Origin of the sequence: Streptomyces sp. NPDC093586 (assembly GCF_044764905.1) — a bacterium.
In the GTDB taxonomy this organism is placed as follows: Bacteria; Actinomycetota; Actinomycetes; order Streptomycetales; family Streptomycetaceae; genus Streptomyces.
Genome location: NZ_JBIWJA010000027.1, coordinates 1 through 106,679 on the forward strand (window position 1 = coordinate 1; position 106,679 = coordinate 106,679).

The 106,679-nt window shown below is 72.9% G+C and carries 95 protein-coding genes and 4 pseudogenes; 49 read left to right on the forward strand and 50 right to left on the reverse strand.

The window, feature by feature from the left end; all coding sequences use genetic code 11:
- Positions 1 to 91 precede the first annotated feature (91 nt).
- Together ACIRFH_RS25095 and ACIRFH_RS25100 are read right to left on the reverse strand one after the other, a co-directional pair.
- Positions 92 to 328 carry a hypothetical protein gene (locus ACIRFH_RS25095; protein WP_403524872.1) on the reverse strand — a complete coding sequence of 79 codons (237 nt, stop codon included), beginning with the start codon at positions 326 to 328 and terminating at the stop codon, positions 92 to 94.
- A 53-nt stretch (positions 329 to 381) separates the two neighbouring features.
- On the reverse strand, positions 382 to 1,191 hold the full coding sequence (locus tag ACIRFH_RS25100) for an SDR family oxidoreductase (RefSeq protein WP_403524875.1): 810 nt from the start codon (positions 1,189 to 1,191) through the stop codon (positions 382 to 384).
- Positions 1,192 to 1,262: 71 nt separating this feature from the next.
- Here ACIRFH_RS25100 and ACIRFH_RS25105 point away from each other — a divergent pair.
- From ACIRFH_RS25105 to ACIRFH_RS25120, 4 genes and pseudogenes are all read left to right on the forward strand, one after another.
- Positions 1,263 to 1,537 (forward strand): annotated as a pseudogene (locus ACIRFH_RS25105) (histidinol phosphatase); the annotation flags it as partial.
- A gap of 46 nt (positions 1,538 to 1,583) precedes the next feature.
- On the forward strand, positions 1,584 to 2,240 hold the full coding sequence (locus ACIRFH_RS25110; protein WP_403524878.1) for an HAD family hydrolase: 657 nt from the start codon (positions 1,584 to 1,586) through the stop codon (positions 2,238 to 2,240).
- 127 nt (positions 2,241 to 2,367) lie between these two features.
- Positions 2,368 to 3,573, forward strand: a complete 1,206-nt coding sequence (locus ACIRFH_RS25115) for an aromatic acid exporter family protein (RefSeq protein WP_403525125.1) — start codon at positions 2,368 to 2,370, stop codon at positions 3,571 to 3,573.
- Between the two features lie 289 nt (positions 3,574 to 3,862).
- Complete coding sequence (locus ACIRFH_RS25120) at positions 3,863 to 4,894, forward strand: SDR family oxidoreductase (RefSeq protein WP_403524881.1); 1,032 nt, start codon at positions 3,863 to 3,865, stop codon at positions 4,892 to 4,894.
- 110 nt (positions 4,895 to 5,004) lie between these two features.
- On the opposite strand, the gene ACIRFH_RS25125 is transcribed toward ACIRFH_RS25120, so the two are convergent.
- Positions 5,005 to 5,289, reverse strand: coding sequence for a hypothetical protein (locus ACIRFH_RS25125; RefSeq protein WP_403524883.1), 285 nt, complete (start codon positions 5,287 to 5,289; stop codon positions 5,005 to 5,007).
- Positions 5,290 to 5,545: 256 nt separating this feature from the next.
- On the opposite strand from ACIRFH_RS25125, the gene ACIRFH_RS25130 reads away from it, so the two are divergent.
- From ACIRFH_RS25130 to ACIRFH_RS25140, 3 genes are all read left to right on the forward strand, one after another.
- Complete coding sequence (locus ACIRFH_RS25130) at positions 5,546 to 6,040, forward strand: FBP domain-containing protein (RefSeq protein ID WP_403524886.1); 495 nt, start codon at positions 5,546 to 5,548, stop codon at positions 6,038 to 6,040.
- Positions 6,041 to 6,161: 121 nt separating this feature from the next.
- Positions 6,162 to 7,433, forward strand: a complete 1,272-nt coding sequence (locus ACIRFH_RS25135; protein ID WP_403524889.1) for an aromatic acid exporter family protein — start codon at positions 6,162 to 6,164, stop codon at positions 7,431 to 7,433.
- A gap of 74 nt (positions 7,434 to 7,507) precedes the next feature.
- Positions 7,508 to 8,560: a hypothetical protein gene (locus ACIRFH_RS25140; RefSeq protein ID WP_403524892.1), complete on the forward strand. Its 1,053-nt coding sequence runs from the start codon at positions 7,508 to 7,510 to the stop codon at positions 8,558 to 8,560.
- A gap of 52 nt (positions 8,561 to 8,612) precedes the next feature.
- Here ACIRFH_RS25140 and ACIRFH_RS25145 read toward each other — a convergent pair whose 3' ends face one another.
- The 6 genes from ACIRFH_RS25145 to ACIRFH_RS25170 all read right to left on the reverse strand — a co-directional run bounded on the left by ACIRFH_RS25145 (position 8,613) and on the right by ACIRFH_RS25170 (position 14,686).
- Positions 8,613 to 9,338, reverse strand: a complete 726-nt coding sequence (locus ACIRFH_RS25145) for a DUF2470 domain-containing protein (protein ID WP_403524894.1) — start codon at positions 9,336 to 9,338, stop codon at positions 8,613 to 8,615.
- 248 nt (positions 9,339 to 9,586) lie between these two features.
- Positions 9,587 to 10,429, reverse strand: a complete 843-nt coding sequence (locus ACIRFH_RS25150) for a pentapeptide repeat-containing protein (protein ID WP_403524897.1) — start codon at positions 10,427 to 10,429, stop codon at positions 9,587 to 9,589.
- Positions 10,430 to 10,479: 50 nt separating this feature from the next.
- Positions 10,480 to 11,373 (reverse strand): sigma-70 family RNA polymerase sigma factor, encoded by an 894-nt coding sequence (locus ACIRFH_RS25155; protein ID WP_403524900.1) that lies wholly within the window; start codon positions 11,371 to 11,373, stop codon positions 10,480 to 10,482.
- A 5-nt stretch (positions 11,374 to 11,378) separates the two neighbouring features.
- On the reverse strand, positions 11,379 to 12,122 hold the full coding sequence (locus ACIRFH_RS25160) for a PIG-L deacetylase family protein (RefSeq protein ID WP_403524902.1): 744 nt from the start codon (positions 12,120 to 12,122) through the stop codon (positions 11,379 to 11,381).
- 85 nt (positions 12,123 to 12,207) lie between these two features.
- Positions 12,208 to 13,512, reverse strand: coding sequence for an alpha/beta fold hydrolase (locus ACIRFH_RS25165; protein WP_403524905.1), 1,305 nt, complete (start codon positions 13,510 to 13,512; stop codon positions 12,208 to 12,210).
- Between the two features lie 148 nt (positions 13,513 to 13,660).
- Positions 13,661 to 14,686, reverse strand: a complete 1,026-nt coding sequence (locus ACIRFH_RS25170; protein ID WP_403524908.1) for a LacI family DNA-binding transcriptional regulator — start codon at positions 14,684 to 14,686, stop codon at positions 13,661 to 13,663.
- A 337-nt stretch (positions 14,687 to 15,023) separates the two neighbouring features.
- On the opposite strand from ACIRFH_RS25170, the gene ACIRFH_RS25175 reads away from it, so the two are divergent.
- Positions 15,024 to 15,815, forward strand: a complete 792-nt coding sequence (locus ACIRFH_RS25175; RefSeq protein WP_403524911.1) for an ABC transporter ATP-binding protein — start codon at positions 15,024 to 15,026, stop codon at positions 15,813 to 15,815.
- Between the two features lie 3 nt (positions 15,816 to 15,818).
- Positions 15,819 to 17,129: an FtsX-like permease family protein gene (locus ACIRFH_RS25180; protein ID WP_403524914.1), complete on the forward strand. Its 1,311-nt coding sequence runs from the start codon at positions 15,819 to 15,821 to the stop codon at positions 17,127 to 17,129.
- A 170-nt stretch (positions 17,130 to 17,299) separates the two neighbouring features.
- On the opposite strand, the gene ACIRFH_RS25185 is transcribed toward ACIRFH_RS25180, so the two are convergent.
- Together ACIRFH_RS25185 and ACIRFH_RS25190 are read right to left on the reverse strand one after the other, a co-directional pair.
- Positions 17,300 to 17,662 (reverse strand): cupin domain-containing protein, encoded by a 363-nt coding sequence (locus ACIRFH_RS25185; protein ID WP_403524917.1) that lies wholly within the window; start codon positions 17,660 to 17,662, stop codon positions 17,300 to 17,302.
- Between the two features lie 78 nt (positions 17,663 to 17,740).
- On the reverse strand, positions 17,741 to 18,718 hold the full coding sequence (locus tag ACIRFH_RS25190; RefSeq protein WP_403524920.1) for a pyridoxal-phosphate dependent enzyme: 978 nt from the start codon (positions 18,716 to 18,718) through the stop codon (positions 17,741 to 17,743).
- A gap of 126 nt (positions 18,719 to 18,844) precedes the next feature.
- Between ACIRFH_RS25190 and ACIRFH_RS25195 the strand changes: the two genes are divergently transcribed.
- The 4 genes from ACIRFH_RS25195 to ACIRFH_RS25210 are packed head-to-tail and all read left to right on the forward strand — an operon-like array spanning position 18,845 to position 22,009.
- Positions 18,845 to 19,315: a GntR family transcriptional regulator gene (locus ACIRFH_RS25195; protein WP_403524923.1), complete on the forward strand. Its 471-nt coding sequence runs from the start codon at positions 18,845 to 18,847 to the stop codon at positions 19,313 to 19,315.
- A complete protein-coding gene (locus ACIRFH_RS25200; RefSeq protein ID WP_403524926.1) occupies positions 19,312 to 20,211 on the forward strand; it encodes an ABC transporter ATP-binding protein in 900 nt (299 codons plus the stop codon). The genes ACIRFH_RS25195 and ACIRFH_RS25200 overlap by 4 nt, the downstream gene beginning before the upstream one ends.
- Positions 20,208 to 21,161, forward strand: coding sequence for a transporter (locus ACIRFH_RS25205; RefSeq protein WP_403524929.1), 954 nt, complete (start codon positions 20,208 to 20,210; stop codon positions 21,159 to 21,161). The genes ACIRFH_RS25200 and ACIRFH_RS25205 overlap by 4 nt, the downstream gene beginning before the upstream one ends.
- A 47-nt stretch (positions 21,162 to 21,208) precedes the next feature.
- Positions 21,209 to 22,009, forward strand: a complete 801-nt coding sequence (locus ACIRFH_RS25210; protein WP_403524932.1) for a class I SAM-dependent DNA methyltransferase — start codon at positions 21,209 to 21,211, stop codon at positions 22,007 to 22,009.
- 70 nt (positions 22,010 to 22,079) lie between these two features.
- On the opposite strand, the gene ACIRFH_RS25215 is transcribed toward ACIRFH_RS25210, so the two are convergent.
- On the reverse strand, positions 22,080 to 22,385 hold the full coding sequence (locus ACIRFH_RS25215) for a hypothetical protein (RefSeq protein ID WP_403524935.1): 306 nt from the start codon (positions 22,383 to 22,385) through the stop codon (positions 22,080 to 22,082).
- A 330-nt stretch (positions 22,386 to 22,715) separates the two neighbouring features.
- Between ACIRFH_RS25215 and ACIRFH_RS25220 the strand changes: the two genes are divergently transcribed.
- Positions 22,716 to 24,377: an alkaline phosphatase D family protein gene (locus ACIRFH_RS25220; protein WP_403524938.1), complete on the forward strand. Its 1,662-nt coding sequence runs from the start codon at positions 22,716 to 22,718 to the stop codon at positions 24,375 to 24,377.
- A 204-nt stretch (positions 24,378 to 24,581) separates the two neighbouring features.
- Positions 24,582 to 25,958: a carbohydrate-binding protein gene (locus ACIRFH_RS25225; RefSeq protein WP_403524941.1), complete on the forward strand. Its 1,377-nt coding sequence runs from the start codon at positions 24,582 to 24,584 to the stop codon at positions 25,956 to 25,958.
- 71 nt (positions 25,959 to 26,029) lie between these two features.
- Here ACIRFH_RS25225 and ACIRFH_RS25230 read toward each other — a convergent pair.
- The 3 genes and pseudogenes from ACIRFH_RS25230 to ACIRFH_RS25240 form a co-directional block, all read right to left on the reverse strand.
- Positions 26,030 to 26,200, reverse strand: a pseudogene (locus ACIRFH_RS25230) (penicillin-binding protein); the annotation flags it as partial.
- Between the two features lie 142 nt (positions 26,201 to 26,342).
- Positions 26,343 to 26,524 (reverse strand): annotated as a pseudogene (locus ACIRFH_RS25235) (hypothetical protein).
- Between the two features lie 115 nt (positions 26,525 to 26,639).
- Positions 26,640 to 28,106, reverse strand: coding sequence for an aminotransferase class I/II-fold pyridoxal phosphate-dependent enzyme (locus tag ACIRFH_RS25240; protein ID WP_403524944.1), 1,467 nt, complete (start codon positions 28,104 to 28,106; stop codon positions 26,640 to 26,642).
- Between the two features lie 171 nt (positions 28,107 to 28,277).
- Here ACIRFH_RS25240 and ACIRFH_RS25245 point away from each other — a divergent pair, with 171 nt between their 5' ends.
- Positions 28,278 to 29,468: an amidohydrolase gene (locus ACIRFH_RS25245; RefSeq protein WP_403524947.1), complete on the forward strand. Its 1,191-nt coding sequence runs from the start codon at positions 28,278 to 28,280 to the stop codon at positions 29,466 to 29,468.
- Between the two features lie 58 nt (positions 29,469 to 29,526).
- On the opposite strand, the gene ACIRFH_RS25250 is transcribed toward ACIRFH_RS25245, so the two are convergent.
- From ACIRFH_RS25250 to ACIRFH_RS25260, 3 genes are all read right to left on the reverse strand, one after another.
- A complete protein-coding gene (locus ACIRFH_RS25250; protein ID WP_403524950.1) occupies positions 29,527 to 30,051 on the reverse strand; it encodes a hypothetical protein in 525 nt (174 codons plus the stop codon).
- A gap of 16 nt (positions 30,052 to 30,067) precedes the next feature.
- Positions 30,068 to 30,703 (reverse strand): class I SAM-dependent methyltransferase, encoded by a 636-nt coding sequence (locus tag ACIRFH_RS25255; protein ID WP_403524953.1) that lies wholly within the window; start codon positions 30,701 to 30,703, stop codon positions 30,068 to 30,070.
- 151 nt (positions 30,704 to 30,854) lie between these two features.
- Positions 30,855 to 31,853: a mechanosensitive ion channel family protein gene (locus ACIRFH_RS25260; RefSeq protein ID WP_403524956.1), complete on the reverse strand. Its 999-nt coding sequence runs from the start codon at positions 31,851 to 31,853 to the stop codon at positions 30,855 to 30,857.
- A gap of 228 nt (positions 31,854 to 32,081) precedes the next feature.
- Between ACIRFH_RS25260 and ACIRFH_RS25265 the strand changes: the two genes are divergently transcribed.
- On the forward strand, positions 32,082 to 32,303 hold the full coding sequence (locus ACIRFH_RS25265) for a hypothetical protein (protein WP_403524959.1): 222 nt from the start codon (positions 32,082 to 32,084) through the stop codon (positions 32,301 to 32,303).
- Here the strand turns inward: ACIRFH_RS25265 and ACIRFH_RS25270 are convergent.
- Entirely contained in the window at positions 32,280 to 33,152 is an 873-nt protein-coding gene (locus ACIRFH_RS25270) for a cytochrome c oxidase assembly protein (protein ID WP_403524962.1), read from the reverse strand. The two genes, ACIRFH_RS25265 and ACIRFH_RS25270, sit on opposite strands and share 24 nt — an antisense overlap.
- A complete protein-coding gene (locus ACIRFH_RS25275; protein ID WP_403524965.1) occupies positions 33,152 to 33,718 on the reverse strand; it encodes a DUF2243 domain-containing protein in 567 nt (188 codons plus the stop codon). The genes ACIRFH_RS25270 and ACIRFH_RS25275 overlap by 1 nt, the downstream gene beginning before the upstream one ends.
- Positions 33,719 to 33,923: 205 nt before the next feature.
- Between ACIRFH_RS25275 and ACIRFH_RS25280 the strand changes: the two genes are divergently transcribed.
- Together ACIRFH_RS25280 and ACIRFH_RS25285 are read left to right on the forward strand one after the other, a co-directional pair.
- Positions 33,924 to 34,367, forward strand: a complete 444-nt coding sequence (locus tag ACIRFH_RS25280) for a pyridoxamine 5'-phosphate oxidase family protein (RefSeq protein WP_403524968.1) — start codon at positions 33,924 to 33,926, stop codon at positions 34,365 to 34,367.
- 123 nt (positions 34,368 to 34,490) lie between these two features.
- Positions 34,491 to 36,041, forward strand: coding sequence for an SDR family oxidoreductase (locus ACIRFH_RS25285; RefSeq protein WP_403524971.1), 1,551 nt, complete (start codon positions 34,491 to 34,493; stop codon positions 36,039 to 36,041).
- A gap of 373 nt (positions 36,042 to 36,414) precedes the next feature.
- On the opposite strand, the gene ACIRFH_RS25290 is transcribed toward ACIRFH_RS25285, so the two are convergent.
- Positions 36,415 to 38,814 carry an excinuclease ABC subunit UvrA gene (locus ACIRFH_RS25290; RefSeq protein ID WP_403524974.1) on the reverse strand — a complete coding sequence of 800 codons (2,400 nt, stop codon included), beginning with the start codon at positions 38,812 to 38,814 and terminating at the stop codon, positions 36,415 to 36,417.
- A gap of 268 nt (positions 38,815 to 39,082) precedes the next feature.
- Between ACIRFH_RS25290 and ACIRFH_RS25295 the strand changes: the two genes are divergently transcribed.
- The 3 genes from ACIRFH_RS25295 to ACIRFH_RS25305 all read left to right on the forward strand — a co-directional run bounded on the left by ACIRFH_RS25295 (position 39,083) and on the right by ACIRFH_RS25305 (position 40,463).
- A complete protein-coding gene (locus tag ACIRFH_RS25295) occupies positions 39,083 to 39,511 on the forward strand; it encodes a helix-turn-helix transcriptional regulator (protein ID WP_403524977.1) in 429 nt (142 codons plus the stop codon).
- 10 nt (positions 39,512 to 39,521) lie between these two features.
- Positions 39,522 to 39,938 (forward strand): VOC family protein, encoded by a 417-nt coding sequence (locus ACIRFH_RS25300; protein WP_403524979.1) that lies wholly within the window; start codon positions 39,522 to 39,524, stop codon positions 39,936 to 39,938.
- Positions 39,939 to 40,232: 294 nt separating this feature from the next.
- The gene (locus ACIRFH_RS25305; protein ID WP_403524982.1) at positions 40,233 to 40,463 is read left to right on the forward strand and encodes a DUF5133 domain-containing protein; all 231 of its coding nucleotides are present in this window, start codon (positions 40,233 to 40,235) and stop codon (positions 40,461 to 40,463) included.
- A 99-nt stretch (positions 40,464 to 40,562) separates the two neighbouring features.
- Here the strand turns inward: ACIRFH_RS25305 and ACIRFH_RS25310 are convergent, their stop codons facing one another.
- Positions 40,563 to 41,555: an NADPH:quinone reductase gene (locus ACIRFH_RS25310; protein WP_403525128.1), complete on the reverse strand. Its 993-nt coding sequence runs from the start codon at positions 41,553 to 41,555 to the stop codon at positions 40,563 to 40,565.
- Positions 41,556 to 41,883: 328 nt separating this feature from the next.
- Between ACIRFH_RS25310 and ACIRFH_RS25315 the strand changes: the two genes are divergently transcribed.
- Positions 41,884 to 43,947 (forward strand): SpoIIE family protein phosphatase, encoded by a 2,064-nt coding sequence (locus ACIRFH_RS25315; RefSeq protein ID WP_403524985.1) that lies wholly within the window; start codon positions 41,884 to 41,886, stop codon positions 43,945 to 43,947.
- Positions 43,948 to 44,114: 167 nt separating this feature from the next.
- On the opposite strand, the gene ACIRFH_RS25320 is transcribed toward ACIRFH_RS25315, so the two are convergent.
- Positions 44,115 to 45,041, reverse strand: coding sequence for a LysR family transcriptional regulator (locus tag ACIRFH_RS25320; RefSeq protein WP_403524988.1), 927 nt, complete (start codon positions 45,039 to 45,041; stop codon positions 44,115 to 44,117).
- A gap of 127 nt (positions 45,042 to 45,168) precedes the next feature.
- Between ACIRFH_RS25320 and ACIRFH_RS25325 the strand changes: the two genes are divergently transcribed.
- From ACIRFH_RS25325 to ACIRFH_RS25365, 9 genes are all read left to right on the forward strand, one after another.
- The gene (locus tag ACIRFH_RS25325; RefSeq protein WP_403524991.1) at positions 45,169 to 46,170 is read left to right on the forward strand and encodes a fumarylacetoacetate hydrolase family protein; all 1,002 of its coding nucleotides are present in this window, start codon (positions 45,169 to 45,171) and stop codon (positions 46,168 to 46,170) included.
- The gene (locus ACIRFH_RS25330) at positions 46,167 to 47,129 is read left to right on the forward strand and encodes a cyclase family protein (protein WP_403524995.1); all 963 of its coding nucleotides are present in this window, start codon (positions 46,167 to 46,169) and stop codon (positions 47,127 to 47,129) included. The genes ACIRFH_RS25325 and ACIRFH_RS25330 overlap by 4 nt, the downstream gene beginning before the upstream one ends.
- A 23-nt stretch (positions 47,130 to 47,152) precedes the next feature.
- A complete protein-coding gene (locus tag ACIRFH_RS25335; protein WP_403524998.1) occupies positions 47,153 to 48,283 on the forward strand; it encodes an FAD-dependent oxidoreductase in 1,131 nt (376 codons plus the stop codon).
- The gene (locus ACIRFH_RS25340) at positions 48,280 to 49,308 is read left to right on the forward strand and encodes an amidohydrolase family protein (protein ID WP_403525001.1); all 1,029 of its coding nucleotides are present in this window, start codon (positions 48,280 to 48,282) and stop codon (positions 49,306 to 49,308) included. Before ACIRFH_RS25335 ends, ACIRFH_RS25340 begins: the two co-directional genes overlap by 4 nt.
- Positions 49,309 to 49,312: 4 nt before the next feature.
- A complete protein-coding gene (locus tag ACIRFH_RS25345; protein ID WP_403525004.1) occupies positions 49,313 to 50,245 on the forward strand; it encodes a VOC family protein in 933 nt (310 codons plus the stop codon).
- Between the two features lie 124 nt (positions 50,246 to 50,369).
- A complete protein-coding gene (locus tag ACIRFH_RS25350; RefSeq protein ID WP_403525007.1) occupies positions 50,370 to 51,341 on the forward strand; it encodes a fumarylacetoacetate hydrolase family protein in 972 nt (323 codons plus the stop codon).
- Between the two features lie 266 nt (positions 51,342 to 51,607).
- Positions 51,608 to 52,894, forward strand: a complete 1,287-nt coding sequence (locus ACIRFH_RS25355) for a phosphatase PAP2 family protein (protein WP_403525010.1) — start codon at positions 51,608 to 51,610, stop codon at positions 52,892 to 52,894.
- A gap of 117 nt (positions 52,895 to 53,011) precedes the next feature.
- The gene (locus ACIRFH_RS25360) at positions 53,012 to 55,549 is read left to right on the forward strand and encodes an ATP-dependent Clp protease ATP-binding subunit (RefSeq protein WP_403525013.1); all 2,538 of its coding nucleotides are present in this window, start codon (positions 53,012 to 53,014) and stop codon (positions 55,547 to 55,549) included.
- A complete protein-coding gene (locus ACIRFH_RS25365) occupies positions 55,546 to 56,079 on the forward strand; it encodes a DUF488 family protein (RefSeq protein ID WP_403525016.1) in 534 nt (177 codons plus the stop codon). Before ACIRFH_RS25360 ends, ACIRFH_RS25365 begins: the two co-directional genes overlap by 4 nt.
- On the opposite strand, the gene ACIRFH_RS25370 is transcribed toward ACIRFH_RS25365, so the two are convergent.
- On the reverse strand, positions 56,071 to 56,442 hold the full coding sequence (locus ACIRFH_RS25370) for a DUF488 domain-containing protein (RefSeq protein WP_403525019.1): 372 nt from the start codon (positions 56,440 to 56,442) through the stop codon (positions 56,071 to 56,073). The genes ACIRFH_RS25365 and ACIRFH_RS25370 overlap by 9 nt on opposite strands.
- Before the next feature lie 467 nt (positions 56,443 to 56,909).
- Between ACIRFH_RS25370 and ACIRFH_RS25375 the strand changes: the two genes are divergently transcribed.
- From ACIRFH_RS25375 to ACIRFH_RS25405, 7 genes are all read left to right on the forward strand, one after another.
- Positions 56,910 to 58,373: a sugar porter family MFS transporter gene (locus tag ACIRFH_RS25375; protein ID WP_403525023.1), complete on the forward strand. Its 1,464-nt coding sequence runs from the start codon at positions 56,910 to 56,912 to the stop codon at positions 58,371 to 58,373.
- 27 nt (positions 58,374 to 58,400) lie between these two features.
- Positions 58,401 to 59,834: a glucose-6-phosphate dehydrogenase gene (zwf, locus tag ACIRFH_RS25380; RefSeq protein WP_403525025.1), complete on the forward strand. Its 1,434-nt coding sequence runs from the start codon at positions 58,401 to 58,403 to the stop codon at positions 59,832 to 59,834.
- 60 nt (positions 59,835 to 59,894) lie between these two features.
- Positions 59,895 to 60,962 carry an aromatic acid exporter family protein gene (locus tag ACIRFH_RS25385; protein ID WP_403525028.1) on the forward strand — a complete coding sequence of 356 codons (1,068 nt, stop codon included), beginning with the start codon at positions 59,895 to 59,897 and terminating at the stop codon, positions 60,960 to 60,962.
- 238 nt (positions 60,963 to 61,200) lie between these two features.
- Positions 61,201 to 62,058, forward strand: a complete 858-nt coding sequence (locus ACIRFH_RS25390) for a hypothetical protein (RefSeq protein ID WP_403525031.1) — start codon at positions 61,201 to 61,203, stop codon at positions 62,056 to 62,058.
- A 156-nt stretch (positions 62,059 to 62,214) separates the two neighbouring features.
- Entirely contained in the window at positions 62,215 to 64,371 is a 2,157-nt protein-coding gene (locus ACIRFH_RS25395; protein ID WP_403525034.1) for a SpoIIE family protein phosphatase, read from the forward strand.
- A 190-nt stretch (positions 64,372 to 64,561) separates the two neighbouring features.
- Positions 64,562 to 66,691, forward strand: coding sequence for an FUSC family protein (locus ACIRFH_RS25400; RefSeq protein ID WP_403525036.1), 2,130 nt, complete (start codon positions 64,562 to 64,564; stop codon positions 66,689 to 66,691).
- A gap of 641 nt (positions 66,692 to 67,332) precedes the next feature.
- Entirely contained in the window at positions 67,333 to 68,562 is a 1,230-nt protein-coding gene (locus tag ACIRFH_RS25405; RefSeq protein WP_403525039.1) for an amidohydrolase family protein, read from the forward strand.
- 13 nt (positions 68,563 to 68,575) lie between these two features.
- On the opposite strand, the gene ACIRFH_RS25410 is transcribed toward ACIRFH_RS25405, so the two are convergent.
- From ACIRFH_RS25410 to ACIRFH_RS25440, 7 genes are all read right to left on the reverse strand, one after another.
- The gene (locus ACIRFH_RS25410; protein ID WP_403525042.1) at positions 68,576 to 70,390 is read right to left on the reverse strand and encodes a thiamine pyrophosphate-dependent enzyme; all 1,815 of its coding nucleotides are present in this window, start codon (positions 70,388 to 70,390) and stop codon (positions 68,576 to 68,578) included.
- A 158-nt stretch (positions 70,391 to 70,548) separates the two neighbouring features.
- The gene (locus ACIRFH_RS25415; protein WP_403525044.1) at positions 70,549 to 71,055 is read right to left on the reverse strand and encodes a VOC family protein; all 507 of its coding nucleotides are present in this window, start codon (positions 71,053 to 71,055) and stop codon (positions 70,549 to 70,551) included.
- Between the two features lie 57 nt (positions 71,056 to 71,112).
- Positions 71,113 to 72,093, reverse strand: a complete 981-nt coding sequence (locus tag ACIRFH_RS25420) for a TIGR03557 family F420-dependent LLM class oxidoreductase (protein WP_403525047.1) — start codon at positions 72,091 to 72,093, stop codon at positions 71,113 to 71,115.
- A 232-nt stretch (positions 72,094 to 72,325) separates the two neighbouring features.
- The gene (locus tag ACIRFH_RS25425; RefSeq protein ID WP_403525050.1) at positions 72,326 to 72,634 is read right to left on the reverse strand and encodes an SCO5918 family protein; all 309 of its coding nucleotides are present in this window, start codon (positions 72,632 to 72,634) and stop codon (positions 72,326 to 72,328) included.
- Between the two features lie 49 nt (positions 72,635 to 72,683).
- Entirely contained in the window at positions 72,684 to 73,088 is a 405-nt protein-coding gene (locus tag ACIRFH_RS25430) for a CBS domain-containing protein (protein ID WP_403525053.1), read from the reverse strand.
- Between the two features lie 231 nt (positions 73,089 to 73,319).
- Positions 73,320 to 74,777: a DEAD/DEAH box helicase gene (locus tag ACIRFH_RS25435; protein WP_403525055.1), complete on the reverse strand. Its 1,458-nt coding sequence runs from the start codon at positions 74,775 to 74,777 to the stop codon at positions 73,320 to 73,322.
- A gap of 212 nt (positions 74,778 to 74,989) precedes the next feature.
- Entirely contained in the window at positions 74,990 to 75,193 is a 204-nt protein-coding gene (locus tag ACIRFH_RS25440; RefSeq protein WP_030039020.1) for a cold-shock protein, read from the reverse strand.
- A 433-nt stretch (positions 75,194 to 75,626) separates the two neighbouring features.
- Between ACIRFH_RS25440 and ACIRFH_RS25445 the strand changes: the two genes are divergently transcribed.
- Positions 75,627 to 76,115 carry a DUF5994 family protein gene (locus ACIRFH_RS25445; RefSeq protein WP_403525058.1) on the forward strand — a complete coding sequence of 163 codons (489 nt, stop codon included), beginning with the start codon at positions 75,627 to 75,629 and terminating at the stop codon, positions 76,113 to 76,115.
- 63 nt (positions 76,116 to 76,178) lie between these two features.
- Positions 76,179 to 76,487, forward strand: coding sequence for a hypothetical protein (locus tag ACIRFH_RS25450; RefSeq protein WP_403525061.1), 309 nt, complete (start codon positions 76,179 to 76,181; stop codon positions 76,485 to 76,487).
- 19 nt (positions 76,488 to 76,506) lie between these two features.
- On the opposite strand, the gene ACIRFH_RS25455 is transcribed toward ACIRFH_RS25450, so the two are convergent.
- Both ACIRFH_RS25455 and ACIRFH_RS25460 read right to left on the reverse strand, forming a co-directional pair.
- Positions 76,507 to 77,184: an alpha/beta fold hydrolase gene (locus ACIRFH_RS25455; protein ID WP_403525064.1), complete on the reverse strand. Its 678-nt coding sequence runs from the start codon at positions 77,182 to 77,184 to the stop codon at positions 76,507 to 76,509.
- Positions 77,185 to 77,247: 63 nt separating this feature from the next.
- Positions 77,248 to 78,180, reverse strand: coding sequence for an NADP-dependent oxidoreductase (locus ACIRFH_RS25460; RefSeq protein WP_403525131.1), 933 nt, complete (start codon positions 78,178 to 78,180; stop codon positions 77,248 to 77,250).
- A 113-nt stretch (positions 78,181 to 78,293) separates the two neighbouring features.
- Between ACIRFH_RS25460 and ACIRFH_RS25465 the strand changes: the two genes are divergently transcribed.
- Positions 78,294 to 79,250 (forward strand): GlxA family transcriptional regulator, encoded by a 957-nt coding sequence (locus ACIRFH_RS25465; RefSeq protein ID WP_403525067.1) that lies wholly within the window; start codon positions 78,294 to 78,296, stop codon positions 79,248 to 79,250.
- A 146-nt stretch (positions 79,251 to 79,396) separates the two neighbouring features.
- On the opposite strand, the gene ACIRFH_RS25470 is transcribed toward ACIRFH_RS25465, so the two are convergent.
- Together ACIRFH_RS25470 and ACIRFH_RS25475 are read right to left on the reverse strand one after the other, a co-directional pair.
- Positions 79,397 to 80,242, reverse strand: a complete 846-nt coding sequence (locus tag ACIRFH_RS25470; protein ID WP_403525070.1) for a DUF4344 domain-containing metallopeptidase — start codon at positions 80,240 to 80,242, stop codon at positions 79,397 to 79,399.
- 314 nt (positions 80,243 to 80,556) lie between these two features.
- Positions 80,557 to 84,303, reverse strand: coding sequence for a family 78 glycoside hydrolase catalytic domain (locus ACIRFH_RS25475; protein ID WP_403525073.1), 3,747 nt, complete (start codon positions 84,301 to 84,303; stop codon positions 80,557 to 80,559).
- A gap of 470 nt (positions 84,304 to 84,773) precedes the next feature.
- On the opposite strand from ACIRFH_RS25475, the gene ACIRFH_RS25480 reads away from it, so the two are divergent.
- Both ACIRFH_RS25480 and ACIRFH_RS25485 read left to right on the forward strand, forming a co-directional pair.
- Positions 84,774 to 86,897: an RICIN domain-containing protein gene (locus ACIRFH_RS25480; RefSeq protein WP_403525134.1), complete on the forward strand. Its 2,124-nt coding sequence runs from the start codon at positions 84,774 to 84,776 to the stop codon at positions 86,895 to 86,897.
- Positions 86,898 to 86,995: 98 nt separating this feature from the next.
- Complete coding sequence (locus tag ACIRFH_RS25485) at positions 86,996 to 88,030, forward strand: LacI family DNA-binding transcriptional regulator (RefSeq protein ID WP_403525076.1); 1,035 nt, start codon at positions 86,996 to 86,998, stop codon at positions 88,028 to 88,030.
- A 58-nt stretch (positions 88,031 to 88,088) separates the two neighbouring features.
- Here the strand turns inward: ACIRFH_RS25485 and ACIRFH_RS25490 are convergent, their stop codons facing one another.
- The 13 genes and pseudogenes from ACIRFH_RS25490 to ACIRFH_RS25550 form a co-directional block, all read right to left on the reverse strand.
- The gene (locus ACIRFH_RS25490; protein ID WP_403525079.1) at positions 88,089 to 90,449 is read right to left on the reverse strand and encodes a glycoside hydrolase family 3 N-terminal domain-containing protein; all 2,361 of its coding nucleotides are present in this window, start codon (positions 90,447 to 90,449) and stop codon (positions 88,089 to 88,091) included.
- A 78-nt stretch (positions 90,450 to 90,527) separates the two neighbouring features.
- Positions 90,528 to 91,439 (reverse strand): carbohydrate ABC transporter permease, encoded by a 912-nt coding sequence (locus ACIRFH_RS25495; RefSeq protein ID WP_403525082.1) that lies wholly within the window; start codon positions 91,437 to 91,439, stop codon positions 90,528 to 90,530.
- Positions 91,436 to 92,287 (reverse strand): carbohydrate ABC transporter permease, encoded by an 852-nt coding sequence (locus ACIRFH_RS25500; RefSeq protein ID WP_403525085.1) that lies wholly within the window; start codon positions 92,285 to 92,287, stop codon positions 91,436 to 91,438. The genes ACIRFH_RS25495 and ACIRFH_RS25500 overlap by 4 nt, the downstream gene beginning before the upstream one ends.
- Before the next feature lie 95 nt (positions 92,288 to 92,382).
- On the reverse strand, positions 92,383 to 93,717 hold the full coding sequence (locus ACIRFH_RS25505; RefSeq protein WP_403525088.1) for an extracellular solute-binding protein: 1,335 nt from the start codon (positions 93,715 to 93,717) through the stop codon (positions 92,383 to 92,385).
- 272 nt (positions 93,718 to 93,989) lie between these two features.
- Entirely contained in the window at positions 93,990 to 95,492 is a 1,503-nt protein-coding gene (locus tag ACIRFH_RS25510) for a UbiD family decarboxylase (protein WP_403525091.1), read from the reverse strand.
- A 152-nt stretch (positions 95,493 to 95,644) separates the two neighbouring features.
- Positions 95,645 to 96,232 (reverse strand): annotated as a pseudogene (locus tag ACIRFH_RS25515) (UbiX family flavin prenyltransferase); the annotation flags it as partial.
- 218 nt (positions 96,233 to 96,450) lie between these two features.
- The gene (locus ACIRFH_RS25520; protein ID WP_403525093.1) at positions 96,451 to 97,260 is read right to left on the reverse strand and encodes a carbon-nitrogen hydrolase family protein; all 810 of its coding nucleotides are present in this window, start codon (positions 97,258 to 97,260) and stop codon (positions 96,451 to 96,453) included.
- A 91-nt stretch (positions 97,261 to 97,351) separates the two neighbouring features.
- The gene (locus ACIRFH_RS25525) at positions 97,352 to 97,615 is read right to left on the reverse strand and encodes an FCD domain-containing protein (protein ID WP_403525137.1); all 264 of its coding nucleotides are present in this window, start codon (positions 97,613 to 97,615) and stop codon (positions 97,352 to 97,354) included.
- Positions 97,576 to 98,031, reverse strand: a complete 456-nt coding sequence (locus ACIRFH_RS25530) for a GntR family transcriptional regulator (protein WP_403525096.1) — start codon at positions 98,029 to 98,031, stop codon at positions 97,576 to 97,578. The genes ACIRFH_RS25525 and ACIRFH_RS25530 overlap by 40 nt, the downstream gene beginning before the upstream one ends.
- A gap of 78 nt (positions 98,032 to 98,109) precedes the next feature.
- Positions 98,110 to 98,637 (reverse strand): flavin reductase family protein, encoded by a 528-nt coding sequence (locus ACIRFH_RS25535; RefSeq protein ID WP_403525098.1) that lies wholly within the window; start codon positions 98,635 to 98,637, stop codon positions 98,110 to 98,112.
- Positions 98,634 to 98,987, reverse strand: coding sequence for a cupin (locus ACIRFH_RS25540; RefSeq protein ID WP_403525101.1), 354 nt, complete (start codon positions 98,985 to 98,987; stop codon positions 98,634 to 98,636). The genes ACIRFH_RS25535 and ACIRFH_RS25540 overlap by 4 nt, the downstream gene beginning before the upstream one ends.
- Positions 98,984 to 99,508 (reverse strand): 4-hydroxyphenylacetate 3-hydroxylase C-terminal domain-containing protein, encoded by a 525-nt coding sequence (locus tag ACIRFH_RS25545; protein ID WP_403525104.1) that lies wholly within the window; start codon positions 99,506 to 99,508, stop codon positions 98,984 to 98,986. Before ACIRFH_RS25545 ends, ACIRFH_RS25540 begins: the two co-directional genes overlap by 4 nt.
- Positions 99,457 to 99,777: a hypothetical protein gene (locus ACIRFH_RS25550; RefSeq protein ID WP_403525107.1), complete on the reverse strand. Its 321-nt coding sequence runs from the start codon at positions 99,775 to 99,777 to the stop codon at positions 99,457 to 99,459. Before ACIRFH_RS25550 ends, ACIRFH_RS25545 begins: the two co-directional genes overlap by 52 nt.
- A gap of 170 nt (positions 99,778 to 99,947) precedes the next feature.
- On the opposite strand from ACIRFH_RS25550, the gene ACIRFH_RS25555 reads away from it, so the two are divergent.
- Complete coding sequence (locus ACIRFH_RS25555) at positions 99,948 to 100,982, forward strand: metallophosphoesterase family protein (RefSeq protein ID WP_403525109.1); 1,035 nt, start codon at positions 99,948 to 99,950, stop codon at positions 100,980 to 100,982.
- A 175-nt stretch (positions 100,983 to 101,157) separates the two neighbouring features.
- Here the strand turns inward: ACIRFH_RS25555 and ACIRFH_RS25560 are convergent, their stop codons facing one another.
- Together ACIRFH_RS25560 and ACIRFH_RS25565 are read right to left on the reverse strand one after the other, a co-directional pair.
- On the reverse strand, positions 101,158 to 102,294 hold the full coding sequence (locus ACIRFH_RS25560; protein WP_403525112.1) for a Gfo/Idh/MocA family protein: 1,137 nt from the start codon (positions 102,292 to 102,294) through the stop codon (positions 101,158 to 101,160).
- Entirely contained in the window at positions 102,279 to 102,932 is a 654-nt protein-coding gene (locus ACIRFH_RS25565; protein WP_403525140.1) for a ThuA domain-containing protein, read from the reverse strand. Before ACIRFH_RS25565 ends, ACIRFH_RS25560 begins: the two co-directional genes overlap by 16 nt.
- Before the next feature lie 276 nt (positions 102,933 to 103,208).
- Between ACIRFH_RS25565 and ACIRFH_RS25570 the strand changes: the two genes are divergently transcribed.
- From ACIRFH_RS25570 to ACIRFH_RS25585, 4 genes are all read left to right on the forward strand, one after another.
- Positions 103,209 to 104,468, forward strand: coding sequence for an ROK family protein (locus ACIRFH_RS25570; RefSeq protein WP_403525115.1), 1,260 nt, complete (start codon positions 103,209 to 103,211; stop codon positions 104,466 to 104,468).
- Positions 104,469 to 104,890: 422 nt separating this feature from the next.
- Positions 104,891 to 105,661 carry an aminoglycoside adenylyltransferase family protein gene (locus ACIRFH_RS25575; RefSeq protein ID WP_403525118.1) on the forward strand — a complete coding sequence of 257 codons (771 nt, stop codon included), beginning with the start codon at positions 104,891 to 104,893 and terminating at the stop codon, positions 105,659 to 105,661.
- 365 nt (positions 105,662 to 106,026) lie between these two features.
- On the forward strand, positions 106,027 to 106,317 hold the full coding sequence (locus ACIRFH_RS25580) for a nuclear transport factor 2 family protein (protein ID WP_403525122.1): 291 nt from the start codon (positions 106,027 to 106,029) through the stop codon (positions 106,315 to 106,317).
- 204 nt (positions 106,318 to 106,521) lie between these two features.
- A partial coding sequence (locus tag ACIRFH_RS25585) for a transposase (RefSeq protein ID WP_403525142.1) occupies positions 106,522 to 106,679 on the forward strand: 158 nt, incomplete at its 3' end.

Below are 106,679 nucleotides of genomic sequence, written 5' to 3' on the forward strand. Positions count from 1 at the left end.
AAGACCCCAAGCCGTTCATCTGGACCAAGACCGCCGAGGAAATCCTCGACTCCCTCGCCCGCATCTGCCGACGGATCTCTGGCGCAGGACACTAGTGCGGCGTCCAGGTGAACTTGTCCCCGCCCACCCAGTGGACCACGTCGGGGTCGTCGAGGTCGTGGACCTTGATGCCGAAGGCGGCGGCGGCCTCCAGGACGTCGATGACGTTCGTCGCCTCTCCGACGACCTGTCCGTCGATCTCCACGATCCGGAACGGCGGCGTGCCCGGTTGTACCCCGAGCACGAGGATCCGCGGAGTGCCGATGTGCGGGCTCGCGATTTCGGTCATGACTCGAGGGTAGGCCGCAAACCGCGAACACGGCTTCGTGGGCGACGCCGCGCTCAGGGCCGCCGCCAGTCGTCGCTCGTCAGATGCGATCCGGCCATCGGGCCCATGCGGAGCATGCCGCCGTCCACGCTCCAGGACGCGCCGGTGACGTACGAGGCCTCGGGCCCGGCGAGGAAGGCGATGACGGCGGCGACCTCGCGGGCGTCGCCGGGGCGGCCGAGCGGCACGCCGGGGCGGTGCTCGGTGTGCGGGTCGGTGTCCTCCTGGCCGGTCATCGGGGTGGCGATCTCGCCCGGGGCCACCGCGTTCACGGTGATGCCGTGCTCGGCCAGCTCGATCGCCATGACCTGGGTGAGCAGGCCGAGGCCGCCCTTGGCCGCGCAGTACGGCGCGGCGCCCACCCGCGGCTGGTGCTCGTGCACGGAGGTCACGTTGACGATCCGGCCCCCGTCGCCCTGGCGGATCATGCGCCGGGCCGCCTTCTGCCCGCACAGGAAGGGCCCGGCCAGGTCGACGTCCAGGACGTGGCGCAGGTCGTCGAGGCCCAGGTCCAGGAAGGGCGTGGCGGTGCCCGTGCCGGCGTTGTTGACCAGGACGTCGATCCGGCCGAGCCGTTCGCACAGCGCGTCCACCGTGTCGGCGGCCTCGGGCAGCCGGGTCAGGTCCACGTGGGCGACCTCGGCACGGCGTCCGAGGGCCCGGACCTCCTCGGCGGTCCGCTCGGCGCCCTTCTCGTCGGCGTGCCAGGTGATGCCGATGTCCATGCCCGCCTCGGCCAGGCGTACGGCGGTGGCGCGGCCGATCCCCGAGTCGGAACCGGTGACGACGGCCACCTTGGTGTCGGTCGGCGTGGGACTGGGCACGACATGCCTCCTCGTGGGTGCGGGACGTACGGACGGGGCATCGCAGTACCCGGGGGCCGGGCGGACAAACCGCCGGGACCGCCGTGGAGATCAACAGCCGACCGGAGCGGCTCGATCCGCCGCGGCGGCTGCTGCGCCGGGCGGTGGAGGCGGGTGGCGGGTGTGCTGTCCTCCGCCGGCACCGACGCGCACGCGCCCCGGACGGCTGGACCGGCAGATCCACTGATGGGCGCGGGCCGAGGGGTGCGGGGTGCCCGCCGAGCGGGTGGTGACCGTCCGGTCCCTGGACGAGCTGCCGGCCCGGACACGTGAGGGCCGTGTGCCGGCCGGAGTGGCGGGCGGCTGACGTGGGTACCCGCCCGGCCCACACAGTACGAAGGAAGGAACGGTGCATGGAACGGGCGGCCGTGTTCGACGTCGACGGAACCCTCGTCGACACCAATCATCTGCACGTGGTCACCTGGTGGGAGGCGTTCCGGCAAGCGGGCCACCGGGTACCGATGCACGCCGTCCACCGGGCGGTGGGCCTGGCCTCCACCGACCTCATCGGCCATCTGCTGGGCGAGGACCGGGACAAGGACCAGGACGCGCAGCTCAGCGCCGCCCACAAGGCGCTGTACGGGCAGTACTTCGACCGGCTGCCGGCGCTGCCGGCGGCGGGGGACCTGCTGCGGCGTCTGGCCGGCGACGGCTGGAAGGTCGTCCTCGCCACTTCGGCGGGCGGCGCGGAGCTGAGCGCGCTGCGGCGGGCGATCGACGCGGACGACGCGATCTCCGCCACCGCGAGCGCCGACGACGTCGACGCGGGCAAGCCCTCGCCGGAACCGGTGGAGCACGCCCTGGAGCTCGCCGGGGTACCGGCCGAGCGGGCGGTGTTCGTCGGCGACACGGTGTGGGACATGCGCGCGGGCAGCCGCGCCGGGGTGCGGTGCGTGGGCGTGCTGTGCGGGGGCCTGCCGCGGGCCGACCTGGAGAAGGCGGGCGCGGACGCGGTGTACGCGGATCCGGCCGACCTGCTGGCCTCGCTCGCCGACAGCCCGCTGGCATGAGCCGCCCGGTCACCCGGACGCTCGGCACCGTACGGCGCGTATGACGGACGTGGAACACGACACCCGGCGAGCGGCCGGGGACGACGGCGTGAGTGACGGGACGGGGCACGGGCGGCGGTGGAACGCCGTGGCGCAGGCGCTCCGCGGAGTGCGGCCGGTGGACTGGGCACGGCGGGAGGCCACTGCCGTCGGGCAGGCCGTCCGGGCCGCCTGGCAGGGCCCGGGCCGGGAGCGCGACCTGGTCGTCCAGTCGCTGAAGGCCGCGGGGGCGGCACTGCTCGCCTGGGCCGTGGCGGGTGTCTGGCTCGGCGATCCGATGGCCCTGATGGCCCCCTGGGTGGCGGTGGTCCTCGTCCAGGCCACCGTCTACAGCTCCGTACGCCAGGGCGCGCAGCAGTTCGGGGCGATCTGCCTCGGGTCGCTGGTGGCCTCCGGAGCCCAGGCGGTCACCGACGACAACACCGGGGCGCTGGCCCTGTCCCTGCCGTTGCTGATGCTGCTCGCGAACTGGCCGCGCTTCGGCCAGCAGGGCGTCTACGCGGCCACCACGGCGGTGTTCGTCCTGGCCGCGGGAACCCCGGTCTCCGCGGTCGCGGTCGGGCACCGGGTGGGGCAGGCGGCGCTCGGCGCGGTCATCGGCATCGCGGTGAACGCGCTCGTGCTGCCGCCGATCCATCTGCGGGACGTCCATGAGAACCTCGCGGCACTGGCCCGGGATGCGGGCGACGTCCTGCACGCCGTCGCGGACGACCTGCGGGAGAACGAGTGGGACGCGCAGACCGCGGCCGGCTGGACGAGCGAGTCCGCGCGGCTGCAGCGGCGTGTGCAGGCGCTGGCGTCGGCGCGGTCCTGGAGTCAGGAGAGCCTGCGGCTGACCTACGGCCCGCTGCGCGTGCTGCACCGGGCGCCGCCCCCGGCACCTCCCGAGGACGAGGACCAGCGGTGGACCCGGGTCACCGGGAACATCACGGCGCTCACCCGGACGCTGGCGGTGGCGGCCGACGAGAACCGCACACCCGCCCTGCCCGAGGGCCCGGTGCTCGATCTGTACGCGCGTCTGCTGAAGCTGATCGGCGACTCCTGCCACGCTCAGGCCGGCCGGCTGAAGGGCGCGGCGGCGGACCCTCGCCCGAAGGACGTGAAGGACGTGAAGGACGCGAAGGGCACGGCCGAGGCGACGGAGGAGACGATGGAGGAGCTGCACCGGCAGTTGCAGGACGGACTGCGCAGGCACGCCGGGCAGAGCGCCGCGCAGGCGGCGGTGCTGGGCGCGCTGCTGCTCCAGGCCGAGAACCTGTGGGCCGAGGTCGGCCCCGAACCCCGGGACCAGTGACGCGGATCACCCCTCGGCGCCACGAACGGTGGAACACCGGGAGGGTGTCCGCCGTTGAAGAGGGCGTGGGTACGGACGGGACAGTGTCCCCGGGCCTCACCCATCGCCCACAGGGACGATCGTTCGGCTGAAGCCCTGTGGAGCCCTCCGCCGAGAGGCGACCGCCGTCCGTATCCACCACAGACCGCCCCGACCGTGATCCCCCCGTCCGGTCGGGGCTCTTCTTTGCCCGCGGCGGGGCGGGGTACCCGTGGCCTGCGAACCGACAGGCGGACGGGAGGAGCGCAAGGTGAGCGGCACAACGGGCAGCAGGATCGTGGTCACGGGCGCCACCGGCAATGTGGGCACCAGCGTGGTGAGACTCCTCTCGGAGGATCCCGAGGTCGGTTCGGTCCTGGGGCTGGCCCGGCGGATCCCCGACTGGTCGCCCCCGAAGACGGAGTGGGCGGCCGTCGACCTGGCCTCCGAGCAGGCCGACGCGGCCGGTCATTTCGCGGGCGCCGACGCGGTGATCCATCTGGCGTGGGCGTTCCAGCCGACGCACGATCCCGCGACGACCTGGCGCACGAACGTCCTGGGCTCCCTGCGGGTCTTCGAGGCGGTGGCCGCGGCCGGGGTGCCGACGCTGGTGCACGCTTCGTCGGTCGGCGCGTACTCGCCGGGGCCGAAGGAGCGCGCCGTGGACGAGTCGTGGCCGACCCACGGCTGGCCGGACGCGGCGTACTGCCGGGAGAAGGCCTACCTGGAGCGGGCCCTGGACATCTTCGAGCGCGACCATCCGGGCATCCGGGTGGTCCGGATGCGGCCGGCCTTCCTCTTCAAGCGGGAGTCGGCGAGCGAGCAGCGCCGGATCTTCGGCGGCAAGTTCCTGCCCGGGCCGCTGGCCCGTCCGGAGCTGCTGCCGTTCCTGCCGGACGTCCCCGGGCTGCGGGTGCAGGCGCTGCACACCGACGACGCGGCGGGCGCCTACCGGCTGGCGGTGCGTACGGAGGACGCCCGGGGCGCGTACAACCTGGCGGCCGACCCGCCGGTCGACGCGGAGCTGCTGGGCGAGATGACCGGGGCCCGTCCGGTGCGGCTGCCCCGCACGGCGGCCCGTTCGGCGATCGCCGCCGCGTGGGGGCTGCATCTGCTGCCGGCGTCCCCGCACCTGTTCGACGCGGTGCTGCGGCTGCCGCTGATGGACTGCACGCGGGCGCGTGCGGAGCTCGGCTGGCGCCCGGTGCACACGGCGACGGAGGTACTGGAGGAATTCCTGCGGGGCTTCCAGGAAGGCGCGGGCGCGGCGACGGCACCGCTGCGGGGGCTCAAGGTCGGCTGACGCCGGGCGTGGGACGGCCGGCCGGGCGGATCGGATCCCTCCCGGTCGGCCCTCTCGTGCCGGGGTCTCGCGCCGGGGTGTACGCAGGGCCCCGTGCCGTCGGTGTGCCGTCAGCCGGGGGACTCGTCGGGTACGGGGTGCTCGGGGTGTACGGTGCCGGACCGCGGTGCGCCCCGGCGGCCGGTCCCGGCCTCGTCCGTGTCGGGGACGTCGGTGCCGTCCCGGTCCGCCGGCTCGTCGCGGCCTGCCTCCTCGGCACCCTCCGTCCGGTCCGGCTCCGTGCGGGAGGGCGCTGCCTCCCAGGGGTCCTCGCCGGTGTCGGCCTGCTGGTCGGGCAGGTCCCGCGGCACGGGGGCGCCGTTCTCGCCCGGTCCTTCGAGGCGGTGGTCGGTCACGGCCCTCTCCCTTCCGGTGGTTCCGCCGGGTCGTACGAGCGACGTCGGGTACCTCCGCGCCGACCTGCGAAACCTCGGCGCGGCACCTGTTCGCCGAGGGCCGTGCACCAGTCGGGCGGGGGTTCCCGGGCTCCGGGTCGGGGCCGGCCGCAAAATCCGTTGGCCTGCCCGGCGTACGGCTATTTACCCTAGGCAGAACCCTAGGGCCCCTAGGTTCAGGGTTCCCCGACCGACCATCCGCATCCGGAGGCTTCCCATGAGAACACTCACCGAGCGGGACATCCGCGGCTCCTTCGTCAACTGCTCGAAGGGCGAGGCGAAACGCCTGGCCGTCCCCCGCGACCTGGACGAGCGCCCGTGGGACGACCTCGACTTCCTGGGCTGGCGGGATCCCGGAGCGCCCGACCGAAGCTATCTGGTCACCGAACAGGACGAGCGCCTCGTCGGTGTCGCCCTGCGCTTCCAGCCGGCCCAGCGCGGCTTCTTCCACCGCAGCATGTGCTCGCTGTGCCTGACCACCCATCCCCGGGGCGGCGTCTCGCTGATGACCGCGCGCAAGGCGGGCCCGGCCGGACGCGAGGGCAACTCGGTCGGCCTGTACATGTGCACCGACCTGGCCTGTTCCCTGTATCTGCGCGGCAAGAAGGTGCCGGAGACCGGCGCCCGCTTCGAGGAGAGCCTCACCCTGCAGGAACAGATCGCCCGCACCACGGGCAACCTGTCGGCCTTCCTCGCCAAGATCACCGGCTGATCCGCCCGTCCTCGGCGCATCGGACGGCATCCGGCGCGTGAGAACCGTTTCGACCTCCTGCGTCCGGTTACCGTCTGTCCGGATACGTTCGATGCCCCTGGGGAAGGGGAACAGCCCGAGGATGCTGGATGTACGTGAGACCGTGGCGTCCGCCGCGCGCGAGGCGAAGCGCCTGGCCAAGTGGCTCCGGGACCCCATGGTCGTGCAGGCGCTGCGTTCGGCCGCCGCGGCGTCGATCGCCTATGTCATCGCGGTGCGGCTGACCCCCGACAAGTCGGCGGCACCGCTCACCGCACCCCTGACCGCGCTGCTGGTCGTCCAGGTCACCCTGTACGCCACGCTGAAGATGAGCGTCCGACGGGTGAACGCCGTGGTCGCCGGCGTCCTGGTCGCCATCGTCTTCAGCGCGGTGGTGGGGCTGAGCTGGTGGAGCCTCGCGCTGGTGATCGTGGCGGCGCTCGGCGTCGGGCATCTGGTGCGGGCCCACGAGTTCGTGGCCGAGGTGGCGATCAGCGCGATGCTGGTGCTCGGGGTGACCGCGCACGGCAGCCTCGCGTGGGCCCGGGTGGTGGAGACTCTGATCGGGGCGATCGTCGGACTGGTCTTCAATCTGGTCCTCGCCCCGCCGGTGTGGGTGGAGCAGGCCGGGGAGTCGATCGGGGGACTGGCCCGGCGGCTGCGGCAGCTGATGCTGCGCATGGGCGAGGAGGCCGCGGGCAGCACGCCGTTCCACGAGGCGGCGGCCCGGCTGCACGAGGCCCGCCGCCTCGACCACGACATCGCCGAGGTGGACGAGGACCTCAGGCAGGCCGAGGACAGTCTGCGGCTCAATCCGCGCGTCCGGGAGGGGCTGCTGCACCGCGTGGTGCTGCGCACCGGTCTGGACACCCTGGAGATCTGCACGGTGGTGCTGCGCGTCCTGGCGCGCACCCTCACCGACCTCGCGAAGGAACGCGAGCCGGAGCCCTTGTTCCCGCCGGAGACGGGCGCGACCATCCAGCAGTTGCTGTCCGAGATCGCCGACGCCGTGGTCAGCTTCTCGGTACTGGTCACCACCAGCGTCAGCGAGAACGCCGAGTCGGCGGAGGAACGGCTGACCGCCGAGCTGCGGCAGGCGGCGGTCACCCGGGACAAGCTCGCCCAGCTGCTGCTGGAGGGGGTCCAGCACGACGCCCGGCAGTGGCAGTTGCAGGGGGCGGTGCTGACCGAGGTCAACCGCATCATCGACGAGATGAACACCGAGCACCGCTCGCGCAGGCTGCTGGAGGAACTGGACCGCCACACGCGCGAGCAGCGCGAACGCCGCCCGCGGCTGACGCGGATGTGGGACCGGACGCGCAAGGTGATGCGGCCGCGCCGGAACCGGGGCGCCGCCGGGCATCGTTCTCACTGAGGACACGGGCGGACACGGTCCGGCGGCACGGGCGGCCGGACGAAGCCCCGGCGGCGGGAAGAGGGGGCGTGCGGATGACCGGAACCAGCGTGCGGATCGACGGGAACACACTGCGGCTGCCGGGCGGTGCGGCGGTGCGGTTCGTCCGCACCCTGCGGCTGCCCGAGACGGGCACGCATCCGCTGCCGCCGGGGCTCGGCGAGTTCCCGGTCCGCCGGATCGCCGACCACGCCGACGCGGTGCCCGAGGCGTGGCGGGCGCGCGGCGGCGTGATGCTGCCGGTGTACCTGCGCGAGGCCATGTGGCTGAGCTTCGCCGGCACCAGGGAGCCCGCGGCCCTCCAGGTCGGGGTGGGCAAGGTGTGCGCGGTGTCGGGCAGGCCGTGGAGCGACCGGCTGACCCGCGATCCGCAGAACTACGTGGTGCTTCCCCGGCAGCCCTGGCTGGACGGCGTCAACTCGGGGACGGGCACGGTGCGCCAGTTCGTGGCGGTGCCGCTCGGCACGGGCGCGACCGTCGAGGGTCAGGTGACCGGTGAGGAGGTGTGGGGCGGCGTGCAGTTGCAGGTCTTCCCCCTCAACGACCGGGAGCTGGCCCGCTGGCGCGAGGAGGAGCGGCGCCGGGCCGAGGCGCTGCGCGACCGGGGGATCCGGCGGCGCGGGGCCCTCGGGGCCGCGATGCCGATGGCGGCGCCGGCCCCCGGTGCGGCCCCGGCGCCCTCCGGTGGGGCCCGGGCGCGGTCCGCCCCCGCCATGGGGCTGGGCGTCGGCGGGTCCATGCGGCAGGAGGTCTACCGGGACGAACGGCCTCTGGCGGACTGGGCCGAGCGGCCGGCGGGCCGGGTCTTCGTGCACCTGGTGACGCCTCCGCAGTGGCGGCGCATCACCGGCGAGGCACCGCCGCCGTCCCCCGTGGACCGGGCGGCGTACACCAGGGCGGGTCTGCCCTGGTACGACTACTACGACCAGGACGCCCACGATCTGGCGCCGACCGAGCCGCTCCAGGACGTCAAGCCGGTCGGGGACTGGACAGGCGACGACCACGAGCCCTGGCAGCAGCCGGCCCCGCAGCAGATCCAGCCCCTCGGGGACGCCCCGGGGTCACCGGTGCAGGACGGCGACTGGTAGACACGCGGACGGACCGGACGGGGGTCATGTCCTCGCCGGGGAGCCGTCCGCCTCACCCGTCGCCGTCCGCGCGCTGCCGGTGCAGCGCGCGGGGGCAGGAGGCCGCGCTCGCCTGCGCGAGCAGTACGTGCACGCGTTCCGTGAGCTGCGCGACGTCGTCGGCGGGCGCGTGGAACGGCAGGCGTACGTCGCCGTGGGTGCGGGCGCGCTCGATGCGCAGCGTCAGTCCGTGCCGGTCGACGGCGAGGGGGCGGACCCGGACCGCACCGTGCAGGCTGCCGGCGTCGACGAGCCGGGTGAGCCGTTCGACCGCGTCGGCGTGGCAGTCGGCGAGGTGGGTCAGCAGCCGGGCCTCGGCGGCGGCCAGCGGGTCGGGCGCGGCGGCGGCGAACTCGTCGAGGTCGACCACCACGGCACCGGACGGCTGCCGCAGCACCGCGCGCGTGGGCCGGAACGCCAGGTGGCCGTCCTCCGGGGCGAACCAGCCGGCGAGCCAGAGCCGTGCGCGGATCCGGCTCCGTACCGGAACGGGTGCCACGTCGGCGAACTCCAGGACGGCGGAGGGCTCACCGCGGGGCGCGCAGACCGCCGCCGCGGACAGGACGCTGTCCTCGGGCACGTGCAGCAGCACCCGGCCGTCCTCGGCCACGGCGTGCGCGCCGACGAACTCCTCTCGGCAGCCCTCCGCGGTCACCGCGCAGGACCATGCGGCCGCGAGCACGGAGCGGGCCTGCTCCGCCGCGGCGGGCGCGGCCGTCCAGGTGTGGTGGTCACCCATCCCAACCTCCGTCGTCAATCATTAGGTAAGGCTTGCCTAACCTATCGGAGATCAGGGTGCGCGCCAACCAGGTCGTGTGTTCCTCGCGTGGCCTCTCCGCGCACAAGGGGGCGCGCGACGGCGGACCGAGCGCCCGTTCAGACACGTTCTCCTCCGCCCCACACCGCCCCGGAGGAGGCCGACGCCGGGACGCCGGCGCGGGGAAGTCCGGGACGGAGAGGCCCGGCTCGGAGAAAGCCGGGGCGGCGTCAGGCGTCCGCTGTCCAGTGCGCCGGGCGGCTCAGTGGCTCCGGCAGCTTCGTACCGGCGCTGCCCCGGGCCGCGGTGAGCTGCGGCTGGGTGAGGAAGAAGGCGCCCGTGAGGTCCGCGTCCGTCAGGTCGGCGCCGCGCAGGTCGGCGCCGATCAGGTCCGCGCCCCTCAGGTCGGCGCCGGTGAGGTCGGCGGCGATGAGGTAGGCGCCGCGCAGATCGGCCCCGCGCAGGTCGGCGCCCTTGAGACGGGCACCCATCAGATCGGCGTTGCGGCGGTTCTTCTTCTTGCCGCGCACCCCGGCCCGCATCAGTTCGCTGGTGCGCAGCAGCAGCGCGTTGACCCGCTGCCGGTGCGCCGCCACGTCCAGCGCGGCCAGCTCCTCGGGGGCCGCGGCGGTGAGCCGTTCCGTCTCGGCGAGCATCCGGCGCACGTCGGCGTGGACGGGCCGGGCGGCGGGCAGGGTGAGGGCCTCGGTCAGGTACCAGAGCAGTTCGTGCAGGTGGCGGACGACCGGGAACACCTCGAACATGCGGCGGGCGTGCCCGGGCGGGCCGGTGCGCCAGTCCTGTCCGCCGAAGGTGACCTGGGAGACCTTCTGTCCGGCGCCGAAGCAGTCGTAGACCGTGCAGCCGGTGAAGCCCTCCGGCCGCAGCCGCGCGTGGATCCCGCACCGGCTGTCCTCGCGCAGGTTGCCGCAGGGGGTGCCGGCGTCCTTGTCCACCGGGAAATCGGCCGACCTCGTGAACGGCAGCGCCACGCAGCACAGCCCGAAGCATCGTTCGCAGTCCCCGCGCAGTTCCGCCCGCCCGGTCCCTCGTTCTCGCATGGCGTTCAGCATACGGAACGAGGGCCGGCACCCCGTCGGAGTGGGTCCGGCCCCCGCCCTGGTCATTCCCTCTCGTCCGGCACCTCCAGGCGGGCCAGCCGGTCGGGGTCGGCCAGGATGTACAGGCCGGTGATGCGGCCGTCGGCGACGGTGACGGTCAGGACCGACCGGGGACGGCCGTCGGCCACGCTCACCAGGCCGAGCGAGCCGTTGACCCGGACCATCCGCGCCTCGGCGTTGTACCGCGCGAACATGAGGGCCGACCTGGCCACGGCCTCCGCGCCCCGCAGCGACTTCGACCCGGCGACGCCGCGGACCAGGGTGCCCGCGTCGGCCCGCAGGATCACGTGCGGGTGGAGGACGGCGACCAGCGCCTCGAAGTCGCCGCCGCGCGCGGCGGCCCGGAAGGCGTCCAGCGCCTCCCGCTGCCGCCCGAGGTCGGGCTCGGCGGGCGGGCCGGCGTCCCGGACACGGCGGCGGGCCCGGGACGCCAGTTGCCGGGTGGCGGCCGGGCTGCGCTCCACGACCGGGGCGATGTCGTCGAAGGGCACGGCGAACATGTCGTGCAGGACGAACGCGAGCCGCTCGTCGGGCTCGAGCCGCTCCAGCACCACGAGCAGGGCCACGCCCACCGAGTCGTTGCGCAGTGCCTCCTGCTCCGGGTCGACCGGCGAGAGGGGCCCGATCACCAGGTCGGGGACGAAGGTGTCGTCCATCGGCTGTTCGCGGCGCGCGGTGCGCGAGCGCAGCAGGTCCAGGCAGATCCGGCCGGTCACGGTGGTCAGCCAGCCGCCGAGGTTGTCGATGGCGTCCGCGTCGGTGCGGCCCAGGCGCAGCCAGGCCTCCTGGACGGCGTCCTCCGCCTCGGCCAGTGAACCGAGCATGCGGTAGGCGACCGCCTCGAGCTGTCCCCGGTGTTCCTCGAAGCGTGCCGCCAGCGTGGTGTCGTCGGTCATCTCCGTCACCGCGCGAACAGTTCGAAGGAGACCGCGGGCCGGTCACCGAACCGCCGGCCCGTCTGCTCCGCGGTGCGGGTGAGGAATCCGCGGGCGTACGCCTCCGGCTCCTCGTCGGTCAACGCCTCGATATAGGTGCGGTGTTCGAGCAAGGAGTGGATCGCGCGCTCCAGTCCGGCCGTCGCGTCCACGGCGTGCGTGGGCGTGGCGGAGCCCGCGACGGCGACCCAGCGCACCCCGTCCCACGGTTCGAGGCCCCGCTCGGTCAGCTCCGGGAAGATCCACCGGTTGCCGGCGTCGCCCGCCGCGTCGAGCGTGGCCCGGCCGACGGCGACGTGGTCCGGGGTGTTCCAGGCGACGCCGCCCCAGGTGTCCCGGTGGTTGAGCGTGACGACCAGTTCGGGCCGGTGCCGGCGGATCGCGGCGGCGATGTCCCGGCGCAGGGCGGGTCCGTACTCGACGACGCCGTCCCGGTGGTCGAGGAACTCGACCTCGCTCACGCCGACCACGGCCGCGCTCGCCCGCTGCTCGCGCTCGCGCAGCGGGCCGCACTCGGCGGGCGGCAGGGTGTCGATGCCCGCCTCGCCGCGGGTCGCGAGGACATAGGCGACCTCGCGGCCCTCGTCGGTCCAGGCGGCGACCGCCGCCGAGCAGCCGTACTCCAGGTCGTCCGGGTGGGCGACGACGGCGAGGGCGCGCCGCCAGTCGCCGGGCATGGGCTCCAGTTGCGTGATCGTCGGCTCCGTCATGCCCGCACACTAACCGGTGGCACCGACATCACCCTCGGTGTTCACGCGCCGTCGCGGACGCCGACGCGGAGTGCGGGCCCGGCGGTCAGACCTCGTCCCGGGCCAGCGCCAGCAGCCGGTCCAGGACGCGGGGGCCGCCGGCCCGCACGCCGTCGTGCTCGAACTCGTCGGTGACCCAGGTGCGCAGGCCCCGGATGTTCCGGGCGGTGGTGAGCGCGTGGGCGGTGTCGACGTACATGTCGTCGTGGTAGACGGCCGCGGCGACCGGCACCTCGTTGGCGGCCAGGCGCGCGGGGTCGTACAGGGGCGTCCAGTCGGTGCGGGCGGCGAGCAGCTCGGCGGTCTCGCGCAGCGGGCGCAGCGCCGGATCGCAGTCGAACGTCCAGGGGTGGACCGACTCGCCGGTGAACAGCAGCGGTTCGTCGCCCGCGAGGGTCTTGGCGGCGTCGAAGCGCGGGAACTCGGCGCGGACCCGTTCGGCGGACCAGTTCGTCGGGCGTGCGTCCTGCCCGTAGATCGCCTCGTGGACGAGGGCGTACAGCGGGTGGCCCGCGTACGACAGCAGGCCCTGGACCTGTTCCTGGAAGGCGTCGGACAGCTCCGTGCCGTGCGGGGTGCGCACGAAGGCGTCCTCGAGCAGGAAGTGCAGGCGGTGGCTGCCCTCGCTGCCGCCCAGGAGGATGCCGAGGGACTGGAACGCCTCGACGGTGAGGCGGTAGCCGTTCGGCAGGACCACGTCGTGGGTGAGCAGGTGGTCGGCGATGCGGCGGGCGCGTTCGACGTCCTGCGGGTAGCGGTCGTAGTGCGCGGCGACCTTGCGCTCGATGCGGGGGTAGGCGGCCCGGTAGACGTCGTCGGCGTGGGCGTCCAGGGAGGGCAGACCGCCGGTGATCAGGGCGGTGTGCAGGCCCTCGGGGGCCAGGGAGAGGTAGGTGACGGTGCAGAAGCCGCCGAAGCTCTGGCCGAGGACGGTCCAGGGGGCGCCGCCGGTGACCTGGGGACGGATGGCCTCGCAGTCGCGGACGATGGAGTCGGCGCGGAAGCGGGTGAGGTGGTCGGCCTGTTCGGCGGGGCCGCCGCGCAGCGGGAGCGTCTGGCGGTTGGCGGGCGTGGAGGCGCCGGTGCCGCGCTGGTCGAGGAGCAGGACCCGGTACTCCTCGAGGGCGCGGCCGAGCCAGGCGGACCGACCGACGAAGCGGTTCGCGCCGAAGCCGGGGCCGCCCTGGAGGTACACCAGCCACGGCAGGTCGTCCCGGTGCGCCTTGTCGCTCGCGACGGCCTCGCGGGCGTACAGCTCGATCGTCTCCCCCGAGGGGTCGGTGTGGTCGAGGGGCACGGTGAACCGGCGGTCGGTGAGGACGACGCCGGGCTGGCGGTAACTGGCGCTCAACGGGACTCCCGGGACGGACGGGTCGTAGGGTCGGACGGGTCGTAGGGTCGTACGGGTCGTACGGCCGGATCTCTCGGCCGTGTCCCAGTTCAGCACATGGTCCTGCGGCCGCCGCCCCCGGGACCGGACCATCGTGCTGAACGGCGGTTCAGCGGGCGGTCAGGCTGGAGCGGCGCACCACCAGTTCGGGCTGGAGCACGACCCGCCGGTGGTCGTGGGTCCGGTCGGTGCCCTCCAGTTCGGTCTCCTCCAGGAGCAGTTCGGCGGCCATGGCGCCCATGGTGACGGCGGGCTGGCGCACCGAGGTGAGGGGGACCGCGGCGGCGGCGGCGAACTCGATGTCGTCGTAGCCGACGATGGCGAGGTCGTCGGGGACGCCGACCCCGGCGGCGTACATGGCCTGCAGGACGCCGAGGGCGAGCAGGTCGTTGGCGCAGAAGACGGCGGTGGGCCGGTCGGCGAGGCCGAGCAGGCGGGCGCCGGCGTCGCGGCCCGCGGCGACGTCGAGGCGTTCGGTGGGCAGTTCGCGCAGCGCGTCGGGAGGGAGCCCGGCCTCGGCGAGCGCGTTCAGGGCGCCGGTGCGGCGGTCACGGACCTGGTTGAGGCCGGGCGGACCGCTGACGTAGGCGATCGAGCGGTGTCCGGCGTCGACGAGGTGGCGCACCGCCAGTGCGCCGCCGGCGACGTCGTCGACGGAGACCGAGCACTCGGTGGCGCCCTCGGCGACCCGGTCGACCAGCACGAAGGGGATGCGGTGGCGCCGGAAGGCCTCGATGTTGCGGCCGGTGGCGTCGGCCGGGGTCAGCAGCACGCCCCGCACCCGCTGTTCGGCGAAGAGCGAGAGGTACTCGGCCTCCTCGCCCGGGCTCTGGGCGCTGTTGCAGACCATCACGCCGAGCCCCGCCCCGCGCGCGGCCCGCTCGGCGCCGCGCGCGACGTCCACGAAGAAGGGGTTGCCCATGTCGAGGACGAGCAGCCCCATGATCCGGCTGCGGCCGGCGCGCAGCTGGCGCGCGGACTCGCTGCGCACGTAGCCGAGCCGGTCGATCGCGGACAGCACCCGTGCGCGGGTCTCGGCCGCGACGCTGTCCGGACGGTTGATGACGTTGGAGACCGTGCCCACGGATACTCCGGCGGCGCGGGCGACGTCCTTGATACCCACCGAATGGGCCATCGGGCGGGGACCTCCAGGGTCGGTCTGGGCAGGGGCGGCGGGAAGACCTTCACATTACCCGCGCCCACCGCGGACCGGTCCCCGCCCTGCGGGGTCCGGTGCCGGCGGAGCGCGCCCGGCGCCGGCCGCGCTCCGCCCCTCGCCCCCGGGGCCCCCGAACGGCTGGGCCGCGCACGCCCGTTGGCGTGGGCCCACGAGGCGGCCGCCGTGGTACCGCGGGGGCCGGGGTGTCGCTGAGTACACCCCTCGAGACGGGTTCTGCGCCCCGTGTGCGCGGCCCGCCCGCTCCGTAGCGTCGTGGACGAGGCACCGCACAGGGCGTGCCGCGCGGAGGGTGATGACGATGTTCCGTACCGGCGCACCAGGCAAGCACGATCCCGGGCCGTCCCCCGAGGCGCTGCGGCTGGTCGAGGTCACCAAGACCTACGGCACCGCCGAGAACGCCGTGACCGCGCTGGACGGGGTGACCATGAGCCTCGCGCGGGGCACGTTCACCGCGGTGATGGGGCCGTCGGGCTCGGGCAAGTCGACGCTGCTGCAGTGCGCGGCGGGGCTGGAGCGGCCCGACAGCGGGATCGTGAGCGTGGACGGCGCGGAGCTGACGGGCGGCAGCGAGACGCAGCTGACGAAGTTCCGGCGGGGGCGGGTCGGGTTCGTGTTCCAGCAGTACAACCTGCTGGACACGCTGACCGTCGTGCAGAACACGGTGCTGCCGCTGAAGCTCGCCGGGCGGCGCGTGGACCGCGGGCGGGTCCGGGAGACCCTGGTCGCGGTCGGTCTCGGTGACCGGCTGGGGCACCTCCCCGAGCAGCTCTCCGGCGGTCAGCGGCAGCGGGTGGCGATCGCCCGCGCGCTGGTCACCGAACCCCGGGTGATCTTCGCGGACGAGCCGACGGGCGCGCTGGACACCCGCAGCGCGCGGCAGGTGCTGCTGCTGTTGCGGGAGGCGGTGCGGGTGCACGGGCGGACCGTGGTGATGGTGACGCACGACCCGGTCGCCGCCTCGTACGCGGACTCGGTCGTCTTCCTCGCCGACGGACGGCCGGCCGGGTGGATGGACGCCCCGGCCCCGGACGCGGTCGCGGAGCGGCTCGCGCACCTGGGCGACGACGTGCCGACGGGGGTGTGAGCGGTGTTCACCCTGTCCCTGCGGTCGATCCGGCGACGCCCCGGACGGTTCCTCGCGACGCTGCTGTCCACGTTCCTGGGCGCGACGGTCGTCATGGCCTTCAACTCGTTGCACGACACGGCGGCGCGGCCCGGTGTCGATCCGGTGAGCGCGGACACGCTCGGCCTGGCGGCGGGTGTCGTCGGAGGCTACGGGACGCTGCTGGTGTTCTTCGCGGTGGCGTCCACGCTGACGGTCTCCGTGCGTCAGCGCACCGCCGAGACGGAGCTGCTGCGCTGCTCGGGGGCGACCCCGGCGCAGATCGGGCGGATGGTGGTGGGCGAGGCGGTGACCGTGGCCCTGGCGGGCACGGTCCTGGCGGTCGGGCCGGCCGTGCTCGGCGGCCGGGCACTGCTGGGCATGTTCCAGGACAGCGGCCAGGTGGCGCGCTCGGTGGACGCCGTCTTCGGCCCGTTCGCGCTCGTCAGCGGCGTCGCCGTCACCCTGCTCGCGTCGGCCGGCGCCGCGCTCCTGGCGGTGCGGCGGGTCGCCCGGGGCGGCAGTAAGCGGGCGGGCGCCCGGCGGTTCCCGGCGTACGCCGCGCTGGTCGCCGGTGCGGCGGGAGCGGGTTCCACGTTCCTGTTCCCGGCGACGGCCGAGGCGTTGATGGCGGCACCGGCCTACGGGGCGATCCTGCTGTCGGTCGGGGTCGCGCTGCTGTCGCCCGCCCTGCTGAAGGGCGTGCTCGACCGGCTGCCGCTCGGTGGCGCGAGCGGCTGGCTGGCGGTGCGCAACCTGCGCGTGCGGGCCGGCCGTCTCGCCGGGGTCCTGGTGCCGCTGATCCTGTTCACCGCCGTGTCCACGGCGACGCTCACCATCCAGTCCGTGGAGAGCGACGCCGTGCGGGCCTCCGGACTGGTCAAGTCGGTCGACGCCAAGAACCTGGAGACGCTCAACCTCACGGTCGTCGGCGTCATCGCGGTCTTCGTCTGCGTCATGCTGGTCAACTCGCTGTACGCGGCGACGGCCTTCCGCGCGCGTGAGTTCGGGCAGCAGCGGCTGGCGGGGGCGACGCCCGGGCAGGTGCTGGGCACGGTCGGCGCCGAGGGCGTGATCCTGACGGTCACGGGGGTGCTGTCCGGCACGGTGGCCGCGCTGGCGGGGGTCGTCCCGTTCACGATGGTGCGCACCGACGCGGTGCTGCCGGACCGGTTCCTCGGCATCTGGCTCGCGACGGCGGCGGTGAGCGCGGCGGCGACGCTGGGCACGAGCCTGGTGACGGCCCGGCGGGTGCTGCGCGTCCCGGCGGTCGGGGCGGTCGCCCCGGCCGTATGAGGACGCGGCGGTGCCGGGGTCGCCCGTCGGGCGACCCCGGCACCGCCTTCTCGTGTGACGGTGACAGGCGCGGCGCGGGGACCACCGCGCCGCGCGTCCTCCTAGTCGGCTAGTGCCGCAACAGGCGCCGGACGCCGCTCCTCACCGGGCGAACGTCGCCTGCCGCGGCACTACTCGGCCTTGGCGTACTCCTTCGCCATGGCTCCGGCGAAGTCGTACACCACGCACTGTTCCTCGCCCACGACCCAGGCCTCGTGCCCGGGTGTGCAGACGAAGACGTCGCCGGGGCCCACCTCGCTCTCGGTGCCGTCGTCGTCCATGCGGACGCACATGCGTCCCTGCACCACGTAGCAGTTGTGGTGGATCATGCAGCTGTCGGTGCCCGCGATGGGCCCCACGGACTCCGACCAGCGCCAGCCCGGCTCGAAGGTGGCCACGGCGAAGTCGAGCCCTTCCATGTGCACGGCCTCGAGGTGTCCCCGGGGGAAATCGCGCCGCTCGTCCGGCTTGTCGAGCGTCTTCGCCTGGAACATGACGCTCCTCCTTTCCCTCCCCACCACTCCATCGTCCGCCTGTCAACTCGGCGCCGCCATCCGGGTGACGCTCCCCCGTCAGCGGGTGGTGCCGCACAGCCGGGCGAAGCGGCCGGCGTCGACGTTGCCGCCGGAGAGGATCGCGCCGACCCGGCGGGGCAGGGGCCCGGCGCGGCCGGTGAGCAGGGCGGCCAGCGGGGTGGCGCCGCTCGGCTCCAGGACGATCTTCAGCCGCTCGAACGCGAACCGCATGGCGTCCCGGATCTCGTCGTCGGAGACCAGCACGATCCCGTCGACCAGCCGTCGGTTGAGGGAGAACGTCAGCTCGCCCGGGGTGGGCAGGGCCTGGCCGTCGGCGATGGTGCGCGGCACGGGGACACTGACGCGCCGGCCCGCCTCCAGGGAGCGCCTGGTGTCGTCACCGGCCTCCGGCTCGACGCCGAGCACCCGGGTGCCGGCATGCAGGCCCTTGACCGCGGTCGCGCTGCCGGCGATCAGTCCGCCGCCGCCGACCGGGGCGATCAGCGCGTCCAGCTCGCCCGTCTCCTCGACGAGTTCGAGGGCGGCGGTGCCCTGTCCGGCGATGACGTGCGGGTGCTCGTAGGGCGGGATGAGGGTGAGGCCCCGTTCGGCGGCGAGGGCCTCGGCGATCGCGACCCGGTCGCCGGTGTAGCGGTCGTAGGTGACGATCTCGGCGCCGTAGCCCGCCGTGGCCTCCCGCTTGGACGGCGGCGCGTCCTCGGGCATGACGATCACGGCGGTGGTGCCGAGCTCCCGGGCGGCGAGGGCGACGGCCTGGGCGTGGTTCCCGGACGAGTAGGCGGCGATGCCGCGGGACAGCTCCCCGGCCGTCAGACGTGAGGCCGCGTTGTAGGCGCCGCGGAACTTGAAGGCGCCCACGCGCTGGAAGTTCTCGCACTTGAGGAGGGTCTCGGCGCCGACGAGGGCGTCCAGGGTGCGCGAGCGCAGCACGGGGGTGCGGTGGGCGACGCCGTCGAGGCGGGCGGCGGCGGAGCGGACGTCCTCGAGGGTGACCGGTGGGGTGGCGGTCGTCACGCGTGTCCTCCAGCGGGATCGGTGGCCGGACGGCCTCGGTACGGGCCTGGGAGAAGTCTGCGGCCGCCCGGCGTTTGACATCTCCCTTTTCTCTGATCATGCTTCTACTAATGAATTAATGAAAGCATGGAAGGTGACGTGATCGAGTACCGGATCGATCGACAGAGCGGCATCCCCGCCTACGTACAGATCGTGCGGCAGACCGAACAGGCACTCCGGATGGGTGTGCTGCAGGTCGGGGACAAGCTCCCGACGGCCAGGGAGGTCGTCGCCGCCACCGCCATCAACCCCAACACCGTGTTCCGGGCCTACCGGGACCTGGAGCAGGCCGGACTGGTGCGGTCGCGGCGCGGGCTCGGAACCTTCGTGACGCGATCGCTGGCACGGCCCGGCGCGGAGGACGACTCGCCGCTGCGCACCGAACTCTCCGCATGGGTCGCACGGGCCCGGTCGGCCGGGCTGGAACGCGACGACGTCCTGGCGCTGGTCACGGCGGCCTTCGACGAACACGAACGCGAACGCGAACAAGCGCAAGCGCGCGAGCAGCGAAACGAGCACGACCCGGGCGACCGGGGACAGAAACAGGAGGACGCATGACCGGGCCTGACGAGCCGGCCGCGCTGAGCGCCACGGACCTCGGATTCCGCTACCGGGCGCGCGGTGGCTGGGCCCTGCGGGACTGTGGTTTCACGGTGCCCCGCGGCCGTATCACCGCCCTGGTCGGACGCAACGGCGCGGGCAAGAGCACGCTGCTGCACCTGGCCGGCGGGCTGCTGCGCCCCACCCGGGGCGCGATCCGGGTGCTGGACACCGCCCCGGACACGGCCGGGGCACGCACCCGGGTCGCCCTGGTCACCCAGGACAAGCCGCTCTACCCGCGCTTCACCGTGGCCGACACGCTGCGCATGGGCGGCAGGCTCAACTCCGTGTGGGACGCCTCGGTCGCCGAACGGGTCGTCCGCGAGGGCGGCATCGCCCAGGCGGCGCGGGTGGGTGAGCTGTCGCCGGGGCAGCGCACCCGGGTGGCGCTCGCGCTGGCCCTCGGCAAGCGGCCCGACCTGCTGCTGCTGGACGAGCCGTTCGCCGACCTCGACCCGGTGGTGCGCGGCGAGGTCATGGCGACGCTGATGGCCGAGGCCGCCGAGCGCGAGATGAGCATCGTGCTGTCCTCGCACGTCCTGCCCGACCTGGAGCAGACCTGCGACTGGGCGGTGCTGCTGCGGGCCGGACGGGTCGCGCTGAGCGAGGACACCGACGTGCTCCGCGAGAGCCACGCCCTGCTCACCGGGCACATCGACGAGGAGCCCGCGCTGGCCGGCCACACCGTGGTGCACCGACGGACGCACGGGCGGCAGCTGACCGCCCTGGTCCGGCGGCGCGGCCCGCTCGGCGGCGACTGGTGCGTGGAGCGCCCCGGCCTGGAGGAGATCCTCCTCGGCCACCTGCGGTCCGGCTCCGGGAACACGCCCGAGGACATGAAGGAGGCGGCGTGAAGGGCTCGTTGTGGCTGGCGTGGCGTCAGCAGCGGGTACTGGTCGCCTGCGGCGCCGTCGTCCTGGTGGCCGCCGCCGCGCTCGCCGCGTACTTCCGCTCGGACATGCTGGACGACCTGCGCAGCGGGATGTTCGACCACTGCGACCCCGGGCCGCTGTACTGCAGCGGGCCCGACGGACCGCCCCGGTTCCTGGACGTCGAACCGCTCAGGCTCCTCGGGGCGCTCAACATCGCCCTGCCCGTGCTGATCGGCATGTTCTGGGGCGCGCCGCTGCTGGGACGCGACCGGGAGCTGGGCACGCACCGGCTGGTCCTGTCGCAGGGGGTGAGCCGGGCCCAGTGGTTCGCCTCCCGGTTCGCGCTGGCCGCGGGGTGCACCGTGGCCCTGTCCGGTGCCCTGGCCCTGCTGTTCCGCTGGTGGTGGGAGCCGGCCGCCAACCGCAGCTACGGCGTCTTCTGGTACGAGGCCACCGCCCTGACCGGCTCCGGCCCCAGCACGGTCGCGGCCGCGCTGTTCGGCCTGGCCGCCGGCACGCTCGCCGGGCTGCTGACCCGCCGGGTGCTGTCCGCGACGGCGTGGACGCTGTTCGTCACGGCGGTGGTGACGGTCCTGGTGCAGTGGACGCACCGGGCCCGGCTGCTGGTGCCGCCCGAGCGGTACGTCAGCTCCGGATGGCAGCCCAAGCCGCCCATGGGCGACAAGTGGTCCACCGGGACCTACGGTCTCGTCACCGCCTCCGGCGGCCGCGAGGACGTGGTGAGCTGCCCCTTCCCCGCCGGTGACGAACTGCGCCGGTGCATGACCGGGCACGGCTACGTGGCCCGCTACTACGAGGCCAATCCGGCCGGCGACTACTGGACGTTCCAGTGGATCGACACGGCCCTCCTCGGCGGCCTCGCCCTCGCACTCACCGTCGCCGCGGCCCTGCTGCTGCGCCGCCGGGTCTGAACACTTCCCACCCCTGCTCCCCCACCCCGTACGGAGGTCGGTCCGTCATGCCCAAGGACGCCAAGTCCCCGAAGAAGCTGCGCAGCAACCGCGCCGCGCTCACCCACAAAGTCGGTTACGCGCTGCGCCACCCCGAGCGCGTCGCTCCCTACGTCCGCCGGGCCGGCCGCGATGCCTGGCTGCGGCTCAAGCACCCCGACCACGTCGGCTACTACCGGGCGGTGATGGCGTCCGACACCCGCCGCAACCCGGAGGCCGCGGTCGGCAGCCGGACCCACGACCGCTGGCTGGCGCTCGGGCAGATGCAGTTCGACTACCTGATCGAGCACGGGCTGCGCCCCGGGCACCGCATGCTCGACATCGGCTGCGGCAACCTGCGCGGCGGCTGGCGCTTCATCGACCACCTCGACACTGGCCACTACTACGGCATCGACATCTCGCCGGACATCCTGATCGCCGCCAAGAGGACACTCACCGAGCGCGGACTGCAGGACAAGCTGCCCCACCTGACCATCACCGGCGACCTCACGCTGGACTTCCTGCCCGACGACCACTTCGACGTCGTCCACGCGCACAGCGTCTTCTCCCACTCGCCGTTGAACGTCATCGACGAGTGCCTCGCGCACGTCGGCCGCGTCCTGACGGACACCGGGTTCTTCGACTTCACCTTCGACCGCACGGAGGGCACCGAACACCAGGTACTGCGCGAGGACTTCTACTACCGCACCGAGACCCTGCTCGCCCTGGCCCGCAGGCACGGCCTGCACGCGCGGTTCATGGAGGACTGGGAGAAGCGCCCGCACGGCCAGTCCAAGATCCGCGTCAGCCGCTCGCCCCTGCCGGCGTAGCCCACCACGGCCTTCGCGGCCGTAGGACCGGACGACGCGTCCGGTCCTACGGCCGCGAAGCCGTCCGGTCCTAAGGCCGGGGGTCGGTGCGCCGCCACGCGGGACGGGCGTCCGCGCCGCGGCGGCCGGCCGCGGCGGCGCAACGGGGACAGACCCGGCGCACCTCGTCGGCCGCGCCACCGGACTCGGGCAGCACGTCGGCCCAGCCGACGGACGGGAAGCGGGACAGCTGCGACCGGTGCAGGGACAGCCCGCACACGGTCTGGTTCATGCCCTGTTCCCACGCGTGCACCTCACCGGCCGGCAGCCAGCGGTTGTCCTCCGCGTCCCACCAGCGGCCCGAGGCCGCCACCTCGTAGCGCCGTCTCCTGGCCATCGCCCCGGCCCGCCGCCTTTCCTCCGCCGCGTACGCGCTGTCCCGCCCGTCCCGAGTGCCCCGCGCCCGCGCCGGCCACACCCGCGTACCGCCTCCTGTGTGATCACTCCGCACGCCCCGCCCGTTTCGGTCGTTCCGTCTGCTTAACATGCGGGGTCCGCGCACCACGGGTCGGCGTCACCGCACGCCCGGGCCCGGGCGCGGACCGCGCACACCGGCTCTCCCGACGCGAGGACCCGTGCCGGCGTGCGCGGAGCGACCGCCCGGGGCACACCCGGCTCCCCGTGCCGCCCGCCCACGGACCGCCCGCCCCGTACGAGAGGACACCGGATGGCGCCCACCGGCCGTCACAGCGCACTGGCCGAGCACGCCTTCTCCCCGCACGACGCCGTGCTGCGCGCCGCCGCCGGGCACCTCGGCCGTCGGCGCTTCCTCACCGTCACCGCGGCGGCCGCCGCGCTCGCCTTCACCACCAACCTGCCGGCCCGGGGCGCGGTCGCCGCCCGCGAGCGCACCGCCCGGATCACCAAGGACCCCTTCACCCTCGGCGTCGCCTCCGGTGACCCGCTGCCGGGCTCGGTGCTGCTGTGGACCCGGCTGGCGCCCGAACCCTTCCTGGAGGACGGCGGGATGGGCACCGAGCGGGTCGCGGTCGAGTGGGAGGTGGCCCTCGACGACCGCTTCGCGGGCGTCCTGTTCCGGGGCACCGCCGACGCCCACGCCGAGTACGCCCACAGCGTGCACGTCGACGTCGCGGGCCTGACACCGGGCACCGAGTACTACTACCGCTTCCGGACCGGGCCCTGGACCAGCCCGACGGGCCGCACCCGCACCGCGCCCGCGCCGGGCAGTGACCCGGGCGCCCTGAGGCTGGCCGCCGTCGCCTGCCAGGCCTACCAGGACGGCTACTACACCGTGCACCGGCACCTCGCCGAGGACGACGTCGACCTGGTCTTCCACCTCGGCGACTACCTCTACGAGTACGCGGTGAACCCGGCGGGCGGCGAGCGCCGCTACACGGACATCACGCTGCCCGACGTGTTCGACCGCGAGACCATGACGCTCGCCGACTACCGGCTGCGCTACTCGCTCTACAAGAGCGACAAGGACCTCCAGGCCGCGCACCACGCCCATCCCTTCGTCGTCACCTGGGACGACCACGAGACGGAGAACAACTACGCCGGCGGCGTCCCGGAGAACGCCGTGCCGCCCGCCGAGTTCCTGCTGCGCCGGGCCGCCGCCTACCGTGCGTACTGGGAGAACCAGCCGCTGCGCGCCGCACAGCTGCCCCAGGGCCCCGACGCGCGGCTGTACCGCCGGCTGCACTGGGGCACGCTCGCCCAGTTCGACGTCCTGGACACCCGCCAGTACCGCTCCGACCAGGCGTACGACGACCGCCCGCACGCCCCCGGGCCCGAGTCCGACGACCCGGCGCGCACCCTCACCGGGGCCGCGCAGGAGAAGTGGCTGATCGACGGCTGGCGGAACTCGACGGCGCTGTGGAACGTCATGCCGCAGCAGGTCTGCTTCTCCCAGCGCAGGTTCGACGTGACCGCCGACGCCGCGCTCTCCATGGACGCCTGGGACGGCTACCGGGCATCCCGCGACCGGGTCGTCGCCGGGGCGAAGGCGGCCGGGGCCGACAACTGGCTGATCCTCACCGGCGACGTGCACGTGGCGTACGCCTTCGACGTCAAGGACGACTTCGACGACCCCTCGTCCCGGACCCTCGGTACGGAGGTCACCTGCACCTCCGTCGCCAGCGGCCGGGACGGCGTGGAGCAGCCCGCCAACTGGGACACGTACATGCGGGCCAACCCGCACCTGAAGTTCTACGACGGCAGGCGCGGCTACGTCCGCGCCGAACTCGGCCACCGGGCGGCCCACCTGGACTTCAGGACGGTCCCCGCCGTCAGCACACCCGGCGCGCCCGTCACCACGGCCGCGTCCTTCGTCACCGAGGCGGGCGCCCCGGGGCTGCACCCGGCCTGAGCCGGGCGCGACGGACACGCGCGCGTACTGCACTTGGCACCCAAAGGGTCCCCCATCGCGGGAAAGACGCCTGGGCCCGGCATCGCCGCAGATCTTTCCGGCAAGTCCTGTGACTTCGCCGCGGTCTCACAGCGACCCACGGTCACCACCGTTTCCGCCGCTGTTTTCCGCTGTCTCGCACAGCCCTCGAAGGAGGCACATCGCATGGTCGGCAGACATGCCGCGCGCACCCGCCGCGCCGCCCTGACCGCGCTCGGCGCGCTCGCCCTGACCGCGCTCCCCTCGGCCGCGACGGCCGCGCCGCCGCCCGCGCCGGGACCGCTGCCCACCGCCGCCCAGACGCTCGGCGCCGACAAACCGTCCGCGCAGGTGCTGCGCGCGATGGAGCGCGACCTCGGCCTGACGCCGGACCAGGCGACGGCCCGGCTGGTCAACGAGGCGGAGGCCGGCACCCGTGCGGGGCGGCTGCGCAACACGCTGGGTGACCGCTTCGCCGGGGCCTGGGTGAGCGGCGCGACCTCCGCCGAGCTGACCGTCGCCACCACCGACGCCGCCGACACCGGCGCGATCCGGGCACAGGGCGCCAAGGCGGCGGTCGTCGAGAAGCCGCTGGCCGAGCTCGCCGCGGTGAAGCGGAAGCTGGACGCCGCCGCCGTCCGGACCGGGGCCGCCGAGACGCCGGTCTGGTACGTCGACGTGAAGACCAACCGGGTCGTGGTCCAGGCGACCGGGGAGGCGGCCGCGGCGGCCTTCGTCGAGGCCGCCGGCGTCGGTGCCGAGAACGTGGGCGTCCGGGTGTCCCCGAACCGGCCGCGGGTGCTGAAGGACCTCGTCGGCGGCGACGCCTACTACATCGACGCCCAGGCCCGCTGCTCCATCGGCTTCTCCGTCACCAAGGACCGGCAGCAGGGATTCGCCACGGCCGGTCACTGCGGCAGGCCGGGCGCGAAGACCACCGGGTACGACCAGAGCGCCCAGGGCACCTTCCAGAGCTCCACCTTCCCCGGCAAGGACATGGCCTGGGTGGCCGTCAACGCCGACTGGAGCGCCACGCCCGACGTCAAGGCGCAGGACGGGCAGAAGGTGCAGATCGCCGGCTCGGTGGAGGCGCTCGTCGGGGCGTCGGTGTGCCGTTCCGGGTCCACCACCGGCTGGCACTGCGGCACGGTCCGCCAGCACGACACGAGCGTCCGCTACGCCGAGGGCACCGTCGACGGGCTGACCGAGACCACGGTGTGCGCCGAACCCGGCGACTCCGGCGGCCCCTTCGTCGCGGGCGCCCAGGCGCAGGGCACCACGTCGGGCGGCTCGGGCGACTGCACCAGCGGCGGCACCACCTTCTACCAGCCGGTCAACCCGCTGCTCGGCGACTTCGGTCTCACCCTGACGACCACGTCCGCCACGGCCCAGGCGCCCGCGCCGCAGGACAACGCGTCGGCGGACGCGTGGGCCGCCGGCCGGGTCTACCAGGTCGGTGCCACGGTGTCCCACGCGGGTGTGCGGTACCGGTGCCTGCAGAACCACCAGGCACAGGGCGCCTGGTCGCCGGAGAGCACGCCGGCCCTGTGGCAGCGCGTGTGACGGACCGCGGCACGCCTGACGGGCGCGCTCCGGGCGCGGGTCACCCCTCGCCCGGAGCGCGCCCGTCGTCCCTCGGCGAGGAACGCGTAGGCGGTGGCGATGAACGGGTCGCGGGCGCGGAAGCGGCGGGTGCACACCGCGGCCAGGGCCGTGCCGGTGTCGGGGCGGAAGCCGAGGAACGCCCGTCGGCCGAGGGCGGTCCCGCTGTGGAAGTACATCGATCCGCCGTCGGTGGGGTGCCGCCGTCGGTGGGGTGCCGCCGCCCGCTCGCGCGTGGTCTCCGCTCCGAAGAGCGGAGACCACGTCCGAAGCGAGGTCCAGCACCGTGCCCTGGAGAAGGGCCGACGTGCTCGACTGCTCCGTCTCACTGCTCCCGTCGGTCCGTCAGCCCTTCTTCGGGCGGGGGCCGGGGGCGACAGCGGCAGGTGTCCGCCGCCGGACTGCAGGGCCGGAGCGGTGCGCTCGCGGCTGTCGCGGAAGACTCCGTCGAGCTCCGCGGGGTCGAGCGCCGCTTCGATGTCGATGTTCTGGGTGACTTCCTCGAGCACCTTGTCGTTGGAAGGCATTTCACCATCTCCTCCGGTAGCCAAAGGCCTTCGCACCACAGGCGCCCGCGGAGTCGCAAAGCATGCATTTCTTCACAGAAAACGCAAAAGAAGTTTCCCTTGATAATTCGAACATTCAGGACGCGTTGCGGACCACGCGCAGCGTCCGGACCGACGGGTCGGCGGCGTCCGGGATCAGCACGCCGTGCTCGACGCCGCTGCACAGGTAGTCGAGGACCTCGTCGGTGATGACCTCGCCGGGGGCGATCACGGGCACGCCCGGCGGATAGGGACTGACCGTCTCCGCGCAGACGCGCCCGGCGGCCCGTTCGGCCGGCACGTGCTCCGCCTCGGCGAAGAACGCGGCACGCGGCAGCATGGCCTGTTCCAGCTCCAGGGCCGAGGGTTCGGGCAGGTGGACGGGCGGGCGGCGCTCGATGGAGCCGGCCCCGTCGACGAGTGCGCGCAGGGCGCCCAGCAGGACCTCCTCCGTGTGGTCGTCGTCGGCGTGGGTGACCGAGGCGCTGATCCGGCAGGTGTCGGAGCCACCGAGGTCCACGTGGCAGTGGTCCCGCACCCATTCGGTCGCCTGCATGCCGCTGATGCCCAGCTCCCGCACGTCGATCACGATCTTGAGAGGGTCGTAGGCCGCGGCGAGTCCCGCGTCGACGACCTCCTGTCCCATGGGCCGCAGGCCGGGGAGGTCCCCGGCCGCCGCCCGGATCCGCTCCGCGCGGCGCAGGGCGGCGTCCAGCAGGCTGTGGCCCTGTTCGACCATCTGCCGGCGCCAGCCGTCGAGCGTGGCGTACACCAGCGACGAGGCGCTCGTCGTGCCCAGCAGGTCCTCGCGCTGCGCCAGCACCTCGGGCGACACCCGGTCGTACTGGAGGTGGAAGACGGAGCTCTGCTCGATGGCGCCGCCCATCTTGTGGACGCTGGTCACCACCAGGTCGGCCTCGGCGTCCATCCCCCAGGCGGGCAGGGCGGGATGGAAGGGCAGATGGGCGCCCCAGGCCTCGTCCACGATGAGGGGCACGTCGTACTCGTGGCACACCCGGGCCACGCCGGCGATGTCCGCGCAGGTGCCCCAGTCGGTGGGCGTGATCAGCAACATGCCCTTGGCGTCCGGGTGTTCCTCCAGTTTGCGGCGTACGTCGTCCGGCTCGGGCGGGTGGGCGAGGTGCCGTTCGCCGTCGAACTTCGGGTGCACCCAGACCGGTTCGACGCCGTTGACGACGACCGCCGCGACCACCGCCTTGTGCGCGTTGCGCGACAGCAGCAGCTTCTCGCCGGGGCCGGCCACGGCCAGCATGGCGGTCTTGACCGACAGGGAGCTGCCGCAGGTGGAGAAGAAGGCCCGGTCGGCGCCGACGGCGTCCGCCATCAGCTCCTGGGCCTGACCGATCACCCCCTGGGACTGGCGGCGGTCGTCGAGGCCGTTGAGGGAGAGGACGTCCGAGCGGAACACGTCCATCCCGACGATCTCCGCGACCCTCGGATCGGCCCCGCGTCCCTGCTTGTGTCCCGGCGGGCCGTAGGCGATGTCGCCCCGGCGCCGGAAGTCCTGCAGCGCCTCCAGTACGGGCGCCCGTGAGTGATCCATCGTTCCTCCCACGTCGGTTCGGGGGCGCCGTCCGTCCGTGGTCGACGGCTCCGCGGCGCATGGGAACGTATTGCACCCACCCGGCTGCCGAAACCCGGTGCGTGTCATGGCACCCGGACGGTGGCACCCGCACAGCACGGACCGTCAGAACCCCCGACACGAGGAGGCCGCGTGGCCCGCACACTCGACGACGTCCACCAGGAGATCCGCCAGGAGGTGGCAGGCCGGACCGGGGCGCTGTGGGACGTCGCCCTGCGGCTGCACGCCGACCCCGAGTACGCGTTCGCCGAACACCGGGCGGCGGCCCTGCTCACGGGTGAGCTGGAGGGCGCCGGATTCGCGGTCGAGCGCGGTACCGCGGGGCTGCCGACCGCGTTCGTCGCCCGCTCGGGCGAGGGCCGCCCCACCGTGGCGCTGCTGCTGGAGTACGACGCCCTGCCCGGCCTCGGTCACGCCTGCGGGCACCATCTCATCGCGGCGGCGGGTCTGGGCGCGGCGCTCGCGCTGCACGCCGTCCTGGGCGGCTCGGCCGGCTGTGTGAAGGCCGTGGGCACGCCCGCCGAGGAGGGCGGGGGCGGGAAGGCCGTCGAGGTGGACGCCGGGGTGTTCGACGGGGTGGACGCGGCGCTGATGTTCCACCCGGGGGTGTACGACTGGCGGCGGGCGCCGCTGACCGCGCAGGTGCAGTACCGGGTGGCCTTCCACGGGCGGGCCGCCCATCCGACGGGCAACCCGACCGAGGGCATCGACGCGCTCGCGGCCCTCGTGGAGCTGTTCAACGTCCTGGCCGTGGTCGGCCGACGGCTGCCGGAGGCCTCCCACGTGCAGGGCATCGTGACGCACGGGGGCACCGCCACGAACATCGTCCCCGAGTTCGCCGAGGGGCGGTTCGGGCTGCGGGCGGCCACCTCGCGGGCGCTGGACGAGCTGATCGGGCAGCTGCGCGAGTGCGCGGAGGGTGTCGCCCGGGCGACCGGTACGCGGGCCGAGGTGGAGCGTGCCACGGTCCGCTACGACCACTTCCGGGACAGCGGGGTGCTGTCCGACCGGTTCGCCGGGCACCTGTCCGCGGCGGGGATCACGCTGACGCCCCCGGTGCCGGGCGTGTACCTGGGCTCCTCGGACATCGGCAACGTCAGCACGCGCGTGCCCGCCATCCACCCCTTCGTCGCGATCATGGGCGAGGACGGCTCCGACCACACCCCCGAGTTCGCCGCGGCCGGCGCCTCGGAGCGGGCCCGCGAGGTGCTGCTCGCCGCGACCGGGGCGCTGGCGTGCACGGCCGCCGACGTGCTGCTGCGCCCGGACCTGCGCGAGGCGGCCTGGGCGCGGCACCGCGCGGCGGAGGCGACGGAGGGCTGATCCGCCGCCTCGGCGGACGCGCCGGTCCGGACCTCGTCGTCGCCGCGGACGCGTCCGTTCAGGTTCCGGAATCCTCGTCGCGGGGGCCGTCCGCCCGGTCCGCGTCCTGTGTCTCGACGCCCTTCAACGGCTCACCGGCGGTCGTGCCGCGCTTCGGCCGGTAGCCCTCGTCGGCGGTCGCCGTGCCCGGCACCGTGCGTTCGCGGGCCTGGCTCTCGGAGCCCGAGTGCGCCCCCGGTTCGTCGCTGCGCGCACGGGAGTACCGGTCGCCCCGGCGGTCCTCGTGGTTCTTGTCGCCGGTCATCTCCGCACCTCCGGTCTGCGTTCGGCTGGTGGTGTCGGGTTCCCCCGGGTCGGAGGGGGAAACGACGGTCCCGAAGGACGCGGAGCCGCTCGGAGGGGAGCCGCTGTCCCAGCCGTGCACCCCGGCGGCACAGCGGCGCAGGTCCTCGGTCTCCTCTTCCGTGGTCGACGGCCGTTTCCCGCCCACGGCCCCTCCCCGCTGCCCGGTGCGCACCGCGCCGGGGCGGTCGCGCCCGGCGGCCCCGGCGGCCCCGTCGGCCGGGTGCCCGGCGGTGCCCACCGGACGCCCTCGGTCCTCACGCGCGCCGCAGGCGCCACACGTTGTCGTCGCGGTGGCCCTCGACGCCCTCGGGCGAGGTGCTGGGCCGGCGGACGGTCTCCTTGGTCTGCACGGTCCACTCACCGGCCGGCAGCGCGAGCTCGTCGAGGACCGAGTCCAGGGTGGGGAAGACGGCCTCGAAGGGCGGTTCGGTCTGCCACGAGGGCCAGCCGGCGTGCAGGACGACCAGCAGCGTGCCGCCGTCCGCGACGGCGTTCGCCGCGCCGCTGAGGACCGCCCGCTGGTCGAGGGCCACCGGCGACTGGAGGTAGTGGGCGCTCACCAGGTCGAAGGAGCCCTCGGGGAACGAGCGTCCCAGCTCGTGGCGCTCCCAGACGACGCGGTCGCCGACCCCTGCCTCGGCGGCGTGCGCGGCGGCGCGTTCGAGCGCCGTGGCGGAGATGTCCACGCCGGTGACGCGCCAGCCGCGCCCGGCCAGCCACACGGCGTCCGCTCCCTCGCCGCATCCCAGGTCGAGCGCGGTCCCGGGGGTGAGGTCGCCCGCCTCCCGGACCAGCAGTGCGTTGGGACGGCCGCTCCAGACACGGCCGGTGTCGCGATAGCGGGCCTCCCAGAAATCGGCGGCCGGGATGGGTGCGGGCATGTCGGTCATGCGTGCCTCCTGTGGGACGGACGCGGTCGTCTGCTCGGCCGGGCCCGCGAGAGGCGCGGCCCGTCCTGCACCAGGCTGCACCCGCTCCCGCCGCGACGGCGAACGGCTTTGCCGGAACGGCAAACGCACCGCCCTCCTGCGGCCGCGCGCGTCAGCGCAGGGCGGTGGACCCGGGCTCCGATGCCTCGCCGCCGCGCACCCACACGTTCCGCGCGAAGGGGATGTCGATGCCCGCCTCGTCCAGGGCGTCCTTGACGCGGCGGCGCAGTTCGCGGGTGACGCCCCACTGCTGGAGCGGCACGGTCCTGACCGCGACGCGCACCACGACCCCGTCGGGGTCGAGGGACTGCACGCCCCACACCGAGACGTCCTCCAGCAGCAGGTCCGCGAAGTCCGGGTCCTCGCGCAGCGTGCGGCCGGCGTCCTCGAGGACGCGGTAGACGGTGTCGAGGTTCGCGTCGTAGGTCACGGCGACGTCCAGGACGGCGCGGGCCCATTCCTGGCTGTCGTTGCGGACGCGCAGGATCTCGCCGTTGCGGATGTGCCACAGACCGCCGTTGAGGTCGCGCACGTGCGTCAGGCGCAGGCCGACGTGCTCCACCTCGCCGACGGCCTCCCCCAGGTCGACCGAGTCGCCGACGCCGTACTGGTCCTCGATCATGATCAGCAGGCCGGACAGGTAGTCGGCGACCAGGCTCTGCGCGCCGAAGCCGATCGCCAGGCCGACGACTCCGGCGCTGGCCAGCAGCGGACCGAGCGCGATGCCCACCTGGTCGAGCACCATGGCGACGCCGACCATGAACAGCACGATGGTCACGGCGCTGCTGAGCACCGAGCCGATGGTGCGGGCCCGCTGCTCGCGCCGCTGCCTCACCCGGGTGCGGTCGCGGTGCAGGACGGCGGGGCCTCGGCCGGACCACCGCGAGCGGGTGCGCTCGGGGGCGCCGGCCGGCGGTTCCAGTACGCGTTGCACGACCCGGGTGATGGCCCGCTTCGCCATCACGCGCACCACCAGCAGGACCACGACGATGAGGGCGATGCGCAGCGGTACTCCGACCAGCGCGGTGGTGTGATCGCCCGCCCAGTCCGGCCACGAGGCCGCCAGGTGTGGTCCCGTGGCCGTCCCGGTGGGTGCGGTTGCGTGCGTCATCGCCTCACGTGCTCCGTTCCTCGGCGTGTGTCTCCTGTGCCGTCGGCCCCGCCTACCCGCGGGGCGCTCGGACATGACACGGGAGCATGTCCCGACCCACTCGTGCGGTCGGTCCGTATATGCGCCATATGTCCGACGGTCGCGTCATCTTCACGGTGCCCGGGCCCATCACCGGCGCCGCTCCGGGCATCCGCGAGGAAGTCACTCACAGCGGAGGGGGCCTGCGGCGTGGTCACCGTTGCCGTCCTGCTGCTGCCCGGACTCGGGCTGCTGCTGTTCACCATGACGTGGCTGGAGGACAGGCTCTTCCGTGACACGCGACCGGCCCGGCACGCCCGGCGCCGACGGCACCTGCGGCTCGTACCCGGGGGCAGGGCCGGCGCGGGAGCGGGCCGGGGTCCGGCGCCGGCCGGGCGGTCCCCGGCCTCAGCGGACCGGGACGCCGCCTGACCCCGAGGCCGCCGGCAGGGCTCGCGGACGCGCCCCGCGCCGCTCGGGCCGCCAGGTGGACACCAGGGCGGCGGCGAGCAGCAGTTCGGCGATGTCACCGCCGTAGTACATGATCTCCGCCCCCTGCCGGACCTGGTCGACCGGTGCGTGGATGTGGACGAAGAACCCGCCGTACATCGCCTGGGCGATCAGGGCGTGGGCGGCGATCGCGATGCCGAGGTACACGAGCCGGGCCTTCACGCCCGGACGCCCGGGCGCCGGATCGGGGCCCGCCACGGCGTGGGCGAAGAGGCATCCGGACGCCAGGAAGTGGGCGTTCATCAGCCCGTGCCCGGCCGGATGGCCCATGGCCGCGTCGTAGAGCGGGGTGAAGTACAGCAGGCCCAGGGTGCCGGTGCTCAGGGCGAGCGCCACGGCGGGGTGGGTGACGCGGCGGACGGGGCGGCCGTGCAGCAGCGTGGTCACCCGGCGGGCGTGGGACGGCGGCAGGGCGCGGAGCAGCAGGGTGACCGGCGCGGCCAGGACCAGGAGCAGGGGCGCGTACATGCCGATGAGCATGTGCTGGGCCATGTGCCCCCGGAAGTCGGTGTGCGCGGCCGGCCCCAGCGGTGGCAGCAGGGCCGCGGCGAGCAGCGCCGCCCCGCCGAGGAACGACGCCGACCGCAGGCCGCTCCAGCCCAGCGCGGGGTTACGGCGCCGGACCCGGCGTACGGCGAGCAGGTAGGCGGCGGTGACGGCCGGCAGGACCAGCAGGATCAGCAGGACGGTCAGGGTCGTCCCGGTGACCGGCACGGCGTCACCGGCCGGACCGTGGTGGTGCGGGGAGTGCGCGTGGTCCGCCGGCCCCATCAGGCGCGGCCCCCGGCCCGCCCGGCGTCTCGGTGGGCGCCAGGGTCGAAGGGCCGGCCCCCACGCTGGAGCAGATGACCTGCGACCAGGAACAGGGCGCCCAGGACGAGGAACCCGGCGTCCCACCATGCCTGGTGGGGGCCGCCGTGGACGTGATGGATGCCCAGGATCTGGTGGTCCAGGAGCCCTTCGACCAGGTTGAACACTCCCCAGCCCGCCAGGATCCAGCCCCACAGCACCCGGGAGGTCCACACCGCCCGCCGGTTGTGCGTGACCCGGGAGTACAGCAGGGCCAGGCCCAGCAGCACGGCGATCCAGCACACGGCGTGGAAGATGCCGTCCCACACGGTGTTCATCTCCAGGCCGGAGACGGTCTGCGGGTCGTAGTACTTCACTCCGACGCGGTCGTGGTCGGTGCTGGTGAGCATGTGGTGCCACTGCAGGAGCTGGTGGAGCAGGATGCCGTCGACGAAGCCGCCGAGACCGATCCCGAGGGCGATGCCGGGCAGCCGGATGCTGTTCGGCGCCGTCGCGGCGGCTCGGGTCTCGCCTGTCGTGGTGGCCATCGCCTGTTCTCCGTCCCGTCGGCGGGTGCGCGGACCTTCCGGAACACGGTTTCCCCGATCAGCCGTGCGACGCCACCCGACGGCCGGATCCTTCCGCCGTTCTGCGTCACGTCCTCCGCCACCCGTGCCCTCGCGCCCGTCGTAGGGTGAGGAGGCGAACGGGTGATCACCGACGGCCGCGACGCCGGCCGGACCGAGGAGACGCATGGACACCGGACAACAGGACGACGCGGGCGCGGAGTTCGTCACCTTCTGGCAGGAGCGCCGGGTGTGCTTCCTGTCGACGCCGCGCGCCGACGGCAGCCCGCACCTGGTCCCGGTCGGTGTGACGTACGACCACGCCACCCGCACGGCACGCGTCATCACGAGCCGGGACACCGCGAAGGTGCGCCATGTCGAGCGGGCCGGCAAGGCCACGGTCGCCGTGAGCCAGGTGGACGGCCGGCGCTGGTCCACGCTGGAGGGTGTGGCGACCGTACGGGACGACGCCGACGCGGTCCGGGACGCGGAGGCCCGGTACGCGGCCCGCTACCGGCAGCCGCGGGAGAACCCGGCACGGGTCGTCATCGAGATCGACGTGCGCCGCTTCCTCGGCACGGTACGGCCCGGCCGGGACGCGCGCACGGCGGGCGACGGCCCGGCCGGGTGAGGCGGTCGGGCCTCGCCACGCGATCGGCGTAAAGAGGGGGCGCATCCGGCCACCGCACGCCCATGACGGCCCGTTCGGGGGAAGAGGTCGGTACGACGGCTGCCCCACGAGAGACGGAACCCCATGAGTGAGGAAAACGAAGGACACGGCGGCGCGGACGGTGACGGACCGGCGCGGGGCCGTTGCCTGGTCACCGGCGCCACGGGGTACATCGGCGGCCGGCTCGTGCCGGAGCTCCTCGCCGCCGGGCACGCGGTGCGCTGCCTGGCCCGCTCCCCGCACAAGCTGCGCGACCACCCCTGGGCGCAGGACGTGGAGGTGGCGCGGGGGGACGTCATGGACGCGGACTCGGTGGCCCGGGCGATGGAGGGCGTCGACGTCGCCTACTACCTGGTGCACGCGCTGGGCACCGGCCGGGACTTCGAGGCGACCGACCGGCGGGCCGCCCGCGTCTTCGCCGAGCGGGCGAGGGCGGCGGGGGTGCGCCGCATCGTCTACCTCGGCGGTCTCACCCCGCCGGGCGTACCGGAGGACGAGCTGTCGCCGCATCTGAGGTCGCGGGCGGAAGTGGGCCGCATCCTGCTGGCCTCCGGTGTGCCCACGACCGTCCTGCGGGCCGCCGTGATCATCGGCTCGGGCTCGGCCTCCTTCGAGATGCTGCGCTACCTCACGGAGCGGCTGCCGGTGATGGTCACGCCCAGCTGGGTCCACACCCGCATCCAGCCGGTCGCCGTCCGGGACGTGCTGCGCGCCCTCGTCGGCAGCGCGCGCATGCCGGACGACGTCAGCCGCGCCTTCGACGTCGGCGGGCCCGACGTCCTCACCTACCGGGACATGATGCTGCGCTACGCGGAGATCGCCGGGCTTCCGAGACGGCTGATCCTCCCGGTGCCGGTGCTCACCCCCGGCCTGTCCAGTCACTGGGTGGGCCTGGTCACCCCGGTGCCGGCGTCCATCGCGCGTCCGCTCACCGAGTCGCTGCGGCACGAGGTGGTGTGCCGGGAGAACGACATCGAGCGGTACGTGCCGCCGCCGCCCGGCTGTCCGCTCGGTTTCGACGACGCCCTGCGGCTGGCGCTGCGCCGGGTGCGGGAGGCGCGGGTCACCACCCGGTGGTCGTCCGCGTCCGTGCCGGGCACACCCAGCGATCCGCTGCCCACCGACCCCGACTGGGCGGGCGGCAGCCTCTACACGGACGACCGCGAGCTGACCGTCGACGCCCCGCGCGAGGCGCTGTGGCGGGTGATCGAGGGCATCGGAGGCGACAACGGCTGGTACTCCTTCCCGCTCGCCTGGGCGGTACGGGGCCGGCTGGACCGGCTGGCCGGCGGGGTGGGCCTGCGCCGCGGCCGACGCGACGCCGCCCGGCTGCGGGCGGGGGACTCGCTGGACTTCTGGCGGGTGGAGGAGATCCTCCCCGGTCGGCTGCTGCGGCTGCGTGCCGAGATGCGGCTGCCGGGCCTGGCCTGGCTGGAGATGTACGCCGGGACCGACGACGCCGGCCGGACGCGGTACCGCCAGCGGGCCCTGTTCCATCCGCACGGGCTGGCGGGCCAGGCCTACTGGTGGAGCGTGTGGCCGTTCCACGCCGTCGTGTTCGGCGGTATGGCCCGCAACATCGCCCGGGCCGCCGCCCGGGACCACGGCCCCGCCCCGGAGCGGCCACCCGCCTGAGGCCCGCCAGATGTTTCTGGCGGTGCGGTCTCACGGAGTGTCAGGACGGCGGGTGGCAGCCCCGGTTCCCGCGTCCGACAGGCCGTGGGAACCGCTCCGCGCGGGTCCCCGACCGGGGCGGGCCGCGCACCGCCACCGCGCCACCGTGCCGTGGGGCGGCGGGGGGGGGGGGGGGGCCCGCCCCCCGGGGGCCCCCCCCGGGGGGGGGGGGGGGTTGGGGGGGGGGGGGGGGGGGGGGGGGGCCCGGCGGGGGCCCCGGGCGGCCGCGCCCGGCCCCCCCCGGCCCCCCCCCGCCCCCGGGGGGGGGCCCCCCCCCCCCCCCCCCCCCCCCGGGGGGGGGGGGGGGGGGCGGGGCGCCGGCCCCCGGCACGGGTCAGGCACCGACGTAGGCCGCGAGGTGTTCTCCGGTGAGGGTGGAGCGGGCGGCGACGAGGTCGGCGGGGGTGCCCTCGAAGACGATCCGGCCTCCGTCGTGGCCGGCCCCCGGCCCGAGGTCGATGATCCAGTCGGCGTGGGCCATGACCGCCTGGTGGTGCTCGACGACGATGACGGACCTGCCGGAGTCGACGAGCCGGTCCAGCAGACCGAGCAGCTGCTCGACGTCGGCGAGGTGGAGGCCGCTGGTCGGCTCGTCGAGGACGTAGACGAACCGGTCGCCGCCCTTGTCGGCCATGTGGGTGGCCAGTTTGAGCCGCTGCCGCTCGCCGCCGGACAGCGTGGTGAGCGGCTGGCCGAGGGTGAGGTAGCCGAGGCCGACGTCGGCGAGCCGCTCGAGGATCCGGTGCGCGGCGGGCGTACGCGCCTCGCCGGCGCCGAAGAACTCCGCGGCCTCGGTCACCGGCATGGCGAGCACCTCGCTGATGTCCCGGCCGCCGAGGCGGTACTCCAGCACCGACGCCTGGAACCGCTTGCCCTCGCAGTCCTCGCAGGGGGTGGCGACGCCGGCCATCATCGCCAGGTCGGTGTAGAGGACGCCGACGCCGTTGCAGGTGGGGCAGGCGCCCTCGGAGTTGGCGCTGAACAGGGCGGGCTTGACGCCGTTGGCCTTCGCGAACGCCTTGCGGATCGGGTCGAGCAGTCCGGTGTAGGTCGCCGGGTTGCTCCGCCGCGAGCCCTTGACGGGACTCTGGTCGACCGAGACGACGTCCGCACCGGCGGGGACCGAGCCGTGGATCAGCGAGCTCTTGCCGGACCCCGCCACGCCGGTGACCACGCAGAGCACGCCGAGCGGGATGTCGACGTCGACGTCCCGCAGGTTGTGCGTGTTCGCGCCGCGGATCTCCAGCGCGCCGGTCGGCTTGCGCACACTCTCCTTGAGGCGGGCCCGGTCGTCGAGGTGGCGGCCGGTGATCGTGCCGCTGGCCCGCAGCCCCTCGACGGTGCCCTCGAAGCAGACGGTGCCACCGGCCGCGCCGGCGCCGGGGCCGAGGTCGACGACGTGGTCGGCGACGGCGATGACCTCCGGCTTGTGCTCCACGACGAGCACCGTGTTGCCCTTGTCCCGCAGCCGCAGCAGCAGACCGTTCATGCGCTGGATGTCGTGGGGGTGCAGGCCGACGGTGGGCTCGTCGAAGACGTACGTGACGTCGGTGAGCGAGGAGCCTAGGTGGCGGATCATCCTGACGCGCTGGGCCTCGCCGCCCGACAGCGTGCCGGCCGGCCGGTCGAGGGAGAGGTAGCCCAGCCCGATCTCCACGAACGAGTCGAGGGTGTGCCGCAGCGCGTCCAGCAGCGGTGCGACCGACGGTTCGTCGAGGGAGCGGACCCATTCGGCGAGGTCGCGGATCTCCATGGCGCAGGCGTCGGCGATGGAGATCTTCCCGATCCGCGAGTTCCGGGCGCCCTCGCTCAGGCGGGTGCCGTCGCACCCGGGGCACGTGGTGAAGGTGACGGCCCGCTCCACGAAGGCCCGGATGTGCGGCTGCATCGCCTCCTTGTCCTTGGACAGGAACGTCTTCTGGATCTTGGGGATCAGGCCCTCGTAGGTGAGGTTGACGCCGTTGACCTTCACCTTGACCGGCTCGCCGTACAGGAAGTCCCGCAGTTCCTTCTCGGTGTAGTCGCGGATCGGCTTGTCCGGGTCGACGAAGCCGGACTGGGCGTATACCTGCACGGTCCACTGGCTGTCCGACTTCCAGCCGGGGATGGTGAACGCGCCCTCGTTCAGCGACCTGGAGTCGTCGTAGAGCTGGGTGAGGTCGATGTCGGAGACCGTGCCCCGGCCCTCGCAGCGGGTGCACATGCCGCCGGTGCGCTCGTAGGTGGCCTTCACGGCCTTCTTGGCGCCGCGCTCGACGGTGATCGCGCCGCTCGCCCGCACCGAGGCGGTGTTGAAGGAGTACGCGCTGGGCGGGCCGATGCGCGGCTCGCCGAGCCGGCTGAACAGGATGCGCAGCATCGCGTTGGCGTCGGTGGCGGTGCCGACGGTGGAACGGGGGTCGCCGCCCATCCGCCGCTGGTCGACGCTGATCGCGGTGGTCAGGCCGTCCAGGACGTCGACCTCGGGCCGGGCCAGGGTCGGCATGAAGCCCTGCACGAAGGCGCTGTAGGTCTCGTTGATCAGCCGTTGCGACTCGGCGGCGATCGTGTCGAACACCAGTGAGCTCTTGCCGGATCCGGAGACCCCGGTGAACACCGTCAGGCGGCGTTTCGGTATCTCTATGCTGACGTCCTTGAGGTTGTTCTCCCGCGCGCCGTGCACGCGGATCAGGTCGTGGCCGTCGGCAGTGTGCGGCGCAGGCGGGCGCGTGTCGGTCCGCGTGGCCTTGCTCATGGTCTCTCCATCTGTCGTGCGGGGCCGGCTGCGCGGCCTCCGTCGGCATCCACTGGCTCGGTCTGCGAGCAGTATGTCCGGTCGTCGCGCACCGTCGGCGCGAAACGGCTCGACGACGTCCGTCGGCGCGGACCAGGTTGCCGACGGGGGCGCGGTCGCACAGGCCGTACGGCTGCCCGGCCGGTCCCTGACCGGTCCGGTCCGCCGCCGGCCGCCGCGACCGGCTCCGGGGTGGCTCGGCCCGTCCGGGCCGTGGGAGACTCGCCGCATGGGACGGCCGACACTCGACGACCTGGTCCGGCTGCGGCGGGCGCGCGACCGGATGGACCGGGACTACGCCGAACCGCTGGACGTCCCCGCGCTGGCGCGGGAGGCCCTGATGTCACCGGGGCACTTCTCCCGCAGTTTCCGCGCCGCGTTCGGCGAGACGCCCTACAGCTATCTGATGACCCGCCGCGTCGAGCGGGCCAAGGCGCTGCTGCGGCGCGGCGACCTGACGGTGACCGAGGTCTGCTTCGAGGTCGGCTGTACGTCGCTGGGGTCGTTCAGCTCGCGTTTCACGGAGCTGGTCGGCGAGAGCCCGAGCGCCTACCGGGCCCGGGACCACGGCCCCGGTGCCGCCGTCCCGGCCTGTATGGCCAAGATCCACACGCGGCCGGTCAGAAAGAGAGAAGCGGGGCCCGCCGTGCGGCCGTAGCGTGAGCGGCATGGACATCAAGCTCTCCCAGTGCTTCATCGCCGTCGACGACCACGACCGGGCGATCGCCTTCTACCGCGACGTGCTCGGCCTCGAGGTGCGCGACGACGTCGGGTTCGAGGGGATGCGCTGGGTGACCGTCGGGTCGCCCGCGCAGCCGGACGTGAACATCGTCCTGGAACCGCCCGCCGCCGACCCCAATGTCTCACCGGCGGACAAGCGGGCCATGGCGGAGCTGATGGCCAAGGGCCTGCTGCGCGGCGTCATCTTCGCGACGGACGACTGCGACACCACCTTCGAGCGCGTCAGCGCCGCGGGCGCCGAGGTGCTGCAGGAGCCGATGGACCAGCCCTACGGCGTCCGCGACTGCGCGTTCCGCGACCCCGCCGGCAACCTGCTGCGCTTCACCCAGCCCCTCGGGACGTGAACCCCGCGATCCGGTTTCGGCGGTAACGGTTTGAGCCCCGCGCCGGGGGGCATTCGGCGTGCCAGGTGCTTGGGACGACAGGCCCGTCGCGGCGGTGGCCGTCGGTTCGCTCCTCGAAGCGCCCCCGGTGCCTTCCGTGACCGTTCGACCAGGTGAGACGGGAGGAAGCACACGCGATGAACAGCCGGAGCGACCGCACACGGCACGGCCGCGTCGACGGACGGCCTCCTCCCCGTCCGGTGCCGGCCGATGTCTGACCAGCCCCGCCCGACCTTCGCACGAGGGAGAACTCCCATGCTCATGGCCCACCCCGCCGTTCTGACCGACCTGCTCAGGCAGTACGCGTCCCTGCAGGCCCTGCACGCCGAGCACGGCACGCCCGAGGCCCGTCAGCGGCTGGAGGACGTGTCCTACACCCTGTGCATCGCCACCGGGACCCGGGACATCGACTCCGCCCTGGCGGCCGCCCGCCACCAGCTGCCCGGCGCCCGGCCGACGGACGACTCCGTCATCGCCTCGGCGTGACGGGCCTTCGGCCGGGGCCGGTTCGGCGGTGTCCGGCGGTCGCGGCGCGGTCGGGCGAGCGGGCGGCGGTGCCCGCCCGCGGAGGACGGGCCGCCGGACTCACGCGCCGTCCCGGCCGGCCGGGACGAGGACCAGCCGGCCCCTCACCGTGCCGGCCTCCAGTCGCCGGTGCGCCTCGGCCGTCATCGACAACGGCAGGCGGTCGGCGATGCGCGGGCGCCACGGGGTGTCGCGCAGGACGCTCACGACCCCTCCGGCCGCCTCGGCGAGGTCGGCGGTCGTGGCGTTGCTGATGGCGAAGCCCACGATGCTCGCGTCCTTGGTGTACAGGCGGCCCAACGGCAGGGCCGAGGGGCCGCCGCCCAGCCCGACCATGGCGACCAGGCGCCCGCCGTGCGCCAGCAGGTCGACGGAGTCGGCCAGCACGCCGTGCCCGGAGGTGTCGAGGTGCAGGTCGTATCCGCGGGGCGCGGCCCGGCGCAGGTGCTCGCCGAGCCCGGGCGCCCGGTGGTCGAGGACCTCCGCGGCGCCCAGGGCGCGGACCGCCGGGGCGTCCTCGGCACGCGCGGTCGCGATCACGCGGGCACCGGCCCGGGCGGCCAGTGCGACGGCGGCGCCGCCCACGTTGCCGGCCCCGCCGCCGACGTACACGGTCTCGCCGGACCTCAGCCTCCCGTGCCGGAACAGCGCGAGCCAGGCCGACGCCGCCGGGTGGGCGGCCGCGACGAGGTGCTCCCCGGCGATGCCGGGCGGTGCCGGGTAGAGCCGGTCGGCGGCGACCGTCGCGTACTCGGCGCAGGCCCCCTGCCGGCCCGCGTGGCCCAGGCTGTTGCACCACACCCGCTGCCCGGGCGTGAAGCCCGCCGCGCCGCTCCCGGTCTCCGCGACCTCGCCCACCAGGTCACGTCCGACGACGAAGGGGAACGGGAGCGGAGTGGCGTAGGCCCCGGACCGTACGAAGGTGTCCACGGGATCGACGGCGACGGCCTCGACGCGGACGAGCACGTCCGTGGGCCCGACGGGCGGCACGGGGAGCGTCCCGTACCGGATGGCGTCGGCCGGGCCGACGGCGTCGATGCAGGCGGCCCGCATCACGTCGGGGACTGCGCTGACCGGCATGGCTCCTCCTGGGGTCGGGGCGCGTCGGGTACGACGACGCCGTACCACCCGATCATGAGCCCGATGCCACGCACGGGCAGCCTCCGGTGCCCCCCCCGCACGCCGCGCACCACGCCAGAACCCCCTCGACAGGACCGTCCCGGTGACCGGATGCCAGGGTGGCGGGCGGGGCGTAGTGTCCGCCTATGGGTGATGTTCGGTCCGGCCGACGGGCCGGGGTGAGCGGGCCGGGGTCCGGGAGGCGACGGTCCGCGGCCCGTGCGTCGGGGTCCGCCCCGCCGCGGGCGGGAGCGGGCGGCTGATGGACGCCGTCATGGCCGCCGTGGTGCGGGAGTGCGGGGCGTTCGGCGGGCTGCTGTACGTGCTGCCGCCGGGCGGTGACGCGTTGTGGCTGGAACTGGTGGCGGGGGTGCCGCAGGAGATCGCGGCTCCGTGGCGGCGGGTCGCGCTGACCGACCCCATGCCGGTGGCGGACGCCGTGCGCGAACGGCACCTCGTCTGGATCGCCGGCCAGGAGGAGATGGCGCGCCAGTACCCGCGGCCGGCGCTCGTCCTGCCGTACGAGTTCTCGTTGGCGGCCGCACCGGTCCTCTCGGACACCGCGCTGCGGGGCGGGCTGGTCCTGCTGTGGCCCGGAGGCCGTCCGGACCGGCTGAGCCGGCGCGAGCGCGACGCGATCGAGAGCGGCTGCCGCCGGCTGGGCGGCCTCCTGCAGCAGGCGGAGGACCGCGGTGAGCCGGTGCTGCCGGCCGACCGGCCGCGGATACTGCCGCCGCCGACCGGGCGCCCCCTCTCCCCCGACGAGGCGAGGGCGGTCTCGGCGTTCGTCGACCGTCTGCCCGGTGGGTCCTGCGCGCTGGACACGGACGGCCGCCTCACGTTCATCACCCCGGCCGCCGCCGGCCTCCTCGGCCGTGACGCGGACGGCCTGCTGGGCACGCTGCCCTGGGAGTCGCTGCCGTGGATGGACGTCCCCCTGGTCGAGGACCGCTACCGGGCCGCGGTGGTCAGCCGACGGCCCCAGGCCTTCACGGTGCTGCGTCCCCCGGACGTGTGGCTGTCCTTCGAGCTGTACCCGGATCCGTCCGGCATCAGCGTCCGCGTCCGGCGCAGCGATCCCACCGAGGACGCGCTCGCGTCCCCGTCCGGCCCGGCCGCCGGCCCCAGCCGCGCCTCCGTGCTGTACCACCTGATGCACCTGGCCGCCACCCTCACCGAGGTCGTCGGCGTCCAGGACGTGGTCGAGCAGACCGCGGACCAGCTGTTGCCCGCCCTCGGCGCGCAGGCGATGGTGGTGATGGCGTCCGAGGACGGCCGCCTGAGGATCCTCGGCCACCGGGGTTACGCCATCGAGCTGATGAGCCGTTTCGACGGGATCCCCCTGAGCTCGGACATCCCCGGCAGCGAGGTCCTGACCACCGGCGTCCCGGGTTTCTTCCCGACTTTCGCCGACCTCGAGCGCGCCTACCCGTCCACCCGCCACGAGGACGGCATGGCGTCATGGGCCCTTCTGCCGCTGATCGCGTCCGGCCGCCCCATCGGCTCGCTCCTGCTCGCCTACGACCATCCCCGGACCTTCCCGCCCGGCGAGCGCGCCGTGCTCACCTCCATGGCCGGTCTGGTCGGGCAGGCCCTGGACCGTGCCCGGCTCTACGACGCCAAGGACCACCTCGCGCACCGTCTGCAGTCCGCGCTCCTGCCGCACACGCTGCCCCGGATCCCCGGGCTGAGGATCGCCGCCCGCTATCTGCCGGCCGCCCGGGGCCTGGGCATCGGCGGCGACTTCTACGACCTCATCCGCCTCGACGCGCACACGGCCGGCGCCGCCATCGGCGACGTGCAGGGACACAACGTGGACGCCGCGGCCCTCATGGGGCAGGTCCGCACCGCCGTGCACGCCCACGCCACCGTGGGCGCGTCCCCCGCCGATGTCCTGGCCCGCACCAACCGCCTGCTCACCGATCTCGACCCCGGCCTGTTCACCAGCTGTGTCTACGTCCACCTCGACCTCGCCAGGCGTCGCGCGTGCGTGGCCACCGCCGGCCACCCGCCGCCGCTGCTGCGCCATGCCGACGGACGCATCGAACTGCTGCGGGTGACTCCTGGCCTGCTGCTGGGCATCGAGCCGGACACCTCCTATCCGGCCCTGGACGTCCCGCTGCCGCACGGGTCCGTGCTCGCCCTCTACACCGACGGGCTCGTCGAGGCCCCCGGTGTGGACCCCGACGACGCGACCGCCGCCCTCGCCGGGCTCCTCGAACACGCGGATCCGACCGATCTCGACGCCATGGCCGACACCCTCGTCCGGCACGCGCCCGCCCCGGGCGACGACATCGCCCTGCTCCTCATACGCCCCGGTGGCTGACCGGGTCCTGCGACCGTCCCGGCGCGGCCGTACAGGACCCCTCCCCCGGTGGCCCGGCCGGTCCACCGGAGGTTTCCGCCCCCCGGCAGCCCGGCCGGCGCACTTGAGGCTCCCGCCCCGGCAGTCCGGCCGGTGTGCCCGACGCGCCGCATGGACGCGTCCGTTCCTCACCCGCCGTCCCGTCCCCGCGCGTCGGTCATGCGCCTGCCGACGCGCGCGGCGGTCTCCCGCAGCCAGATGTGGGCCGCGTCGTGCGTGTGCACCGGGTGCCACCACATCGCCTCCCGCAGCGGCACCGCCTCGTACGGCGGTTCCAGCACCCGGACGGCGGCGATCGGCGCGAGGAGGCGGGCGAGGCGTGCCTGCACCAGGGCGATGCGCCGGGTGCCGGCCACCAGCAGCGGCAGCAGCTGGAAGCCGTCCACGGAGACCTCGACCCGGGGTTCGACGCCGAGCATGCCGAGCTGGCGTACGGCCGGGGCGTCGTAGGTGCGCTGGTAGGTGACCCAGGGCAGCCGGACCAGGTCCTGCCGGGTGAGGCGGTCCCCGACGCCCGGGTGGTCGTCGGCGACGAGGAACACCCAGCGGTCCTCGTAGAGGTCGGTGGCGGGGAAGCCGCTGATGACGCCGTGCGGCATGAGCAGTCCGTCGCCGGCGCTCAGCAGCGTGGCGGTGTCGTCGACCACGGAGGGCGGGGTCTGGGCGAAGCGCAGCCGGATGCCGGGGGCCTCCTCGTGCACGACCCGGGCGAGTTCGGCTCCGAAGACGGCGACGGCGTAGTCGGAGGCGACCAGCTTGAACTCACGGCTCTCCCCGGCGGGGTCGAAGTCGGCCTGGCTGGCGAAGAGGCGTTCGAGCACGGCGTACGCGGTGGCGGTGCGGTCGAGCAGGACCTGGCCGAGGGCGGTGAGTTCGTAGTGCCCGCCGACGCGGGCGAGCAGGTCGTCGTCGAAGTGGCGGCGCAGCCGGGCCAGGGCGGCGCTCATCGCGGGCTGGCTGAGCCCGACGCGTCGGCCGGCGCGGGTGACGTTGCGTTCCTCCAGCAGGGCGCGCAGGGCGACGACGAGGTTGAGGTCCAGACGGCTCAGATTCACGGGTCTTCCTCCTGCTGTACGGCCCCGACCAGCATGCATCGACGCTGTGGATGCCTCTCATCCATGGAATCGATTTCTCTGATCACAGGTGGCGGGTCCAGATTAGTCGCACCGCAATCAGGAGGACATGTCCGTGAAACCCGAACCCGCGTCCGTGCTCTTCGCCGGTCCGTTCGCCCTCGCCACGCTCTCGGCCCCGGACGGGCCGGCCTTCCCCGCCCTCGTCGCTCCCGACGCCACGGTGCTCGACCTGCGCGTCGCCTTCGGCGACGAACGGCTCACCGTCCGGGGCCTGTTGGAGGCCTGGGAGACGGCCCTGCCGCGGCTGCGGACGCTCGCCGCCGACGGCGCCCCCTCCCGTGAGCCGTTGTCGGACTTCCGCGTGCACGCGCCGGTGGAGCCGCGGCAGGTCTTCCAGTCGGGGGCCAACTACCGGCAGCACGTGATCGACCTGCACGTCGCCCACCGGGCTCCGGGGGACGACCGGCCCGAGGAGGAGCGGCGCGCCGAGGCCGCCGAGATCATGGACCGGCGGGCGGCCGAGGACCTGCCGTACGTCTTCATCGGCCTGCCGAGTGCGATCACCGGCCCCTACGACGACGTCGTGCTCCCGGCCTGGGCCGAGAAGCCCGACTGGGAACTGGAGTTGGCGGCCGTCATCGGCCGGCCCGCCCACCGGGTGTCCGTCGAGGAGGCCCTCGGCCATGTCGCCGGGTACACGATCGCCAACGATCTGACCGACCGCGCCACGGTCTTCCGCCGGGACATGCCGCAGATCGGCACCGACTGGCTGCGCAGCAAGAACGCGCCCGGCTTCACGCCCCTCGGCCCCTGGATCGTGCCGGCCGATTCGGTCGGGGACACGGGCGACCTGCGGCTGACGTTGAAGCTCAACGGCGAGACCATGCAGGACGAGTCGACCAAGGACATGATCTTCGACGTGGCGCGGATGGTGTCCTACGCCTCGCAGACCGCCCGGCTGCTGCCCGGCGACCTGGTGCTCACCGGCTCCCCGGCCGGCAACGGCATGCACTGGGGACGGCTGCTGCGCGACGGCGACGTCATGGACGCCTCGATCACCGGGCTCGGCGCCCAGCGCACCCGGTGCGTCGCGGAGGCGGCCTCGTGACCCTGGACCGCACCGACCCCGAGGGCTCGATCGCCCGCACCGTCGAGGCCTGCTCGAACTGGGGCCGTTGGGGCGCGGACGACGTGCTCGGCACCCTCAACTTCCTGGACGAGGCCAAGCGCCGCGAGGGCGCGGCCCTGATCCGGCGGGGCGTCAGCTTCTCCCTGTCCCAGAGCTTCGACATGAACGGCCCCCAGAAGGGCTGGCGCCGGCGCACCAACCCGGTGCACACCATGCTCGACACCGGCACCGACGCCGCCCTCGGCAACCAGGGCTTCCCGCACGGCATCGGCGGCGCCGACGACGTCATCGCGATGCCGCTGCAGTGCTCCACGCAGTGGGACGGGCTCGGCCACATCTTCGACCACGGCAGGGCGTGGAACGGCCGCCCGGCGGAGAAGGTCGTCACCTCCGACGGCGACCTGGTCACCGGCATCGAGCACCTGGCCCCCCACGTCGCCGGACGCGGTGTCCTGCTGGACGTCGGCCGCGCGGTCGGTGAGAACGGCGAACTGCCCGACGGCTTCGCCATCACCGAGGAGCACCTCACCGCCACCGCCGAGGCCCAGGGCGTGACCGTGGGGCGCGGCGACATCGTGCTGGTGCGCACCGGGCAGCTGGCCCGGGTCCGCCGCGAGGGCTGGGGCGACTACGCGGGCGGCCCCGCGCCGGGCCTGTCGTTCACCACGGCCGGCTGGCTGCACGGCACCGAGATCGCCGCGATCGCCACCGACACCTGGGGCTTCGAGGTCCGCCCGAACGAGTTCGAGCACGCCTTCCAGCCGCTGCACCAGGTCGCCATCCCGCACATCGGGCTGCTGATCGGCGAGATGTGGGACCTGGACGCCCTCGCCGAGGACTGCGCGGCCGACGGCGCGTACGCCTTCTGGCTCACCGCGGCGCCCCTGCCCATCACCGGCGCGGTCGGCTCGCCCGTCAACCCGATCGCGGTCAAGTAGACCGAGGAACGAAGGAGTTCTTCATGACCCAGCCCCGCACGGTCCTCGTCGTCGGCGGCGGCGCGGCCGGCAACGCCGTGACGATCCTGCTGCGCCGCGCCGGTCTCGCCGTGGACCTGATCGAGGCCAAGGACGACTGGAACGCCACCGCCGGCTCCGGCATCACCCTCCAGGGCAACGCCCTGCGCGTGCTGCGCGAACTCGGCGTGTGGGAGCAGGTGGAGGCGTCCGGCTTCGGTTTCGGCTCGGTCGGCATCACCGCCCCCGACGGCACCGTCCTGCACGTCCAGGACGACCTGCGCACCGGCGGCGACGACCTGCCCGCCACCGTCGGCATGCAGCGCCCCCGGCTCCAGCGGATCCTGATCGACGCCGTCCGGGCGAGCGGCGCCCGTGTCCGCCTGGGCACCACCGCCGAGATCCTGGACCAGGACGCCGACGGCGTCTCCGTACGCCTCAGCGACGGCACCGAGGCCCGCTACGACCTGGTCGTCGCCGCCGACGGTCTCGGCTCCCGCACGCGCGCCGCGATCGGCGTCACGGCGAAGCCCGAGCCGACCGGCATGGCCATCTGGCGCGTCGCGGCCCCCCGCCCGGCCGGCGTGACCCGCACCGACCTCGCCTACGGCGGCCCGGCCTACATCGCCGGTTACTGCCCCACCGGCGAGACGACCCTGTACGCGTACGTCGTCGAGGCCAACCGTGACCGCGCCTCGATACCCGCCGAGTCGTACGCCGACGAGATGCGGCGCCTGGCCTCCGCCTACGGCGGCCACTGGCCGGAGATCACCGCGCACATCACCGACCCGGCGAAGGTCAACTACACGTGGTTCGACCGGATGCTGGTGGAGGGCTCCTGGCACCGCGGCCGGGTCGTCCTCGTCGGCGACGCCGCCCACTGCTGCCCGCCCACCCTCGCCCAGGGCGCCGCCCTGTCGCTGGAGGACGCGCTCGTCCTCGCCGAGCTGCTGACCGGCGCCGAGACCTGGGACGACGCGCTGTTCCAGGCCTACTACGAGCGGCGCGTCACCCGCGTCCGGCCCGTGGTCGAGGCGTCCGTGCAGGTCGGTCAGTGGCAGCTGGACGGGGTGCGCGACGCGGACGTGCCCGGGCTGATGGGCCGCACCATGACGATGCTCCGGGAGCTGCCGTGACCCCGTCCGCCGTCCCGACCACCGACGCGCACGCCCCGACCGTCGACGCGCACGCGCACGTCCTGCTGCCCGAGATCGACGCGCTCGTCGCCGGTCTGCCCGGTCACGCCGGGGCACGGGAGCTGGACGCCCGGCGCAACGGCCCCGCCGCCCTCGCGGTGAGCGGACCCATGGTGCGCGAGCGCGTCCCGCGACTGACCGACCCCGCCGTGCGCCTGGCCGCGATGGACGCGCAGGGCGTCGACGTGCAGCTGGTCAGCCCCTCTCCCTCGCACTACCACTACTGGACGGACGAGGAGACGGCCGAGAAGGTGTACCGCCTGGCCGGCGAGGCGACGGCCGCGCACTGCTCGGCCGCCCCCGAGCGGCTGCGCGGGCTCGGACTGGTCCCGCTCCAGCACCCCGGCCTGATGGTGGCCGCGCTCGAACACGCCCTGGAACAGGGCCTGTCCGGGGTGGAGATCTCCAGCCACGCCCCGGGCCGGGAACTGTCCGACCCGGCGTACGAGCCCTTCTGGGCCCGGGCCGCCGAGACGGGCGCGATCGTCTTCCTGCATCCCTTCGGCTGCACGCTCGACGAGCGCCTGGACCGGTGGTACCTGTCCAACACCGTCGGCCAGCCCACCGAGAACGCCGTCGCGCTCTCGCACCTGATCTTCTCCGGGGTGCTCGACCGGCACCCCGGGCTGACGGTGGTCGCGGCGCACGGCGGCGGTTACCTGCCCACCCACATCGGCCGCTCCGACCACGCCTGGTCGACGCGTCCGGACGCCGGCTCCGGCTGCGCGCACCCGCCCAGCAGCTACCTCAGGCGGCTGTACTTCGACTCCCTCGTCCACGACCCGCACGTACTGCGCGAGCTGGTCCGGGCCGTCGGGGCCGACCGGGTGCTCCTCGGGTCCGACTTCCCCTTCGACATGGGCACCGAGGACCCGCTCGGCGCCCTGCGCGCCGCACGCCTGCCCGAGGCCGACTTCCACGCCGTCCGGGGCGGCAACGCCGCCGCCCTCCTTCGGAAGGACTGACATCATGCGTCTGCTCACCCACCTGCGGCACGTCGACCTCGCCGTGCCCGACTACGACAAGCAGCTCGACTTCTACGCCGGCGTCTGGGGCCTGACCAAGGTCGCCGAGGACTCCGGCATCTCCTTCCTGGCCGCCGAGGGCTCCCCGGAGCAGTACGTGGTGCGGCTGCGCAAGGCCGAGGAGAAGCGCCTCGACCTCGTCTCCTACGGCGCCGCGTCCGCCGCCGACGTGGACACCCTCGCCGAGCGGCTCCTCGCGGGCGGGGTCCGGCTGATCTCCCGGCCGGGCACGGTGGACACCCCCGGCGGCGGCTACGGCTTCCGCTTCTTCGACGTGGACGGCCGCACCATCGAGGTCTCCGCCGACGTCGAGGTCAGGCAGCACCGCAGGATCGAGGAGAAGGAGGCCATCCCGGTCAAGCTCTCCCACGTCGTCCTCAACTCCCCCGACCTGAACCGCACCCGCGAGTGGTACGAGCGCCACCTCGGCTTCGCCCTCTCCGACACGCTCAGCTCGCCGCACATGGGCGAGGTCATGCACTTCATGCGGATCAGCAACCAGCACCACTCGATGGCCATCGCGCGGGGCCCGCACACCTCGCTGCACCACGTCTCCTTCGAGATGCGCGGCCTCGACGAGTACATGCGCGGCTCGGGCCGGGTCATGCGGGCCGGTTTCAGGAAGATCTGGGGGCCAGGCCGGCACATGGCCGGGGACAACACGTTCACGTACTTCCTCGACCCGCACGGCAACACCGTCGAGTACACCACCGAGCTGGAGTGCCTGGACGAGGACACCTGGCACCCCCACGTCTACGACTTCTCCCGGCCCGAGGTCACCGACCAGTGGGGCACCGCCAACGCCATGAACGAGCTGGTCGCCAAGGAGTCCTTCAACGACCCCGACCGCGGCGTGTTCGTGGCCCCGCCGGTCTGATCCCGCGCCCCGTCCCCGGGGACGCGACGGTGGTCTCCACGCCCTGACGGCCACCGTCGCGTCCCCGGTCCGCTCCCGCACTTCCCCTCCGCCTCTCCCCGTCCTCGCCGCCAGGAGCGATCCCATGCGTTTCGCCACTTACGAACACCGCCACCGCCACCGCGTGGCCGTCGTGGAGGAGGACGGCACCCTCTTCCCGCTGCCGGGCGTCTCCTCGCTGTCCGCGCTGCTCACCGGGACGGACGGCCTGCCCGGGCTGCTCGACGCCGGGCGGCAGGCCCTCGACGTCCCGCCGGGCCCGCACGTCTCCCAGGTGCGGCTGCTTCCTCCGCTCACCCCCGCCTCCGTACGCGACTTCGTCACCTTCGAGGAACACGTCGAGGGCGTACGCCGCTCCGTGGACGGCGTGGCCGGCGTGCCCGAGCAGTGGTACGCGGCGCCGACCTTCTACTTCACCAACCCGCACGCCGTGTACGGCGATCAGGAAGACATCCCCGTGCCGCCCGGCTCGGCCGTCCTCGACTTCGAACTCGAGGTGGCCGCCGTCATCGGACGCGAGGGCCGCGACCTCACGCCCGAGCAGGCCCGTGCCCACATCGTCGGCTACACCGTGTTCAACGACTGGTCCGCGCGCGACCTCCAGGGCGCGGAGATGAAGGTCGGCCTCGGCCCCTGCAAGGGCAAGGACACGGCCACCACCCTCGGCCCGTACCTGGTCACCGCCGACGAACTGGAACCGCACCGGGACGCCGACGGCTTCCTGCGCCTCGCCCTGACCGCCGAGGTCAACGGCCGGGTGGTCGGCGAGGACCTGCTGTCCAACATGAGCTGGACGTTCGAGGAGATGACCGCGTACGCCTCCCGCGGCACCCGCGTCGTTCCGGGTGACGTCCTCGGCTCGGGCACCTGCGGCAACGGCGGCTGCCTCGCCGAGCTGTGGGGCCTGCGCGGCGAGCAGGACCCGCCGCCGCTGAAGCCGGGCGACTCGGTCGCCCTCACGGTCGAGGGCATCGGCACCCTGACCAACACCGTGGTCCCCGGCGTGCCGCCGGTACCGCTGCCGTCCGGCCGGCGCCGCCCCCGCGAGCGGCCCTGACCGGCCCGTGCCCGGGGGCTCCCGCGCGGAGGGCGAGTCGCCGGTCTTCACCAGGGGCGGCGCACCGTGCCGTTAGCATGTTCGAACTCACGGCGATCCCCCTGATCGTCCGCTCTCCACCGGGAAACCATGCCGAACAGCGTAATAAGCGACCCACTCCGCCCCTATCCGACAGACGAGCCACTCCGTTGAAAAATACTCCTCCACGAATACCCGGGCGGGCAGACCGCGCTTCTGTGTTCACCGCCCGGCGCCGGCCACGAGCGATGCTGTGGACCACCGCGGGCGTGGCGACCCTCGGATTCCTCGTCGTGCTGGAATACGCCGCGCGCCATTACGGCCAGCCGGGGCCGATCGTCCAGCAGGCGCGCGAGGTGATCTTCTCCCCCAGGTCGGGCCCGCTGCTGTACGCCGGGCTGGCGTTGACGATGGTGGTGCTCACCTGGCGGCAGCGGCTCGTCGCGGCCGGTGCCGCGATCGGCGTCGACGTCGTCTTCCTGCTGGTGCGCTGGGTGACCGGCGCCGAGCTGAACTTCGGCAACGGCGCCCTGTGGGTGGTCCTGGGCTGCGGGGTCGTCGCCGTCACACGCCGTACCGGCGCCGAACGCGCGCTGCTGCTGAAGGGCGCCGGGCTGGGCCTGCTGCTGGTGGCCGGTCACAAGACGGGCGACACCTGGCTGCTCATCACGTCGAAGACCCGCCCGACCGTGCTCGATCCGTACCTGGTGATCGCCGATCACGCGCTGGGCGACCCGTCGTGGCTGGTCGGCCGGCTGGTCGAGGCCACGGGACCGGCCGGCTACCACGCTCTCCACCTGATCTACAGTCAGCTCCCGCTGGGGGCGGCCCTCATCGGGCTCTACCAGTTGCGTCACGTGGCGGTCGAGCGCCGCTTCCCGCGCCATCACCTGGTCCGCACGTTCCTGGTCATCGGCCTGCTCGGACCGATCGTCTACATGATCTTCCCGGTCGTCGGGCCGGTCTTCGCCTACGGCGCGGAGGGCGGTTCCTGGGCGGCGGCGAACGTGTGGCCCGGCACGCTGCCGGCGGTCACCGTCCCGCACCCGATCCCGTTCGACGGGATCACCCCGCGCAACTGCATGCCGAGCCTGCACACGGCGTGGGCCACCTCGCTGTTCATCCACACCCGCCAGGGCTCACGGCCGGTGCGCTGGGCAGGCGCGATCTGGCTGGCCGCCACCCTCGCCGCGACGCTGGGCTTCGGCTACCACTACGGCACGGACCTCGTCGCCGGTGTGGTGTTCGCGCTGACGGTCGAGGCGGCGATGCGCTCGCTCGCACGCGGCTGGGACCGGTCGGCCACCTGGCTGGTCGCCCACGGCACGACGGTCTTCGTCCTGCTGCTGGTGTCGTACCGCTTCCTGCCGAGGGAGATGGCCGGACATCCGTGGCTGTTCGGGCCGCTGCTCCTCCTGCTGATGGCCTCGGTGATCCACGGCTACGTGCGGACCACCCGGCGGTGGGATCCGAAGGCCGCGCCGGCGCCGGAACCGGGTCCGAACACCACGGAACCGCGGCCCGAACTCGTGTGAGGCGCGGAGCCCCGTCGGTCCGGTCCGACGGGGCTCCGGCGTACGCCGCTCCGGGTTGCGGGGCCCTCGGCGACGCGCTTCGGTGGAAGGACCGCCGTCGCTGCACCAGGAGCTGTCATGTCGATGTCGTCCTTCGGTTTCGGCTCGTCCGACCCGTTCAGCGACCTGTTGAACCGGTTCTTCGGCATGTCGCCCACGTCCTCGCCCCCGGCGGTGCAGCGGGTGCCGATCGGGCGGCTGCTGACCGAGTCCTCGCAGGAGCTCCTCAACCTGGCGGCGCGGCGGGCCGCGGAGGACGGGACGTCCGACCTCGACACCGAGCACCTGCTGTGGGCGGCCACGAAGGTCGACCCCGCGCGCGGGCTGCTCGCCCGGGCCGGGGCGGACCCCGACGCGCTCGCCTCCCGGATCGCGGAGGTCCTCCCCCGTGAGTCGGGGGAGCCGTCCGCGGAGCCGGGCCTCACCCCGGCCGCCAAACGCACCCTCGCCGCCGCCTACGCCCGTTCCCAGGCGTCCGGTGTGTCGTACATCGGGCCCGAGCACATCCTCGGCGCGCTGCTGGACGGGGCCGACACGGGGGCCGCCCGGCTGCTGAAGGCGGAGGGCGAGGACCTGAAGAAGCTCACGGGCCTCACGGAGCGGCCGGCCCGCGGGGACGGGCGGTCCGCCGAGCGGGGGAAGCCCGCGACGACCCTCGACGAGTACGGGCGGGACCTGACGGACGAGGCGAAGGCCGGGAAACTCGACCCCGTCGTCGGACGCGCCGAGGAGATCGAGCAGACCGTCGAGATCCTCTCGCGGCGCTCCAAGAACAACCCCGTCCTGATCGGGGAGCCCGGCGTCGGCAAGACGGCGATCGTGGAGGGACTGGCGCAGCGCATCGTGGCCGGTGAGGTCCCCGACACCCTGAAGGACAAGAGGGTCGTCGCCCTCGACCTGTCCGGCATGGTGGCGGGCGCGCAGTACCGGGGCCAGTTCGAGGAGCGGCTGAAGAAGGTCATCGAGGACGTCCAGCAGGCGGGCGGGGACATCATCCTGTTCATCGACGAACTGCACACCGTCGTCGGCGCGGGCGCCACGGGCGAGGGCTCGATGGACGCGGGCAACATGCTCAAGCCGGCCCTGGCGCGCGGAGAGCTGCACGTGGTGGGCGCGACGACCATCGACGAGTACCGCAAGTACGTCGAGAAGGACGCCGCGCTCGAACGCCGCTTCCAGCCGGTGACGGTGCCCGAGCCGACGGTCGAGGAGACCGTGCAGATCCTCGAGGGGCTGCGCGACGTGTACGAGGCCCACCACCAGGTCCGTTTCGCCGACGGCGCCCTGACGGCGGCGGCGGACCTGTCCGACCGTTACGTCAGCGACCGCTTCCTGCCCGACAAGGCGATCGACGTGATGGACCAGGCGGGCGCGCGGGTACGCCTGCGCAGCGCCGGCCGCTCCACCGAGGTCGTCGGCGTCGAGGACCGCATCGCGAAGCTGCGCCGGGAACAGGACCAGGCCGTCGCCGCACAGGACTTCGAGAGGGCCGCCCGGCTGAAGCAGGACATCGCCGAGGCGGAGGGCGAACTCGCGGGCATCGAGGAACGTCGCGAGGGCGTCGTCTCCGTCACCGCCGCCGACATCGCGGACGTGATCTCCCGCCGTACGGGCATCCCCGTCTCCCAGCTCACGGCGAGCGAGAAGGAGAGGCTGCTGCGGCTGGAGGAGGAGATGCACTCCCGGATCGTCGGTCAGGACGAGGCGGTCACCGCCGTCTCGCGGGCCGTGCGCCGCAACCGGGCCGGCATGGGCGACCCGGACCGCCCCGTGGGCTCCTTCCTCTTCCTCGGTCCCACCGGCGTGGGCAAGACGGAACTGGCCAAGACCCTCGCCGAGCTGCTGTTCGGCGAGGAGGACCGCATGATCCGGTTCGACATGAGCGAGTTCCAGGAGAAGCACACGGTCGCCCGTCTCGTCGGTGCCCCTCCCGGCTACGTCGGGTACGAGGAGGCGGGCCAGCTCACCGAGAAGGTCCGCCGGCAGCCCTACAGCGTGGTCCTGTTCGACGAGGTGGAGAAGGCGCACCCCGACGTGTTCAACACGCTGCTGCAGATCCTCGACGACGGGCGCCTCACCGACGGCCAGGGCCGCACCGTCGACTTCCGGCACTGCGTCGTCATCATGACGTCCAACATCGGAGCGCGCCGGATCCTCGACCACCGGGGCGACGTGTCCGACCTCAAGGACGAGTTGACGGGGGAACTGCGGAGCAGGTTCCTGCCGGAGTTCCTCAACCGCATCGACGACATCATCGTCTTCCACGGCCTCTCCGAGGAGGACCTGGGCGAGATCGTCGGTCACCTGCTGGACCGGAGCGAGCGCCGGGTGCATGCCCAGGGCATGGGGCTGGAGGTCACGGAGGCCGCCAGGAAACTGCTGATCGCCCACGGGCACCAGCCGGAGTTCGGCGCGCGTCCGCTGCGGCGCACGATCCAGACGGAGCTCGACAACCGCATCGCCGACCTGCTGCTCGGCGGCGAGGCCGAACCCGGCGACACCATCGTCGCCGACGTGCGCGAGGACTCGCTGCACTGCACGGTCAGGAAGGGCGACGGCTCCGAGAGCGCCGGAGGTCCCGCGGGGCCCGGCGGTGCGACGTCCGCGGCTCCGTGACGAACCGGGTCTGGACGGTGGGGCATTCGACCCGCGGCTTCGACGAGGTGCTGACGATGCTGCGGAACAACGAGGTGACCCATCTGGTCGACGTCCGTTCCTTCCCCTCCTCGCGGAAGTTCCCGCAGTGGAACGAGTCCGCGATCGTCGACGCGCTCCCCGCCGACATCGCGTACCGGCGGATACCGCGGTTGGGCGGTCGACGGCACACTCCCGAGGGGGTGCCGAGCGAGAACGGCGCGTGGCGGGTGAAGGCGTTCCGTGACTACGCCGACCACATGGCGAGCGACGCGTTCGAGGAGGGCCTGGACGAGCTGCTCGGCCTCGCCGCGCGGGGGCGGCCGGCGATCATGTGCAGTGAGGCGGTGCCCTGGCGCTGCCACCGCAGGCTGATCGCCGACGCGTTGATCGTCGCGGGGGTGGAGGTCGTGCACATCATGTCGGCCACGACGACGAGGCCCGCCGCCCTGAACCCCCACGCGCGCGTCCGGGACGGGCGCCTCGTCTACCCGCCGCCCGCGTCAGCGTGAGGACTCGCCGCCGTTCAGCCACCCGGCCAGCACGGCGGCCTCGCTGTGGTCCGCGTCCTTGGTGGCCGTCAGCAGTGTGACGTCGCCCTGGGCCGCCAGGTCGCGCAGCCGCTGGACGGCCTGCTCGTGCTCCGGGTCGTCCAGTTCGGCGACATAGCGGCGGCGGAACTCGGCGAAGCGTTCGGGATCGTGGTGGTACCAGCGACGCAGCTCGGTCGAGGGGGCCACATCCTTCAGCCACGTGTCCAGGTGGGCCGCCTCCTTGCTCACCCCCCGCGGCCACAGGCGGTCCACGAGCACCCGCCTGCCGTCCTGCGGCGACGGTTCCTCGTACACCCTGCGGTAAGCGATCCGTCCGGCCACGAGGGTCCTCCCTACGGCGCACGACCTGGGTGCCATTTTAGTCGGGTCCGCGCACCGCATCGCGTCGGGTCGCGTCGCCCGGAGCCGTGTGGAACCGTGGAACGGTCAGCATGCGCAACGCTCCCCACCTGCACGGGAGGAGGGTGACCATGTCCTCGAAGCGACGCCGGAAGAAGAAGGCGCGCCGCAACCACGCCGCCAACCACGGGAAGCGGCCGCAGTCCTGAGGGCCGTGGCGGCCGGACACGAACAGCGGACGGGACGGCGGGCAGGCCATCGGCCTCCCGCCGTCCCGTCGTGACGCGGTCGCCCGGGGACACGAAAGGGCGGGAGCCGCCGCCCGCCACCGGATGTTCCCGGCCCCTGAACCACCCGATTGCTTCGCTTCTGTCTCCACGCGTCCCGAAGGGGTGGTGACGTTGACCGGACGGACTCGACGAGACGTGCGCGAGACATGAGGAAGTGACATGGTTCAGGGCTTCTCCAAGGAACCGGGCACCCGCGGACCACTCACCGAGGTCTCCCCGCAGGGGCAGCGGAAGATCACCCGCTGGGCGGCCGCCATCGCTCTGGGCGGCTTCCTCTTCGGCTTCGACACGGGGGTCGTGTCGGGCGCCCTGCTCTACATCAAGAAGGACTTCGGCCTGAACTCCTTCGAACAGGGAAGCGTGGTCAGCGTGCTGCTCATCGGCGCGGTGATCGGTGCCACCTCGGCCGGCCGGCTGTCGGAGCGACTCGGCCGGCGCAAGGCCCTGGGCATGATCGGCGTGGTGTTCATCATCGGTACGGCGATCGCGAGCACGGCGAACGGTTACCCGGTGCTCATGGCGGGCCGTGTCGTCCTCGGCCTCGCGGTCGGCGCGGCGTCGGCGACGGTACCGGTCTACCTGTCCGAGATCTCACCGACGAAGATCCGCGGGCGGCTGCTCACGATGAACCAGCTGATGATCACGCTCGGCATCCTGATCGCCTACCTGGTCAACCTCGCCTTCTCCGGCAGCGAGATGTGGCGGGCGATGTTCGCCGTCGGCGCGGTCCCGGCCGCCCTCATGGTGGCCGCCACCCTGTGGGTCCTCCCCGAATCCCCGCAGTGGCTCATCTCCCACGACGAGGTCGACAGGGCTCGCAAGGAGATCGCCTCGGTCACCGACGAGGCCACGGCGGACCAGCTGATCGCGCGGGCCCGGCGCCGGATCGCCGAGGAGCGCGAGAAGCGGACCCGGGACTCCCGGGCGACCGGCCAGGGGGCCAGGAGACTCCTCGCCCCCGACGTGCGACCGGCCCTCGTCGTGGGACTCACGCTCGCCGCGGTGCAGCAGTTCGGCGGGATCAACACGATCATCTACTACGCGCCGACCATCATTCAGCAGACCGGTCTGAACGCGTCGAACTCCATCTTCTACTCGGTGTTCATCGGCGTGATCAACCTGGTCATGACGCTGGTGGCGATCCGCCTGGTCGACCGGGCGGGCCGCCGCGTCATGGTCCTGGTCTCGCTGGGCCTCATGGCGGTCACCATCTTCCTGCTCGGGCTCGCGTTCGTGGTCGGCATGAACTCGGTGCTGACGCTCCTGTTCATGGTCGTCTACATCGCCGCGTACGCGGGCGGCCTCGGGCCGGTGTTCTGGACGCTGCTCGGCGAGATCTTCCCGCCCTCCGTGCGGGCCGAGGGGTCGAGCGTGGCCACGGCGGTCAACTGGGTGTCCAACTTCCTCGTCAGCCTCGCCTTCCTGCCCCTGGCGTCCGCGATCGGTCAGGGCGAGACCTTCTGGATCTTCGCCGGGATCTGTGTGCTCGCGTTCTTCTTCGTCAGCCGCTACCTGCCCGAGACCCGCAACCGCGATGCCGAACAGATCCAGGCGGCCCTGCAGTCCCGCTTCGGCCACCGCCCCGACGCGCCGGCGTCGTCCGCGGACGCCCACGTGCGGTGACGCGACCTCCCAGAAAGGACGCTCACGATGAGCGACACCGTCCTCAGCCCTTCCGACATGGAACGCTCCGACGCCCTGGTGCTCTTCGGCATCACCGGCGACCTCGCCAAGAAGATGCTGCTGCCCGCCCTGTACCGGCTCACCGAGTCCGGCAGGCTGACCGTGCCCGTCATCGGAGTGGCTGCCGGCGACTGGGACGACGACGCGCTGCGCAAGCACGCGCGGGAGGCGGTCGTCGCCGCGGGCACGGACATCGACGAGGCGGTCTTCACCCGGTTCGCGGCGGGCCTGTCCATCATCACCGGCGACTTCGCCGACGACAGCACCTTCGCCCGGCTGCGCGACGCCGTGGCGGGATTCGGGTTCGTGACGCACTACCTGGCGATCCCACCGTCGCTGTTCACCATGGTCGCCGCCTCGCTGGCCGCGGCGGGCCTGAACCGCGACGCACGCCTGGTGGTCGAGAAGCCGTTCGGACACGACCTCGACTCCGCGCGGAAGCTGCAGGACGAGCTGAGCGCCCACTTCGACGACGACCACCTGCTGCGCGTCGACCACTTCCTGGGCAACCGCGCGGTCGAGAGCCTGATGGTCTCCCGGTTCGCCAACACGCTGCTGGCACCGATCTGGCACCGCACCTACGTGGACAACGTCCAGATCTCCCTCGCCGAGGACTTCGACGTCGCCGACCGGGGTTCCTTCTACGACAAGGTGGGCTGCCTGCGCGACGTGGTCCAGAACCACATGCTGCAGGTCCTGGCCTTCCTGACGATGGACCCGCCGAGCGCCGGCAACGCCCGGGCGCAGGGTCTGGAGAAGTGGCGGGTCCTGCACGCGACCCGCACGATGGACCCCGCCGACACCGTGCGCGGCCAGTACGACGGCTACCGGGACGTCGCGGGTGTCCGGCCGGACTCCACCACCGAGACGTACTTCGCGACCCGCCTGTTCATCGACAACTGGCGCTGGTCGGGAGTGCCCTTCTACCTCCGCAGCGGCAAGGCGCTGGCCGTCACCGCCACCGAGGTCGTGGTCGAGCTGCGCGAACCGCCCCTGGAACTCTTCGGCGGCGGCAGCACGCGGACACCGCCGAACCTCATCCGCTTCCGCATCGACGGCGACACCGGGATCAGGGCGGACCTGATCGTGAGCAGGCCCGAGAAGGGCACCGGGCCGATGGCCGTCCCCGTCGGAGTCGACTACGCGCGGGTGCTGGGACGGCAGGAGCTGCCGTACGAGAACATCCTGCACGGGGCCGTCGAAGGCGATCCCGAGTGCTTCGCCTTCTTCCCCGCCATCCTGGAGTGCTGGCGCATCGTGGAACCGGTGCTCGACCCGGCGGACCCGCCCCTGCCGTACGCGCGGGGAAGCTGGGGCCCCCAGGCTGCCGGCCGGCTCCCCGGCCTGCGGAGCTGGCACGAGCTGGGCCCCCGCCTGTTCGACGACGGCCAGGTGCGCTGATCACGAGCGTGGGCAACGATGCACGAGGCGTGGCCGCGCGTCAGGGACAACCTGTGGCCTGTGCTCCAGCAGGCCACGGCCGCCGCGTTCTCCTGGTGGATCGCCAGGAACGTCTTCGCGCACCACGTCCCGCTCTTCGCCCCGATCGCCACCCTCGTCGCGCTCAACACGCCCGTCGGAGGGCGGGGCACCAACGCCGTACGGGTTCTGTCCGGGGTCGTGGCGGGGGTCGTCGTCGGACAGCTGGCGTTCCGTTTCCTCGGCCACGACGCCCCGTCCGTCGGCGTGGCCGTCCTGTGCGCGTTGCTCGTCGCGCTGTTCATCGACGGGGAGCGCATCACGATGGCCCAGGCCGCCGTGGGAGCGGTGATCTCCGTCGCGTCCGGACAGCAGGCGGGCATCGACCGGGTGCTGGACGCCCTGCTCGGGGCCGGGGTGGCCCTCGTGTTCAGCCAGCTGCTCTTCCCGCCGCACCCGCTGGCGCTGCTGAGACGCGCCGAGTCCGCCACGCTGGAAGGGCTGGGCCGTGCCCTGGACCTGACGGCGCGGGCGCTGGACGAGCCGGAGGGAGAACACGACGCCCCGCCGTGGGAGGAGCTGCGTCCCGTCTACACGCTGCTGACCGATCTCGGCGGAACACGGGACGACGCCATCGCCGTCGCCCGGCGCACCCTGCTGTGGCGGGGCCGGCACGAGCCCGTCGTCCAGGAGATCGCGACCACGAAGTACCTGGACCTGCTCGGCAACAGCTGTCTCACCCTCATCCGCGGCGCCTCGGCCCTCGGCACGGGACACCGGCAGGCCTTCGCCCGCACGGTGCGGGAGCTGTCCGAGGTCCTGACCGTGCTGGCGACCGCCCCCGCGAACCATGCCGTGCGGCAGCACGCGATCCGGTGGACCCTCGGCATCGTCCGGAGCGCTCCGGAGGCCGAGGGAGGCCCTGCTCTCCCGGTCGCCGTGTGGGAGAGCGTACGGCTGGTGGCCGGGGACATCCTGGTCTTCGCGGGCGCCGACGCGGACGAGGCCGAACGCGCCCTGCACGAGGGCGCCGCCGATCTCCCCGTCGGCATTCCGCCGAGACTGCGGTGGTCGCCCCGGCCGCGACGCCGGCGACGGCCCTGGGCCTGAGGCACCCGTCACCGGAAAAGCGGTATCCGTGCCGCGGCGCGGGCGTCCCGGGTCGCCGTCGGACGCGTCGCGGCCGAGACTGCGAGGGACCCGGCCCTTCGGAGAGTAGGACGAGCGTGCCCTTCCCTCTTCCCCCGCACATCACCGACGCCCCTCCCGTGCAGGCAGCGGCCGGTCGCTTCCTCACCGCCCCGGCCGTCGGCCGGCCCGCCGTCGCCCACGACGACCGGTAGGCACCGTGGCGAAGAGCGCGGACACGGGCGACGGGAGGAGCACCGGCCGGGACGAGGAGGAGTCGGCCCGGTCCGTCGACCGCAAGGGCGGCCCCGGACACACGGTCCTCCTGGCACTGGCCCTCGCGGTTCCGGTGACGAAGGTCGCGTACACGGTGGGGGGCGGTGGCGCGGCCCGTGACGTGTTCGTCGCCATGGAACCCGAGAACTGGCCGAACGTACTGATCGGCATGGTCCTCACCGATCCGCTCCTCGCCTCGGTGCTGGCCGTCGTCACCTCCCGGGTCGTGTTCGCCCTGTTCGCGGCGCGGGGCGCGGTCCCGGTGGCGGGGGGCGTCCTGCGGGCGCTCCAGCGGACGGCGCTGACCGTCGTCAACCCGGTCGCGACGGGAGTGGTGGACGCCTGCTTCTTCGGCCCCTGGTGGGGGCTGGGCACCGGACTGGCCGCCTACGCGCTGCGCCAGGGCGTCGTCGTGGAGTACCGCACCGGCAGACGGCGGCACCACGGACACCGCGCCGGGCGGGAGACGGCTCCCGGATCGTCCGGTGACGGCCGCGGTTACCGTCCGGCGCCCTGGCTGCGCCGGGCGGCGGCCCTCGAACAGTGGGTGGCCCTCGTCCTGACCGCCGTCGTACTCCCCGTCCTGGGCTTCGTCTCGGCCCTGGACGGGCAGGCGTGGACCTCGATCGTCCGCTGCCGGGTCACCGAGGACACACGGACCGAGAGCAACCGCCTGATCGAACTGAGCCGCAAGGGGAGCGGCGTCGTGGGCTGGAACCTGGACACGGAGGAAGTCTCCGACGGCGTGGGGTGCGCGGGCGAGGAGAGCCTGTACGTGCGGGAACCGTGGTGGCACGGCTGACCGCCCGCCCAGGGGCCGCCGGCCGCGGTCCCCTGCGGTGACCGCCCTCCGCCCGCCCCTCCCGATCGACGGCATGCGCCGTAAGGGGCGAGGGGGGAGGATGGCTGTGTGCTGAGATGGCACCTCGGTCCCGGCGGCGGGCAGAGGAGGGTCGACATGGACCGGTACCACGCCGCGGCCGGCTCGGCCGGCCCGGAGAACGGCGAACTCGATTCCCCACCCAGCGGCCTGCTGGATCTGCTGGGTGTCGCGGCGACGGTGCTCGACGACAAGGGGCGGATCGTCCTGTGGAGCCCGGAGGCGGAGCGCCTCTTCGGCTACAGCTCCGCCGAGGCGCTGGGGCAGTACGCGGCGGATCTCCTGATCGACCCGCTGCACAGGCCCCGGGTGCTCGACCTGTTCGGCCGTGTGCTGGGCGGGGAGCCGTGGGCGGGGGGCTTCCCCATCCTCTGCAAGGACGGCACGGTGCGCCAGACGGAATTCCGCAACGTGCCGCTCCAGGACGATCACCACCACAGCTACGCCCTCGGCATCGCCACCGACCAGACGCAGTTGCGCGAGCTGGAGACCGGGCTGGCACTGACGTCACGCCTGTTCCATCACGCCCCGTTCGGCCTGGCGGTACTCGATCCCGATCTCCGCTACCTGCTCGTCAACCCGGTACTGGAGAAGATCCACGGCCGGCCCGCTCACGAGACCGTGGGCCGGCATCTGTCCGAGGTGATCCCGGTCCCCGACAGCGGCCCGATCGAAGCGGCCCTGCACCATGTGCTGGCCACGGGCGAGCCGCTGCTGAACCAGCTCACCTTCAGCACCACCCCGGCCGACCCCGAGCCCCGCCGCGAACACGCCTGGTCCACGTCCTACTACCGGCTCCAGGACCAGCGCGGCCGCATCCTCGGGGCCGCCGCCACCGTGATCGACGACACCGAGCGGCACCGGGCCGCGTCCGAGGCGAACCGGGTACGCAGACGCCTGGCGACGCTCGCCGAGGCGGGGGTACGCATCGGCTCCACCCTCGACCTGGAGCGCACCGCGCACGAACTCGCCGACATCGCGGTGGACGACCTCGCCGACGTGGCCGCGGTCGACGTTCTCGACGTCATCTTCACCGCCGCCGACCCCGCCCTGCCGGACACCGGTCAAGGCGCGGCCTTCCGCCCGCTGGCCGTCGCCGCCCGCCCGCCGACGGAGGCCGCCCGGGCCGCCGACCCCGTCGGTGAGGTGGCCGTCTACGCCGCGGACCGCCTGGTCACGCAGTGTGTCACGACGGGCCGGCCGGTGCTGGTGCCACGCCTGACGGCCGAGACCCTCAGGCGTCTGGGCCACCGGCCCGATTCGGACATCCTCACCCGTGCCGGCGCCCACTCCTACCTGGCCGTCCCCCTGAACGCGCACGGCTGCGTCCTGGGCGCCCTGTCCCTTCTGCGCGTCCACGATCCGCGCCCCTTCGACGAGGAGGACCGCGACTTCGCCGTCGAACTCGCCGACCGGGCGGCGATCTGCATCGACAACGCACGCTGGTACCGGCACGAACGCGACACCGCCCTCGCGCTGCAGCGCAGCCTTCTGCCACGCAGGGCCCCCGGCCGCGCCGGGCTGGAGATCGCCACCCGTTACCGGCCGGCCGACGACACCTCCGAGATCGGAGGCGACTGGTACGACGTGCTCCCCCTGGCGGACGGCGGGACCGCCCTCGTCATCGGGGACGTGATGGGAAGCGGCGTGACGGCCGCGGCCGCCATGGGTCAGTTGCGTACCGCCACCCGCACGCTGTCCCATCTCGGCCTGCCCCCGGCCGACGTCCTGTACGGACTGGACCGCCTCGCCGAAGACCTCGAGTCCCCTTTCGCCACCTGCACGTACCTCACCTGCCGGCCCGACTCCGGTACCTGCGAGTTCGCCTCCGCCGGTCATCTGCCGCCCGTCGTGGTCCGTCCCGACGGGGCCGCCGAACTGATCGACCCGCCGCCCGGTCCCCCGCTCGGCATCGGGGACAGCACGTTCACCACCCACCGCCTCGCCCTCACCGCCGGCAGCAGGCTCCTGCTCTACACCGACGGCCTCGTCGAGACCCGGACCGACGCCATCGACGACCGGCTCCAGCTCCTCCTGAAGCTGCTCACCAAGGCTCCGCAGGACCTGGAGGACACCTGTGACCTTCTCCTGGACCAGATGCGCCACCCGGGCTCGCGCGACGACGCCGCGCTCCTCCTCGCCTGTCTGACGCCCGGCCCGGCCGGCGCGACCGGTGACCACAGCGGTGGCGCCCGGACCGGTCACGGCCGGCCCTCCGGTGCCGCCGGTCGATGACACCGGCGGGGTGAACGGCCGAACCACGTGCGCGCGACGGAGGCCGGTTCGGCACCCCCGTGCTCAGCTCGCCCGACCCGGCGGCCGCGGTCGTGTCGGTCCCGTGGGGGCGCCGGCTCCTTGTAGGACCAACAAGTTAGGTGTAGCATACATCTATAAGCTCACGACACGGACAGGGAGTGTGGGGCCCATGGCCTGGGCGTCATCGCTGACGCACGCCGTTCGCAAGGGTTTCCGGACGGAGCGGGTGTTCGCCAACCCCTGGACCCTCGGACGGGCGGTGCTGGCGGTGGCCGTCGGTGCCGTCATCGGATGGGCCACCGGAAACGTCCTGGCCACCACCATGATGAGCGTCGGCACCTTCATCTGCGGCATCGGCACCCTGCTCACGCCCATGCGGCACCGCTTCGTCAACGCCCTCGCGATGGCACTGGCCTTCAGCTGCGCGGTCGCGCTGGGCGTCGTCCTCCAGCCGCTCCACTGGTACTTCCTGATCGTCCTGGCCCCCGTCGCCTTCCTCGGCGGGCTCTGGTGGGCACTGGGCCGGGCGGTCGGCATCCGCGCCTATCTGGTGGTCATCGGCCTGCTGATCACGGCGGACATCTCGCCGGGCCTGTCCGCCGGCTTCGACATGACCAAGTGGATCGCCGCCGGCTGCGCCCTGACCGTCCTCGCCCAACTGCTTCCCCCGTACGGCCGCCGGCACGCCGCACAGCGACGCAAGCTCGCGGACGTGTACCGGTTCCTCGCCTCGTACGCCCGCGAGGAAGCCGAAACGGCGGGCACGGCGCGGCCCGCCTCGGCGTCCTTCTCCGCGGCGCGGTCGGCGCTCGGGCTGCTGCCGCAGTTCGCCCGCCCGGCCGCGGCCCCGCTCTACGGCCTGCTCGGCGAGGCCGAACGCATCCGCCGCACCCTCTACGCCGAACAGGGCGCCAGGGGAGTGCCGTACCGCTCCGTGGCCGAGGCCCTCGAGGCCGTCGCCCGCACGGTCGCCTCGGGCCGTCCGCACAAGGCTCCGGAGGAGTGCCTGCGCGAGCTGGCCGCCTGGCGGGGCCGGCCGGCCGAGAGCCTGCTGCCGAAGATCGCCGAGGCCGAGCGGCTGGCGGACCTCTCCGTCGAACTGCGGCGCGGCGACCGGCCGGTGCCGCACATGGAGGTCTCCGCGCTCTACTCCGGCGCGGGCCCGCTGTCCGGTGGCGCGCGCCGGCTGACCGCCGCGCTGCGGCCCGGCGACCCCCTGTTCCGGCACGCCGTACGCGTGGGCGTGGGCACCACCGTGGCGGAGGCCGCGGGCCGGGCGGTCGGCGACTTCTGGGGGCACGGCCTGCCCGCGCACGGCTTCTGGGCCGCCCTCACCACCATGCTGGTGCTCTTCCCCGACTACGAGCACACCTTCGCCCGCGGCATCAGCCGGCCGATCGGCACGATCGCCGGCGGATTCATCGCCTGGGGGCTGCTCCAGTACCACTGGGGCCACGGTGCGCTCGCCATCGCCGTCGTGGTGTTCACCGTGCTGTCGTTCACCCTGCTGCGCACCGGTCAGCACATACTGAACATCGTCCTCACCGCGTGGCTGGTCTTCCTCATCCACGACATCGGCACTCCGGAGGGCCCGGTGGCCTTCGGACGCCCTGCCGACACCGTGCTCGGCGCCCTCATCGCACTGGTGATCTTCCTGCTGCTGCCCACGTGGCACCACCGGCACGTCCCGGTCCTGCTCGCCCGGTGGCTGCGAGTGCAGGCACGCCTGCTGCCCGTCGTGCTGACCGGCTACTCGGACGTCGCCTCTGTGGACCGGGCCGGCATGGAGACCCTGCGCACCTCCCTGCGTCGGGTCCACGAAGAGCTGAACAGTGCCGTCGGCAAGCTGCCGCACGAGCCCCGGAGCCACCGGGGGCGCTGGTCCGAGGCCGAGCTCCGGCGCATCATGGCGGGCGTCGACGGCCTCAACCGCGCCACGGTGCTGCTCGCCGAGCATCTGCCGGACCGTGAGGACGACGTGGTGCCCGAGCTGGCCGAGTTCGCCGCGCCGGTGGGCGATCACCTCGTCGCGCTGTCCGACGCGGCCGGCGGGGGCGAGGGCGTACGCCCGGGGGCACTGCGCGACGTCTTCGACCCGCTCTCGGTGTCCAGCGGGCTGGCCTGGCTCGGCGACCCGGAATCGGCCGACGGCGTCTCGCACGCACGGGCGCGGGCGCTCAGCTCCTGCCTGGCACTGGTCACCGCGATCGAGACCCTGACCGGGGAGCTCGACGCGGCGGCGGCCCGTCGGCACCGCGGGCGGGACCGGGTGCACCACGCGTCGGGGGCGGCCGCGTAGACGGAGAGCCTCCCGGAGGGTTCCCTGCGGGCGGACCGGCACCGGCCTGGTCTTCGACCTGTGCGGCGGGGCCGTGGGGCGGCCGACTTCTCCGTCCGTCGTTGCGTCGGCCGTGCTTCACGGGGTGTGCGCGTCGTGGCGGGGTGCCGGCCGGGCGTTCTTTCGGCCCGGTGATCGTTCGGGGCCGGGCCGGGAGGGACCGGCGCCCGGGCCGGGCAGGTGGCCGCCGGGCGGATGTGCCGGAAGCCCCGGCGGACGCGGGCGGGGCCGGTCCGTCCGGCGTGCCGGGTTTCTCCCGGGTCGGCGCCGGGCGCCGGCCGGCTGCCGATCGACAGCTCCCGCACCTCCAGTCCGGCACCTCGGCCGCTGCCTCGAAGCCGTCCTGAGCGGGCTCGCCGGCCCGGCACCGCCGCCCGAAGCCGCCTGCGACCACCTGCTCACCGCCTTCGCGCCCCCGGACGGTCACGACGACGTCGCCCGAGTCCGTCCTGGCCGGCACGGCGCCGAGCCGTCGCCCCTCCCCCGGGTTGCCGGCGACGGCGGACGGTGCCCTGATGGAACTGGGGGAAGCCATCGATGTCGAGCGTGCCGACGGGCGGCTCTCCGGCCCGTCGTGCGGCCTCCTACCGAAAGGGTTGCCGATGACCACCCTGCTGACCGGTGCCATCGTGTGGGACGGGCTGAGCGACACACCCACCGGAGTCCGCGACATCCTGGTCGAGAAGGGCCGGATCACCGAGATCGCCGGGAAGATCCCCGGACCTGACGGCGCCGTGGTGATCGACCTGTCCGGGCACACGGTGACCCCCGGGTTCATGGACTGCCACACCCACGTCACCATCACCCCGGCGATCTTCCCGGTCCTGACCCGCTCGGCCGCGGCGACCGCGCTGGCGACGATCCCGGTGCTGAGGACGATGCTGCTCAACGGGTTCACCACGATCCGGGACCTGATGACCGCCGACGCCGGCTACAACACCCTTGATCTGCGCGACGCGATCGCCGCGGGACTGATCGAGGGCCCGCGCATGCTGGTGGCCCCGCACCTGATCTCCGCGCGGGGCGGGCACGGCGACTTCTCGGGGGTGCTGGCCGGCGAGTACCAGGGCCCGCACCGGCTGATGGAGCTGGCCTCGGCCGACGGCTGCGACGAGATCCGCAGCCGGGTCCGCACCGAGGTCCGCGCCGGCGCCGACTGGATCAAGTTCGGCGCCACGGGCGGGTTCTCCAGCCCCTCCGACGATCCGGCGCAGACGACGTACAGCCAGGAGGAGATGGACGCCCTGGTGGCGACCGCCCGCGATCTGGGCCGCCACGCGACGCCGCACTGCTACGGCGACGAGGGGGTGCGCCGGGCGGTGCACGCCGGGGTGCGCAGCATCGAGCACGGCAACCTCGCCACCGCCGACACCCTGCAGCTCATGATCGACAAGGGTGTCTATCTGGTGCCGACCCAGTTCACCACCCTCGACGACGCCCGCCACGTCGACGACGACGCCTTCTGGGCCGGCCAGCCCGCCGTCAAGCGCCGCAAGTACGCGATCCATCAGAAGGCCCTGCTGGACGGCGCGGACCAGGTCGCGGACTCCGACGTCAAGATCGCTTTCGGTACCGACGCCGGCATGTTCCCGCACGCGGAGAACTGGAAGGAGTTCCCCACCATGGTCTCCACCGGCATCACTCCGGTCCGCGCCCTGAGAGCCGCGACCAGCGTCGCCGCCGAACTGCTCGGACTCGACGACCTCGGCGTCCTCGCACCGGGCCGGACCGCCGACGTCATCGCCATGCCCGGCGACCCGTTCACCGACATCGGGATCACCGGCGAGGTCGACTTCGTGATGAAGGAAGGCGTCGTCCACAAGCGTCCGTGAACGGAACCGGGGGTCAGCGGTGGCGGGCGAGGTCGTCGTAGTGCTGCTGGAGGGCCGGGGAGAGGGCGACCCGGTCGTCCTCGAGCAGGTTGCGGGCCATCTTCCGGGCGGCGGGCTCGCCCCGGTCGAACGCCTGGGCGATGTGCTGGGCGTGGGAGGGCTGGAGGCTCTCGCCGAAGGGTGCCTCGTAGGGGTCGGTGACGGCTTCGACCAGACAGGGACCGTCGGTCGCCATGGCTTCGGCGAACACCTCGGCGGCCTGGGCGGGGTCGTCGATGCGGAAGGCGCGCAGACCGCACGCGCGGGCGACGGCGGCGAAGTCGACGGGGTGCAGTTCGCAGCCCGTCTGGGGGTTGCCCAGCAGGGCGGTCTGTTCCCACACCTCCAGGGCCAGGGCGTCGTTGCGCAGGACGACGACCTTGACGGGCAGGTCGTACTGGGCGAGGGTGGCCAGCTCGCCCATGCCCATGCTCATCGAGCCGTCACCGGTGAACGCGACGACCGGCCGGTCGGGGTGGGCGCACTGGGCGCCGATGGCGTAGGGCAGGGCGGAGCCCATGGTGCACAGAGTGCCGGAGAAGGAGTACTGCATGCCCTTGCGCAGCCGCAGGCGGCCGCCCCACGCGGTGACCGTGCCGGCGTCACCGGTGACGATCGCCCGGTCGGGGAGCGCCTTCGACAGTTCCCAGGTCACCACCTGCGGCCGCATGGGGGTGCCGGAACTCGCGGCCTGCTCGCCGATCAGGTCCCACCACCGCCGGTAGGTCTCCTGCGCGGTTTCGAGGAACGACCGGTCTGTTTTGCGTTCCAGCAGCGGCAGGAGGCGTTCCAGCACGCCCCGGGCGTGGCCGACGAGGCCGGCCTCGACGGGGTAGCGCATGCCGATGCGGTCCGCGTTGAGGTCGATCTGCACCCCGCGGGCCCGGCCCGGCTTCGGCCAGAACTCGTAGTAGGGGGTGGAGGATCCGACGATGAGGAACCCGTCGCAGGTCTCGAACGCCTCGTGGGAGGCGCGGGTGCCGATGAGCCCCATGCCGCCGGTCGTGTAGGGACTGTCGTCCGGCACGCAGTCCTTGCCGAGTCCGGCCTTGACGATCGGCGCCCCGAGCACCTCGGCCACCCGCTCCAGTACCTCTCCGGCGCCGCGGGCCCCCGCCCCCGCGCAGATCGCGACCCGCTCGCAGCTGTTGAGGATGTCCGCGGCGGCGCGCAGCTGCTCCTCGTCGGGTACGACCGTGAAGGGCTGCGGGGCGAGCGAGAGGTGGCCGGGCACGTTCTTCGGTGACGCCGTGTCCTGGTCGAGGATGAAGGACTGGACGTCGATGGGGACGGCCAGGTGTGAGGGCGTGCGGTTCATCAGGGCGCTGCGCACCGCGAGGTCGGTGGCGGTCACGGCGTGGGCGGGGCCCATGACGCGCTCGGAGAACAGGCAGGCGTGTTCCAGCAGCCGGTCGGACGGGAGGTCCTGGAGGAAGTGCGCGCCGATGGTGTCGTGGTAGGACAGACCGGTGATCGCGATGACCGGTGCACCGTCGATCCGCGCGTCGTACAGGCCGTTGAGCAGATGGACCGCGCCGGGGCCGGCGGTGGCCACGCACGCGGCGGGCCTGCCGGTGAACTTGGCGTAGCCGACACATGCCAGTGCCGCGTTCTCCTCGTGCCGGACGTGGACGAACCGCATCCGCGGGTGGGTGCGCAGCGCCTCGAAGAATCCGTTGATCTGGTCACCGCAGATGCCGAAGCAGGTGTCGATGCCCCAGTCGAGCAACCGCTCGACGATCAGGTCCGATGTGGTTCTGGCAGCCGATCCGGTGGGCTTGTCGCCCATGAGGAGCCTCCCGTTGCGTGGCGTGTTCCGAGGGTTCGCGTCTGCGGTGGCAGGAGCCCTCTCCAAAGCCGTACCCCTTCCGCCCCGGGCAGGGCGGCTCCCTGCCGCGTTTCATCAGGTCGGCCCACCCTCACGGGCGAGTGGGCGTGACGGGACCGTCAGGGACGCCAGCGGCGGCGTGGTGTGTGCCGCTCATAGGGTTGCGGGTCCGGGTACGTGATCAGCTCCAGGGTGCTGCCCCACGGTGTGCGGGTGTACGTCATCCGGTTGCGGGGCCCGGCCTCGACGCCGGGCAGCGGTCGTGGGCCGCTCAGGCGGGTCCCGCCGGCTTCCTCGACGCGGAGGTCCGCCGCGTCGAGGTCGTCGACGTACACGGCCAGGTGCTGCCACCCCAGGTCGGAGGGCATCACCGGATCTCTCTGGTGGGGTGCACGGAACTCGAACAGTTCGAGGCCGGGGCCGTGCGGAAGCGTGAGCATGCGGATGCGCGTCTCCCGGGTGCCTTCCGGGACGCCGAGTCCCTGTTCGATGGACGGGCCTTGGTTCGGTCCGTCCTCGGGGCGCAGGGTGTCGTACAGGACTTCCGCTCCCAGCGCGTGACGGAAGAACACGGTCGCGGCGTCGATGTCCGGCACCGTGACTCCCACGTGGTCGATCCCGCGCACGACCGGGTTCTTCCGCGCCGCCGGCCGCGTCCCGCTCTGCTGGTCCGGCACGGCAGGTCAGGACGTCGGGGAGCCGGGAGTCATGCGGCGGAGGGGTTCGTCGAGTTCTCGCCGGTAGAAGTCGATGAAGCCGTCGGGGTCGGGGCCCGCGTTCTGCATCACCAGCCGGTCGAAGCCCGCGTCGACGAACTGCTGGGCGACGTGCAGGTAGCGGTTCCGGTCGGGGCCGCACGCGAACTTGCCGAGGATGTCCTCCTCGCGGACGGTGGCGGTCGCGGCTTCGAAGTTGACCGGGTTGGGCAGTTCGCTCATGACCTTCCAGCCGGTCAGTGCCCACCGGGAGGTCTCCAGGGCGGCCCGGGCGGCGCTGTGCTCGTCCTCGGCCCAGGCCATGGGGACCTCGGCGTACCTCGGGCCGGTGCCGCCGGCCTCCCGGTAGTGGCCGACGATCTCCGGTTTCTGCTCGGTGGCGAACAGGCCGTCACCGAGTTCGGCGGCGATCCGTGCCGAGTTCCGGCCGCCGGCGGCCACGGCGATCAGCGGGGGCTCGGGCGGGAGGTCAAAGACCCGTGCGTCCTCCAGCCGCAGGTGCTTGCCTTCGTAGGAGCGGTACCCGCCGCTCCACAGCAGGCGGATGATCTCCAGCGCCTCGCTCAGCATCTCGTGGCGTACCCGGACGGTGTCGGGGAACCCCCGGCCGACGACGTGCTCGTTGAGGCGTTCGCCGGATCCCACGCCGAGGACGAAGCGCCCGTCGGAGACCAGCGCGAGCGTGGCCGCCGCCTGGGCGATGATCGCCGGGTGGTAGCGCACGGTGGGACAGGTCACGCCGGTCGCCAGCTGGATGCGTTCGGTCCTGGCCGCGATGGCGCCCAGCACCGTCCAGGTGAAGGACGAGTGTCCTTGGTTGTCCAGCCACGGGTGGAAGTGGTCGCTCATCTCCACGAAGTCAAAACCCGCGGCCTCTGCCGCGACGGCCTGGCGGACGAGTTCCCCGGGGGCGAATGCCTCGGAAGCCAGCTTGTACCCGATCTCCATGCGTCGCTCGTTCCCCTCGGTCGTCGGCTCGGCCTCACGGACCACTCGCACACTGCCAGGCCGAGGAGGGGACGGGCGGGAGACGGCCCTGCCGTGTCGGAGCGGTCACTCGAACGGTCCGCGTCCGCGGCACCGTGGTGCCGTGCCCGGATCGCCGCGGCACGCGGTGAGGGCCCCACCCGCGCGACCGGTGGGGCCCTCACCGCTGTTCGGTTCGTGCCTGTTCCGTCGGTCAGACCGGTACAGGGGCGCCGAGCATCGTGGAAGCACGTCGGAGCGGATCGACGATCCTCGCGGTCGCGGCCTCGGGGGTGGTGCGGCAGGTGAAGCCGAGGCGGGACATGGCCCGGAGGACTTCGTCGCCGCTGAAGTCGCGGCGGTCCTGGCGGGTGACGACCTGGCCAACCTGCTTGGCGGGGTAGTGGCGGCGCCCGATGATCACGGAGTCGCCGGTGACCGGCTCGGGCTTGACACCCTTCATCGATTCCAGCACACCCCCCTTGGTGAGCTCGAACGGAAAGCGGGCGATGACACAGCGCATGATGCCTCACAGCGGGAAGAGGGGGACGGGCCGAGCGGGGTGAGGCGGTTCAGCGGGAGAGGGCGAGGACGCCCAGGGCGTTGCCGTGTTCGTCGACGACGGGCAGGGCGCCGAGCCGCCGGTGCCGCATCGCGTGCTCGGCTTCGGCCACCGTGGTCAGCGGTGAGGCGAAGGGCCCGTCGCCGTCGGCGATGTCGCGCAGCCGGACCCGGTCCGTGTATCCGGAGCCGCCCCGCACGGCGGTCAGCCGGGCCCGGGTGACCAGGTCGGTGTACTGGCCGTCCTCGTCGCAGACGACGAGGTGGGACGTGCGGGCGGCGGCCATGACGGACAACGCCACCTCGACGGTCATGTCGTGCCAGACCTGGGGCCCGGCCGCGTCCATGGCCTCGGCGGCCGTCCTGTGCGCGGTGTCGGTGTTCCTCGGGCGGGCATGCGTCTGGAGCAACGTCAAAGGTGCCTCCTGGGGGGATGGGACGGCTTTCCGGTTCGGGCGGTTCTAGTGCCGCGGCAGGCGACGTTCGCCCGGTGAGGAGCGGCGTCCGGTGCGTGCTCCGGGGGTCCCCCGGCCGGAAGCCCTCGCACTGGACGTACTCGGGCTTTCGGCCGGTGCGGCGAGTGGGGGCACCCCCTCCGGGGGGGCGTGCCGGGCGTCGCGACGGGGCGGACGTCGCCTGTTGCGGCACTAGGCTGCCGCGTCGGTGACGGGGCGCCGTGCGGGTGCGTGCCGGGTCGCCGCGACGGGACGGCGCCGGCCGCGTGAGGTGGCGCCGCGCTTCTTGGGGCGTTCGACCACCGGTGCGGTGATGACGACCGGGATACCGGAGGGGGCCTGGGCGCCGGTGATGCGGTGCAGGGCTTCGGCGCCGGCGCGGACCTGGGTGGTCTGCGGGACGATGCCGGCCGCTGCCATGAGGCGGGACACGGCGCGGCGCTGGCCCGGCGTGACCAGGGTGACGACGCTGCCGGACTCGCCGGCGCGGGCGGTGCGGCCGCCGCGGTGGAGGTAGTCCTTGTGGTCGGTCGGCGGGTCGACGTTGACGACGAGGTCGAGGCTGTCGACGTGGATGCCGCGCGCCGCGACGTTGGTCGCCACCAGCACGCTGACGTGCCCGTCCTTGAACTGCGTCAGCGTCCGGGTGCGCTGCGGCTGCGACTTGCCCCCGTGCAGGGCGGCGGCCCGGACCCCGCTGTCGAGGAGGTGCTCGGTGAGGCGGTCGACGGCGTGCTTGGTGTCCAGGAACATGATGACCCGGCCTTCGCGTGCGGCGATCTCGGTGGTGGCCGCGTGCTTGTCGGCGCCGTGGACGTGGAGCACGTGGTGCTCCATCGTCGTGACGGCGCCGGCCGACGGATCGACCGAGTGCACGACGGGGTCGCTCAGGTAGCGGCGTACGAGCAGGTCGACGTTGCGATCGAGGGTGGCGGAGAACAGCATGCGCTGGCCGTCGGGGCGTACCTGGTCGAGCAGTTCGGTGACCTGCGGCATGAAGCCCATGTCGGCCATCTGGTCCGCTTCGTCGAGGACGGTGACGGCGACCCGGTCCAGCCGACAGTCGCCGCGCTCGATGAGGTCCTTGAGGCGTCCGGGGGTGGCGATGAGGATCTCGACGCCGCCGCGCAGCGCGCCGGCCTGTCTGCCGATCGGCATTCCTCCGACGACCGTGGTCAGCCGCAGCCTCACCGAGCGGGCGTACGGGGTGAGCGCGTCGGTGACCTGCTGCGCCAGCTCCCGCGTCGGTACGAGGACCAGTCCCAGCGGCTGACGGGCCTCGGCGCGCTGTCCGGCGGTACGGGCCAGCAGGGCCAGTCCGAAGGCCAGGGTCTTGCCGGAGCCGGTGCGCCCCCGGCCGAGGACGTCACGGCCGGCGAGGGAGTTCGGCAGGGTCGCGCCCTGGATCGGGAACGGAACGGTGAGGCCCTGCGCGCCGAGCTCGGCCAGCAGCTCCGCGGGCATGGCGAGGTCGGCGAAGCTCGCCGCGGCGGGCAGCGCGGGGGTGACCGTCTGCGGGAGGGCGAACTCGCCCTGCACCGCGGCGGGGCGCCGGTGGTGTCCGGCCGGCCGGAACGGGCCGCCGGAACGGGCGGCGGTGCTGTTCCGGGCGCGGGTGAAGTGGCCGTTCGTGCGTGCGCGGTCGTTCATGCGGAGCCTTCCTCGATGCGGCACATATCAAAGAATTCCCGCAGCGGGGTACGCACGGAGAATTGCGTGAACAGGCCGAATGGAACGGGAATACGTGTGCGTAGATCCGCGGATTGCCGCAGCCGCCCCGCAGACAGAACTGCGGAAAGTGCACGCAGCTGGGGCCCGCACCCCGAAGGATGCGGGCCCCAGCTACGAAGTGTGCGCCGGCGTCAGGCGAGGACGATGTTCTCGGCCGTCGGGCCCTTCTGCCCCTGCGCGATGTCGAAGCTCACCTTCTGGCCTTCGAGCAGCTCACGGAAGCCCTGGGCGGCGATGTTCGAGTAGTGGGCGAACACATCGGCGCCGCCACCGTCCTGCTCGATGAAGCCGAATCCCTTTTCCGCGTTGAACCACTTCACGGTGCCAGTAGCCATGTCTTGTCTCCTTGGAGGCTGTGCGTCGGCGTCCGCACTGCACGGACGCCGTGTCGCCGCGATGATCACCCCGCCCGGAAAAGACCGGTACTGAAAAGCATTCGGGAACCACAACTGCAACCGAGAACGACAGTAGCACGTTGTGGCGATCCGGGGGCGGGGAATAATTCCGCTCCGCCCATTTCCGCAAGAAACCACCCGCGAGTTACCGTGAAATTCTCACCCCGCGGGTACAGATAAAATGGCGCCCGGAACCCGCAGGCCGCGAAGCACCACACTCCGCGGTGCTGAGCACGCCGTGTCGGCACAGGTCAGGAGTAGCGTGGAGAGGAGGACGGCGCGGAAGCGCGACGCCCTGCACGGCAGCCGCTCCACCCCACAGGCACCGCCCGGACCAGCGGCCTGCCGCCGTCCGAACAGGCAGGTGAGCGCGATGCCCGACTTCTCTCTTCCGTCCGGGGCAGGACTCCTCGCGGACGGCGTGCACGAATCCGTCGACCGCGGAACCGCACTCCTGCGGCTCACCACCACCCACGAGCGTCAGGGCGTCCTCGACGGCGCGTGGTGGCCCCGTTCCAGGGACGCCGCCGCCGAACTGCCCGGCCTGATCACCGCACTGACCGAGCGCCTCGGACCGATCACCCGCATCGGCCTGGACAGAGCGGCCTGGGACGACCTGCCGACCCGGATCACCGTCGACGGCCGGGTCGTACGCATCGACTCCTTCCCGGTGGGTGACGACACCGCGCTCGTGACCCGCGGCGACCAGGACCTCTTCGCCCTGCTCGTGGTACCGCCGAAGACGCCCGTGGACGCGGCACGGTCGGCGATGGCCGAAGCGGTCCACACCGACAACCCCAAGCAGGCCCGGCAGATCCTGCTCGACAGCGCCGCGGACCGGCCCCGGGGGCCCGGCCTGTGACCATGGTCCGGCGCGTCGGGCAGCGACCGCGCCGGTGGTGCTTACCCGCCGGAGACGACCGTCATGACGAGACTCCATGAACGCAAGAACAACCGGAAGGCGGTCCTGCGCGTCCTGTACGGGGCCGTCGAACGCAACCACCCCGAGGTGAGCGGGGCGGCGCTCCGCGGCGAGGTGGGTCTGCCGGACGAGGATCTCTCCGCGGCCTGCGCCTACCTGGCCGACGAGGGCCTGATCAGCGTGGACTGGACCTCGCACCGCACCCCGGCCACGGTCCTGCTGACCCATGAGGGCATCCGGCTGATGGAGGAGCAGGAGGAACGGAGGGACCGGGAGCAGAACGGGCTGCCCGCCGGCGGGAACGGGCCCTGACGGTGGTGCTGTCCGGGACTCAGCGGTCCTGAGCGGCGCCCAGCAGTACCTTCAGCAGCTCGTCGGGGGCGTCCCGCATGACGTTGTGGCCCGAGGCCAGGGCGTGGGTGCGCCATGCGGGGTCGTCCCGCAGCCGTTCGTGGAGCGCGGTGAAGGGCGACTGCCCGTCCCAGCCGGTGGCGTACACGTAGTCCCTGCTGCGATAGCGGTCGAGTCCGCCCTCCAGGCGGACGTTCTGGAGCAGGGAGGCCAGGGGGTGCGGCGTGGCCCGGGGGTCGAAGAACGGGAGCGGCGCGCTGGTGTACCCCGTCTCGCCCGCCCCGTCGAGGTACCAGCCGCGTTCCTGGTCGGTCACCAGGGACCAGCAGGAGTCGCCGTCCTCGGGAACCACCGCGTCGACGTACACGAGGCCGGAGACCCGCTCGGGGACGCGGTCCGCCGCGCCGGTGATGACCATGCCGCCGTAGCTGTGCCCGACCAGAACGGCGTCCGTGATCTCCTCGTCCGTCATCAGGTTCACCACGTCGGCGATGTGGGTGTCGAGGTTGACGGAGGCGGTCAGCAGGTGTCTGCGGTCCCCCACGCCGGTGAGGGTCAGCGGGTAGGCGTGGTGGCCGTGGGTGCGGAGGCGGCGGGCGAGCGGTTCGAAGGTCCATGCACCGTGCCAGGCGCCGGGTACGAGGACGAAGGTGGTCATCGGGCTGATCCTTTGGCTGTTGGTCAGACGGTCAGACGGTCAGGCGGTCAGGCGGTCAGGCGGTCAGGCGGTCAGGGAGAGGATTATCTTGCCGGTGGTCCGACGGCTGTCGCCGAGTTCGTGCGCCTTCGCCGCCAGTTCGAGCGGCAGCACCGTGTCGATCTCGGGGCGGAGCAGACCGGCCTCGGCCAGGGCCGCGATCTCGCGCAGGCCGGCCTGGTCGGCTTCGACGATCATGAAGGCGGCGCGGAGTCCGAGGGGGCGTGCCTCCTCGGCCAGGTGGGCCTCGGCGGGGGAGGCGAGGGAGACGAGGGTGCCGCCGCGGCGCAGGGCGCGCAGCGAGCGTGGACCGTAGTCGCCGCCGATCGTGTCGACGACCACGTCCACGGGGTCCACGGCCGTCTCGAAGTCGGCTTCGGTGTAGTCGACCAGTTCGTCCGCGCCGAGGCCGCGCAGGAAGTCGTGCTTGGCCGTACGGGCGGTGCCGGTCACATGGGCTCCGCGGGCCTTCGCGATCTGCACGGCGAGGTGGCCGACACCGCCCGCCGCCGCGTGGATCAGCACCCGCTGCCCCGGACGCACGTCGGCGACGTCGACCAGGGCCTGCCAGGCCGTGAGCCCGGCCAGCGGCAACGCGGCGGCCTGGACGTGGGTGAGGCCGGCGGGCTTGCGGACCAGGTGCCTGGCCGGGGAGGTGACGTAGTCGGCGTACGTGCCGGCGGGGAGCGGGTGGCGCGGCAGCCCGAAGACCTCGTCGCCCGGTGCCACCGTGGTGACTCCGGGTCCGACCGCCTCCACCACGCCCGAGACGTCCCAGCCGAGCCGGACCACGGCGCCGGCCAGTCCGCCGGAGGAGCGGTGCCAGGAGTCGGTCGGGTTGACCCCGGCCGCGTGCACCCGCACCAGCACCTCGGCCGGGCCGGGCTCCGGGCGTTCCACCTCGACGACCTTCAGTACCTCTGGCCCGCCGAAGCCGTCCTGGGCGATCGCGCGCATCGTCATTCCCCCTGTGTCCGTGGGCCGTTCGTCCGGCCCGCTCGGATCAAGGTTCTCGTCTCCCGCCCGGGGAAACGAGTGGCATGATTGCCACGATCTGAGAAGATCTTGCCATGCACCGTGTCGTGGTCCTGGCCCTCGAAGGCGTCTACCCCTTCGAACTGAGCATTCCGGTACGGATCTTCGGTACGGCCGCCGGGCGCGACGGACGGCCGCTGTACGAGGTCGTGACCTGCAGCCTGGACGGCCGCCCGGTCATCACCAGTGCCGACTTCACCATCGCCGTGGCCCACGGCGGCGAGGTGCTCGCCACGGCCGACACCCTGGTCGTGCCGCCGTTCACGTGCGGCCCCGACGACGACCGTGCCTGGCTGCCCGACGAACTGGCCCGCGCTCTCGCGCTCCTGCCGGCCCGTGCCCGCGTCCTGTCGATCTGCACCGCCTCCTACGTCCTCGCCGCCGCGGGCCTGCTGGACGGCCGCCCCGCCACCACGCACTGGAATGAGGCCGACCACTTCCAGCGCACCTTCCCGCGGGTGGAGGTCGATGCGAACGTGCTGTTCGTCGACAACGGCCAGGTACTCACGGCCGCCGGAGTCGCGGCCGGGGTCGACGTCTGCCTGCACCTGGTGCGCCGCGACCACGGCAGCGAGGTCGCCAACCGGGTGGCCCGCCTGTGCGTGGTACCGCCGTGGCGCGAGGGCGGCCAGGCCCAGTACATCGACCGTCCGGTGCCGGAGCCCGCCGCCGCCACCACGGCCGCCACCCGTGAGTGGGCTCTTCGGAACCTCCACCGGCCGCTCGTTCTGGCCGAGTTGGCCGAGCACGCCCGGATGAGCGTGCGGACGTTCTGCCGGCGGTTCGGCGAGGAGGTGGGCATGCCGCCCGGCCAGTGGCTCACCCAGCAGCGGGTCGAGCACGCACGGCGCCTGCTGGAGACCACCGACCTGTCCGTGGACCAGGTCGCCGTCCACGCCGGCTTCGGCACCGCCGCCTCGATGCGCCGGCACCTCTCCCTCACGCTCGGCGTCCCGCCCACGGCGTACCGGCAGGCGTTCCGCGGTCGCTGAAGGGTTCATCCGCGGTCGCTGAAGGGTTCACCCGGCCGGCTGCTCCACGTGGTGAGGCTCCCCGCTCGTGCTCGCGGTGGCCCTCCTCCGGTACACCGCGGTCCTCCGGGCCCTCGACGACGACACGGTTCCGGGCTCCTCCTCGATCAGGGGAGGGTCCAGCCGTCCCGCAGGTGTGACGCGAGCGCCGTCATCCACGAGGCGCGTGCGGCGTTCCACTCCTCGGCACATCCCTTCGCCCGCTCGTCGGGCAGGGTGTCCGGGCCCACCAGGCCCCGGTGGCGGCCGGAAGCGGCACCGTAGACGTAACAGCGGTGATCGGCCGCACGCCGACCGTCCGAGGAGTGCGTGCCGGGCCCTTCGTCGGCATCCTCGTTCGTGGCCTCGGACAGCTGCCACGCCTCGGCGGCCGCGAGCACCTGCTGTTCGCCGACGGCGCCCTTGCGCAACAGCATCAGGGCGGCGAACTGGTCGGCGGCATCCTCTTCCCGTCCGTGCACGGGCAGTTCGAGGACGTCCACGAGGGCGTGCGCCATCTCGTGGAACAGCGTTTCCAGCATGACGGCCGCCACGGCGTCGTCCGACCGCCGGGGCCCGGTCCGCCGGAAAAGCTCCCGTGTTCCGGAGACTTCGTCGTAGCAGACCTTCACGCGGGTGGCCTCGGGATCGCAGGAGGACCCTTCGCCGTCGCACGAGACCACGCCGACGGACATCGGCCGGTCCACGTCGACCAGGGCGCCGATCGCCGACGTGGCCTCCTCGGCCACCTTCCGCCCGCGCAGGAACGCGGCGCCCTCCCGGTCGGAGTCCGCCGGCGTCCCGTAGTGGATCACGATGCCCGAGCCCTCCGTCCCGGTACGGGAGGGATCCGGCTTCTGGCAGCCGGAGACACCCGCGGCCGCCATCGGCACCAGCCATCCGAGGCACGCACCCACCCGGCCCGCCGACCGCATCGCCCACCCGCTCCCCCGCACCTCGCCGCGACTGGTCACCGGTGCATCTTCCTACGTCAGGGAGTGAGGGAGGTGAGGGCACCGCCCTCGGCCCCCGGTGCCGCGCCGGTGGTGGCCGGGGCCATGCGCAGCACGGCGCCCGGGGCCACCTGACCGGGACGGCCGAACAGTTCCTGGACGCGTGCCCGCCCGAGCGTCGACGTCCTCGGCCCCAGCGGCCGGGGCGGCGTCTCCGACGCGGCCGGAGAGTGGGGCGGACCGGGACGCACGGGGTCGCGACGAGGCCCCGCCCGGACCCGTGGACCGGTCCGGGCGGGGCAGCAGCCGGCCACCCGGCGGGCGACCGCGTCGCGTCAGCCGAAGGGGAGCACCCACAGGTCGGCCAGGGACGCGTCGTAGAACTCGCGGGGCGCGTGGGTGGCCGGGTAGACGAACCTGACCGTCACCGTGCCGTCGTTGTCGATCGCTTCCTGCTGGTCCACGAGGATCTCGTACCGGGAGGTCCCCCGGCCGGCCGCGGCACGGGCCTGGCGCACGTGTCTGACCAGTGTGTCGTCGACGTACACGTCGTAGTCCTTGACGCCCTCGGTGTTCCAGGTCTCGCGGGCGCGCAGCAGGAACGGCTTGCCCGCGGGCACCGTGATCCGGGCCGAGTACCAGGAGCCCGGCGTGTTGTTGTCGCTGTAGCGGCGGGAGAAGCCCGCCTCGATTCCGGTGCCGCTCGTCCCGGAGCCCGTGACGGAGTGCGTCTTCTCGGAGGTCTGCTCGCCGAAGTCGACGTGGTCGAGGACGGGCTCCGCCGGAGGTACGGAGACCGCCGGCACCGTGAAGGCGTAGGTGCCGGACCCCACCGTCACCACGGTCGCCTGCTTGGCCGTGTCATAGGACACCGACCGGACGCCAGCCGCCGAGCCGAGCGGCTCGCCGGACTCCGTGACGGCGTACCGGTGGTCGGAGGGGACGACGACCCGCGCCGTGGTGTTGACCGGCACGGTGACGTTCATCGTCAGGGTGCCGTCAGCGACCTTCCAGGCGTTCGACAGACGGCCGTAGACGGTCTCGATGCTGCCCGTGCCGGTCGTCAGGCCGCCGCCGATGTGCGGTTCGACGACACTGCTGCGGTAGCCCGGGGCGTCGATGCGGATGCCGCCGATGTTCTGGTGCATCCAGTCGGCGACCGCCCCGTAGGCGTAGTGGTTGAAGGAGTTCATGTCCACCGGGCCGAAGGACCCGTCGGGCTGGATGGAGTTCCAGCGCTCCCAGATCGTGGTGGCACCGTTCCTGATCTCGTACCCCCACGACGGATAGTCCTCCTTCAGCAGGAGCGCGTAGGCGAGGTCGTCGCGGCCGATGCGGGACAGGGCGGGCAGCAGCCACGGGGTGCCGATGAAACCGGTCCGCAGGTGGTTGTCCGTCCGGGCCAGCTTGGCGACGAACTTCCGGCCGGCCTTCGCCCGCAGCGCCTCGTCGGTGATCAGGTCCATGCCGAGGGCGAGGGCGTACCCGGTCTGCGAGTCGCCGGCCACCGTGCCGTCCGCGGCCACATAGGCGTCCGTGAAGGCGCGCCGCACGTCCTGGTGGAGGCCGGCGTACTCGGCCGCCTCGGCGTCGCGGCCGACGGCGCGTGCCATCTCGGCCATCATCCGCACGTCCTGTGCCCAGACGGCCGTGCCGAGCACGCCCTGGTCGGAGGGGTCGTCGAGGTGCAGCCAGTCGCCGGTGAAGAACGTGGTGCGGCCGGTCTCCAGCAGGTCGGCGCCGGCACTGGCACGGGCGTGGTCGAAGAACTTCTTCATCGCGGCGTAGTTGTCCTGGACGATCCGGGTGTCGCCGTAGGCCCGGTACACCGCGTAGGGCACCGTGACGACGGCGTCCTCCCAGCCGACGCCGCTGGCGTCGAAGGCGCCGTTGGTGGACGGGACGACCGCCGGGATCGATCCGCTGCTCTTCTGCTCGTCGCGCACGTCGAGCATCCACTTGCCGAGGAAGGCGCGGGTGTCGCTGAGGTAGCTCGCGGTGGGTCCGAAGATGCCGATGTCGCCGGTCCAGCCCAGCCGCTCGTCACGGGCGGGGGTGTCGGTGGGGATGGACAGGAAGTTGCCCCGCGCTCCCCAGGAGACGTTGCTGACGAGCTTGTTCAGCATCGCGTCGGAGGTCTGCAGGCTTCCGGTACCGGGCAGGTCGGAACCGAGGACCACTCCCTTCACGTCGGCCGCGGCGGGAGCCTGGCTCAGGCCGGTGACCTCGATGTACCGGAAACCGTGCTGGGTGAAGGTCGGCTGGTAGGTGACGGTGCCGTCGGCGGCGAAGGTGTAGTGGTCGGTGGCGAGGGCGGCGCGCAGGTTCGCCGTGTACATCGTGCCGTCCCGCTCGAGCACCTCGGCGTGCCGGATCCGTACGGTCTCCCCCGCCTTGCCGGTGATCCTGATCCGGGGTACGCCCACCATGTTCTGTCCGAGGTCGTACACGGTCGCGTCGCCGCCCGGCCGGGTGACGGCGACGGTGTCGAGGACCTGGGTCGCGCGCACCGGTTCGTCGGGCTGCGGTGACAGCTTGGCGGTGTCGGAGGGGCGGACGACGACCGGCTGCCAGTGGGCGTCGTCGAAGCCGGTGAGGTCCCAGCCCGGCTGCTCGTGACGCGCGTCGTAGGTCTCGCCGAGTTGGTTGTCCGTCGTCACGAACGGTCCCGGGGCCCACGTCCAGCGGTTGCCGGTGTCCACCCACTGGGTGCTGCCGTCGCTGTAGGTGATCTTCAGCCGTGCGACCAGCGCCAGGTCCCTGCCGTACTGCCCCTTGCCCGCGAGGCCGATCTTCCCGGCCCACCAGCCGTCGCCGAGCCTGGCGCCGAAGCCGTTGCCGCCGGCCCGGACCAGCCTCGTGACGTCGTAGGTCTGCGACTGGATGCGCCGGGCGTACTCGGTGTAGCCCGGTGCCAGGAACTGGTCGCCGACCTTGCGGCCGTTGAGGGACAGTTCGTAGACGCCGTGGGCGGAGGCGTAGATCCGGGCGCTCTTGACGGTCTTGCCCGCGGTGGTGGCGAAATCGGTGCGCAGCAGCGGCGCACGGTCCTGGGGCAGGACGAGGAGGGCGTCGGTGTCGCCCGTCACGGTGACCTGCCGATTGCCGAGCGTCCCGCCGTCGAAGGGGTTGCCGCGGAAGTCGGGGTCGGCGAGGACGGTGCCGTCGGGGCCGGTGACCTTCAGCGAGGTGACGGTGGCCGCCTCCGAGCCGTAGGTGCGCAGCCCCGCCTTCCCGTGGTCGAAGTCCGTCACCGTGCGGGTGTCGACGACCACGCCGTCGAGGGTGGTGCTGACGGTGTCTCCGGACAGGGTGTAGGTCACCTTGTGCGTGCCGTCGAGCAGTGCGTCGCGCGTGAAACCGAACGGCCGCAGGTCGATCGCCGCGAGCTTGGTGTACGTGCCGTTCACCCGGCGGTGCGGTGCCAGTTGAGGCACGGCCGAAGCCGAGGTGCCCACGTTGATCTGCCACATGTAGGCGTTGTCGGGTCCCTGGGCGCGCAGGAAGGTGCCGAAGGCGGTGTTGTGGAGCCTGAAGTCCAGCGTCACCGCATAGTCTCTCCAACTCTCGTATGAGGGAGCGGGTTTGCCGATCCAGGATGCCGCGCCCCAGTCGGCCGCCGTGAGCAGCCCCGTCTCGAACCAGGCCGGTGCGCTCCACGCGCTCGCGGCGCCCTTGTCGTCCCAGACCCGGACGCGCCAGTGGTACCGGGTGCCCGATCTGAGGTCCGGGCCGCCGTAGGCGACGTTCACCTGCGCGGAGGAGGTGACGCGGCCCGAGCGCCACACGTCGGCGGCGTTCGGCGAGGAGCCGACCGTGATCTCGTAGGCGGACTGGGTGACGCCACGGCGGGTCGACGCCGTCTTCCAGCCGAAGACCGGGTCCTGGCCCGGGATGCCGAGCGGGTCGACGCGGCCGTTCGTGGTCAGCCCGCTCACGAGGGGTGCGGTGGCCCGTGCGGCGGTGGCGGACGTCGGTGTCATCAGCAGACCGATCAGCATCGCGAGCCCGGCGACCGATGCGAGCAGTCGCCCCGTCGGCCCGGTCCTCGGGGGTCCTGGCGGAAAAGTGCGGGATGCCATGTGTCTCCCTCGAACAGCCAAGGAGGTGTGGGTGACATACGGGATTAGAACGTTTCACCCTTGCGGAGTGGCGCAACCATAGGAGCTGAGGGTCGGGGGGTCAATGGATCCCGCACGACTGGGATCTCAACGGGTACTTGCTGCTTCCGGATGGTGAAGCTCCCGGTTTTCCCGTGGTTCAATCGTTTCAAAACGATCTTGATTCGAGCGCCGTCGCTCCCGCGTGCCGAGAGGCGGGGTCCGAAACACTTTCGCCGACCGACCGGTGACACACCGATGTCACGTCCGGATACTTTCCAGCAACCAGCGCACGCCCCGGAGGTGCACCGTCGCCTCCGCCCGACTGGTGTACTCCCCCGCCTCGCCCCGCAGGGCGATCCCCCGTGCACGCAGGAGCCGCTTTGAACCCGAACGTGATACGGAAGACTTTCGCGGCGGCGACAGCCGCAGGCGTCGCCGCGGCCCTCTCGATGGCCCTCGCACCGACCGCGTCGGCCTACCAGCCGGTCCCCTCCCCCCTGTACGTGGCGCAGAACCCGGCCTGCAACAAGCGCCCCTGCGTGCTCTATCCGAAGTCTGCGCAGTTGCCGAGCGGCCGGATCGTGGCGGCGTTCGAGAACAGCCAGGGCGACCCGGTCGGGCAGACCATGCCCCTGTACAAGAGCGACGACCACGGCACGACCTGGCAGAAGCTCACCGACGTCAAGGCGCCCGCCCACCTGTCCGGCGACCCGCGGTACGCCGAGTACACGAGCAACTGGACCAATCCCTACCTCTACGTGCTCCCCCATGACGTGGGGCGTCTGAGGGCCGGCACCCTGCTGCTGGCCAGCGTCGTCTCCGGCGACGACCACTACTACCGGGAGCGCAGGGCCGCCGACCCGAACTGGCAGCCCTCCGGCGACGGCGACCGCGAGGACGTGTCGATCGCCCTGTACGCCAGCACCGACGACGGTGCGACCTGGAGCGTCGAGAACATCATCGCCGCCGGCGGCTGGCAGGGCGGCGGCGGTGCGAACCGCTCGGCCGCCAACACCCACAAGCAGCAGGACCCCGTCTGGGAGCCCCATCTGTACGCCCGGGGCGGCAAGCTCGTCGCCCACTACTCCGACGAGAACGAGTACACCGGATTCGACCCCGCCACCGGGGTGCCGGCCCTCGCCCCGGACAACGACACGGCGGCGGACCCGAACCACCAGGTCCTCGTGCACCGGACCTGGGACGGCACCAGCACGTCGTGGAGCGCACCGGTGGTCGACGTGCCCGGCAAGGCGGTGTCGGTCGACGGCACGTCGCTGATCGGCGGCGGGCGCCCCGGCATGACGACCATCGCCCCGACCACCGACGGCAAGTGGCTCATGACGTACGAGTACTGGGGCGGGGGTCCGGACGTCCGCTACCGGATGGGCGACGATCCGCTGGCGTTCTACGCGGCCCGTGACGACGCGGTCGGTGCGCTGCCCGTCCCGTCCGGGGGCACCGGGCTCGCGACCGGCGGCAGCCCCGTGCTCTCGGCGCTCCCCGACGGCCGGATCGTCTACAACGCCGCCCGGAGCGGCAACGTGTGGGTGAACGAGTCCGGCAGGAGCACCGGCACCTGGAAGGAGTACCGGACGCCGGTTCCCGCCGGCTACAGCCGCAGCCTCCAGTACGTCGAGGGCACCGGACGGGTGCTGATCCTGCAGGCCGCGTGGGTCGGTGGAAGCATCGGCCCCGTGACGTACGGCGAGGTCGACCTCGGGCGGTCCGACGGCGCCTACTACACGCTCGTCAACAGGCGCACCGGTCAGGCGCTCAGCCCCCTGGACGGCAGGACGCAGGACGCCGACCTCACCGGGAACGCCCCCGACCTGGTGACGAGCCCCGTGTCGCCGGCCGACGACACACAGCGCTGGCACCTCATGGACAAGGGTGGCAGGGTGACGCTGCTCAACAAGGCCGGGGGCCGCGCCGCCGGGATCTGGGGCGGCACCGCGGCGGCCGGGGCGAAGCTCACGCAGTGGGTCGACGACGGCGCCACCGACAAGCAGTGGACGCTCGTTCCCACGAGCGACGGCTACCACAGGCTCCGCTCGGCCGGGAACGACGGTCTCTACATGACCGGCGCGAGTGCCGGCGCGGCCGTCGACGTGCGGACGGCGATCGACGCCTCCGCCGACGCGTCCGCGGACGACACGCAGGAGTGGCGCCTGGTGCGCGAACCCCTGCCCACGGACGCGTCCTTCACGCTGAAGGGCAGCAACGCCGGGCGCTGCCTGGACGTGCCGGACGGGCGGACGGGGGTGCAGGCGCGGATCTGGGACTGCACCGGCAACGCCAACCAGACCATCACGCGGACCGTCGCCGGGGAGCTGCGGGTGGCGGGCAGGTGTCTCGCCGCCGCCGGTGACGGCACCGCCCCCGGGACCGCGCTCGTCCTGTGGACCTGCAACGGCAGGTCGAGCCAGAAGTGGTGGTTCCGGCTGGACGGGTCGGTGATCAACCGTTCCAACGGTCTCGCGATCGACGTCAGCGGCTGGAGAACGGCCAACGGTTCGCCCGTCCAGCTCTGGACGGCGCTCGGCAACGCCACCCAGGGGTGGAGCCGGAACTAGTCCCCTCGCAGCGGGCTCCGCGGACTTGTCCGCCGGGGTCCGCTGCTGTTGGCTGACGGCGGAACGCCAGGTGCGGGGCCGGCGAAGAAGGCAGGACAGTGACTGTTCACGACAAGGGACAGCTTCGGGCGCAGTACGGACTGCTGACGAACATCGCCCAGGAGGCGGGGGTTTCGCTCAGCACCGTGTCGAAGGTGGTGCACCGGCGCCGTGACGTGGGGGCGGCGACCAGGACCCGGGTCGAGGAGTTGCTGGCCCGGCACGGGTACGTACGCCCGTGGGAGCCCGATCCGGAGACGCCGCGGGTGATCATCGCGGTGTTCCGCGACCTGTCGGGTCCCTACACCCTGGAGGTGGTCCGCGGGATCGTGGACGCGGCCGGTGAACTCGGCGTGCACGTGGTGACCGGCACCACCGGCGACCGGCCCGTCTCGCAGTGGCTGAAGGAGTGCGGGGCGCTGGGCGCGGTGGGGCTGATCGTCGTGATCTCGATGCTGGCGGAGGAGGACCAGCGGCGGATCGTCGAGGAGCGGATGCCGGTCGTGCTGGTGGACCCGCTGAGCGCCCCGTCCCCCGAGATCCCCAGCATCGGGGTGACGAACTGGAGCGGGGCCAAGGACGCGGTGCAGTATCTGATCGGCCTCGGTCACACCCGGATCGGCATGGTCGCCGGCCGCTCCCACTCGCTGGCCGGGGCGGCCCGTCTGCACGGATACCGGGCCGCTCTGGAGGAGGCCGGGATCGGCTACGATCCGGCGCTCGTCTGTTCCACGGACTTCGACTACGAGGAGTCGCTGGCGGCCACGCTGCGCCTGCTGGCCGCGAAGGAGCCGCCGACGGCCGTGTTCGCGGCCAGTGACGCCCAGGCGCTGGGGGTGCTGGAGGCGGCCCGGCAGCAGGGGCTGCGGGTGCCGGACGACGTGTCGGTGATGTCGTTCGACGACACCCTGGTGGCGGCCATGGCCAGTCCGCCGCTGAGCGCGGTCCGCCAGCCGTTCGAGGAACTGGGGCGTGAGGCCACGCGCGTGCTGCTCCAGGTGGCCGACGGCCGCCCGCCCGCGTCGCCGCGCATCGAACTGACGACGGAACTCGTGCTCAGGACGTCGACGGCCGCGCGCCGCGGCGACGCGTGACCCCGCGAGGACGGGCGGCCGGCACCCCGCGGGGTGCCGGCCGCCCGTCCTCGCGGGGTCAGCCGCGTTCGACGGCCGCCGGCACCCGGTGCCGGCGTACGACCGGCACCTTCCGTTCGTCCCCCACCAGGTGCACCACCGCCTCGGCCGGAGTGTCGGTGCTGGACGATCCGGCGTACAGCAGGATCTCGCCGGGCTCGACGATCCGGTGGCCGGCCCGCCCCGTGAACGCCAGGCGGTCGGTGTGGACGTCGAAGCGGACCGTCGCCTCCTCCCCCGGCTCCAGGCGGACCTTGGCGAAGGCCAGCAGGGCCCGCACCGGCCGCGTGACCTGGGCGAGGGGGTCGGTGAAGTACAGCTGGACCGTCTCGACGCCGGGGAGGGAACCGGTGTTCCGTACGCGCACGCCGGCCGTGAACCGTCCGTCGGTCGGCACCTCGCTGCGGTCCACGGACAGTCCGTCGATCTCGTACGTCGTGTACGACAGTCCGTGCCCGAAGGGGAAGGCGGGCGTGGGGTCGAGGTTGGACAGGAAGCTCTGCCGGTCGCCCAGCGGCGGATGCAGGTAGGTGTACGGCTGGCCCGCGGGCGAGTTCGGGATCTGCACGGGCAGCTTGCCGCTGAAGTCAGCTGCTCCTGCGAGGAGTTCGGCGACCGCACGACCGCCCTCCTCGCCCGGCAGGAACACCTGGACCATGGCCGCCGCGTCGGACGCGAACCGTCCCACCGCGTACGGGCGGCCGCTGTTGACCACCAGTACGACCGGCGTGCCGGCGGCCAGGACCGCCTCGACGAGTTCCTCCTGGACGCCCGGCAGGCGCAGGTCCTCCACGTCGCAGCCCTCGCCGGAGGTGCCGATGCCGAACATGCCGGGCTTGTCGCCGACGACCAGCACGGTGACATCGGCCGCCGCGCTCGCCGCCACGGCCGCGGGAATGCCCTCCCGGTCCTCCTCCCGGATCGGGCAGCCCTGGACGAACTCCCAGTCGACCGCGGGTAGTTCGGCGGCGAGGGCCGTTCGCAGCGACACCACGCCGACACCGTTGCCGAGGTCGTCGCGGTCGGAGAGGACGTGGTTGGGGAAGCTGTAGCAGCCGAACATCGTGCGGACGTCGTCGGCGCAGGGGCCGATCAGGGCGATCCGGCCCGCGGACGGCAACGGCAGGGCACCGTCGTTCGACAGCAGCACGGCACTCGCCCGGGCGACGGCGTGGGCGAGCGCGCGGCTCTCCGGCTTGTCCAGGTCGAGTTCGCCCGCGCGCAGCGCCGGCGGCTCGGGGTTCCAGTCCGCGTCGAGGAGACCGAGCGCGGCCTTCTGCCGCAGGACCCGGCGCACCGCCCGGTCGACGTCGGCCTCGTCGACCCGTCCGTCGCGCACGGCCTCGACGAGGGCCGTGCCGAAGCCGCGCTGGTCGGGCAGCTCGACGTCCATCCCCGCCCGGAGGGACACCGCCCCGGCGTCCGTGAAGTCGGACGCCACCCGGTGCGCGGTGGCCAGGAAGGGCAGCGACCAGTAGTCGGAGACGACGGTGCCCTCGAAGCCCCACTGCTCGCGCAGGACGGTGGTCAGCAGCCGGGTGCTGGCGGCGGGCGCCTCGCCGTCGATCTCGGCGTAGGAGTTCATGACGGAGCCGACGCCCGCGGCGACGCACCGTTCGAAGGGGGGCAGGATCACGTCGGCCAGCTCACGGGGACCGATCTGGGCGGGTGCGTGGTTGCGTCCGCCCATGGAGGCCGAGTAGCCGGCGAAGTGCTTCAGGGTGGCGTACACGCCCGCCCCCTGCAGACCGCGGACGTAGGCCTCGCCCATCTCGCCGACGAGGTAGGGGTCTTCGCCGTACGTCTCCTCGCAGCGGCCCCAGCGGTAGTCGCGGATGACGTCGACGACGGGGGCGAGGCCCTGGTGGACGCCGGCCTCGGCCATGTCGGCGCCGATGGCCGCGCCGACCCGGCGGATCAGGTCCGGGTCGAAGGTGGCGGCCATGGCCAGGGATGTGGGGTAGATCGTGGCGCCGTAGGCGGTGAAGCCGGTCAGGCACTCGTCGTGGGCCATGGCCGGGATGCCGAAGCGGTTCTGCGCCATGATCTGCCGCTGGCGTTCCGCCAGGAGGCGGGCGTGCTCCAGGGCGGGGCGGGGCACGGTGCCGTAGGGCCGGGTGAGCTGGCCCAGGCCGTCGCGGGCGGTCTCGGCGAGCGGACCGACGGGGGCGAAGAGACTGGTGCCGGGCGCGACCTCGGGGCCGGCGGGCTCCACGTCCTCCCAGGCGCTGCTCAGCTGGGCGGCCTTCTCCTCCAGGGTGAGGCGGGCGAGCAGCGCCTCCGCCCGTTCCTCCGCGGGCCGGGCGGGATCGGTCCAGGGCCGGTCGTCGTCCGTGTGCGGGGCACCCGCCAGGTCGCGGTCCGGGGTGGTGGTCGTCATTCACGACTCCTCGTGGGATTGCGGGCATGCCGAGGCGGGCCGGGCGGGGCGGCCCGGCCGTGGCTGCGTCGGGATGCGTTACTTGGAGAATCCGGCGGTCAGTCCGGCGACCAGCTGCCGCCTGGCCAGGACGAACACCACCAGCATGGGAAGGGTGGACAGGACGACCGCGGCCATGGTCGCGGGCACGTCGATGCCGAACTGGCCCCGGTAGAGGGTCAGGGCGAGCGGCAGCACGGCCTTGTCGCCGCTCTGGGTGAGGATCAGCGGGAACAGGAAGCCGTTCCACACCTGGAGCGCGTCGTACACGGCGACCGTCATCAGGGCGGGGCGGGCCATCGGCGCGGCGAGCGAGAACAGCATGCGCCAGTCGCCGGCACCGTCGACGATCATCGCCTCGAACAGCGAGCGGGGGATGTCCCGCAGGAAGCTGACGAGGATCATCACCGTGACCGGGAGCGCGAACGCCGCCGACGGCAGCACGATCGCGAGCAGGCTGTCGTACATCTGCATGCGGATGATCAGCAGGTAGACCGGGATGATGACCGCCTGCAGCGGGATGGCCAGGCCCAGCAGGTACAGCCGGAAGGACAGTCGGGACCAGGGGTTGGTGTAGCGGACGATGCAGAACGCGGCCATCAGGGCGGCGACCACGGTGAGGGCGACGGTCGCGACGGTGACGACGACGCTGTTGAGCAGGTAGGTCGTGAAGTCGCCGTCGAGGACGGTGCGGTAGTTGTCGAGGGTCGGGTGGCCCGGCGGGGCCAGCGGGCTGTCGGTGGTGAAGTCCGTGCGGGTGCGCAGGCTGGTGACGACCAGCCAGTACACGGGGACGACGACGAGTGCGGTCCACACCAGTGCGGCGGCGCCGGAGAGCACGCGGCGCAGTGGGGTGCGGGGGCGCCGCGGGCGGGTGACGGCCGGTGCCGGGGCGCGCACGGCGTGCTGCGGTCCGCGGATGCCGCGTGCCTTGGTCATGGTGGTGGTCACAGGCCCTCCTGCTGGCTGTCCATCCGGGTGAAGCCGGACAGGCGGGTGGTGAGCAGCGACAGCGCGAGGCCGAACACCACGAGGAGGGTGGCGAGCGCGCTGGCCCGGCCCATGTCGTGCGCCTGGAAGCCCGTGATGTACATGGCCAGGGGCAGCACGCGGGTCGCGTCGCCCGGGCCGCCGGTGCCGCCCGACAGGACGAAGATCAGGTCGAAGTAGGTCAGCGAGCCCACCAGCATGAGCGTGCTCGACGTGACGAAGGTGTACTTCAGCTGCGGCAGCGTGATCCGCAGCAGCCGGGTCACCGGGCCGGCGCCGTCGATGGCGGCGGCCTCGTAGAGGGACACGGGGATCTGCCGGATCCCGGCCTGGTACAGCAGAGCGTGGAACGGCACGAACTGCCAGGCGATCACGAAGATCACCGTGTAGAGGGCCAGTTCGGGAGAGCCGAGCAGCGGGCGGGCCAGCCAGTCCAGTCCGGGGGTGGAGCCGATGCCGAAGGACGGGTCGAGCAGTGCCTGCCAGGCCAGGCCGATCGCCACCGCGGACAGCAGGAGCGGGAGGAACCACAGCACGGCGAGGAACGCGCGCGTCCGTCCGCGGGGGGCCTGGAAGAGACCGAGTGCCAGGGCGAGCGGTGTCTGCACCACCCAGCTGACCAGCATCACCTTGACGGTGAGCCACAGCGCCTGCCAGGTGGTTCCGTCGGTCAGGACGGCGCTCCAGTTGCCGGAGCCGTTCCAGCCGATGGAGCCCAGGCCGTCCCAGCTGGTGAGGCTGAGCACCAGGACGCCGCCGAGCGGGACCAGGCCGAACAGGCCGAACAGGATCAGGGCGGGGGCGGCCATGAGCAGTCCGCCGAGACCGCGCCTCCCCCCGCGCGCCGCGCGCGGCCGCGCCCCGTGGGGAGCGGCCGGACGCGGGGTACGAACGACCGCGGTCATTACTTCGCCGCCTCGCTCATGTTCTCACCGAACTGCTCGGGCTCGATCTGTCCCAGGAACGACTTGTCCACGTTGGTCAGCAGCGGGTCCGCCTGCTCCGAGGGCAGGTCCTGGTCCCAGGAGAGCTGGAAGCTGGGGGCGTCGTTCACCAGGCCGTAGACGAAGGTCAGCCACTTCCTGTCGTCGGCCGACTTCACCTGTGCGAGCCGCGTGTCCAGCCTGGTGACCGGCGGGACGCTGCCGGCGGCGAGGTAGGAGCCGATCTGGTCCTCGTTCATGACATAGTCCTTCAGGTATGTCAGGGCCGCGGACTTGTTCTTGCTCGCCGAGTTCAGCGACAGGAAGTTGGACGGGTTGCCGACGATGCTCTTCGGGTCGCCCGCGCCGCCGGACAGCGCCGGGAACGCGAGGTAGCCCAGGTCGTTCTTCACGAAGTCCGGTGCCGCCTTGACCAGGTTGGCGTACTCCCAGGTGCCCATCAGCTCCATGCCGGCCTTGCCGGTGTAGAGCAGGGCCGTGGAAGCGCCCTGGTCGTAGTTGACGGAGGAGGCGTTGTCGCCGAAGGCGCCGGCGTCGGCGAGTTCCTGGAGGCGGGTGTTGGCCTTGGTGACCGCCGGGTCCTTCCAGGCGGCCGGGTCACCGGTGGCGATCTTCTGGAACACCTTGGAGCCGCCCTCGCGGTCCAGGAGGTACTCCAGGTGCATCAGCGTCGGCCACTTGGAGTTCGCCGCGAGGGAGATCGGGGTGACCCCGTCGTCCTTGAGCTTCTTCACCGCCGTGAGCAACTCGTCGTAGCTCTTGGGCGGTTGGACGCCGGCGTCCTTGAGGACCTTCTTGTTGTAGAGGAGGACGACCGGGGCGAGGCCGTTGGCGGGGACGCCGTAGACCTTCCCCTTGAACTCCGCGCTCTTCAGGACGCTCGGCATGAACCGCAGCAGGTTGACCTGGCCGTCGTCGACGGCGTCGACCTTGCCGGCCTCCACGTAGTCGTTCAGGGCGCCGCCGCCCCAGTTGAAGAAGAGGTCGGGGGCCTGGTTCGCGCCGAAGGCCACGCGCAGCTTCTGCTTGTAGTCGTCGTTGGCGAACAGCCGCAGGGTGATCTTCTCGTCCGGGTGGTCCTTGTTGTAGGCGTCCACGGACTCCTTGAGGATCGTCTGGTCCGTCAGCGCCCACATCGTCAGGCCCTTGCCCGACGTCGTCGTGGACGGACCGGAGGACCCGCACGCGGCAAGGCTCAGGGCCGCCCCGGCGGCGACCACGGACGCGATCAGGCGCCGCTTCTTGGCGGGAGGTGTGCGGTGGTCTCCGTCACCGCGTCCCGGGAATCCGTGCACGCTCTGCCCCTCTTCTGTTTCGGCATGCTCCAGCAGGTGTCAGGCGGGGCCTCCTGCGAAAGGTTTTCGAACCGTCCGGGGAGGGCTGTGTGCCTGATGAACCGGGAGACTGGCACGGTGCTCACGGCCGGGACAAGGAGGAGAAACCACCCGGTTACGAAAATATTTCGCAGCCGGGTGGTGCCGTGCGCCGTCAGGGACGCGGCTCACGGAGCGAGGCGGTCACGCGGCCGCCGGGCCGCTTCCGGGACGCCCCGCCCGGCGCACCCCGTTCACCGGGTCCCCGGTGCGGGGAAGCCGTAGGCGGTCCAGTTCTCGAGGACGCGCTGCTGCATGTCCTCGGGGTAGGAGTGGCGGAAGCCGGCGACGGCGCCCCGGGCGCCGCCTTCGAGCTGTTCGGGCTGCAGGCAGCTCATGACGGACTTGCCGCCGCGGCCGGTGCGCGCCTCGTCGGCGGTGAGGTAGGGGACCATGGGAATGCCGGGCGTGTCCGGGTAGAGGTATTCGGCGCCGGGGTGGTAGCGGGTGGCCATGGCCCACACCACCTGGTCGATGTCGGTGACGTCGATGTCGTCGGCGACCAGGACGACCTTCGGCACCAGCCATCCGGCGTGGGAACCGAAGAGGACCTCGGCGACGGCGTCGCACAGTTGCTGTTCGCTCATGCGCATCCCGGCCAGGCGGCGGGTGTCGACGGACACGACGATCCAGCAGGTCGCGGCTTCGTAGGAGCACCAGGCCATGTCGACGGGCAGGCCTCCGGAGCGCAACCGGTCCAGGCCGGCGGCGGAGATCATGGTGCCCCAGATGGTGTGGTTCTCCTCGGGGGGCAGGCCCGCGACGCAGACCGGCAGGATCGGGTCGTCGCGGAAGGTGACGGCCTCGACGTGGAAGACGGGCTGGGGCTTGCTCTCGGCGAACTGGTAGCCGTGGTACTCGCCCATCGGTCCTTCGGGGGCGGTCTCGTCGGGGCTGATGTAGCCCTCCAGGACGATCTCGGCGTTGGCCGGCACGTACAGGCCGTTGGTCTCGGTGCGGACCACCTCGACGGGACTGCCGGTGAGGGCGCCGACGTAGCCGTCCTCGTTCACCTCGGCGGGCAGCGGCATGCCGGCCGCGGCCAGGGCGGCGGGCGGGGCGCCGAGCACCATGGCCCAGGGCGTGCGCTCGCCCTTCTCGCGCCACATCCGGTGGATCATGCCGAGGTGCTGCTGGGGCATGCACGGGCCGACCAGGGTGGTGCGGCCGTGAAGCATGGAGCGGCTGACCGACCAGCTCGTCCAGCGCTCGTCGGGAGTGCGCACCACGTGGAAGCCGTAGGTCCCGAAGTACCGGCCGCCGTCCTTCTCGTGCAGCAGCGGGACGGGGAACCGCTCCAGGTCGACGTCGTCGCCGGTGACGATGTTCTCCTTGCAGGGTCCGGTCTCCACCACCCGGGGGGCCACCGGATCCGCGTGCATGGCGGTGATGAGCTTCTCCAGGAGGTCGCGCGGCGTGGTGTCGCGCGGCAGACCGAAGTGCGCCGCGAGCCGCCCGTAGGTACCCCCCTGCACACTGCTCAGGCCGGCGGGCGCGCCGAGGAGCCGGAATCCCGGCTCGGCTCCGGTCAGGTTGCCGAAGAGCGGGGCGGGGCTCCTCGTCTCGTAGACGCGCCGGGTGATGGCACCGGCCTCCAGCGTGGGACTGACCGGCGTACGGATGTCCACCGCGTCGCCCGCCGCGAGCAGGTCCTCTACGAAGTCCCGGAAGTTGAGCGCACTGCCGTGCTGTGTCATGGCTGAGCCTTTCTTGGGCGGCGTGGCAGGGGTCAGGAGGCGGCCCGGGCCGTCGGGGCGCCGGGAGCCGACGGAGGGGTGGCGACGGCGCCGGGAGCCGACGGAGGGGTGGCGACGGCGCCCGGGAGGAGACCGCCGGTGTCACGGCTGCCGCGGGGGGAACGGGCCCGGTCCGCGGCCGGCTTCATGCCCTGCCACCTCTTGGCGGTGGGCATGTCCAGGTCGAACTGGTCGAGGACACGGGCGACGATGTGCTCGACGATGTCGGCGATGGTCGTCGGCTGGTGGTAGAACGCGGGGACCGGGGGCATGATCACGGCGCCGATCCGCGTCAGTTCCAGCATGTTCTCCAGGTGCACGGCCGACAACGGGGTCTCCCGGGCCACGAGGACCAGTCGGCGCCGCTCCTTGAGCATCACGTCCGCGGCACGGCCGATCAGCCCCTCGCCGTACCCGGTGCGGATCGAGGCCAGCGTCTTCATGCTGCACGGCACGACGACCATTCCGTCCATCCGGAACGATCCGCTGGAGACCGCCGCCCCCTGGTCGTCGGGGCTGTGGACCACCGTCGCCAGCGCCTCGACGTCGCGCAGCGAGAGTCCCGTCTCCTGGGCCAGCGTGGCCCTCGCCCACCGGCTGACGATCAGATGCGTCTCGACGCCCAGCTCCTTCAGGGCCTCCAGCAGGCGCACCCCGATGGGCGCTCCCGTGGCTCCGGTCATGGCGACGGCCAGCTTCACTCTGCCGACTTCCTTCCCCAACACATTGAGACGTACGCGTCCTATCTTCACCCCAAGGTAAAGTACGTGTACGTCCTAATCAAACGTGGGTGGGCGCGAACACCTCGTCGAGCCGGTCACGCCTGACCGAAGGAGCCGGCCGACCACGCGTCCGCATCAAGCGGAAAGGCGGCGCCCCCACGGACGCCGCCACCCGATGTGCTGTCACCGGCTCCGGGTCAGGCCACGGCGGGAGCCGTGAGCCGCACGCGGTTGGCCAGGACCGGGAGGGTCTGCCTGGCCGGCTCCAGCGCGGAGAGGTCCAGGTCCTCGACCAGCAGCCCGGGTTCCCGGTCGAGGGCGCCGACGAGGGTGCCGTCGGGAGCGACCAGGCGGCTGTGTCCCACGCCGAGGGGGCCGGGACCCGAGGGGCTGCCGACGCTGGCGGGGTCGGCCTGCCCGCAGGCGGCGACGAAGCAGGTGGAATCCAGTGCTCGCGCGGTCGTCAGGAGCCGCCAGGCCTCGGCCTTGCCCGGCCCGTCGCCCCAGGACGCGGAGACGACCACGACCTGCGCGCCGGCCTCGGCGAGCGCGACGAACTGCTCGGGGAAGCGCACGTCGTAGCAGGTGGCGAACCCGAACCGCACTCCCCCGATGTCGCGCACGAGCAGGGCGGAGCCGGCCTGGACGGTGTCGGACTCGCGGTAGCCGAAGGCGTCGTACAGGTGGATCTTGTCGTACCCGTCGGTGGTGACTCCGTCGGTGACCAGAAGGGTGTTGCGCGTGCGTCCGTCGGGGGCCGGTGTGAACATCCCGGTCACGATCGTCACCTCGTGGGCGGCCGCGAGGGACGCGACCCGACGGGCCCAGGGACCGTCCAGCGGCTCGGCCGCGTCGGCGACCGGGCCGGAGAAGGCGCACATGGCGGCCTCGGGGAAGACGACGACGTCGGCGCCCCGGCCGGCGGCCCGGGCGGTCAGGTCGGTGACGGCGCGCAGGTTCTCCTGCGGGTCGGTGGTGCTGAGCATCTGGGCCAGGGCGATACGCACGGATCCTCCTGTGACGATGGGCGGCGATGGGCGGTGGCGGGCGGTGGTCCGGTCGCTCCGACGCCCGTGTGCTCCCGGCCGCAGGGGCGCTCTACTGGGCGAGAAGGGTGACCAGGGTGGTGTGCAGGTGCCGGTCGATGGCGGTCGCCGCGGCCTCGGCGTCCCCCTTTTCGAGGGCCTGCACGATCAGGGCGTGCTCGGCGCAGACCGCCTGCCAGCGGGAGTCGCGTTCCTGGACGGCAAGGAGTCCGGCACGTGTCCGGCGGTCGCGCAGGCTGGTGCAGGCGCGGGTGGCCAGGCGGTTGCCGGCTAGGGCTACCAGGGCCTGGTGGAATCCCGGTCGGCGGCGATGAATTCCCGGGCGTCCCGCGGGGGGTGCGGGCCGGCGTCGGCGAGTTCCTGCTGGTGGGCCGGGTGTTGGCGAAGTTCCGTGAGGTCGGCTCCGGGGAGGGACGTGATCTTCTGTGCTGCGTGCTTCTCGAGCACTGAGCGGATCTCGAACAGTTCGGTCAGTTCGCGTGAGGTCGTGGCGGGGATGAACACGCCTCGCTTGGGCATGAGCCGCACGAGGTCCTCGGAGGCGAGGACGACCAGGGCCTCGCGGACCGGGGTCCGCGAGACGCCGACGGTGTCGGCGATGGCCTGCTCGCTGAGAAAGGTGTCCTGGACGTCGGGGTCCGTCAGGACGTTCTCGCGCAGGTACGCGAGAACCTCGTCCCGTGTGGCGAGAGCCTGCCCGGCCCGGGTGTCCGCAGTGTCCGCCTGGTTCATGTGCGCATCGTATGCACTCCGTGGACGTCCGCTGGGCGGGGCTGCCCGGAGGGTCCGGGCAGCCCCGTCGTGGCGCGGTCAGAAGGTCCAGGGCATCGGGTCGTGCCCGAAGCCGAAGAACTCTCCGAAGTGCCCGGCGTCGAAGGCCAGGGCGGCTCCCTGGCGGTCCCACGCGCCGGTGACCTCTCCGAAGACGACCCGGCGGTCACCGACCGTGATCGCCTGGTGGACGGTGCATTCCGCCTGGGCCGCGGAGTCCTCGATCAGGTGGATGCCGTTCTCGGTCGTGTCGAAGTGGCCGCCGGCGAAGTGGTCCTGGCCGGGCCGTGAGAAGACCCGGGCCACCTGCTCCTGGCGGGCGGACAGGATCGAGACGCCGAAGGTGCCGCAGGACTCGATGGCGTCGCCGGTACGCGATCCATGGTTCAGGGAGACCGTCAGGATCGGCGGCTCCAGGCTGATGGACGTCAGGGAATTGACGGTCATGCCCTGTGGGGTGCCGTCCTCCAGCGTGGTGACGACGGCGACGCCGGTGACGAAGTGCCCCATGGTGCGGCGCATCACCGGCTTGTCGGGGACTCGCAGGCGTTGGGTCAACGTGCTCACGCGTCCTCCCTGCGCAGGTAGCGCACCTCGAACACGCGGGCGCCGGTACCGGACTTCCAGGGGCCGTGCTTCGTCCCGGGCGGGCGCACCGCGCAGCAGGGGGCGGTGAACGTCCGGCCGGGCTCCAGGTCGGTGAAGGAGCCCTCGAAGATGAACACCTCCTCCCAGGAGTCGTGCACCTGGACGCCGTTGGCGGAGGTGTCGGTGCCCGGTGCGCACTTGAGGATGCGGGGGACGACGCCGTGCTCGGGGTCCTCGGCCAGGATGGCCATGGTCAGTCCGGGGACGTTGCCGGGGGCCGGGACGTAGGTGACGTCCTCGATGCCGGTGAACTCGATCTCGGGCTTCATGCGGAGACCTCCTGGGTGTCGGTGGGGGCGGGGGCGGTGGTGGCGTCCGGGCCGGGGACGGAGGCGAGGAAGGCGTCCAGCTCCGGCAGCAGGGACTCGTAGCCGAAGGTGTTGAAGGCGTAGACGCCCTTCACCAGGAAGGGGGCGCCGGCGTAGAACATCTCGTACTGCTGGTGGCGGCCGCCGAACTCGGTGCCGATGATGTCCCAGGCGAGCTTGAAGAGCTTGACGCGCTCGGTGGTCTCCACGCCCGGGGACTTGACGTGACGGGTGAGGTCGCCGCGCGTCAGGTCGCTCTCCAGGTCGCGGACGGTGGCGGGCAGCTGGAGGACGCCGCCGACGACGAGATCGCGCAGGATCGCGATGACGCGCGGGTGGATCTCGGACTGCAGGCCCATGGAGCCGTACAGGGCGCGGGCGCCCGGGATCATCAGGCCGGACTCGTCGGGCTCGGCGGTGTACTCGGCGGTCAGGACGAGCAGCTCCGACAGCAGGAACGGCACGCGCCAGTCCCAGGACATGCACGCGGCGTCGTCCAGGGTGCCCGCGGCGAGGAAGACCAGCGTGGAGAGGATCGCCCGGCCGGGGAGCCCTGCTGCACCAGCATGGCGTAGAGGGAGCCCCTGCCCTTGGGGGCGTTCTCGGAGGCCATCAGGACCGCGCCGCCCCATTCGCCGCCGACGGCGATGCCCTGCACGGCGCGCAGAAGTGCCAGCAGCAGGGGCGCCGCTGTGCCGATCTGCGCGTGCGTGGAAAGGACGCCCACCAGGAAGGTGGCGGCACCCGTCATCACGAGCGTGGTGGACCGCGACCCGGACGGTGCGTTCGGGCGCACGTCCTCGTCCGGGCAAGTTCACGTCCGGTACACGATCATGTCCTCCGCGGGTGGGACGGAGTGCACCCGAGAACGTGATCTTGATCGTCGGTACCCCCGTACGTTTCACGGACAAGGAGTCACAGATGGACCGCAGATCCCTCCTCGCCGCCGCAGCCGGCGGCACCCTGGTGACCGCCGCCGGCACCTCCCAGGCGCATGCCGCCGCTCCGGCCGCTTCGCCCGAGGCCCTCGGGCGGCGACCGCACGGGCAGGACGTCGTACGGTTCAACGTCATCAGCGACATCCAGGGAGACCTGCGCGACTTCGGCCGGGCCCTGGACGACATGGCGGCCGTCAACCCGCACAGCGCGGGCCTCGCCGTCGCCGGCGACATCACACCGCGCGGCTACGACTTCGAGTACGCCCAGGTCACCACCGAACTGCAGCGCCACTCCCGCCCCTCCCAGGTGGCCTGGGCGATCGGCAACCACGAGTTCTACGTGCCGAAGTGGCGCGATCCGGACACCCTGTCGGAGGCGACCTGGCCGAACGGCACCACCGAGGAATCCCTCTTCCGCAGCTTCTACCGTTTCGCCCGGCGCGGCCGTGTGTACGAGGAGAAGTCCTTCGGCGGCGTCCCCGTCCTCAGCATCGGCACCGAGCGCTACTCGCACTACCACGACCCGAAGCTCTGGGACGAGGTGTGGATCAGCGACGAGCAGTTCGCGTGGCTGGAGGACCGTCTGTGGTACTGGTCGCGCCGCCGCAAGCCGGTCATGGTGATCACCCACCACCCGCTGCCCAACACGGTCTCCGGCACCCGCAACAAGCTCTACATGAGCGACTACCTGCAGGCCGACCGTCTCCTGGGCCTGCTCGGCCGCCACCCCGACGTCTTCCTCTTCTCCGGCCACACCCACTGGGACCTGGACCTCTCCGACTGGGTGGTGCGCCGCGTCGTGCCCGGCACCGCGAACCTCAGCGGGTTCACCGTCGTCAACACCGGGGCGATCCAGACCGGTTACCGGGACGACGGCAAGGGCGGCGAGGTCTCCGTCAGCGGCGCCTTCAACCAGGGCCTCCAGGTCGAGGTGCACCGCGACGCCGTCGTCGTCAAGGCCCGCGACTTCGCCCGGGGCACCTGGCTGAAGGAGATCACCGTGCCCCTGACACGCTGAGGTTCCACGGTGCCGGCGGGCGTCGACGGACGGTACGGCTCCCCGTTCTCGGCACCACCCTCGCCCCGCCCCGCACCCACCGGACGTTCCCGGCGTCGGCTCTCCGGGGAAGGACAGCTCCGGCGACGGCGTTCAGGCCGTGCGCCACCTGCTCGGCCCCCGGGTACGGGTCCGTTCACCACGTGGCCGGCCCCGAGGGGTCCTTCTCCGCCGAGCCGCGGACGGCCGGCAGGTCGACCGGGGCGGGCCGCGGGCAGCCGGTGACCGGCAGTGTGCCGCCCTCACGGGCCGAGTCCAGCAGGGTGAGCATCACCTCCAGGACGTGTGCGGCCAGTTCCGCGGACGCGCGGTGCGGCGTTCCGGCGGCGAGGGCGTCCGCCAGGTCGGCGAGTCCCGTGCCGCGTCCGGCGCCCGGGTATCCGGCGGACACCGGCAGCGCCTCCCACTCCTTCCGGTCCGCGGCGTACCGCTCGACCCGCCCGTCGAAACGGTTGGGGTCGGGGACCGACAACGACCCCTGGGTGCCGTACACCTCGATCCGGGGCAGTCGGGCCGCGTGCACGTCGAAGCTCATCACCAGGGTGGACAGGGCGCCGCTCCCGTGCCTCAGGATCCCGGTGACGTGGGTGTCGACCTCGACGGGGAAGCGCCGGCCGGCCCGCGGGCCGGAACCGATCTCCCGCTCGCCGCGCGGTGCGGAGGCGGCGCCGGTGACGGCGGTGACCGGGCCCAGCAGGTGGACCAGTGCGGACAGGTAGTACGGGCCCATGTCGAGCAGTGGGCCGCCGCCCGGCCGGTAGTAGAACTCCGGGTCGGGGTGCCAGGCTTCGTGTCCGGGTCCGGTCATGAACGCGGTCGCGGCCACGGGGGTGCCGATCAGGCCGTCGTCGACCGCCCGGCGGGCGGTCTGGACGCCGGTGCCGAGCACGGTGTCCGGGGCGCAGCCGACGCGGACGCCGGCCGCGTGCGCCGCGGCGAGGACGGCAGCGGCTTCTTCACGGGTGGCGGCCAGCGGTTTCTCGCCGTAGACGTGCTTGCCCGCGGCGATCGCGGCCAGCGCGACCTCGGCGTGCGTGGCCGGCACGGTCAGGTTGAGCACGACGTCGACGTCTTCGCGCGCGACCAGGTCGGCCACACCGTCGGCCACCGCGGCACCGGTGCCCGCCGCGGCCCGCGCGGCGCGCGCCGGATCGAGGTCGGCCACCGCGGTCAGCCGCAGGTTCGGCGTCCCGGCCAGCGTACCGAGGTACTGGCCGCTGATGTTGCCGGCTCCCACGAGGCCGACCCGCAGCTCGCTCACCGGCTCGCCCACAGCAGTCCCCGCTCGGTCAGCGTGCGCACCTCGGGCACGTCGAAGTCGTCCGCCTTGTGACCGATGGTGGAGACGAAGACGCGTCCGGCGCCGTGCCGGCGCGTCCACACCGCGGGCATCACGACGGGGGTGTCGTGGTCCTCGTCCGCGGCGAAGGTGGTGGTGGCGAGTACGTCGACGGCCGGGTCGGTCGCGACCCAGTACTGCTCGGTGTGCACCCGGAAGTCGGCGAGTCCGCGGACGACCGGGTGACCGGACCGCTCCGGCACCAGGTTCACGGCATGGTCGACGAACTCGGGCGGGTGCATGAGGAACTGACCACCCGTCAGCCGGAAGTAGTCAAGGTCGCCGCGGAACGCGTCGACGACGCCGCCGTGCCAGCCGGCGAAGCCGGTACCGGCCCGCACGGCGGCCGAGAGGCCGCGGCTCTGCCCGGCGGTGATGTCGCCCATGGTCCAGCACTGCACCACCAGGTCGGTGGCGGCGAGCCGTTCGACGTCCTCGTAGACCGCGAGGTCCTCCGCGGTCTCGACGGTGTAGCCGCGGTCCTTCAGGAAGGGCAGGAAGAGGTCCGTGAGGGTGACGGGGTCGTGGCCCTCCCAGCCGCCCCGGACCACCAGCGCACGGCGGTTCGGTATGTCGTTCACGGGCGTTGCACGCTCCCTCGGTGTCGCGCGGCGGGGCCCACCGGTCGTGGGCGGGTGGTCGCACGTCACCCGACCCATCGACTGACCCTTGGACGAAGTCGCCGTGACGCTAACTTCACGCCTGGGGGGCGTCAAGGCTTCCGGCGGAGCCCGCCGACGGAGCCGCCACCGGTCGGCCGCTTCGCACGGACCAGTACGCGACCGGCTTCGTCCACGCCTTGTTCGCGGGGCTGTTTGATCTGCGGCCGGCCTGGAAGAGTGCTCGCCGTGGGGACACATTCGTCGCGTGACGTGCGCCGGGCCAGCCGGTTCGAGGTGCTGCACCAGATCTACGCACTCGGTTCGGCCAGCCGCCGTCTGCTCGCGGCGGCGTCGGGCCTGAGCACCGCGACCGTGGCGACGGTCGTCAACGAGCTGCTCGGCCGGGGAGTGCTCAGCGAGGTCGCGATCGAGGACTCCGGCGGAGGCCGCCCCCGCGCGCGGCTCGCCGTCAACGCCGCCCGCGGTTTCGTGGTCGGCGTCGACGTGTCGGAGACCTACGTCCAGATCGACGTGTTCGACCTGGCGCTCCGGGTGCGCGCCTCCGACCGGCGGTCCCTGGACGCCGAGCACAACCGCCCCGACGACGTCCTCGACCGCATCGAGCAGGGCGTCGCCGTCGTGCTCGCGGCAGCGGGCGTCCCGCGGTGCGACGTGGTCGGCGTCGGCGTCAGCATGCCCGGCCGGATCGACCGGGTCGGCGGCGTCTCGGTGCTCGCGCCCAACTTCGGCTGGCAGCAGGTGCCCTTCATCCGGCTGCTGTCCGACCGTCTGCCCCTGCCGCTCTACCTGGACAACCCGCTCAAGGCCGGCACCATGGCCGAGCTGTGGTTCGGCGCCGGCCGCCGGGCGGACGACCTGGCGGTCGTCACCCTCGGTACCGGTGTCGGGGCCGGATTCACGGTCGGCGGCACCCTGGTGCGCGGCACCGGCAACGCCGCCGGCGAATGGGGCCACTCGACCGTCGTCCTCGACGGCCGGCTGTGCCGGTGCGGCAACCGCGGCTGCCTCGAGGCGTATGTGGGTGCGCAGGGCATCATGCAGCACCTGCGCGAGTACGCGCCCGACAGCCGGCTGCTGCACGACGGCGACCAGGCGGCCACCGTCGCCGCGCTCGCCGAGGGGCTGGCGGCCGGCGACGAGACCGCGGAGGCGGTGCTGCGGCAGATCACCCGCTACCTCGGCGTCGGCCTGGGCAACCTCATCAACATGCTCGACCCGACCGTCGTCGTGATGGGCGGCTGGGTGACCGGGCTGCTCGGCCCCTGGCTGGTCCCGGCGGCGACCGCGACGGCCGCCCGGCACACCTTCGACCCCGCCTTCGGCACGACCCGTATCGAGATGTCCGCACTCACCGGCGACCCGATCAGCCTCGGCGCGGGCATCTTCGCCCTGGAGGGCTTCCTCGCCGGCCTCGGCGTGTCCACCTCCCGCGACTCCGCGCGCCACGCGGCGGCGATCGCCACGACGACGCCGCCCGCGTTCTGACGTCGGGCCGCGTACGAGGTGCGGACGCGAAACGGGCGATGCCGGACGCTCTCGCCACCGGCCGAGGGCGCCTGCACCTGGCCCATCCCGAACTCGCCTTCCCCTGGGCCGACTCGGCCTACGGCGGAACCCTCGTCGGCTGGTCCCGCGCCTTCCCCGGCATCACCCTCAAGACGGTGCCCCGCCGCAAGGACCAGGACGGCTTCGCCGTTCTGGCGAAAAGGCGGCGTGTCGAGCGGGCGTCCCCGCCGGCGGCGCCACCGGCGGGGCAAAGGTGGAACGGCCCGTGCGGATGTCGTGGTCTGCCCCGCCGACGCGGACGGCACTCCCGGTCGCGACCGTTCTCCGGACCCCGTCCGGCAGGACCAGCCGAAGGCACATAATGCGATGCAGTCGGACGGACGACGGGAGACGCTGCCGCGGTGGAACAGATTCAGGAGATCGTTGAGCTGGTCGGCGGTGTGCTGGGCCACGATGTCGTCGGCACCTACCTCCACGGCTCCTCCGTGCTCGGCGGACTCAGGCCGGCCAGCGACGTGGACGTGCTGGTCGTCTCCCGGCGACGCATGGACGAGCAGGAACGACGGACACTCCTCGGTGGACTGCTCCGGATCTCCGGCTCCCGGAACAAGATCCGCCCCGTCGAACTCACCGTGGTCGTCCAGTCCGAGGTCCGGCCGTGGCGGTACCCGCCGACCGGCGACTTCCTCTACGGCGAGTGGCTGCGCGCCGAGTACGAGGCCGGGGCGGTCCCCCAGCCGGAGCCGATGCCCGATCTGGCCCTGCTGATCACCATGACGCTGGCCGGCGACCGCCCTCTCACCGGGCCGCGCCCGGCGCAGGTCCTGGACGCGGTCCCGCAGGCCGACCTGGTCCGGGCGAGTGTGGCGGGTATCCCCGGTCTGCTCGACGACCTGGACGGCGACACCCGCAACGTCCTGCTGACCTTCGCCCGCATCTGGACCACACTCGCCACCGGCCGGATCGAGTCGAAGGACGCCGCCGCCGACTGGGTCCTCGCCCGGCTCCCGCCCGAGCACCGCCCCGTCCTCGAACACTCCAGACAGCTCTATCTCACCTGCTCCTACTCCGAGGAGAGCTGGAGCGATGCGTTGCGGGCACAGGTGCGTCCGCATGTGGACCACGTGCTCACCGAGATCGACCGGCTGCTCGCCCGCGCCCCGCGGACGTGAGGGCCACTGTCCGAAGTCCCGGGAGCCAAACCTGACGGGTCGTCCGTCTCCGTCCTGCCGATCCTTCCAGCACGCAGTGAGCAGCTCGGCGACGACGTCGCGCACCGCATACGACCAAGCTGGTCCAGTGCCCCTCACAAGGCGCGCCTCGGCCCGGCCCTCGGCCACCGCCGTCACCCTGAAGTGCCGAACCCGGTGCAGGCCGGTCGACCGATGCCCGCCGACTGGACCACGGGGAGGACCTGTGACGGCGGGGCCGGGGACCGATCGCCGTGTCCGGGACCGCGTTCCGCGCCCGGCGGCGGCTGCCGGGGGTTCCGAGCCGTCCGCCGGCACGGCGCGACGACACAGCACGGAGGTTCCGCATGACCACGCACCGGCACGACGAGCACGCCACCGGGGGAAGCACGGTGGTGGAGGCGTTGCACGGCTCCCTCGCCCAGGGCGACGTCGCCGCGCTGCTCGCGGGACTCGACGAGCGGATCGAGTGGGCCGTTCCGCCGGGTCCGCACTACGGAGGCACGTACCGGGGACGGGACGAGGTCCTGAAGAACGTGTTCTCCCGCTTCGTCACCGAGTGGCAGGACTTCACGGTCGCCCCCGTTATGTTCTTCACGGTCCTGCAAGAGGGCCGCTGGCCTCCGGGCTCGGCATGACTGTTGCCCCCTGTCGAAGGGATGACCTGGGGGGTGGTGTCACCGGGCCCGAGGGGTGCCGTCACAGACGCTGATGAGAGGTCCGACCGCCGCCCGGCCGGGCGCAATGCCCGGCCGTTCGCGGGCGGCAGGTCTGCATAACGTGGATGCGCGAGAACGGCCCCGACGCCCAGGCCAGCACGGTATCGAGCAAGTGGGGGCACGGTGATCGACACCAGCGGCGTGGGGGTCTTCCTCGGCCTGGACGTCGGCAAGAGCACGCATCACGGGCACGGGCTGACCCCGGCCGGGAAGAAGGTCTTCGACAAGCCGCTGCCCAACAGCGAGCCGAAGCTGCGGGCCGTCTTCGAGAAACTGGCCGC

Coding starts and splice junctions, on each gene's coding strand:
- ACIRFH_RS25095 (WP_403524872.1), bottom strand. CDS start 328: ATGACCGAAATCGCGAGCCCGCACATCGGCACTCCGCGGATCCTCGTG.
- ACIRFH_RS25110 (WP_403524878.1), top strand. CDS start 1,584: ATGGAACGGGCGGCCGTGTTCGACGTCGACGGAACCCTCGTCGACACC.
- ACIRFH_RS25130 (WP_403524886.1), top strand. CDS start 5,546: ATGAGAACACTCACCGAGCGGGACATCCGCGGCTCCTTCGTCAACTGC.
- ACIRFH_RS25135 (WP_403524889.1), top strand. CDS start 6,162: ATGCTGGATGTACGTGAGACCGTGGCGTCCGCCGCGCGCGAGGCGAAG.
- ACIRFH_RS25140 (WP_403524892.1), top strand. CDS start 7,508: ATGACCGGAACCAGCGTGCGGATCGACGGGAACACACTGCGGCTGCCG.
- ACIRFH_RS25145 (WP_403524894.1), bottom strand. CDS start 9,338: ATGGGTGACCACCACACCTGGACGGCCGCGCCCGCCGCGGCGGAGCAG.
- ACIRFH_RS25150 (WP_403524897.1), bottom strand. CDS start 10,429: ATGCTGAACGCCATGCGAGAACGAGGGACCGGGCGGGCGGAACTGCGC.
- ACIRFH_RS25155 (WP_403524900.1), bottom strand. CDS start 11,373: ATGACCGACGACACCACGCTGGCGGCACGCTTCGAGGAACACCGGGGA.
- ACIRFH_RS25160 (WP_403524902.1), bottom strand. CDS start 12,122: ATGACGGAGCCGACGATCACGCAACTGGAGCCCATGCCCGGCGACTGG.
- ACIRFH_RS25170 (WP_403524908.1), bottom strand. CDS start 14,686: ATGGCCCATTCGGTGGGTATCAAGGACGTCGCCCGCGCCGCCGGAGTA.
- ACIRFH_RS25175 (WP_403524911.1), top strand. CDS start 15,024: ATGACGATGTTCCGTACCGGCGCACCAGGCAAGCACGATCCCGGGCCG.
- ACIRFH_RS25185 (WP_403524917.1), bottom strand. CDS start 17,662: ATGTTCCAGGCGAAGACGCTCGACAAGCCGGACGAGCGGCGCGATTTC.
- ACIRFH_RS25195 (WP_403524923.1), top strand. CDS start 18,845: ATGGAAGGTGACGTGATCGAGTACCGGATCGATCGACAGAGCGGCATC.
- ACIRFH_RS25200 (WP_403524926.1), top strand. CDS start 19,312: ATGACCGGGCCTGACGAGCCGGCCGCGCTGAGCGCCACGGACCTCGGA.
- ACIRFH_RS25210 (WP_403524932.1), top strand. CDS start 21,209: ATGCCCAAGGACGCCAAGTCCCCGAAGAAGCTGCGCAGCAACCGCGCC.
- ACIRFH_RS25215 (WP_403524935.1), bottom strand. CDS start 22,385: ATGGCCAGGAGACGGCGCTACGAGGTGGCGGCCTCGGGCCGCTGGTGG.
- ACIRFH_RS25220 (WP_403524938.1), top strand. CDS start 22,716: ATGGCGCCCACCGGCCGTCACAGCGCACTGGCCGAGCACGCCTTCTCC.
- ACIRFH_RS25225 (WP_403524941.1), top strand. CDS start 24,582: ATGGTCGGCAGACATGCCGCGCGCACCCGCCGCGCCGCCCTGACCGCG.
- ACIRFH_RS25240 (WP_403524944.1), bottom strand. CDS start 28,106: ATGGATCACTCACGGGCGCCCGTACTGGAGGCGCTGCAGGACTTCCGG.
- ACIRFH_RS25255 (WP_403524953.1), bottom strand. CDS start 30,703: ATGACCGACATGCCCGCACCCATCCCGGCCGCCGATTTCTGGGAGGCC.
- ACIRFH_RS25260 (WP_403524956.1), bottom strand. CDS start 31,853: ATGACGCACGCAACCGCACCCACCGGGACGGCCACGGGACCACACCTG.
- ACIRFH_RS25270 (WP_403524962.1), bottom strand. CDS start 33,152: ATGGGGCCGGCGGACCACGCGCACTCCCCGCACCACCACGGTCCGGCC.
- ACIRFH_RS25275 (WP_403524965.1), bottom strand. CDS start 33,718: ATGGCCACCACGACAGGCGAGACCCGAGCCGCCGCGACGGCGCCGAAC.
- ACIRFH_RS25280 (WP_403524968.1), top strand. CDS start 33,924: ATGGACACCGGACAACAGGACGACGCGGGCGCGGAGTTCGTCACCTTC.
- ACIRFH_RS25285 (WP_403524971.1), top strand. CDS start 34,491: ATGAGTGAGGAAAACGAAGGACACGGCGGCGCGGACGGTGACGGACCG.
- ACIRFH_RS25290 (WP_403524974.1), bottom strand. CDS start 38,814: ATGAGCAAGGCCACGCGGACCGACACGCGCCCGCCTGCGCCGCACACT.
- ACIRFH_RS25295 (WP_403524977.1), top strand. CDS start 39,083: ATGGGACGGCCGACACTCGACGACCTGGTCCGGCTGCGGCGGGCGCGC.
- ACIRFH_RS25300 (WP_403524979.1), top strand. CDS start 39,522: ATGGACATCAAGCTCTCCCAGTGCTTCATCGCCGTCGACGACCACGAC.
- ACIRFH_RS25305 (WP_403524982.1), top strand. CDS start 40,233: ATGCTCATGGCCCACCCCGCCGTTCTGACCGACCTGCTCAGGCAGTAC.
- ACIRFH_RS25310 (WP_403525128.1), bottom strand. CDS start 41,555: ATGCGGGCCGCCTGCATCGACGCCGTCGGCCCGGCCGACGCCATCCGG.
- ACIRFH_RS25315 (WP_403524985.1), top strand. CDS start 41,884: ATGGACGCCGTCATGGCCGCCGTGGTGCGGGAGTGCGGGGCGTTCGGC.
- ACIRFH_RS25325 (WP_403524991.1), top strand. CDS start 45,169: ATGTCCGTGAAACCCGAACCCGCGTCCGTGCTCTTCGCCGGTCCGTTC.
- ACIRFH_RS25335 (WP_403524998.1), top strand. CDS start 47,153: ATGACCCAGCCCCGCACGGTCCTCGTCGTCGGCGGCGGCGCGGCCGGC.
- ACIRFH_RS25345 (WP_403525004.1), top strand. CDS start 49,313: ATGCGTCTGCTCACCCACCTGCGGCACGTCGACCTCGCCGTGCCCGAC.
- ACIRFH_RS25350 (WP_403525007.1), top strand. CDS start 50,370: ATGCGTTTCGCCACTTACGAACACCGCCACCGCCACCGCGTGGCCGTC.
- ACIRFH_RS25355 (WP_403525010.1), top strand. CDS start 51,608: ATGCTGTGGACCACCGCGGGCGTGGCGACCCTCGGATTCCTCGTCGTG.
- ACIRFH_RS25360 (WP_403525013.1), top strand. CDS start 53,012: ATGTCGATGTCGTCCTTCGGTTTCGGCTCGTCCGACCCGTTCAGCGAC.
- ACIRFH_RS25375 (WP_403525023.1), top strand. CDS start 56,910: ATGGTTCAGGGCTTCTCCAAGGAACCGGGCACCCGCGGACCACTCACC.
- zwf (WP_403525025.1), top strand. CDS start 58,401: ATGAGCGACACCGTCCTCAGCCCTTCCGACATGGAACGCTCCGACGCC.
- ACIRFH_RS25395 (WP_403525034.1), top strand. CDS start 62,215: ATGGACCGGTACCACGCCGCGGCCGGCTCGGCCGGCCCGGAGAACGGC.
- ACIRFH_RS25400 (WP_403525036.1), top strand. CDS start 64,562: ATGGCCTGGGCGTCATCGCTGACGCACGCCGTTCGCAAGGGTTTCCGG.
- ACIRFH_RS25405 (WP_403525039.1), top strand. CDS start 67,333: ATGACCACCCTGCTGACCGGTGCCATCGTGTGGGACGGGCTGAGCGAC.
- ACIRFH_RS25410 (WP_403525042.1), bottom strand. CDS start 70,390: ATGGGCGACAAGCCCACCGGATCGGCTGCCAGAACCACATCGGACCTG.
- ACIRFH_RS25420 (WP_403525047.1), bottom strand. CDS start 72,093: ATGGAGATCGGGTACAAGCTGGCTTCCGAGGCATTCGCCCCCGGGGAA.
- ACIRFH_RS25425 (WP_403525050.1), bottom strand. CDS start 72,634: ATGCGCTGTGTCATCGCCCGCTTTCCGTTCGAGCTCACCAAGGGGGGT.
- ACIRFH_RS25435 (WP_403525055.1), bottom strand. CDS start 74,777: ATGAACGACCGCGCACGCACGAACGGCCACTTCACCCGCGCCCGGAAC.
- ACIRFH_RS25440 (WP_030039020.1), bottom strand. CDS start 75,193: ATGGCTACTGGCACCGTGAAGTGGTTCAACGCGGAAAAGGGATTCGGC.
- ACIRFH_RS25445 (WP_403525058.1), top strand. CDS start 75,627: ATGCCCGACTTCTCTCTTCCGTCCGGGGCAGGACTCCTCGCGGACGGC.
- ACIRFH_RS25450 (WP_403525061.1), top strand. CDS start 76,179: ATGACGAGACTCCATGAACGCAAGAACAACCGGAAGGCGGTCCTGCGC.
- ACIRFH_RS25455 (WP_403525064.1), bottom strand. CDS start 77,184: ATGACCACCTTCGTCCTCGTACCCGGCGCCTGGCACGGTGCATGGACC.
- ACIRFH_RS25460 (WP_403525131.1), bottom strand. CDS start 78,180: ATGCGCGCGATCGCCCAGGACGGCTTCGGCGGGCCAGAGGTACTGAAG.
- ACIRFH_RS25465 (WP_403525067.1), top strand. CDS start 78,294: ATGCACCGTGTCGTGGTCCTGGCCCTCGAAGGCGTCTACCCCTTCGAA.
- ACIRFH_RS25475 (WP_403525073.1), bottom strand. CDS start 84,303: ATGGCATCCCGCACTTTTCCGCCAGGACCCCCGAGGACCGGGCCGACG.
- ACIRFH_RS25480 (WP_403525134.1), top strand. CDS start 84,774: ATGGCCCTCGCACCGACCGCGTCGGCCTACCAGCCGGTCCCCTCCCCC.
- ACIRFH_RS25490 (WP_403525079.1), bottom strand. CDS start 90,449: ATGACGACCACCACCCCGGACCGCGACCTGGCGGGTGCCCCGCACACG.
- ACIRFH_RS25500 (WP_403525085.1), bottom strand. CDS start 92,287: ATGGCCGCCCCCGCCCTGATCCTGTTCGGCCTGTTCGGCCTGGTCCCG.
- ACIRFH_RS25510 (WP_403525091.1), bottom strand. CDS start 95,492: ATGACACAGCACGGCAGTGCGCTCAACTTCCGGGACTTCGTAGAGGAC.
- ACIRFH_RS25530 (WP_403525096.1), bottom strand. CDS start 98,031: ATGAACCAGGCGGACACTGCGGACACCCGGGCCGGGCAGGCTCTCGCC.
- ACIRFH_RS25540 (WP_403525101.1), bottom strand. CDS start 98,987: ATGAAGCCCGAGATCGAGTTCACCGGCATCGAGGACGTCACCTACGTC.
- ACIRFH_RS25545 (WP_403525104.1), bottom strand. CDS start 99,508: ATGTCCTGGGACTGGCGCGTGCCGTTCCTGCTGTCGGAGCTGCTCGTC.
- ACIRFH_RS25550 (WP_403525107.1), bottom strand. CDS start 99,777: ATGACGGGTGCCGCCACCTTCCTGGTGGGCGTCCTTTCCACGCACGCG.
- ACIRFH_RS25555 (WP_403525109.1), top strand. CDS start 99,948: ATGGACCGCAGATCCCTCCTCGCCGCCGCAGCCGGCGGCACCCTGGTG.
- ACIRFH_RS25580 (WP_403525122.1), top strand. CDS start 106,027: ATGACCACGCACCGGCACGACGAGCACGCCACCGGGGGAAGCACGGTG.